This is a genomic window from Mucilaginibacter sp. GW821-FHT07G05, from assembly GCF_059418565.1.
The window spans coordinates 344526-457894 of the sequence record NZ_JBWKQC010000003.1; the positions used below are offsets into that span (position 1 = coordinate 344526).

Consider the following 113369-nt stretch of genomic DNA (forward strand, 5'->3'; position numbering starts at 1 on the left):
CCAACTTCGGGTTCAAAATTAACGCGCTGCCGTTTGAACTGATGGCGAAATCATTGCCGCAGATCATCCTCGCGAAGCATAAGAATTACGCGCTGCAAATAGAGGCGCTCATTTTTGGACAGGCCGGTTTTTTAGAGGGCGATTTTAAAGATGAATACCCACTAAAACTAAAGGCAGAATACAGCTTTCTGCAAAAGAAACACAAACTAAAACCTATAGAAAACCACCTTTGGAAGTTTATGCGCCTTCGCCCTCAAAATTTTCCTACCATCAGGCTGGCGCAGTTCGCGGCGTTCATCATCCGCTCGAACCATTTATTGAGCAAGGTTTTAGAAATAAAGGAGGTGGGTAGCCTGCGCAAGCTGTTTGCCGATGTAACGGTAAACGAGTACTGGGAAACCCATTACCGGTTCGATGCCGAATCTGCACCTTCATCAAAACAATTGGGGCAGGCATCGGTTAACTTATTGTTACTGAATACGGTGGTGTTATTTTTGTTCAGTTATGGCAGGCACCATCAGCAGGGCTACTATATTAGCCGCGCCATAAAGTTGTTGGAAAGTTTACCTGCCGAAAAGAACAATATTACAGGGGATTTTGCTACCTTAGGGGTGAAAATAAACAACGCCTTTGAATCGCAGGGTTTGCTGGAACTAAAAAATAGTTACTGCAATTATAAGAAATGCCTCGATTGCGGCGTTGGTAATAAAATACTAAAGTTGGCCTGATATGCTACAGCGGATAATTACATTTTTTGAACGGTACTCTTTTGGGGTATGCACTTACCTTGGTGAGCGTTTTAATGTATCAATAGCTAAGATCAGGCTGTTCTTTATCTACTCATCTTTTTTGGCGGTTGGTTTCCCGCTTATCTTTTATTTCTTTGCCGGTATTGTGCTTGATATCCGCAACTACGTTAAACGCAAACGTACCCGTTTAACCGATTTCTAAAAAACAATCTGTTCAGTTTTATCGCGACAATTTTTGCAAGGGTTTTATACCGTTAGGGTGAACTTTGTGCCTATGCCAACGGTGCTTTCTATGGTCATGCTGCCGCCCATTCGGTCAACAAATTCTTTTACCAGCATCAGGCCCAATCCATTTCCTTTTTCGTTACGGGTACCCTCGGTAGTATTGCTGTTGGTTCCGTTGAGCAAACCGGCTGCTTTTTCGGGCAGCATACCTACGCCTGTATCGGCTACTTCAATAGTGGTTAGGTGGGCATCGGTTTTAGCGGTAATGGTAACGGTGCCGTTCTCGGTAAACTTATTGGCGTTGCTGATGAGGTTGCGCAAAATAAACTCAATCACCCGCTTATCAGTACGCACAGTAAACTCCTGCGGAATATCGTTCACTATCAGGTTATGCTTGCTATGGCTGTTCAGGGTAAGCGAATCGGCTATGTTACAGATCAGGTCGTGCAGTAGAATGTTTTCGAAGTTCAGAATATCGAACTTAAGCTGCATCTCGCCCCAGTTCACTACATTCTCAATCATATCAATGGTACTGTCCAGTTGTACCTCAACCAGCCCCATCATTTCGGCGGCCTCGTATTCATCGAGCATGTCGGACCGCCTGAATTCAATCACCGATTTAATAGAGGCCAGCGGATTGCGCACATCATGCGCCAGTATAGATATAATGCGTTTTTGCGTTTGGGTAAGATAATTAAGGTGTTTATTCTTGATGCGTAGTTCCGCTATCTTGATCACGTTATCGGCCAATACCTTTAAACCGTTGCGTTGTTTTTCGGTAAGCATGCGGGGCATTTTATCAATAACGCATAGCGTGCCCAGCCTGTTCCCGGCCTTGGTAACCAGCGGAACACCGGCATAATACCTTATTGCCGGGTTATCAATTACCAACGGGTTATCGTTAAAGCGGATATCCTCTTTAGCATCGGGCACTTCAAATAAATGATCCTGCAAAATAGCGTGACTGCAAAAAGAAATATCGCGGTTGGTTTCATCAACATCGAGCCCTACACGTGCTTTAAACCATTGCCTGTTGGCATCAACCAAACTAATGAGCGATATGGGCATATCGCACAGGTCAGATGCCAGCTGTACTATGTCGTCAAACTCCTTTTCGTGCGGGGTGTCTAACAGTTCAATATTATAAAGTTCTTGCAGGCGTTTCTGCTCGTTACTCGGAAAACCGGCGGTTCTCATTTTTTATAGTTATTGGTTAAATAGGGGGATCACTCCCAAATGTACTAAAGAATATTAACAAAAATGTTACAATTGAAATTAGGAGAGGTTGGTTAACTGATATTACAATTTATACGATGGGTAATACTTAAATGTTATATTGGTTAATTTTATTATTGTATGGTTAATAGTAAACAACCTAAAAGGTATTCCACGTAATGTTGAATAAAATGCGGATGTGCCGGTAAGCCTATTTTTATTTATTTGCTGTTTGCAGCCAATTGATAGATTTTAATGTAAATTATTTAGGTATAACGTTCTGTTTTTGTCGTTAAAATATAATTTGAAAAACTTAAAACAATTTGCTGTTTCAGGTATTATACATTGTTAACAAAAATTATTCAAGGGTAGATTTTTATGGGGTTAATTTTACTTGCTGATGGATAACGAACGGGACTTTGATCTGCTAAATAACGATAGCATTTTCCGTACGTTAATTGAGGAATCGCCTACGGCTGTGGGCCTGTATGTAGGGCGCGAAATGCGTATACAGCTGGCCAACGATGCCATGCTGCAAATATGGGGCAAGGGCAACATTATTGGCCAAACTTTACGCGAGGCACTGCCCGAGCTGGAAGGCCAACCCTTTCATCAGCTGCTTGATGATGTTTATACTACCGGCATTCCCTACCAATCCGGCGAAGACGCGGTTGATTTTTTAATTGACGGCCAACTGCAACGCTTTTACTTCAGCTTTACCTACAAAGGCCTTAAAAATAAAGAGGGCAGGGTATGGGCCATTTTAAATACCGCTACCGATGTTACCGAACTGGCAATTACCCGCAGAAAACTTGCCGAAAGTGAGCAAAGTACCCGTGTAGCGTTAAGGGCCGGAGAACTGGGCACCTGGGATCTCGACCCTATCAATAATATAGTTACCTGGGATGAAAAATGCAAAGAGCTGTACGGTTTCCCCAAGGGCGATCATATTAGTTATGAAGGCGTTTTAAAACACATGCACCCTGCCGATGTAGAGCGGGTAAACAAAGCGGTGCTAAACGCGCTCGATATTGCTTCGGGTGGTGATTACAAGGTGGAGTTTCGTACTATAGGTGCTGCCGATGGGAAGATCCGCTGGTTGCGTTGCGAGGGTAAAGCCTATTTTAACAGTGATGGCATTGCCTATCGTTTTGCAGGTACAGCCCGCGATATCAGCACCGAAGTAAACGAACAAAAACAGCAGCGCCGCCTAACCGCGCTGGTTGAAAATACCGACGACATTATTTGCACCGCCGATTTAGATGGCAATATCAATTATATAAACAAAGCAGGTTTGCAGCTATTAGGCATAGCCGATGAGGAAAACTACGCCCCCTTGCATGCCAGTAAAATCTACTTTCCGGAGGATGTGCCTGTTTTGGAGCAGGAGATCATACCCGCGCTGATGAGTAAGGGTAAATGGTCGGGCAGGATGCGGTACCGTAACCTTGTTACCGGCGAAGCCATTCCGGTGTTTATTAACTCATTCCGGATAGATGGGCCTATTTCGGGCACGCCTATAGCACTGGCATCGGTAAACCGCGATCTTAGGCCCGAGCTTGCCGCCAATAACGAACGTAATAAACTGCTCGCGCTGATTGATAGCAGCAGCGGCTTTGTAAGCCTTTCCGAACTGGATGGTACCGTTACTTATGTTAACGCCACCGGCAGAGCCATGTTGGGTATTGATGCCAACACTACTAATTTGGGACATAACAGCCAGTTTATTATGCCTTATGAAATAAAGAGGCTGAAGGATGAAATAAACAAACAACTGCTGGAAGAAGGCCGGTGGACAGGTCGTGTTGATTATCGTCACTTCAAAACCGGCGAAGCTATACCTGTTGAGGGTAGCAGCATGCTGGTGTACGATAGTCTGACCGGAAAGGCGCAGGGCAGGGCATCTATTGCGCGCGATTTGCGGCAGGAGATTGCTGATAAGAAAGCTTTGCAGGATAGTCAGCACCTGCTGCACAATATTACCACCGCATCGCCAACGGCGCTGTGGATGTCGGACAGGGAGGGCAGGATAATTTATACCAACCAAACCTGGCTCGACTGGACAGGCCAAACCAACGACGAAGTAATGGGCGATGGCTGGCTACAGCCTTTAGTAGCAGAAGACAGGGCGATAGCCGCGAAAAAATTCATCGGCGATCTGGCGGCACGCAGGCATTATGAGGTTTCATTCAGGTTGATCCGTAAGGATGGTGAGATCCGCTGGTGTGTGGCTACCGGCAACCCGCAATACCATAGTGACGGTACTTTTGCCGGTTATATAGGCTCATGTACCGATGTTACCGAATATACCCTCATTGAGCAGCAATTGCAGGAGCGCAATATAGAGCTGAATGTACAGGTTGGCCAGTTTGAGTTTGTGAACAATTTTATGCCCGTACAGTTATGGACGGCTACCGTAAACGGAGACCTCGATTATGTAAACCAGCGCGCTATCGACTATTTTGGTAACAACGAGGGCGAGCTTGCCGATATATGGCAAAACTTTGTACACCCCGATGATATGCTGCCAACCACAAAGGCCTGGCTGCACTCTATACAAAGCGGTAGTCCGTTTCAGGTAGAATTCAGGCTGAAGGGAAGCGACGGCATTTATCGCTGGCATTTGGCCCGGGCGCTGCCTTTTACGCGCGATGGTAAAATTGTAAAATGGTTTGGCACCAATACCGATATTGACGAGCAAAAGCAGATGCAGCGCCAAAAAGACGACTTTTTGGGTATCGCCAGTCACGAATTGAAAACCCCGGTTACCAGTATAAAAGCCTACGCCCAGGTGCTTGGCGCCATGCTCGAAAAAGAGGGCGAACAGCGCAAAGCCGAAATGGTAAGCCGTATGGATGCCCAGGTAAACCGCCTCACCAATTTAATTGGTGATTTACTGGATGTTACTAAAATAAATTCGGGCCGTTTGCAGTTTAATAAGGTATGGTTTGATATTAATAAAGTGGTGCGCGAAACCATGGTTGATTTGCAGCACACCACACACCGCCACAAACTTGTTGAAGATTTTACCGAAACCGGGAAAATTTACACCGATAAAGACCGCATAGGCCAGGTGATCACCAACCTTATTACCAACGCAATTAAGTATTCGCCGCAGGCCGATAGGATAATTGTAAGCACCCGGCGCGAAAAACAGGAAATTGTTGTTTGCGTACAGGATTTTGGCATCGGAATAGCAGATAATAAACAGGATAAGGTGTTTGAGCAATTTTATCGCGTTAGCGGCAGCAAACAACATACTTTCCCCGGTCTTGGGCTGGGCTTATACATCTCATCAGAAATTATAAAACGAGAGGGCGGGCGTATATGGGTAAACAGCATTGAAGGCAAAGGCTCTACCTTTTGTTTTTCGCTGCCCGTAACCACACTCAACTAAATTTTGTATATAGCTTTTATAGCTTATAGGAATATAATAAATTTGATCAATTAACATTAACATGACAGGCCAAAAGAGGATAATGATTGCAGATGACGACCCCGGAATTGTTGACGCGGTTGAAATGCTATTGGAGTTTGAGGGATATGCGGTAACATCTACCGGTGATGGCTCATCAGTATTAAATTTAAGCGGAGAACTGCCCGACTTGCTGTTGCTCGATATTTGGATGAGCGGCGAAGACGGGCGCGATATATGCCGTAAGCTGAAAGAGGATGAATCAAAGAGACACATGCCCGTGCTGATGATATCGGCCAGCAAGGATGTGCGCGAATCGGCACTGGATGCCGGCGCCAATGATTTTTTGGCTAAACCTTTCGAAATGAACGATCTGCTGCAAAAGATAGAAACGCTTACCCAAAAATCGGCGTAGCTAAAATAAAAAACATAAAGCCCGCGGCCCTGTTACTATCTATATAACCAATAGATACTAAAATGGGCACATTACAGCATATACAACACCAGATAGTTGGTCTTAACGAATTGATTAAGGCCAATAACGATCGTATTGCAGGTTTAGAAAAAGCGACCGAAAATACCGATGATACCGGGCTTAAAACCCTGTTTGCCGAATATATTGACCAAAGCAAGGCCAATGTAAACGAGCTGAAAGATTACATTCACGTTTTAGGCGGCGAACCTGCCGACGGTACTACCCTTGCCGGTAAATTATCGAACACCTGGACGGATGTTAAATCTGTTTTCGGTACGCCCGGCAGGCATTCGGTATTAGCAGGTGTAGAATCGGGCGAGGATGTGATCAAGGCAGGCTACCGCAAAGCGCTTGATGATAAAGAACTGATATGGGAAGACGACAAGGTGGTAGCCCTGCTCACCGGTCAGTTAGATGCGTTAAAAACCGCGCATGATTCGGTTAAGGCATTGAGAGATGCTACCGTTAATTCATAATTTCAATCACCCTTTAAAATATTAAGATCATGGATCCGGTTGATGAATCATTTATAGAAGAGTTTAAGCCTGTGCACGTACCTCATAAATATGAGGCCGCCGAAAGCTGGCAGGATAAAGTTATATTTTCGCTGGCCGAACTAAACAACGGAACCATTGCCGAAGTAAGCGAAAAACTGCACGAGTTAGAACCTGACACGGAGATGGCCGTTATCACCCAAAATACTCAAAAGATATTGATAGGTTTGTATGACAAAGGCTTGTTAAAAGCGGTAGAAGAAGAAGGGCACCTGCGTTATAACCTCAGCAAAAACCTGGAACCCCATACCGGCAAAACCGATGTTTAATTTTTAGATAGATAAGGAGATACGATAATGGCAAACTTTCAGGAAATAATAGCTTCAGAAAAACCGGTGCTGATTGATTTTTCGGCAGAGTGGTGCGGTCCATGTAAAATGATGCCGCCAATACTGGAACAATTGAAGAAAGCAATGGGCGATGCCGTAACTATTTTAAAGATAGATGTGGATAAGAACCCGCAGGTAGCCAATGCCTATCATATACAAAGTGTGCCCACGCTCATCTTATTTCAAAACAGCCAAACCAAATGGAGGCAATCAGGCGTGGTACAGGCCGGGCAGCTCCAGCAAATTATACAGCAGTACGTGTAAAGCGGTGACTAAGTAATATCGAATTTTACTCATCCGGTCTTCGCTTAGCCCAACCCACCTTCTCTGCCACGCACAGAAGGTTTTTTTTAATGCTTTTTTTTCACCCTCTTTGCGTAGCAGAGAGAGTCGACCAGCGCAGCGTAGTCGGGGTGAGTTAATTTAAAAATGCAGACTATTACTTAGCAGGAATACTATTCCATCCTTCATTAAAACCATCGGTAAAGCCGCGTTTAATAGCGGGCCAGTTGTTGATTATAATAACTACTGCAAAAGCCAGTACGGTAATCTTTAAGCGTTTTTTTGATTGAGCGTTCATCGCGTTTATTTATGCACTAATATATGTGCCGATAATTACATTGCCAAACTAAACTTTGGCATTCAATAACCAGCGCCACGCCCAGCGTGTGGTACGGTTAAAGCCGCCCCAGCTCTCCACAAATTCGGTTATGTTTTGCAGGCAGGTATCGGCAAATTTCTTTTTGTAATTGTTGAATGCTAATTGGTAAACCGCATCGGCGTTCTCTATTCCTATTCGCTCAAAAATCTCTTTCTTCACGTACAGCGTCCGCAAAAAGTAAATATTGAACAATATCACGAAACTATAGGCAGATCGTTTGATGTATCCGGCCTTGGCTGTATAGCGCTCCAGCAACCATTTGGTAAAATGAATGTGCCTGCCTTCCTCAATATTATGCAGGTCGAACACTTTTTTCAGTACAGGATAAATCCGTGGTTCGCGGCGGCTGTAATTGCCATAGGTATCGGTAACCAACTCAATGGCTACGCTGCCCATAAACAGGTAATCGGCAGCAAAGTATTTGGTGCTGAACTGCCCAATAAATTTATGGAAGCGGGTAGGCGGCAAAGGATCGCCTTGCAGGCGCGCTACGGCCTGGGCAAACATTTCCTGGTGGCGGTACTCTTCAATAAGTTCGCGCAGCAAAAAACGGTACTCCACATCGGTAGGTTTAAGCGTAAGCATATAGCGCGACATAAACACGCAAAACAAACCTTCGCCCCAGCCATATGAGTACATTACCTGCACGGCTTCGTGCCTGCCAAGGTCAAGCTTTTGTTGGGTGCTTAAGGTGTTGTATAGGTCAAGTCCTTCGAGCGAATGGAGTATTTCGGGCAGGTAAATATCCTGTTCTGCCGGGTTAAGCTGCCAGGGTACATAAGTTTCGGGCAGTAAAGGGCGTTCTTTACTTATTTTTATAAGCCGTTCAACCTCAAATGCTTGCATGCTGATTTTTTAAAGTACTGTTAAATCAAAATTACTAAACATTTAATTAAACGTTGGCTCAAAGTATACTTGATAAAAAAACTTATTTTTGCATTTGCAAAAAACCTTAGGGGGATACCCCATTTAATATGGCCGATATACAACATCTGTTTCAGCAAGCAGTTCAACTGCTACAGCAACTCATATCAATACCATCATTCAGCAGGGAAGAAGACCGCACTGCCGACCTGATAGAACAATTTTTACAACAACATGGTGTGGAAACCCACCGCAAGCTTAATAATATATGGGCCTGGAACAAACACTTTGATCCTGCTAAGCCTACCATTCTGCTCAACTCGCACCATGATACGGTAAAGCCCAACTCGGGTTACAGCCGCGATCCTTACGACGCTAAAATTGAAGATGGCAAACTTTACGGACTTGGCAGTAATGATGCCGGGGGCTGTTTAGTATCGCTGATAGCGGTGTTCCTGTACTTTTTCGAGAAGGAAGGTCTTAAATATAACTTCTGCCTGGCTACTACGGCCGAAGAGGAAATTTCGGGCGTTAATGGCCTGGAGTTGATTATTCCCGACTTGGGCAAATTGGATTTCGGCATAGTAGGCGAACCAACCCTGATGCAACTGGCCATAGCCGAACGCGGTTTGATGGTGCTTGATTGTACCAGTTATGGTAAAGCAGGCCATGCCGCCCGCGAAGAAGGCGATAACGCTATTTACCGTGCCCTTACAGATATCGAGTGGTTCCGCACGTTCAGGTTCCCGAAGGAATCAGAAGTTTTCGGGCCGATAAAAATGTCGGTTACCATTATCAACGCGGGGTCGCAGCATAACGTGGTGCCGGCAAGCTGTGTATTTACGGTAGATGTACGTGTGACCGACGCGTACCGCAACGAAGAAGTACTGGAAATTATTCGCGAGCATGTAAAATGCGAAGTAAAACCACGTTCTATCCGTTTAAAGCCATCATCAATAGATAAAAATCACCCCATAGTACAGGCCGGTATAGCTTTAGGCCGTATCACCTACGGTTCGCCAACCACGTCAGATCAGTCATTGTTGGATATCCCGTCGATCAAGGTCGGTCCCGGCGATTCGGCCCGCTCACATACCGCCGACGAGTTTGTTTATGTAGATGAAATACGGGAAGGTATAGAACTGTACGTTAAAATGCTGGAACAGATCAATTAGAAGCGAGCTAATTAATAAGATTATAGTCATCGCGAAAGCAGCGAAGCAATCTTTAAGCTATACAGAGCTAATTTGTACACGTAGAGATTGCTTCGTTCCTCGCAATGACGCGTTTTTAAAAGTGCTTATAAACGGGTCATCCTGAGCTTGTCGAAGGATCGTGCGCAGAGGCCTTCACCCACGCACCCTTCGACAAGCTCAGGGTGACAATCCATACCTTTACCTGATTTCACACGGCCTCTCGCTTTTAAGTGACTCGTTTTTAACGTTATGGTTACGAACTATGATCAATCGCACTTTCCACTTCAGCTTGCTCATCTACTATCACCGGCCTTAGTTTATAAAACCAAATAGACAACAAACCAATAATTACTGTAGGCACAATAGTGAGCAGGAAGTTGGTTAGGGTATCGGGCGCAGATACGATAATATAATAAAAAGCAAAAATAAACAGTGTGAGCGAGGTTGTTCTTAGCGCTATCCGTATTTTCATATCCCGGTTCGATAATCCAAGCTTCAGCACGTGGCGTGTGGTGAAAAACAGCGTTACCACAAAAATGAGGGTGAGCACAATAGTATCGACGTACTTTACATTAAAGTTAAAAATCCAATCGCCGGTTGCAGTTACCGTCAAGTATTTAATATAGGCTAAGCCTATAGCAAGCGTAAGCGGCACAGGTATTAGCAGGGTGGTAAGCCCTACTTTTATGGTATAAGAAAGTACTTGTTTCATATTAATTGGCATCCATATCGATGCATGCTAATATACAAGTTTCAATCACGTAGTAATTTGCCAATCGTTTTAAAACTGACTAACTTGCTTTATGCTTCAAATTGATCTATCCACTTTTCCCGAATTGCAAACCGAACGGCTAATCCTTCGTCAATTAAGAATGACTGATAGTGATGCAATTTTTGCCTTACGATCTGATGATGAAGTGAACAAGTACATCGGCCGCAAAAAAGCCGCGTCGGTAGACGACGCCATCGCCCATATTCAAAAAATTTCGGAGGTTACGCAAAGTAATGAAACTGTTTTTTGGGCGATAACTTTTAAAGGCGAAGATAAACTGATAGGTACTGTACTTTACTGGAACATTAATAAAGCAAACCACATTGCCGAAATTGGATACGAATTATTACCCGAATACCAGGGCATAGGCATTATGCAGGAAGCACTCGCGGCGGTGATAGCTTACGCCTTTAATCAATTGAAAATTAAAACCATTGAAGCTTACACTATTCCTGCAAATGCACGTTCGCTTAGCTTGTTGAATAAGTTCGGATTCGAAAAGATCCCTAACCCACAGGGTGATAGTCCTGAAGTAATATATGCGCTTTCTGCTGATAAATAATCTCGCGCAATTGCTTGCCATCTGCATTGTAATATAATTTTATATTTGCACCATGAGTAAGCTTTGGCAAAAAACAACCAATGTAAATGAACTGGTAGAAAGTTTCACCGTAGGTCGCGACCGTGAGTTCGACAGCCAGATGGCCGCTTTTGATGTACTGGGATCGCTGGCGCATACCCAAATGCTGCAAAGCATTGGTTTGCTTAGTGCCGATGATTTGGCATTGGTTCAGCGTGAGTTGAAAGGAATATATAAAACCATTGAGGATGGCAGCTTCGTTATTGAAGATAATGTAGAAGATGTACACTCGCAGGTTGAGCTGCTGCTTACCCGCAGCATTGGCGATGCCGGTAAAAAGATACACAGCGGTCGTTCACGTAACGACCAGGTTTTAGTCGACCTGAAACTGTTTTTCAGGCACGAACTGCAACAGGTAGTTAACGAAACCGAAATACTGTTTCGCCAGTTAATAGAACTAAGTGAGAAACATAAAGATGTGCTGTTACCCGGCTACACGCATTTGCAAGTAGCCATGCCGTCATCATTCGGTTTGTGGTTTGGCGCTTATGCTGAAAGCCTGGCCGATGACCTGGAACTGGTATTGGCCGCTTATAAGATCACCAACAAAAATCCATTGGGTTCGGCGGCCGGTTATGGCTCGTCGTTCCCGCTTAACCGCACTTTAACTACGGAGTTACTTGGCTTCGAGAGCCTGAATTATAACGTTGTTTACGCGCAAATGGGGCGTGGTAAAACCGAACGGATTATTGCGCAGGCATTATCGTCGATAGCGGCAACCCTGGCTAAGATGGCTATGGATCAAGCGCTTTACTTAAGCCAAAACTTCGCTTTTGTAAGCTATCCCGATACACTCACCACCGGCAGCAGTATTATGCCGCATAAAAAGAACCCCGATGTTTGGGAAATTATGCGTGGTAAATGCAACCGTCTGCAGGCGCTGCCAAACGATGTAGCCATGATGACCACCAACCTGCCATCAGGCTACCACCGCGAGCTGCAATTGCTAAAAGAACTATTATTCCCTGCATTTACCGAGTTGAAGAGCTGCCTGCACATGGCAACCTTTATGCTGCAAAATATCACCGTTAAAGAAGATATCCTGAACGATGCCAAATACGCTTACCTGTTTAGTGTAGAAGAGGTGAACAGGCAGGTATTGAACGGCGTGCCTTTCCGCGATGCGTACAAGCAAGTAGGACTGGCCATTGAAGAAGGAAACTTTAACCCCGATAAAACCGTGAACCATACCCACGAGGGCAGCATAGGTAATTTGGGCAACGAACACATCGCCGCCGCTTTTGACCAGCTACTGGGCAATTTCAATTTTACTAAAACTGAAGAAGCTGTAAGTAAGCTGGTAAAATAAGTTGTTTAGTGTTTAATGGTTTATTAGCTTTATAAGCTGTTAAACACTAAACCTATGAAACGCATTCTCTCCGTATCCCTGCTGCTTTTTTGCTGCTGTTTCTTATCGTGCAAGCACGACGACGGCATTTATATTAAAGGCGACGTAAAAGGCATTGGCGACAGGTATGTGTACCTGTACCGTAACTTCTCAGATCATAAGCCTATTGATTCGGTACGGGCAACTGATGGTAAGTTTGAGTTCAGTTTGCACCCGGATACCGCTTTTAGTTCCTTTCTGGTATATATTACTTATGCCGATGAAAAGAATAAACAACAAAATCTTGCGGTTATTAATCCTTATGAAACCAAAGGAGAGGAGGTTCATCTTTATGCCGACTTTTTGTTAGAAAAAGGAGAAATTACGTTAACCGGCGATCTTGCCAAAAAACGGGGCGGCGTTACTTTAACAAACGGTGCCCAAAACGACTTCGCTTTTAAAAATATAACTCTACCCTATATCCGCATCAGCGGCGATACCAACAGGCGTGCTACACAATTTAACCGTATTAAAAAACTTGTGGCAGATAAGCCCGATGCCTATTGGGTGATGTATGCGATGGGTAACCTTAAGTATAGTTTTAACAAAAGCCAGGTTTCGGCAATATACAACGGGTTTGATGATGGACTTAAACAATCTTATGAAGGCCGTAAGCTTAAGCTGTTTTTGGATGAACGCCCTGCAACGGAAGATCAATTTTCCGATAGCGTATTTGCTGATAAGGATGGCAGGCAGGTGAACGTAGTTGATAGCACCAAGAAGCTCAACATGGTAGTATTTTGGGCCAGCTGGTGCGGCCCGTGCAGGCTTGAAATACCGGCATTAAAAAAAATAGCAAGCGAATTTAATGATACGGGCCTACGTTTGGTAAGTGTATCCATTGATAAAGATAAGGCTGCATGGTTAAAGGCTATGGAGCAGGAGAATATGAGCTGGCAGCAGCTTATTGTGCCGAAGGCTGATTTTAGTACCGCTGAAGCAAGGTACAATTTAGGTTCTATTCCGCAGATCTATTTGGTTTCAAATAAAAACCACATTGTTAAAAAAGTGATGGGTTTTAGCGAGGATAACGAAGCGGTGATGAAAACTTTTATAAGAGATTACCTTGCAAAAAACTGATATTTGCCGGTATGAACTGGATCTTGTTATTTATTGCCGGCCTGTGCGAAGTAGGTTTTACCACCTGCCTTGGCAAAGCTAAAGAGGCCGCAGGTAACGCGTATTATGGGTGGATAGGCGGCTTCCTTGTTTTTTTAACGGTGAGTATGGTGTTGCTGTACAAAGCTACCCAAACACTGCCATTAGGTACGGCTTATGCAGTGTGGACGGGCATCGGCGCTGTGGGTACGGTGATCATCGGCATTATCTTTTTTAAAGAACCTGCCACGTTTTGGCGCTTATTTTTCATAGTAACGCTTATCAGCTCAATTATAGGGCTTAAGTTTGTATCCACCTCACACTAATTTTACTCATGAACGGACAAAACAGAAGCGATATATATCCCGGTTTAGAGGTTGATATCATCCTGAAAAAAGATCAGCGCAGCGGTAAATTTACCCGCGGGATTGTTAAAGATTTGCTTACCAGTTCGGCTTTTCACTCACGTGGTATTAAGGTACGTTTAGAGGACGGACAGGTAGGCCGCGTAGCCGAAATTATAGAGGAAGATTAACGAAGCCTCTAATAGCTATCTGATTTAAAATCTGCATATTTGATCATACATCTGTTATCAAAATAATGCCTGCCGTAAAACCCCAGTTACCCAAAAGCTTTTTCTTTCGTCTCGACGCGCACTTTAGGGTATACGTTTCACTGGCGGTGGCTATCGGCGCTTTCTTTTGTTTCAGGCATTTAACGGTTCCGGCGGTGGCATTGGTCACCTGGATAGCGTTTGCCTTTACCGTTATAGTGCTCGATTGGATCATCATTATTTGGGCGCATCCGCACGAGATCCGCAGGATTGCCAGTCTGGAAGATTCCAGCCGGACGGCCATCTTTCTTTTCGTAATAGGGGCATCGCTCATTAGCCTGCTGGCTATATACCTGCTGCTCAAATCATCAAAGGGCCATGCCGATGATGAGATCACTACCAACATCTTCCTGTCGATGACAGCCGTATTGGTTTCGTGGTGGCTGGTGCATACTTTGTTCAGTATGCGGTATGCGCATTTATACTACCAGGAGATTACCGATGATGGTAAAAAAACGGTAGTTGGCGGTCTTGATTTCCCGGGGAAAGAAGACCCTGACTATCTCGACTTTGTATACTTTGGCTTTGTAGTAGGGATGACTTTCCAGGTATCGGATGTGGAAATCACTTCACGCCCCATCCGACGTTTAACGCTGATGCACGGCTTGGTTTCCTTCGCTTTTAACACCGCTATTGTGGCTTTGAGTATCAATGTGATATCGGGTCTGGTATCGGGTTAATTAATTAATACAAATGGCTTTACGAATTATACAGATTGAAAATCTCCATAATATTTCTGCTAAACCAAAAGCAGGCGACAGGAAATGGCTGAAAAAACAGCGTAATCGTTACATCCGCAGAACTTCTGTATTGGAAGAGCCTTTTACAAAATACAAAGGGTGGGAGTATTAAGTGCCGGGTTAAGGTCATCACCACTGTATCATCTTTTATACAGCACCGCAATTTAACATAGCCGTAATTTAAAATCGATAAATTTGCGGCATGAAATACTGCCTCTATTTGCTGCTGATCATTTTTTCATTACCTGCTTTTAGTCAGGAAGATACCATTCAAAAGATTACCCCCGGAAGAAAAAATAGCCCCGAGCAACAAAAAAAGCCCTACGTTATACTGATTTCTGCCGATGGTTTCCGGTACGATTACGCGGTTAAACACCACGCCGACCACCTGCTGGCCTTTGCCGATAGCGGTGTACGCGCTGAATCGATGATCCCTTCGTATCCTTCGGTTACCTTTCCAAACCATTACGCCATGGTTACGGGCTTGTATCCATCACACAGTGGCTTAGTGAACAATACCTTTTACGACCGCGACCGCAAAGATTTTTACAACATGAGCAATAAAGCCAAAGTTGGCGATGGCACATGGTATGGTGGCACCCCGCTTTGGATATTAGCCGAACAGCAGCAAATGCTGGCTGCAAGTTTTTACTGGGTAGCATCAGAGGCGGCAATAAAAGATATGCGCCAAACTTACTACTATACCTATAACGAGCAGATCCCTATTCATGACCGTATTGAAACGGTAGTAAAATGGCTTAATTTGCCCGCCGAACAACGTCCGCATTTGATTACTTTCTATTTCCCGCAGGTAGATCACGACGGCCATGTGTACGGCCCCGATGCGCCTGAAACTGCCGAAAAGGTACACTTTGTTGATTCGGCTGTATATGAGTTGAACAAGGCTGTTAAAACTACCGGCCTCGATGTTAACTTTATCTTTGTGGCCGACCACGGAATGACCAGGGTTGATAACCAAAACCCGCTACCTGTTCCGGACGCTATTGATACCTCAAAATTTGTAGTATCAGGCGATGGTATTTTGGTAGAACTATATGCCCGGAACAAAGCCGATGTTAAGCATACTTATACCGAACTAAAAAAGGAAGCGAAAGATTATGATGTCTATCTGGCTACTAACGTACCTAAGCGACTCAATTACCGTGCATCCGATGACTGGCATAACCGTATTGGCGATATATTGCTGATCCCGCGCTATCCAAAGGTTTTCAATCTGAACAACAAAAAGAAGCTGAACCCCGGCTGGCACGGCTATGATCCGTATGTGATAAAGGATATGCATGCTACCTTTTTTGCCTGGGGGCCGCAATTTAAAAAGCACCTCACCATCGCGCCCTTTAAAAACGTAAGCGTATTCAATCTCATCAGTAAAATTTTAGATTTGAAGAACACCGAGAAAATAGATGGCGACAACAAACTGGCCGATAAGGTGTTGCTTAAAAAATAATATTGATGAAACTACTGCTTAAAATATTCCTCATTACTTGTTTTCCTGCCATGCTAATGGCGCAGGATACTACTGTAGTTAAGGCACAGGCCAGCAAAGTTGCGCAGGCTTTGGTTACAGGCAATTATAAGGTTGTGGTTGATAATATGCATGCCAAAGGGATACAGCTGGCGGGTACAAAAGAGAAAATGCTGCAAGTATTAACCGCATCGATAACTGATCTCAAAACCAAGGGATTAATCAAAATTGAAGCGGCATCAATCGGCTCGCCGGGTAAGTTTTATAATGCAGGTAAGGAGATCCATTGCCTGATACCCGAAACCACAACACTTAGAATGACCACCGGTCGCATAGTAATGCACAATTACCTGCTGGCTATCAGTGGCGATGGGGGTAAAAAGTGGACTTTCCTCGATATCAACTCCAGTACCTACAACAAAGTACCCCAACTCTTCCCCGACTTTAACAAAGACCTTATTATTCCCGAACCTAAACAGCCCGATTACTTTAAAGATTAATTACTTGTTGTAATAATCCCAAACCAAACGGCTTATTTTGGCAATTACCCCTTCGCGTTTGGCTTCATCGGCATGGGTATCGGTAATCAATACAGCTATGGCTATTCGTTGGCCGTTGAGTAAGGTAATAATGCCTGCATCATTAGTGGCCGGAGAGAGGCCCTTATCATTAGTACCTGATGAACCTGTTTTATGTGCAACTATAGCATCCGCAGGTAATAACCCTCTTAAGCGTTTAGGTCCGGTAGTGGTTTCCCGCAGTATTTTGTATAAAAAGGCGTTGCTCGTTTTTGATAATACACTGCCTTTGTCTATCAATTTTAATAAACCTGTAACAGCCGTAGCGTAACACCAATTGCTATACTGAACGTTCCACGCGGTTGCCATTTGCGCTTCTGAAGCTTTTATGGCTATGTTTTTAATACCGAGGCTATGTATGTAGCGTTCTACCACGGCAGGGCCGCCAATGCGGGCCAGCAAAATATCGCAGGCATTATTATCACTTTGCGATACCATGTAACTCAACAAGGTGCTTAGCGGTACCTTCACATTACCGTTTGGATACTTGTCGCGCAGCGGACTCCAGGTATCTTTAAGCAGTTCGGCTTTGGTGATGTATAGTTGTTGGTTTAGTTGTAGCTTGCCTTTATCTACTTCATGTAAAACGGCCATGGCTATTGGTAGTTTCATTACGCTGTGCATTACCACGGGGCTATAACCATTCAGCGTTAGCGTATCGTTTGTTTTGAGGTTTATTACCGATACGCCTACTTTGCCGTCAATGGTGGCGGCAACCTGTTGTATCTGTTGCCTGAGTGTTTTTTGCTGGGCTTTTAAGGCAAATACAGGTAATACCAGGCAAATTATGGCGAAGCCAATTGTTTTTAATAAGTTATTCATAGATAAAAGATGCACACAAAATTAATACTTTGCCTGTTGTTTATGCGGGCTTTTTAATTAACTTTTGCCTGTAATTATATACCGATATGGAATTTGGAAAGGTGGCTCCACAAGAGATTGTAACAATTGATTTCAAGTTAGAAGATGATCCGCAATTTACAATTGATACGCTTGCGGCAGCAAAGGGTAAGCAAGCGCTTGCTGTGCATGTGGGTTGTGCCAAATGGGGACGTAAGGAGTGGGTAGGGATGATCTATCCGCCTAAAACAAAGGATGCCAATTTTTTGGATGAATACGTTAAGCATTTCGATTGTATTGAACTCAACGCTACCTTTTACCAGGTATATGGCCCGGCAACCATCAGCAAATGGAAAGAGAAAGCCGAAACCAATCCCGGTTTTAAATTTTGCCCTAAATTTTCGCAAAGCATCAGCCATATTCGTCGCCTCAAAAATGCCGAAGATATTACCACTACTTTTTACGAAGGTATAGCCGCCTTTGGCGATAAGCTTGGTCCGCTGTTTTTGCAATTGAGCGATAATTTTACACCCAAGAGTTATCCTGAACTAAAAGCCTACCTGGAACATTTACCTACCGATGTGCCCGTATTTGTAGAGCTAAGGCATAAAGACTGGTTTGGCGTTGCCGAAAATCGCGATAAAGTATTCGGTTTGTTTAAGGAGCTGAACATTGGCGCGGTACTTACCGATGCCACCGGCCGCCGCGATTGCGTGCACATGATGTTGCCTACACCGCACGCCTTTATCAGGTTTGTAGGTAACGGCCCCGAAGGAGGCGATTCAGACAAGCAACGGATAGATGAATGGGTGGCGCGGATAAAGCAATGGGCAGATATAGGCCTGCAAAGCCTATGGTTTTTTATGCACCAGCACGATGAACGCCACTCGCCCGAGTTAAGCGATTATGTATCGGAAGAACTGAACAAAGTACTCGGCCTTAATTTGATGCGGCCGCAGTTTTTAAATAAAGCAAAGGGCCTCTTTGATTAACTAATAGCGTACTACAGGATCTTAAACACTTAGATCGCCGGTATTCATTTTATTATCTTGCGCGAAGCTCTTCAATAGCTTGATCACCTTGCTGCCATCGGGGCCATTTAAGAAACCTATTTGCGCCGGGTTAATGTAACCGCTAAACGCAGATAGTATATCGGCATTGGCTGACATGAAACCCATTGTCCAGCTGGGGAAGTTGCGGTTTGATATAGTGCCTACGGTAAGTAATATGATGTTCTTGTGTCGGGAGTCTTGCTCAATGCGGTTAAAAGTTGCGGATACCACATGTTGCTCGCCTTCCAGTACCTGTATAAAAGTACCTTCAGCGTAAAGAAGCATACCTGTAATGTTGTCGCGGGCGTTAAGGTCCCTGCTTTCGGTAAGCAGGTCTGTTAATTCATACTCACTTAACAATTTGGTAGCCGTACTTACATAAATCAAGTAGTTCATTTCTTAGGGAATATTTCAGGACATAAAAAACGGCAAACTTTCAAATAAAGGTAGAAAAATATTCCCGTTTGGAGTAATATCCTTAATTATATATTAAAAATTAATTAAGCCGTAAAGCTGTTATTTTCAACAAAGGTTTTTAGTATAGTTAGCGGCAGCGGCGGCGCTTCATCGCGCTCTAAATTTATTTGCTGCGGGTTGATATAACCTTGCAGGGTTTTAAGTTCTTCGGCTTTTGGCGCCATAAAACCCATCGACCAATCCGGAAAGCTGCGCGCATCGGTATCACCGGTCACCACTTCTATAATGTTCTTGTGCCTTGTGTCGTTTTTTATTTTCTTTACAAAGAGCTCAGTAACCGCCTGTTCGTCGCCTTCAAGCAGCTGAATAAAAATACCATCGGAGTAAAGGAGTATGCCCGTAATATTGTAGGTGAGGTTGTAAGTTCGGCTTGTGGCCAAAACTTCTTTTAGGTCATCATCATTAAGCAGGCGTGTGGCCGTGCTCATATAGATCAGGTAATACATAGTTTAATTAACGTGGTAATAACCATATAAACGAAAAAAAGTGCATTTAGATTTTACAAAGGCACATTTTTTGAAAAATATTTTCACTTAAACCTCAATAGTAAGGCTATCGTAAGCAAGTTCAATGTTGGGTGGCAGCTCCTGCGATATATCATGATGCTTGCCCAACCGGTGGCTTATGTGTGTAAGATATGTTTTTTCGGCGCCAATTTCCTGCGCGAAGGAAATGGCCTCATCAAGCGTAAAGTGCGAAATGTGGGTTTGCTTTTGCAGCGCGTTAATCACCAGTACCTTAGTGCCCTTTATTTTTTCACGCTCCTGCGCCGATATGGTTTTGGCATCGGTGATATAGGTGAAATCGCCTATCCTGAAACCGAGTACGGGTAGTTTATAATGCAACACCTCGATGGGTATAAAATGAATACCGCCAATATCAAAAGGGGTATCCTTATTAATAGTGTGCATGTTCACCTGCGGTATACCCGGGTAAGGCGAATCACTAAAAATGTAGGAAAACTCCCTTTTCAATGCCTCATGCACACGCTCAACAGCATATACATCAATGGCGGCTTGTTGCTTGTAGTTAAAGGCGCGTACATCATCCAGCCCGGCTACGTGGTCTTTATGTTCGTGGGTAAAAACAATGGCATCCAAATGTTTTACGCAGGCGCGCAGCATCTGGTACCTGAAATCGGGCCCCGAATCAATCACCACCACTTTACCGGCCGCCTCAACCAAAATAGACGAACGCAGGCGTTTATCATGCGGATCGGCAGAGGTGCATACCTCGCAATCGCAGGCTATTACAGGTACGCCCTGTGAAGTTCCGGTTCCTAAAAAAGTAATGGTCACAGTTGCAGGTTAGTTTGTTGTAATTGCTGCAAAAACGCAATTTGTTTTTCGTCCAGCAGTTTGTGATCAATTTCCAGTTGATGAGTTAGCTCTACCAATGCCTGTATGCGGCTTTCGAGGTTCGAAAACCTGTTTACCACTATCATTTTGCTGTGTTGCAGCAAACAGGCGCCGGTTTTAAAGTTGCCTTTTTCATAACGTACCTTGTAGCCGCCGCTTTTAAGCAGCAGTTCCAATTTCTCCAGCGAATGGTTGGTTAAGGGTAGCATTAATCCAAAAATACTAAAACGGGGGCTTATTATAAGGCTCAAATACAATTAAAAAGTAAAAATAGACGTTGTAGCCTGTGGCAATATATTTAGTTTTGCCTGCCGATAGTTTCAATAAATACTTATACTATTATGCGTATCAATATCATGGGCGCGTCCGGTTCGGGGGTTACTACGCTGGGCGAAGCGCTCGCTAAAGAAATTGAATATCCTTATTTTGATAGCGACAAATACTTTTGGGAGCCTACCACCAATCCGTTCACTGTGAGGCGCGAAATTAATTTGCGCAACGCCATGCTCAGCGACGCATTGGCCGGACAAGAGCAATGGATATTAGGCGGCCCGGTAATGGGCTGGGGTTTACAGCCATACCCTGAAGTTGATTTGGTGGTATTTTTGTTTGTGCCGCCCGCTATACGGATGGCCCGTGTAAAAAAACGCGAGTTTGAACGCTATGGTGATGCCATTTACAACGGAGCGCGGCATAAGCAGTATGTCGACTTTTTGGCATTTGCTGCCAGTTATGATGATCCTAAAACTACAACAACCTCGCGCACATTACACAGGCAGCACGAATGGTTGCAAAGCCTGAAATGCCCGGTGCTTGAAATTGTAGGCGATACCAGCGTTGCCGATCGTTTGAAACAGGTACATGCCAGGATTGACAGGTTAAGAGCGGCCTCGGCATAAGTATTAGCGCCCGGCCGATGATTCGTTCCCTTGCCCGCGTATAAATGTTTCCTTTTTAACTTTATCCCTTGTTTGAATATTGAGGATGCTCATTGCGGGCGTGCCTTTAAGGTAGGCTATATCTTTAGTGTTTGTTTTTTGGCAGGTGGCTATAAAACTCGCGTCTATTTTTATCTGACTGATATCTGTTAGTATTTTACCGTTGAGCATAAACAGGTAGGGGCCTTTCTTGCCGGTATAGTAAAGAGCCACCTGCGGCAACGATAAAAAATTAAAGTCGGCAGGATTTTTTGATTTGATGTACACTGCGCCCGCAGGTCCTTCGTTTTTCATTACTGAAATCTCCGCGATCTTATCCATGTCAAACACAAATGTTTCAAGCGAGTTACCAAACTTTACCGAATCAAGATAATAAGCTGGTTTAGCAGCGTTATCGCTATGGCTTTGTGCCTGTGTGCTCGAAACAAAAGCAAATGCAATAAAAATAAGGGCGAAGAGGTTTTTCATGGTTATTGGTTTATACTATAAAAATACAAATAGTTGCCTGTTAAAAGCAACTATTTGTAAATGTTTTAGTTAAGCGTCTTTTTCCTGCTCTGCGAGTTCCTGAAGGCGTTCTTTGCGTTCTTCACGAAATTCTTTTATTGTATCGTCGTAATCTTCTTTGAGGTCTTTCAGGTCTTCGTTCATTTCTTTGCGGGCATCGCGTCTTTCTTCGGCATCATCATAATCGCCGTTTTTGTATTCGTCAATAATACTTTTACGATCCTGCTCGTAAGTCATTTTTTCGGCGACCATTTGAAGGTCAAACTCCATGTCGGCTTGCAGGCGGTCGCACTTGGCCTGGTTCTTAGCTATCAATGCCGGATCAGGGTTATCCAAAATCTGAATCATCAGTTCAGACATGGCCTTGAAGAATTTTGCACCCGATGCAGGTACCGGTGTAATAGCATTTTTGCCATTTACCGGGGCCGAAAAAACCTTGTTGGCTTTTTTGAGTACAATTTTCAGGCTGTCGCGGGTTGTCTTAGGCAGGTACTGTAATTGCGAAAGATCTTTAAAATTAAGGTTTGCCGCCGCGTTGTTTTGCTGCGCGAATGAAAAGCTGACAGTACTTAATAAAAGGAGGGCGAGAGAAAATAATTTCTTCATGATAAAGATGTTTTTTAGGTGATTTTTTTGGTGCCGTAATTTATGCAATTACACACAAACAACAACGTGTTGTTTTAGGTAGGATTGGTTTATACATGAAAGGTTTAATTAATATTAACAAAAAAGGACTGATCACTTAGAGCGACCAGTCCTTTTTTATTGATACTGTTAATGATCGATTACCTCAAATCAACTACTTCAACACCCGGGTGCGATTTTGGGTCGAAGCTGAAGTAGCCATCGGCAACTGATACGTTGGGGGTTATCGTTTTAAAAGTATAGTTGTATTTGCTGCCATTACGGTCGAACACCAAAATGCTATACAGCTGTTTTTTAACCTTATCAACCATCATCCTTATTTTAAAGAAAGGTGATTTAGCATCCTCCGGACTAAGATCAACCACCTGGTATACCTTGCCGTTCAGCTTTTGCGTACCTGTGAATACATACTTATATCCGTTCTCATAAAGGGTGAAAATTTGCGCGGGGTTAAAACCATCCTTGCCTTGCCCGGCATCAGCTACCTGTACCTCTTTGTCGGGGATATTGTAGGTCCACTGGGTTTTACCATCGCTGATAATTTCTTGGTCTATCACCGATTTTGCCGGCCCCTGCGGGCGGTACAAACTCAAATGAAACTTATTATCTTTTGTTTTGCTAATGATGCTGCCCGTTTGGGTTTCGTTAATGCCCGCCTGCTGATTGTTGATGTTCAGCGAGAAATCGGTTTTAACCGATGTGTACGAGCGGTACTTTTTGCTCAGGTCGCTTAATATCGTTTTGGCATCGGCATCCTTTTGTGCATACGCCTGCGTAGCAGCACCCGATAGCAGCAAAATATATATGAGTACTTTTTTCATGTTTTTCATTTTGTGTAATAAACCTCTAAACAACGTATTTGTTGCAGGGTTTTATTTTAGAGTGGTATTGTGGGGATTGGTTTAATGGAGTAGGTAACTGTAATGTTGTATCGACTCACCCCGACATTGCTTCGCTCGTCGCCCCTCTCTACGCAAGCGTAAAGAGGGGCTTTGTTTTTTATTTTTTTCCTACCCTCTTTGCGGCAAAGCCGGAGAGAGGGAGGTCCAGCGAAGCGTAGACCGGGTGAGTAGTATGCGGTTTATTTAACCGCACAACCTTGTCCTTACAATTCCCCCTTTTGCGACAACGATTCCAAATGGCGCTCCAGACTATATTCATCAGGATAAAGTACATCGCGGGCTTTGCTACCTTCAAATGGGCCAACAATGCCTGCGGCTTCCAGCTGATCGATGATACGGCCTGCACGGTTATAGCCCAGTTTAAGCTTACGTTGTATCAGCGAGGTTGAACCTTGCTGGTGTAGCACAATAAGGCGCGCGGCATCTTCAAACATCGGGTCGCGGTCATCCGGGTCAAAATCTTTTGGACTGCTGCCTTCCGCGCCATCGCCCTCATATTCGGGCAGCATAAATGCTGACGGGTAGCCGCGTTGTTCACCTATAAAGTCGGATATTTTTTCTACCTCCGGAGTATCCACAAAGGCGCATTGCAGACGGATAAGATCGCTGCCAGTTGACAGCAGCATATCACCACGACCGATCAACTGATCGGCACCACCGGCATCCAATATCGTACGCGAATCTATCTTAGACAATACCCTGAAAGCAAGCCTTGCCGGGAAGTTGGCCTTAATAGTACCTGTAATAATATTAACCGACGGCCTTTGCGTAGCGATAACCAGGTGAATACCCACCGCGCGCGCCAGCTGCGCCAAACGGGCAATAGGCATTTCTACCTCTTTACCGGCGGTCATCATCAGGTCGGCAAACTCATCCACAATCAGTACGATGAATGGTAAAAAGCGGTGTTTCTCCGGGTTAGGTATTTTACGGTTGATGAATTTGGCATTGTACTCTTTCAGGTTACGTACCTGCGCGTCTTTCAGCAAGTCGTACCGCTGGTCCATCTCAATACAAAGCGAATTGAGGGTGTTGATCACCTTTTTGGTATCGGTAATAATGGCATCGGCCTCGCCCGGAAGCTTGGCCAAAAAGTGACGCTCAATTTTACGGAACAGCGTTAGCTCCACCTTTTTAGGGTCAACCAGTACAAATTTTAGTTCGGCAGGGTGGCGTTTGTACAACAGCGATACCAGGATGGCGTTGATACCAACCGATTTACCCTGGCCGGTAGCACCTGCAACCAGTAAGTGGGGCATTTTGGCCAAATCGGCAATAAATACTTCGTTCGATATGGTTTTACCCAGCGCGATGGGCAGGTCCATCGGCGTGTTCTGGAACTTTTCGGTAGCCAGTACACTGCGCATCGATACCATTTCGGGATGCTGATTAGGCACCTCTATACCAATTGTACCCTTACCCGGCATCGGGGCGATGATACGTATGCCCAGGGCGGCAAGGCTCAGCGCTATATCGTCCTCCAGGTTTTTGATCTTAGAGATCCGCACACCCGGTGCAGGTATAATTTCGTAAAGGGTAACTGTTGGGCCAATGGTCGCTTTTATCTTATCAATCTCAATGTTGTAATGATTAAGCGTTTCAACAATCTTATTCTTGTTGGCCTCCAGTTCCTCGGTATTTACACTGATCTTGTTTGAACCGTAATTTTCCAGTAATTCAAGCGGCGGATATTTGTATGATGCCAGATCAAGCGTAGGATCGTAGGTGCCAAACTGGGCTACTAAATCATTCGCTTTTTCATTGTCGGTCTTCTCTATATTGAGTATAGCCGTTGGGCGAGTGGTTTCAACGGTTAAAGGTATCTCGTCTTCAGTTTCAGGTTCGTGCACGGCAGATACATCGGGCGTTAGCACCAATGGCTCATGAAAAACAGGATTTTGTACCAGCGGCTGCTGTTTAAGCGGCTCGGGGCGTACCATTTCTTCTTCGAGGTTTGCAGGGTTGTTAGCCAGCCTGTCGCGTACGGTATTAGCGCCGCCGCGGGGCCACTCTACAGGTAAAGATGGCTCTTCGTCAAGCAGGTCAACCGGTTCAGGCACCACATTCGGCACGGTATCGGCAAGGGTAACCTTTTTACGTTCGGGTATTTTAAAGTCGATATTATAAGCGATGATGAGCACCGTTAAGCCCGCGAAAACTAATACACCGGCAACACCGGTATGGCCTATTTGCGCATCTAAAAGGCGGTTGCTCCAAAAGCCGAACTCGCCCTCTAAAAAGTGCGGCGTATCGCTGATAAAGGCATGAAAAAAGCCCATCGTTACGGATAAAAATACAATACCGAACAAGGCGTAAGCAATGGTTTTACTTAACGAAAGCAGGCGTACTTTAAACAACAGGCGATAGCCTATCACAAAAAATACAAACACAAATATGAACGATGCTATGCCAAACCACTGGTAAATAAACTGGTTTGCCAGCAGCGCGCCAAATTTACCCAGCCAGTTATCAACAATAGGGTCGATGTTTTTGAGGGCGAGTTCCTGCGTGGTTTTAAGCAGGTTGCCCCAACCGCCGTTAGCCTTTGATACATAACTTTGATCTTCCTGCCAGGTGAACAGGTACGAGGTGAAAGCGGTTAAAAAGAAGATGGATATAATTAAAAAAAACAGCCCCAGCACCTTGGCAATGCGGCCATCCTTTAAATCAAACACCGGCATTTTTATTCCCTTATCCTTCAGTAAACGTGCTTTTTCTCCTTTGGCAGCAGATTGGCGCGGTTGATTTTCATCCTTTAAAGTATTTGACCTGAACTGGTTCCCTTTTGGCGGCATCTGTAAAATCACTAATAATGTGCAAATATAAAGTTAATAGTTAACAACTAATTTGGTGCATTTTTTTAATTTTTAGTAATATTGAGTTTATGAGTACCGACCAACTGGAACAGTTTATTGCTGATGCCGACCTGCACGGTTTAACCAACCTGCTTGCCGCAAATCCCGCGCTGGCGAAGGCTTCAACCAGCCTTAATATTTCGCCGTTAATGCTGTCGTGTTACTACAAAAAACCGGCTGTTACCGGCTTGCTGCTTAATTATTTAGAGGAGATCAACCTGTTTGAAGCCGCTGCCGTTGGTAAGCATGATGTGGTAATCCAACTGCTTACTGATTACCCCGATGCGATAGATAGTTACTCCGATGATGGCTTTACCCCGTTGGGGTTGGCCAGCTATTTCGGGCAGTATGAAGTAGCCAAATATTTGGTTGCCAAAGGTGCCGATGTTAACTTGCCATCTGATAATGGTTACCGCGTTTTCCCGCTGCACTCGGCCGCGGCAGGTAACTTTACCAATATCGCGGTGATGCTGATTGAGAACGGTGCCGCGGTGAATATTAAACAGCAGGCAGGGGTAACCCCATTGCATTCGGCCGCGCAAAATGGCAATATCGAACTGTTGATAATGCTGCTTGAACACGGTGCCGAAGTAAATACCCGCATGGAGGGCGGCAAACTCCCCGCCGACCTCGCCAATGAAAAAGGCTTTAATGATATAGCCGCAATACTGGAACTTTGATCAATACACCTTTTGGCATTTATTACAGTAATAGCACCATCGCTTGGTTTTGCCTAATTCCTTTTTATGAAAGGGGATATGGTTGCGCGGACATTCTTCCTGTTCATAAGCCTGCCAGTGCTTGCTTAGGGTATTGGCTTTCTTCTGCTCTAAAAACTCAAAGCTGTATTTAATAGTTTCGTTGATCAGTTCTTTCAGCTTTTTATCACTAATGCCCGAAGCCTTGCTTTCCGGGTGGATCTTGCACCTGAAAAGTACTTCGTTTTTGATGATGTTACCGACACCCGAAAAAATCCGCTGATCCATCAGTATATCACAAATCAGCCTGTCGGGTTTTGAGCGGATCTTTTTAATGGCCTTTGCTGTGCTCCATTTATCGGTCATGATATCGGCCTGCCAATCGTACACTTCGTCCAGCGGTTTTTCTATCAGTTCAATTTTAGCTATATAAAAATAAAGTATGCCATTGGTAAATTCCAGTTGAAGCACGGCGTTATTTTTACCACGCTCATCAATTTTATAAGAGCCAAAGAGCATAAAATGTACCCTTACCGTAAGTTGATGAAAACACAATAACAGGTGCTTACCCCAGGTTTTAATATCGGTTAGGGTTTTACCTTCCAGCAGTTGCGGGTCCATGCTCTTGGTATAACCATCGGCGGCCATTACCCTGTGGTGCACAAAATGTTCCAGCTTTTCTTTGGCAATAATTATCGACGGACCTTCGGGCATAATATTGGTTTAGGCTAAATACGCAAAGATTAAGCCAGTTAAGGTTACGAATTAAGATTGCCGTTCTAAACCTTTGTAAGGCGAAGGTTAAATTTGATATTGAAAATTTGAAAGTCGATATTTTAAATTACCTTTCCTTCACATACCACTATGAAAAAAACTGATGTACTCATTATCGGCGCGGGTGCTGCCGGTTTAATGGCTGCTTATAAGCTGGTTAAGGCCGGTAAAACGGTAACGGTGCTCGAAGCGCGTAACCATACCGGCGGCCGTATCCATACCCTCAATAATCAATTGTTTTTTCAGCATGCTGAGCAAGGCGCCGAGTTTGTACATGGCAATTTGCCGGTTACGCTCAGCCTGTTGCAGGAAGCTGGCATTCCTTATCATTCGGCCAATGCCGCCATGTGGCGTTATCATAACGGGCAGTTTGAAGAAAATATGCAGTTTATTGATGAGTGGGATGAATTGCTGGCTCGCCTTGAAGAGTTACAGCACGATATACCTATCAATGAGTTTATGGAGCAGGCATTCCCGGGAGATAAATATGTCCGGCTACGGAGTAATATATGGGATTTTGTATCGGGCTATGATACGGCCGATCCGCGGGATGCCAGCACATTCGCCCTACGTAACGAATGGAAAAATGAAGATATGGAGGCGCAGCACCGTATTGCCGGGGGCTACTGCACCATGATAAAATATCTGGCCGATACCTGTAAAGCAGCCGGTAACGCTGTAGTACTGAACGCCGTAGTGAACAAGATCCAGCTGTTACCCAACGGCATTAAAGTATTCACTACAGATGAGGTTGCTTATGAGGCTGATAAGGTAATCGTAGCCGTTCCGCTGGGTGTTTTAAAAGCTGCCGGGGGCGAACAGGGCGCGATAGTTTTTGATCCCCCAATCCCCGAATACAGCAAAGCCATACAGCAGTTAGGATTTGGCGCCATAATAAAGGTGTTATTAGAATTTGACGAGGCTTTTTGGGAGAGCGAAGCGGTAACAGCAATGGCTGGTACAAGCCTGAAGAATATGGGCTACCTGTTTTCGAAGGAGGCTATTCCCACCTGGTGGACACAGATTCCGCAGCAGTCAACCTTGCTTACCGGTTGGCTTGGAGGGCCTGCGGCATTTGACAAAAAGGATGCATCCGCAGAAGATATACTGAAACTTGCCTTAACCTCATTAGCCAATATATTTAAGATAGATGCCGATACGCTGAAAGATAAACTGATTGCCTGGTATGTAGCCAACTGGACAGCCGACCCGCTAACCCGGGGATCATACTCCTACGATACGATATACAGCTCCGAAGCAAGGAAGATCATGAACTCACCCGTAGAAAACAAACTATTCTTCGCCGGAGAATATTTGTATGATGGTGCCGCCATAGGTACTGTAGAAGCCGCCTTGAGCAGTGGGAGTGGAGTGGTAGATTGTGTGTTGTAAGTCGTTGGTTATGAGATAGTAGATTTGAAAAAAATATAAAGCTGGCTCTGGCTATTCTCGCACGATTTTTTCTACATGAATTCAAATCCTCAGCGAAAACCTCTGCTATCTCCGCGGTTAAATTATAAACCCGTGCAATTAGAAAGTCTACACCTCACCCCGCCAAACCCTGTTCTCTACCCTTATCCTAACAGTAAGCATAGCCGCGTTGAGCAAAGTGAATATCACAGCAGTATAATACAGGTGAAATACCAGCGGAATGATGGCAATTTCGCAGATCACCTCCATATAGTTGGGGTGTTTGAAGTATTTGAAAGGTCCTTTGGTAACGGGCTGGAAATTGGGGATGCGGAAGATCCGCGTGTTCCAGTATTTGCCGAGCGATGAGATCACCCAGAATTTAAACAACAACAGCCCAATAAAAATAACCAGGAAAAGCGAGTTGATTGGTGTGCCGCCACGCCACAGGTATTCGGCAATGAGCGATACGATGAATAGGGTATGCATAGTCACCATAAAAGGGTAATGCTCCCGGCCGTATTCAATAGCGCCTTGTTGCAGCAAAAAGTGTTGGTTGCGTTTGGCTATCCATAATTCGGACAAGCGTTGTACAATAAACAGACTGATGAATATGGCGAAATACATTAGGCTTAGTTGTTTTCCATTTTTAATAATACCATTTCGCTGGAGAACCCCGGCCCCATAGCCAGCATTAATCCGTAGCCATCATTAAAGCCTGCGTTTATAAACTTTTCCAGCACATACAACACCGTACAGCTCGACATGTTGCCATAGTCGGCCATTACCCCGCGGGTAAAGGTGAGTGCCTGTGGTTCAAGTTCAAGAGCGGTGGTATAGGCATCCAGTACTTTTTTCCCTCCGGGATGAAAGATGAAGTTTTTAATATCGCTTAGTTGTAACTGATGTTTACTTAAAAAAGCGGCAATATCGGCCTTAATGTTATTGTTGATAAATGTAGGGATATCTTTAGAGAACAGCACCTTAAAACCGGTATCCTGAAAATCCCAGCCCATTACTTCCAGCGAATCATAATACAACTTACTGCCCGATGCGAGGTATTGCACCCCGGTATCGTCAACGTGGTTATCGCCTTTGATAATGCAGGCGGCTATTCCATCGCTAAACAAGCTCGATCCTATAAAATTGCTCTTGCTGTAATCATTACGGATCAGCGTAAGCGAACATAATTCGGCCGAAACCAACAGCACCACGGCGTTCGGGTTAGCCTGCGCGGCCGTGTTGGCCTTTGCCATGCCCGATACCCCTCCGCCGCAACCCAGCCCCCAAATGGGTGTGCGGTTAATGTGCGGATTAAGCCGAATTTTATTGATAATGAGCGCGTCCATACTGGGGGTGGCCAGTCCGCTGGTAGATACGAAGATGATATCGGTAAGCTCACTTCCGGTAACGCCTGCTTTGGCAAGGCATTCTTCCACAGCCTGTACCGAGTAGGCGAGCGTGGTTTCAATATAGTCGGCGTTACGCTCCTCAAACGTATGCTCCTCTTTGTAGTAACTTAAAGGCTTGCAAAAATTACGGGTGATAATTTCGGTATTATCAAAAGCGTATATCAGCCTGTCAACCTGCGGAAAATTGGCCGCGAACATGGCCCGGGCCTGTTCCTTTACTTCCTGCTGATCGGCGCGATAGGGTAGATCTATTTTTGATACTGCTGCTATAAATGGCATAAATAAGTTTTACAGCAGCATTATTGAAGCCGCCGGGGGTAATAGTATAATTTACATCTGCTGCAAATTGTTTCGGCCGCGCTAAAGTATAAATTGCCGGTAAGCGTGCCTGTACTATACATACGTATGTAAACGCCGCGCAGTTGCCTAAGTAAATTTATATTAAATTATTATCAGCCTTTTCATAAACCAGTTTTTAAAATTGTATTTTTATACTACGCTGCTTAGCGCGCCATTATAAACCGTGAGATCATTAACCTGTTCAATATTATGCCTGTTGGCAGCAATGGTTGTGTTAACCACATCATGCAATGTGGGTGCTCAAAAAAGCGATGCCGATAATAATAAAGCAATTGATGGTAACCGGTACATCCCTTTTAATTCGGGAAGTAAAACCATACATGTATTTGTAGCTCTGTGCGATAATAAATACCAGGGCATAGTACCCGTACCTGCTAAAATAGGTAATGGGCAAGATGCTGAAACTAATTTATATTGGGGCGGATTATGGGGTGTACGTACCTTTTTCAACAAAAGCCGCGAGTGGGAATTATTAAAAAGCTACAATATTGATACGCTTATTTTACAGCGCCTAATTTATAAACACAAAACCGCCAATTTTTATTTAGTGGCCGATGCCTATAACGGCAAATACATAAAACGTTGCACTGCCGATTTTTTAAACAGCTGCGCGGGTAAAAGTAAAGATACGCTCACACTGAATAATACCATCGGCATAAACGGTAATGCCAAATTACTGGCTTACATTGGGCACGATGGATTGATGGACTTTAAGCTGAACGATGAGTACATGAATGTTGACCGGCAACAACGCGACGCTATTATTTTAGCCTGCATCAGTCAGCAATATTTTGCGCCCTATATGCGATCGAGCAATACCCGGCCCTTGGTGTGGACCACCGGACTCATGTGTCCCGAGGCTTATACCCTGCACGATGCACTATCGGCTTATGTTAAAGACGATAACGCAGCCATAGTGCGCAAAAAGGCAGCTATGGCTTATGCTAAATATCAGCATTGCGGCGATAAAGCTGCTTTGGATTTGCTGGTATCGGGGGTAAATTAATCCAAATGTTCCTTCAAACGTTGCACCAGTTTCGAAGCGCCCGAATCTGAATACGTTCCAAAGGCGTTTACCACTACGCCTTTAATGCCATAGTTTGGTGATGATACCGCATAAACCACCATCTCATCACCCGGATCAGTTTCACCTTCAAAACGATGGGTTTCATCAATCTCAAAGTCTTCCGGCGAAAGGCTTACCTGCTGCTCGGGGCAGTTCAGAAAGTCATTTTGGGCATCTACATTAAAATTGGCAGTATATCCGCGTTCAACAAGGTCATTAACGGCTTCGCTTACGGTATCATAGTTTTTCATAACACTAAGTTAGCAATTATGCATGGCATGTAGTGTTACGTAAACCTGGTTTCGCTAAATCTGAAAGTAATTTTTTCTCAATATCGGCTTGTTTAAATGTGTAAACTACAATACCCTTTTATACTTCCGGTATTCTTTGTCGGTTATCCAAATGTCCCTGCTTTTAAGGCATCGGGCACAAAAAAAACGGCGTATCGGTAAAAAGAACAAAAAGTTCCTTCCAATCCAATTTCGTTTTTTTGGATAATGATATGGGGTGCCGCACTTATAGCACCGCAAATCTGGCTTCTCATCGCTCATATAATTGGTTAGTACAATTGATTACGCTACAAATTAACAATTTGTTAATACAATATTTAGGTTTTGGCAATAATATTAACACCTATATAATAAAATTGTTACTAAATGCACACGCTATTGCCACAGCAATATTGCGCTTGTCATGTATTACAAAATATTATGCTTAGGTTAAAAATCTTCGTTTACAGCTTCACAGCCTATATTTTGTTGCGGTAAATGGTGTTCACGCGCCAGTTCTGCAAGCTTATCGGTTAATTGGTCGTCAATATTAAGGTCGGGGTCAAGCCTTAAGGTATAAGTATATATGGTGCTGTTATCGGCTTTATTATAATATCTGAAGTAGCTTAAATTGGTGTCCATATATAACAGAACACCTGCAATATAAAAAAAGTTTTATTAAAAATATCAGCCCTTTATGCCCCGCACGTTAATTACAATTACGCTGCTGTGGGGTATACCCAGGGTTGTACCGGGCGTAACGTTGAGGTAGAGTTTTAAATAGCCGTCAACAATGCCGCTCATTACACGTACGGTGGCTTTATAATTTTCGGGATAAATAAAAAGTTTAGGTTTACGGAAGTGCAGCACGCCCTTATCATCCACGTAAACGGTGAACGCGTAGCCAAAATTAGCATAAGCCTTATTGATGGTAATGTTGTATTCGGGCAGCAAATAATCGGCAACGGCATCCAGGCTATTGGCCGAATCTATCTTCATGTAATTACGTTCAACCTTCACCAGCGGACTTTTGCTTTTTACCGTAGCGGGCTGAAGCGCGGCAAACGAACTATCGGGCACCTTAACGGCAAGTTGGGCTCTGCTGCGGATGTAATCGGTATCTTGTTTTGACGATTGCCCCATGCGGGCGATCTTACTGGCAGGCTGTTTTTTCAGGTATTCTTCGGAATAGAGTAATACGTAAATGTTTGAGCGCAGATTGTATATCGTTTTGCCGTCTACATTCATTACCTGCAATACCATGCTATCCCTGTTGGCCGTTTTCAGTTTGTACCAGGCATTGGCCATGTTGAAGATAGAATCGTGATCAAAGTATACCTTAAAATTGAAGTACTTATCGCGCTGCGGACTATACATGCTCACCGAATCTTCCGTCAGGAAATGCAATTTGTAAGAGGGCACCAGTTGAAAGCCCTGGCTATCAAATTTTAAACCATTGGCATAAGCACGCCGTACCTCGGTATATTTTACACCTACTATGGGTGCGAAAGATGGTTTGCCATCGTCGGCAAGGGTACCGGGTTTACCTTTTTGGTTACATGAAATATAAACGGCAGGAATTATTAGCAGCAGCAGTAACTTAGCAATTTTCATACATCCCAAAATAAAGAAAAAACCTGTGCATGAGCACTTAAAAATTGCAAAAAGCTTTTAGGCTGATGAATGCTGTTATTTTTTGATGGTGATATAGAAAGTAGCGCCTTCGCCAACTGCCGATTTTACATGGATACTGCCCTTCAAAGCCTTCACCAGATCTTTAACTGTGGAGAGGCCTATGCCGTTGCCCTTTTTATTGTAGCGGTCGGTTATTTTAAGGGTGAAATTATTGGCAAATATTTTTTCGTGGTATTGCTCGGCTATGCCCATACCGTTGTCTTGCACCTCGAAACGGTAATAGTCATCATCCTGATCAAAGCGGATCTGTAACACCCCCTGTTCTTTATCATTGTAACGGATGGCATTACTTATCAGGTTCAAAAAGATCTGCTCAAAAGCAACTGTTGATATATTGAGCATGTGATCGCCTTCGGGCAGCTTCACCTCAAAACTATGCGGAATTACCACCATACAAAGCACCCGCTGCAACAAATCTTCCAGGCTTGCGCGTTGCTTTTTGGCCAGCAAAGTAGCAGGCGTTTGCGAGTAGGTGAGCATTTCATCAAGCATGGTAATAAGCCGATTGGTTGATGTGATATTAAGATCAACCAGTTTGCCGCAGCCTTCGTCCTGCAGTTTGTGCAGACGGATTTTAAGCGCCTGCGAAGTAAGCAGGATACTGCTCAGCGGATTTTTAATATCATGCGCCGCCATCGAAGCGAATTTTTTGATGAACACATTGCTATCCACTAATTCCTGATTGGTTGCTTCAAGGGCAGCCATTTTGCGCCGGAGTTCCAGCTTATCCATCACCTGCTTAGCCAGTATCCTTAAAGCGTTGGCCTGCTCGGCTGTCAGTTTTTTTTGCTGATGATCAATGATACAAAGCGTACCTAACGCAAAACCATCCTCATTAACTAAAGGCACTCCCGCGTAAAAAACAATATTGGTATCGCCGGTTACCAGCGGATTGTTGGCAAAGCGCACATCGCTTCGGGCATCGCTGATCTCCATTATATCGGCAGGCTTAGCGATAGCATGCGCGCAAAAAGACTGGTCTTTCGGGGTTTCAGAAACATCGACTCCAGGGTGCGATTTAAACCATTGCCTGTCGGCATCAACTAAACTGATAAGCGCTACAGGTGTATGGCAAATTGCCGAAGCGAGGGTTGTAATTTCGTCGAAGTCAATTTCTGCGGCGGTATCTAAAATACCATAAGAATTGAGCGCAGCTAATCTTTCATCTTCATTAGCAATTACTGGGAATAGCGGCATAAGAGGGGTACGGTCAATAGTTTTAATTAAAGCTAACCTACGTAAATTTGGTAACTTGTAGTTTGGGTTTATCTATATTTTACACATACCTTAACATTTAAACACTGAGGTTGTTTAAATCAATTAAATAAAATATCCAATTGTTGCAATTCCGCTGAAATTAAGCATCTTTAAGGGATAGAAAAACCCTAAACTGTTTATGTTAACCACATTAAAGCATTACGCCTTACTTATAATACTATTGGCCATCTTGGCATCAGGCTGTTCACCGCTGGTGGTACCATCTGCATACCAGGTACCAAATGTAAAAGAACAGGGTGATGTTAATCTTACAGTAGCTACCGGTATATCGGCATTAAATGTACAGGCAGCGGTGGTGCCTGTAAAGCATTTACTGCTTACATCAGCCTACAGCAATAACATACACCATACTTTAAAGGGGAATATTTATAATCATACTACTTTTGGTATAGGCTATTTAACCAGCCCGGCTAAAGTGCAGTTTGGTACGCTGTTCATATACGGCTTTGGCAAAAGCCGCGATAATAGTATCGACGAAAACGAGGGCAACAAAATATATCACCATACCGGCGTAAAGTATAAAGATTACCAGCTACAGCCTTACATGAATGTTAAAGCAGGCGAACATATTGATTTTTATACCGGCTTACGTTCGTCGTTTATTAATACCTACGCGTATGACAGTAACGAAACCAGCCGCAAAAACCCGGGTAACATGTTTACCGCCGAGCCTTTTTTGGGCATGCGCTTAGGGTTTGAAAATTTAAAGATTGATTATCAGTTCGGTATTTATAAACATAAAAGAACCTATGTAAGCAGTGTTTCGGGCGACGCGTTACTTAATATGCACATAGGCCTCACCTATACTGTAAACTGGAAAAAGGGTTTTAAACTGTAGCATGCCTATTTACCGGCATCTACATCTTTTATAAATTTAATTATCCCGTTCATATATACCTGCTGATCATCCCACATAGCTAAATGGCTGCCGTTAGGGCAATATAAGTAGTTGGCATGGGACATTTGCTTGCTCATCCATTCCATATAACCGGGATCCATGGTATCATATTTTGCGCCTACGGTTAGGGTGCGCACCTTAATGTCTTTCAGCCTGGAGGTTATATCCCAGTTAACGAGCCTGCCGCCTGTTTTAAATTCGCTTGGCCCCTGCATCATCACATATATTTCGTTGTTGATGTGTTTAAAGGTTCGCGCCACAGGCTCGGGCAATTCGGGCAGGCGGCAAAGATGCTGACTGTAAAAGTGTTCGGCCACCAAGGCCTGGTAGGTGCTGTCCTGGTATAGTCCTTTTGCTTCGTAACCTTCCAAACTATCCACCAGCGATGGGCGCATTTGCTTGCGCAACAGTTTATTATAGTCGGCATAAGCCGGTATGCTGGCCATCATGTTGCCAACTATAAGGCCTTTCAGGTTGTTGGGATATTTAAGCGCGTACTCCATACCCAGTATACTGCCCCAGGAGTGACCTAAAATGTAGAAGTTGCTGTTATCCAGTTTCAGTGCTTTGCGCACCTGCTCTACCTCGTCAACAAAGCGGGGCAGTGTCCACAAGCTGCTGTCGCGGGGCTGATCGCTGTAGTATGATCCCAGCTGATCGTATTCTATCATCTCAAAACCCTCCTTAGGGAAGAAGCTTTCAAAGCACTCCATATATTCGTGCGTAGTAGCCGGACCACCGTGCAACAGCAAAATTTTAATACGAGGATTGTTGCCAATGCGCTTAGTCCACACCTTGAATTTACCCACAGGCGTTTCAATAGTCACCATTTTAATACCACCGGCCTGTACGCCGCTGTCAACAGGGGCAAAGTAAGTGGCCACGGTTGTCCCCTGGTTATTGCAGGATAATAAACCCGCAAGAAGTACGGCAAATGCGAGGTAAAGGAGCGTTTTCATAAAACTAAGATATTAATATTCTGATAATTAAACGCTCACACCTTTTGGTTGTTTTAATTATGTTGTGATTGGCTTTTTTAATTTTTATAATTGCAACATAGTTGCATATAAAAATGAATTTAGACTACGAAGTAATTATTATAGGCGGAAGTTATGCCGGTCTTTCTGCCGCTATGACGTTAGGGCGTTCGCTCAGAAAAACGCTCATCATCAATAGCGGTAAGCCCTGCAACCGGCAAACCCCGCGTTCGCATAATTTTATTACACAAGATGGCGATGCACCGGCCATGATTGCCGCAAAGGCCATGACCCAGGTAATGAAATACCCTGATATCACCTACCAAACCGGCCTGGCAACCGGTATTGAAACCATACCCGAAGGCTTCCGTTTAACTACTAAAGAGGGCGGAGATTTTACCACACGCAAGGTGATATTCGCTACAGGCATTGCCGATACCATGCCTGCCATACCCGGCTTTGCCGAATGCTGGGGGATTTCGGTTTTGCATTGCCCGTACTGCCACGGCTATGAGGTGCGTAATAATAATTTAGGGCTATTGGTAGATGCCGGCACCGCTACCGATTTTTACAAACTGATCCGTCACTGGAGCCCCATCATCACCCTGTTTACCAACGGTGCCAAACTTACCGAAGAGCAATACTCCCTTTTTGCCAAACGCAAAGTAACCGTAAGGCACGAGCATATAAAGCAAATTGAGCACGACAGCGGCTACATGAGCGATATCCACCTTTCGGATGGTAGTACGTTAACCCTCGATGCCCTGTTTGCCCGCGTACCCTTTAAACAGCACTGCGAATTGCCGCAAGCTTTAGGCTGCGCACTCACCGAAATGGGCTACCTACAAGTTGACGAAATGGGGCACACCAACATACGGGGTATATACGCGGCCGGCGATAATACTACCCCAATGCGATCGGTTGCCACGGCTACCGCGGCAGGCAATAAAACAGGCGCTATGTTGAATAAGGATTTGATAGATGAGGATTTCCTGTAGGTTTTTAATATGGGTTTAAGCTTGGTTTAGATTTTACCGCAGAGTGCGCGGAGTTTTTCATAGAGTTACGCGGAGGATTTTATAGCGTGAGGTAAGGGAGGAATTGGAGCAAGGGAGAAGGGCTTTGGGTTATCGCCAAACAAAAGCACAAACCTAACATACCCATAAAATGCGGCATCGTAAGTAACGGATAGCACAAGCCCTGCCTAAGCACAATCTTTCAAAGCTCCTTGCGCAGCCGCGACTTTTCTTTTTTGGTACTTTTTTCTTTTGAGAGAAAAGAAAAAAGTACATCCACTAACGTTCAATAAAGCAGACCCATTCCTAACGAAGAACTACAATCATATAACAACTCCTTCACTCTACTTAGGGTTACAACAAGGCATTAAAAAAATCAAGCAATCACTTCAAAATCCCTTACCTCTTTCTCTTCCCCATTAATGATAATAGAAAGCTGGTGCCCGCCGGTATAAAATACTCGGGTAGTGATAAGGCGGAAGGATTGTTTTCGGACAATATTCACTTTCGCATAGGGTTCATAACTCTTTTCACTGATCTTGAATACCTTTCTATTAAGTTGCCCGTTTGCTTTTTTGTAATAGATACCATATTCCAGGCGTACGGTATGCGGTTCGGGATTGTCGTTAACCACTGTAAAACTAAACTCCAGGCTATCGCCGATCTTTACTTTGGGCGTTAGCACCTCAAAAGCCGACAAGTGGATACTTTCACTCTTTAAACCGTAATGACTCAATATCTCTGTATGGCCCTGCTTTAACAGCGTGCGGCAGCCATGCTTAATAATGGCATCGGTTTCCTTGCTGAAACCTTTCCAGCGTGTGGCAAGGTCAATTACAATGGCAGGATGATCTTTAGCTATATCATTGATATTGTTAGCTACACTTCGGCGCACCCATTCGGAAGGATCATTCTTCAGGTTTTCAAGCAATGGCAGTATCGGCGCCGGATCTTTCTTTAAGGCCGGAATAGCCATAGCCCAGGGTAAACGTGGACGGCTCCCCTCACTGGCGAAACGGCGTACCTTATAATTCGGGTGAAGCGACCAGGCCTGCATCTGGTCTATCATCTGTTGCCCATATTTTAACAGAAAAGGTCGAACGGCGAATTCGCAACTTACAAACTGGGTAATGCTTTCAAGAGCATTTATTGATGTGTCAAAATCGTCAAGTCCGTAAGTTTCTATATAATCGGGGATGAACATATAGGCCAGCCCATCTTCGCCGATGCCGGTTTTTTGGAGTTGCTTAACAATATTAAGGATAGTTTTTACCGCCTCAGGATAACCCGCCGGTAAAAACCCGTGAAGCACGCGGGTAGTGTGCTTCATGCGTTCCTTTAGTTCTTTGCTTTCAAAATCAGGTGTGTAGATCTGCCGTTTAAATTCGGCCTTATCAAACGATGGCAGCACCGCACCGACGGCGACAGAAAGTGTATTATAAAAGTGTTCGGAGTAAAGATCTTTTAGCAGGCCCATGCGGTAAAAGTAAATTTTATATCAACTGCCGCGTGTATGGAGTTTTCCACAGTGTTGTGCTATCTATAATGACAAAGCCACCCTTTTCAGAGTGGCTTTGGTGTTTTATGCTTTCGGGCCGCCTGCGTCGAGGTTGAGCTCGTTTTGGAATATCTTGTTGTATTTGCGGCGATCAAACTTGTATAGTTTGGCTGCGCGGTATGATACGCCTTTTTGCTTTTCGGGCAACTCTTTTAAAAAGCCATAACTCAGCATCTTCTTACGGAAGTTACGTTTATCGAGCTGCTTATCCAGTATCACTTCGTAGAGCGATTGCAGCTGGGTAAGCGTAAATTTCTCGGGCAGCAAATCAAATGCTATAGGCTGATAGTTAAGCCTGCGGCGGATGCGGCGGAAGGCTGTCTGGAAAATTTCGGTATGGTCAAACGCCAGTGTAGGCAGTTCTTTTACCGGGTGCCAAAAGGCTTTGCGGGCATATTCGGTAATAGGAGTAAGCTCTTTTTGGCCGGTTAAACGTATCAGCGCGAAGTAGGCCACAGTAACTACGCGGCCCAGCGGGTGACGGTTTACGCCGCCAAAGGTGTGCAGCTGTTGTATAGGCATGTTGCGCAGGCCGGTAAGCTCATATAATATACGTTTCGCGCCATCATCAATGCTTTCATCGTGCCCAACTATGTTGCCGGGCAGCGCAAACCAGTCTTTAAAAGGTTCTGCGCTTCTCTCAATCAGTAGTATTTTCAGTTCCCCGGCTTCAAAGCCAAATATCACACAGTCAATCGAAAACGCCGAGTCGAACTTAGGTAAATCTTGTTCCAAATCGTTGGTATTTAGTAAAAAGTTAAATATATGCCATATATCGTAACAAAAAAATTAAAAATAAATTTAATGGTGTAATTTAGACACAGTATCTTCGTGGCATAATTTGAATAGCTTACATCAGATGCAAAAAATCTCAAAACTTGCTGTTCTTACCTCCGGCGGCGACGCGCCGGGAATGAATCCCTGTATTAGGGCAGTGGTAAGAACCGCCCTTTATCATGGCTTGCAGGTTACCGGGGTAAGGCAAGGTTATCAGGGTCTTATCGATAATAACATGTATGACATGAATAACCGTTCGGTAAGTAATATACTTAACCTGGGTGGTACTATTCTGAAAACAGCACGTTGTTTAGCTTTCCGTACCGATGAAGGTATGGAGCTCGCCTATAAAAACCTTAAAGCGCAGGGTATCGATGCTTTAGTAGTAATAGGCGGCGATGGTACTTTTACCGGCGCGCTGCGTTTTTCGCGCAAGTTTCCGGATATCGCTGTAATTGGCGTACCGGGTACTATTGATAACGACCTGTACGGCTCTACCTATACTTTAGGCTTTGATACCGCTACCAATACCGTTATTGAGGCTATCGATAAAATACGTGATACTGCCGACGCGCACGACCGTTTATTCTTTATCGAAGTAATGGGCCGCGACTCGGGCGCCATAGCCCTGCGTGCAGGTATATCATGCGGAGCAGAAGCTATTTTACTGCCCGAAAAAGAAACCGCTATCGAAGAGCTTATCGTGAGCCTGAAAGCCGGTCATTACAATAAAAAATCATCAAGTATAGTTATAGTAGCTGAAGGCGATAAGCATGGCGGTGTGTATGACATTGCCAAGGCAGTAGAGAAGGAAGTGAAGAACTACGATATTAAGGTAACCATACTGGGGCACCTGCAACGCGGTGGCAGCCCAAGCAGTTTCGACCGTATACTGGGCAGCAGGCTGGGTTACGCGGCGGTAAACGCGCTGATAGCCGGAGAATCGCAAAAAATGGTAGGTTTGCAGGCAAATCACATCGTACTTACAGATTTGGAAGAAGCGCTTAATCAACACGAATTTAAACTGGAAGACGATTTGATGGCGATGATGGAAATACTATCGATATAATTAATGATAGCAGTTGTATATAGCGGCTCACATTATGCGCACTGGCGTTTGGCAGATAAGGGGAGAACTGTGGCGTCTTTCAGAACCACGGGTATCAATCCTTACTTTAATGATGAAAAGCACATTATACAACTCTTCAACAAAAACATAAACCTCATTCACCACGCCGAAGAAATTAAGAAAATATATTTTTACGGCGCAGGTGTATCAACAGACGAGCTTAAGGCAACAGTGCGCAACGCGTTCTTCGCTTTCTTTAAGTTTGCCAAAGTGACAGTTGGGCATGACATTGATGCCGTTGCTTTGGGCTGTTGTAAAGAGAAACCCGGCATTGTATGTATATGCGGCAGCGGCAGCAACGCTGCCTGGTATGATGGCCGGAAAATTGCTCCTAACAATTTTGGATTGGGGTACATTATGGCCGACGAAGGTTCAGGTAATTGGTTAGGAAAGCAGCTGCTAAAAGGATTTATGAGTAAAACCCTGCCGGATAGCATCAGCAAAAAATTTGCTAAGAAATACACGTTCGACCGCAATGCCATACTGGATAAGGTATACAGGCAAAAGCAACCGGCGTTATTTTTGAGCTCGTTCAACGATTTTTTTATTGAAAACCGCGACGATGCCCATATAAAGCAATTGATTAATACAGGATTTGATAAACTGATCAGCACTTACGTATTGCCCTTACACAAACAGCACCCCGGTGTAGGGCTACATTTTTCGGGCTCGGTAGCCATGCACTTTCAGGATAACTTACAGGAAGTGGCGGGTAATGCCGGTTTAGAGATTGAGAGTATTGTAAGAACCCCCATAAATAATTTACTAACGTACTATACAAACAAAAATTAAAAATTATGAAAATAGGAATTAACGGCTTTGGCCGTATCGGCCGCCTTGCTTTCAGGGTAGCAATTGATCGCCCGGACATCGAGGTAGTTGGCATTAATGACCTTATTGAGCCAGATTATATGGCTTACATGTTGAAATATGATTCAACTCATGGTAAATTTAACGGTACTGTTACTGTTGAAGGTGGTAACCTTGTAGTAAACGGTAAAACTATCCGTGTAACTGCTGAAAAAGATCCTGCAAACCTTAAATGGAGTGATGTAGGCGCTGAAGTGATCATCGAATCAACCGGTTTATTCTTAACTCAGGATACTGCTCAAAAACACATTGATGCAGGTGCTAAAAAAGTTGTTCTTTCTGCTCCGGCTAAAGATGATACCCCTACTTTCGTAATGGGTGTTAACCACAAACAATTAAAAGCTGATCAAAACATCGTTTCAAACGCTTCATGTACTACTAACTGTTTAGCGCCAATAGCTAAAGTATTGAATGATAAATTCGGTATTGAAGAAGGTTTGATGAGCACTATCCACGCGGTAACTGCTACTCAAAAAACAGTTGATGGTCCGTCTGCAAAAGACTGGAGAGGTGGCCGTGGTGCTTACCAAAACATCATCCCTTCATCAACAGGTGCTGCTAAAGCGGTAGGTTTGGTTCTTCCGGAACTGAAAGGTAAATTAACAGGTATGTCATTCCGTGTTCCGGTTGCCGACGTATCAGTAGTTGATTTAACTGTAAAATTGAAAACTGCTGCATCTTACGAGCAAGTTAAAGCTGCTATGAAAGAAGCTTCAGAAGGTGATTTAAAAGGTATCCTTGGTTATACCGAAGATGAAGTAGTATCTGAAGACTTTAAAGGTGATTCACGTACATCTATCTTTGATGCCAAAGCAGGTATATCATTGAATGACCACTTCGTTAAAGTAGTATCTTGGTACGATAACGAGTGGGGTTACTCAAACAAACTGATTGACCTTGTTCAGGAATTAGGTAAATTATAATACCCAATTCTCTGCATAAACACACAAAGCCGACTTTTAGTCGGCTTTGTGTGTTTATGAGGTTTTTTTACCGATGTTGTAGCTTCAGGTGGTTTGAATATAAAAGAGTAGGGGCATTGTGCGATTCTCTCCCTTGGGAGGGTGTAGGGAGGGGTTTCATAGTTGTTTATTCTATGAGATGCCGCATAAACACCTCCCTGCCACCACAGTTCCCAACACACCTCTCCTCAAGGAGGGAATGAAAATCGTACAAGTTTAATCCTTAAACAAGTTCAGGGCCCCATTTATAGCATATTTAAATCACATCACTGCGAACGTAGTGAAGCAATCCCCGAGTTTACAGAGCGGCTCTGTATAGCTTAGAGATTGCTTCGTGCCTCGCAATGACGCGTTTTTAGTGCCGAATCCAAGCTTTACTAATAGGTTGGTGTTCCTATAAGTGATTTGAAAAAGAGTAGGGGCAATGTGCGATTCCCTCCCTCGGGAGGGTGTAGGGAGGGGTTTCGCAATTGTTTATCCTATGAAATGCTGTATAAACACCTCCCTGCCAACGCAGTTCCCAACACACCCCTCCTCCAGGAGGGAATGAAAATCCTAATGGTGCGCTTTTTACGTAGCCCCTGCTATTTGCAATTCATCAAATGCGCAGTATACTCACCTAAAAACGTATTACGCTGATCAAGATATTCTTCCCGTGTTTTAAAGCTGCGCTTATTTTTCGGCTGATTGGTGAAGTAAACGTATACGATGGTGTTATCTCCGGGGAAGAAAACGAAAGTACCCAGGTTGCTGCCCTCATCAATGCTTTCGCGGTTGATGCCATATATTTTATAGCCGTTGTAGCTCAACTCTATCAGATCGGTAGTTTCCATACCTGTAGAGTTTTTATTGATGAACTTCAGGCTATTAAGCAGGTTGGTTTTGTTAGCGGCATAACTTTCGGGCGATGATTGCTCAACTTTTATGTTCGCAAATTCAACCTTATACTTGTTGTTGTATTGTATGCGGTAAGCATCGGTAATAACAAAAGGCACTTCGCCGGTTTCGGTAATTATGGTACGGGTTTTGGCGTTAGGATCGGGCAAGTGTACTGCTTCGGTCGCTTTTAAGTGGTTCGCATTTTTGAACGACAGGTAGCAGCTTTTTATCTCATCCTTAACAGTAAAACTAAACAGTGTCCCGGTAATCAACAGGAGGGCAATAAGCAATATGGGTTTCTTCATGACAGATTTTCTATAAATTATGGAATGGGGAAATTTATAGGAAGACGATATATGGTTGAGAATAGTTGCAGGCCTGAGTGATATTTTTATTGTCGATTTTATTAGCAACCTACTATTGTAAACAATCCCATTACTTTTAAAAGAGAACCCGCAGGTGCTGGTTTGGATAGGTAAAGAGTGTGTACCTCCGAATTATAATGATTGGCTGTATTGATAATAAAATCGGGCAAGCCATCAGCATCTATATCACCAATAAAAATGATGCGTGTAAGGGCATCATCAAAGCTCCATTCGTAGGTTAATAGCTGGTCATAAATTTTACCATCAATGGTAGCTTTTACACGTAAAGAGTAATCAGATACTGCGAGATGCATGCTGCCCGGTATTTCAGGCTTGGTTTTACCTGTGGCGTATAGTGTAAAGGTGTTGCCCTTAAAATTAAATTGTTCTTTTTTGCCCGGCATAAACGATTGTTTCTTGATAGATACTGTAGTTACAGTAGTATCTGATAAGTTATCAAGGCCGGAAAAAAGTAATATAGCGCTGTCTTTAATGGCAGGGGTAACAAGCCATCCTGTTTTTTGACCATTTTCATCTAAGACGGCATCTTCCGCTCTCGTAAACTTAACTCCTGTCCACGATACATAGTATTCGTCACCCTTTTTAAACAAGCCCTTCCATTGCAAGTTAGCCGACTTGGGATTCACCTCATCATGATGAAAAACACCGCCGGGTAGCAGTACGGTAACGGGATATTTAGCATTATAGTCAGGTAAATTATGGGTCGTGGGGGTATCTAAAGGTGATGTCGTGTCTTTTTTGGCCGCTACATTTGATGTAGTTATTCTTGATGTATCTATTGCAACGATTGTTGTTTTTGCCACTTTTTGTTTACATGCTGATAAACAAATAATGGTAAATAGCAAGGCGAATAGGCGCATGTTGATTTAGGTTGTTCGTGTTATTTAAATCAAATATAGTAAACTTATAAATGAAATAATGGGGCAAGGTAGCAAGTAACTGATATAATAAAAAAAGCCTTTCATGCTGATACAGAAAGGCTTTGTGTTTGAAGTGTGATTCCATCAGGATTCGAACCTGAGACCTACTGCTTAGAAGGCAGTTGCTCTATCCAGCTGAGCTATGGAACCATTGCGAATATTTTTCGCGGTGCAAATATGCGAAAATTGAACGGGAATGACAATACCGATTTTGCCTAAATTTTACACCCTCTTTTTGATCCGGTTTTACACGCCATTTTATACCCGAAAACAGCAAAAGTGCTAAAACGGGTAAGCGTTGTTTTGTCTGTTAGCAAACAGGGCAAATGCACAGGTTGTAAACTGCCGGATGCCATGTTGTCAATTGTTGAAAAGAATTGTTCAATTAACAGTTAACCGCCTGATTTATAACCTCAAGGGCGAAATATCATCATTTATGCCATATTCGTATTGGTTTTAAGAGGCCAGCCGATACAATATATGGCACAAAGTATAGGGGCTATGTTTAAAAATCGCCACTTTTTTGAAAAAAAATCGATTTTTAGCAACTAAAGTGTTCTTATTACAATAAGTAAATCATACTTTTATCCGAATTATTATAATTAGAATAACACTATGATCATTATTGCCGACGGTGGCTCAACTAAAACAAACTGGTGCCTGGTTAATGAAGAGGGCAAAAAAGTATATTTTAATACAGAGGGTTACAACCCCTACTTTGTAAGTAAAGAATACATCATACAATCTTTACGTGATAACCTGCCTACTGACCTTCAGTTAGACAAGATCACCGAGGTTAATTATTATGGTGCAGGCTGTTCTACAGATGAGAAGCGTACGCAGATCAGGGTTGCAATGGAAGCTGTGTTTACATCATCAAAAGTGAACATCGGTCATGATTTGCTGGCTGCTGCACGCGCGTTGCTTGGCCACACTGAAGGCTTTGCCGCTATTTTGGGCACGGGTATGAATACCTGTACTTATGATGGTAAAAACATTCTGCAAAATATTGATTCGGGCGCTTATATCCTGGGCGACGAAGGCAGCGGTTGCCATATCGGTAAAAAATTACTGATTGATTACCTGCGTGGTTACATGCCCGAGGCTGTACGTAACAACTTTTGGGAAACCTTTAAACTTACACCTGATGATGTTAACGAGCAGGTGTACACTAAACCTTTAGCTAACCGTTTTTGCGCGAGCTTCAGCAAGTTTGTTTATGATAACAACGTGCATTTGGAGTACTCACGTAACCTGGTTCGTACCTCGTTCGAAGATTTCTTCCGCAATGTGGTAGTACGTTACCCTGATTATCAGAAATACACTTTCAACTGTATCGGTTCGGTAGGTTATAACTTCCGTAACGTGTTAGAAGAAGTGGTTACTGAAAACGGTATGACCGTTGGTAAGATCATCCGCTCACCTATAGATGACCTGGTGAAATTCCACCTTGACCTTGCGCCAAGCCAATTATAAGAGAAAAAGAAATTTATATATCAAGCCCCGTTGAGTAATCAACGGGGCTTTTTTGTGGGATTTTCTACTGTCATGGTAGGCATGGCCTGTCACCCTGAGCCTGTCGAAGGGTGCGTGGGTAATGGCCTCTGCGCACGATCCTTCGACAGGCTCGGGATGACAGCCTCGGGTGTGATTTTCTTGTCATCTCGACCGTAGGGAGAGATCTTCTTCTGTATACAAGTCGCAGACATGCATAATGAAGAAGATTTCTCCTCGTTCCTCGTTCGAAATGACAACATGCTTATAATGTTTGCTGACATTAACACGCCCTCAACCAAAACCCTTCCCACGGAAATATCATCGTAGTTTCCAGTTCTTCCTCAACCGGTTTCTTTTTGCGGCGTTTTTTGCGTGGCTTTTTGGTGGGTTTCTTTTCGGCTTTTTGGGTGGTGCTGCCCGCGGTTTTATGCCTGCGGAAGTTCCATGGTTCGGTAGGGTTGGCATCTTGCCATAAGCCCAGGTGTGCTTCGCGCGCCTGTTGCTCCAAGGCCGCCAGTTCGGGGTTGTTTTTGGAGTAGGCTTTGTACTGCCAGGCATAACCGTTCTTTACCAGTTCGTGGTTGATGTTGGTGCCATCAGTCAACAGCACCGTGGCCACGGTGCGGCCATAGCGATCTTGCGTGCCGCCTTGTATGCGCACTTCTTTGCCAAAGCATAGTTGAGCGGTAAACTGGCGGGCGGCTTGTCCGTACGCCTGGGCTTTTTCGGGGCAGTCAATTTCGGCAAGGCGAACGGTAATGTTCTTAAAATCGCTGCTGAGCAGTTCAATGGTATCGCCGTCTTTTATCTTTACTACTTTGTAAACGTCTTCGGGCATTTGGTTACATCCGGCAACAGCAATTAAAAAGAAGATCAGTAGCAGCCTCAGCTTATTCATGGCAATATAAATTTGCGGCTAAGGTAAGCATCTGTAAAAACAAAGTATTGCATACAGCCTTGTGCTTTATCAACAACTTAAAACTATATTAGCAACAACAGCAGCAAATGCAAATATGAGCAACAAAGCAGACCATAAACTCACTATATACCAGTTACTCCCGCGTTTATTCGGCAATGTAAACACCACCAATAAATATTACGGCTCTATAGAAGAGAACGGCTCGGGCAAGTTCAACAATATTAATACGCAGGCATTACAAGCCATAAAAGCCATCGGTTTTACCCATGTTTGGTACACCGGCATCATTGAACACGCCACCATGACGGACTATTCATCTCAAGGCATTACGCCCGATGATCCGGATGTGGTGAAAGGGCGCGCGGGTTCGCCGTATGCTATAAAAGATTATTACGATGTAGACCCTGATTTGGCGGTAGATGTGCCTAACCGTATGACCGAGTTTGAAGCCCTAATACAGCGCACCCATGCCGAAGGATTAAAGGTAATTATCGACTTCGTGCCCAACCATGTTGCCCGTACCTATAGTTCGGATGTAAAACCGGCCGGAGTGCGCGATTTTGGCGAGGATGATGATAATACCAAAGCCTTTTCTCCGCAAAACGATTTCTATTATATCCCCGGTCAGCCATTAACTATTCCGGGCGGATACAACCCCGGCGGCGATGGCTTTGCGCATCCGCTAAAGGATGGCAAGTTCGACGAAAACCCGGCCAAGGCCACGGGCGATAATGTGTTTAACGCCTACCCATCTATCAATAACTGGTTCGAAACCATTAAGCTGAATTACGGGGTTGATTACCAGGGCGGCTACATTACCCACTTTAACCCCGTGCCGCCGCTATGGAATAAGATGGTGGATATATTGTCCTACTGGACGGAAAAAGGTATCGACGGTTTCCGCTGCGATATGGTGGAATACGTGCCTTTTGAATTTTGGGGATGGCTGATACCAAAGCTGAAAGAGAAATACCCGCACCTCATCTTCATCGGCGAAGCCTACAACCCTAACGAATACTATAACTACCTTTTTAACGGCAAGTTCGATTATTTGTACGATAAGGTAGGCCTGTACGATGCTATAAAGCAATTAGTACGCAACGAACACCATGCCTCTACCTGGAATATCAATGGGGTATGGAACCACCAAACCAAAGGTTTCGACGAGCGTATGCTCCGCTTTATGGAAAACCACGATGAGCAGCGTATCGCTTCGCCGGGTTTCGCGGGCAATGCCTGGTACGGAATTCCGGGGATGATCATCACGGCTACGCTTTCAACCGGGCCCGTAATGATCTATTTTGGGCAAGAGGTAGGTGAACCCGCCAATGGCTCCGAAGGCTTTAGCGGTAACGATGGCCGCACCACCATATTTGATTACTGGGGTGTGCCCGATCATCAAAAGTGGGTGAACAATCACGCTTACGATGGCGGTCAACTATCTGGCAGCCAGCAGCAACTTCGTACTTTTTATGTACGGTTACTCAACGCCGTGCGCCATAACGAAGCCCTGCGCGATGGCGAATTTTATGAGTTGATGATAGATAACGAACGTCAGCATGGTTTCGATCAGCGTTTGTATATCTATCTAAGGTATACCGAAAACGCACGGGTACTGGTGATAGTTAACTTCAGCAGGCACGAGCGGGATATTACCGTTAAACTGTCCGAAGAATTATTGAACAGGCTGAAATTATCGGGCGCGTATGCGTTTAACGACCTGCTTACCGATGCTAAATTCGCTACGGATAATATTGCCGACGGCGTTTGGATAAAACTAACCGCCACAGGTGGTTATTTGCTGGAGTTTTGAAACACCCGAAAGCTTACCGACGTAGAAGCCATTGCCGTGGGTTGATCGTACCTGCGGCATGGACTATTGTGTTGAGGTAACAAGCGTAAATTGCAGCTTAACCTTCATTTAATCATTTTTTAATAAGTCCTCCAAAAAACGCAAAATGGCACAGATTATGGACTATTGTACGTGCTAAAACATTATATTGCATCATAGTTATTCTAATTAAACGCATTTTAATTACCACTAATTAAGTTAAATGGAAGATAACATACTTAACCCTAAGATAGTAGCTAACGAAATTGTAAAGGAAGAAGAAGATTTCAGGCATTTAAATAACCCTGCCGACGGAATTAAGCCCATTACCAAAAAATATTTGGGTGTACCAACCCATGTTGATAAGATAGGCAACAAGTTTTACTTTACCGATGGCGATGCCAAAGTGGAAATTGTGGTGGTAAACATCGAGATAATTCGTGTAAGGCTTGCCCCACATGGTGTATTTTTACCCGATTTTTCGTACGCCGTTCCCGAATTAAAACATAAGCATGTCCCGGTTGAACTGATAGAAAATGATACCGAGTTTATTGTTTCTACAGGCAAAGTAAACTGTCATATCCGCAAGGCCGATTTCTTTATTTCTTTTTCAGATAGCAATAACGTAGTTACCAGCAGCGATGCCAAGGCTATGCACTGGGAAGAGAATACAAAGTTTGGCGGTTACTACGTTTTCAGCACCAAGGAGTGCCATGCCGATGAGAACTTTTTTGGCCTGGGCGATAAACCTACCGAACTTAACCTGCGCGGCAAACGCCTTACCAACTGGAACACCGACGCGTATTCTTTCGGCTGGAACCAGGACCCGCTTTACCGCAGTATCCCGTTCTATATCAGCGTAAACGAGGGTATAGCACACGGTATTTTCTTTGATAATACCTTCAAGGCCTATTTCGATTTCGGATCGGAAGATAAAACCAAAACCAGTTTTTGGGCTGATGGCGGCGAACTGCAATATTACTATATACACGGGCCGCACATGATGGATGTGGTAAAAAGCTACCACATACTTACCGGCACGCACCCTATGCCGCCAATATGGGCGCTGGGTTACCACCAATGCCGCTGGAGCTATTATCCCGAAGCAAAATTAAGGGCAGTGGCCAAAGGTTTCAGGGCGAACAAGATCCCTTGCGACGCGCTGTACCTCGATATTGATTATATGGATGGTTACCGCTGTTTCACCTGGAACCGCAAGTATTTCCCCGAGCCTAAAAAGATGATACAGGAGTTGGCCGCCGATGGTTTTAAAACCGTGGTGATCATTGATCCGGGTATCCGTGTGGATGATAATTACCCTGTATTTAAAGAGGGTAAACAAAATAACTATTTCTGCCGCCGTAGCGATGACTACTTTATGGAGGGTCACGTATGGCCGGGCCGTTGCCAGTTTCCTGATTTTACTAACCCCGAGGTTCGCGAATGGTGGGGCGGTTTGTTTGACGAACTGGTAGAAATGGGCGTTGCCGGTGTTTGGAACGATATGAACGAACCTGCCGTATTTGGTTCGGGCACTTTCCCCGATGATGTACGCCACCAGTACGATGGTTACCGCGGTTCGCACCGTAAGGCGCACAACGTTTACGGTATGCAAATGGTGAGGGCTACGTACGAGGGCCTGCGCAACATCCGTAAAAATAAACGTCCGTTCACTATCACCAGGGCCGGCTATTCTGGCTTGCAACGCTATGCTTCGGTATGGACGGGTGATAACGTGGCCTCATGGGAACACCTGAAACTGGGTAACATACAATGCCAGCGTTTGTCAATGTCGGGTATTCCTTTTTGCGGTACTGATATTGGCGGTTTTAGCGGCGAGCCCGATGGCGAACTGTTTACCCGCTGGATCCAGGCCGGAGCTTTCTCTCCGTTTATGCGTGCACACTCGGCGGGTGATACCAAAGAGCGCGAACCATGGAGTTTTGGCGAACCGTATACTACCATCAACCGCAAGTTTATTGAACTGCGTTACCGCCTGTTACCTTACCTGTACTCAACCTTTTGGGAGCATCACCGTTACGGTTTCCCTATTTTGAGGCCGGTAGTAATGCAGGAACAGCATGTATTAAAGAACCATTTCCGCCAGGATGAATTTACCTACGGCGATAAAATATTGATTTGCCCTGTGCTGGAACCAGGACAAAAAAGCCGTATGGTATACCTGCCGCATGGCAACTGGTACAACTTCTGGACACAGGAAGTTGTAACAGGGGGCGAAGAAGTAAACGTACCTACGCCGCTGGAAACTATCCCGGTATTTATTAAGGCAGGTTCGGTAATACCCGAATACCCTGTAATGCAATACACCGGCGAATTTGCCATTGAAGAGGTAAAGCTGAATGTTTACTACAGCGATTACGAAGCCAACTCATTCTTCTTTGAAGATCATGGCGAATCGTTCGCTTACGAGCAGGACATTTACTCTGAAAAGAAATTTGTGGTAAACGGCGACGAACGCAGCCTGCACATACAGCAAAGTATGGAGGGTTTATATACCCCGCGTTATGATAACTATCATTTCAACGTGATCGGTCTGCCGTTCACCCCGTCGAAAATTACGGTTGACAGTAAAGAAGTAACCGATTTTAGTGTGAGTGATGAAAAAGTGCTCGAATTTAAATTCAGCAAAACATTCAAAACCATACAGATACACAAGTAATTATATGGGAGGCAGCTTTTGAAAAGCTGCCTTTCTTTTTTAATTAAGTTTACCTTATTCACCTCAAACAAAAAAGTGATTGTATATGTTCAATTATGATATATTTGAGCATAATCACAACCTCATGATGTCATGAGCTATATCGCCTTAAAGGGCTATCCACTATGGCAAAGCAAACCAAAAAAACCGCACCCGAAGTAACCGAAATTCAACCTGAAAAAGTTAAAAAGGCAACAAAATCAAAAGCTAAATCAAAACCCGAAGTCCCGGTAACGGAAACTACTGAAGCCCCCCCGGCAAAAGCCGCCAAAGGCAAAAAGGTAGCCGAAACCAAGGTCGAGGTAGCCAAGCCCGCAAAAGCCGCTAAAAGCAAAAAAGCCGTTGCCGAAACTGCTGTTGAGGTAGTTAAACAAGCAAAGGCAGTTAAAGCTAAAAAAGTGCCTGTAACTACAGAGGCTATTGTTGAGCCTGTAAAAAGCAAAAAGGCTAAAAAGGAGACAGCACCGGCACCGGTGGTAACAGAAACAGCGCCTGTAAACTTGCAGGCTGTTGAGCCATACAGCCGCTTTACTGATTTTGATGTTTCGCTGTTCCGTTCGGGTAAGCATTATAAACTGTACGAAAACTTTGGTTCGCACGTGGTAGAATACCATGGGGTAGTAGGTACTTACTTTGCCGTATGGGCGCCAAACGCGCAGTACATTTCGGTTATAGGTAACTTTAACGGCTGGAACCGTGGTTCGCACAAGCTGTTTGTACGCTGGGATGGCTCCGGTATTTGGGAAGGTTTTATCCCGAATGTTGGCGTAGGCGAAACTTATAAATACTTTATCAAATCATCATCGGGCGAGGAACTGGAGAAGAGCGATCCTTTCGCGCTTCGCTGGGAACTTCCCCCGCATACGGCATCCATAGTTGCCGATACTTATTACGAGTGGAAAGACCAAAAATGGATGGCCGACCGCTACCAGCACAACGCGCTGGATAAACCTTATTCGGTTTATGAAATGCACGTAGGCTCGTGGGCGCGTAGCCCTGAAAGTCCGGATGAGTTTTTGAGTTATACCCAACTGGCCGATAAGCTGGTGCCGTACCTGGTTGAAATGGGTTTTACCCATGTAGAGTTTATGCCGGTTGCCGAACACCCTTATTACCCAAGCTGGGGTTACCAGGTGAGCGGTTACTTCGCCGCATCATCGCGCTATGGTACGCCACAGCAGTTAATGGAGCTGATAGAGCGCCTGCACAATGCCAGTATAGGTGTTATTATGGATTGGGTGCCTTCGCACTTCCCGGGCGATGTACACGCGCTGTACCGTTTTGATGGTACACATTTGTACGAGCATGCCGATACCCGCAAAGGCTATCATCCCGATTGGAAATCATACATATTTAACTACGGCCGTAACGAGGTGAGGGCATTCCTGATCAGTAACGCGCTATTTTGGTTAGATCGTTATCATATCGATGGCTTACGTGTTGATGCTGTGGCCTCAATGCTATATCTCGATTACTCTCGCAAGCATGGCGAATGGGAGGCCAACATTTACGGTGGTAATGAAAACCTCGAAGCGGTATCTTTCCTGAAAGAATTTAATACGGCCGTATACGGCCACTTCCCCGATACGCAAACTATTGCCGAGGAATCAACTGCGTTTACAGGCGTAAGCAGGCCGGTATTTGCAGGTGGTTTAGGTTTTGGTATGAAATGGATGATGGGTTGGATGCACGATACGCTGAAGTATTTCCAGAATGATCCGGTTTACCGTAAATATCACCACGGACAAATTACCTTCAGTACCATATACGCCTTTACCGAAAACTTTATGCTGCCTTTCTCGCATGATGAGGTGGTATACGGCAAGCAATCCATATTAAATAAAATGCCGGGCGATGAGTGGCAAAAATTTGCCAACCTGCGCTTGTTATACAGTTATATGTTTACCCACCCCGGTACTAAATTATTGTTTATGGGTGCCGAGTTTGGGCAGGGCAGCGAGTGGAATTATCAATACTCGTTAGACTGGCATGTGCTCGAATACCCTAACCATCAGGGTATAAAAGAAACCGTTAAAGCGCTGAACAAGCTGTACAGAAGCGAGCCCGCCCTTTATGAAAAGGCTTTCGACTGGACCGGTTTTGAATGGGTTGACGGTGGCAATGCCAACGATTCTATCCTCGTATTCAGCCGCAAAGGCAACGACCCGGCCAACGACCTGGTGATCGCCCTGAACATGACGCCCGTACCGCGCGAAAACTACCGCATAGGTGTACCTGCCGCCGGAGCCTGGAAAGAGATCTTCAACTCGGATGCCACCCAGTTTTGGGGGAGCGGCAAAGGAAACGGCGCGGTGATCAACACCGAAAAAGTGACATGGCATGTTAAAGAAGATTCGATCAATATCGTTATACCGCCTTTGGGTGCTGTAGTATTTAAACGCGTAAGCTAATTATTATGAGCAGCAAGTTCTTTTATCTGTACATTATTGCCGGTGTTGTGGCCTTACTGCTCATGATATATGATGTGGTGGGTACATATCCTGCGGTGAGTGCTGTAACGGTGCTTGCAGGCGTGGTGCCAGCCCTTATATTCTTTTACCTGGCCTATAAAGTATGGCATGAAAAGAATGATTCGGAGTTGATGTAAGTTTTTTTTATACATAGGAGAACGCAAAGGTTTTCACGGAGCTACGCAGAGGATAAAGACTCTTTGCGTAGCTTTTTTTGTATACGCAGAGGTTGAAATATTATTGAATTGTATCGGGATCTTCTCTCTGTTTAACTCTGCGGAAAATCCTGTATCTCTGCTGTATAAACAAAAAAGCCTCCCTGGTTTGCACCGGGAGGCTTTAAAAATAGTTTATCTGTAAGCTTATTTAGCTTCTTCTTCAGATTTAGCAGCAGCAGCTTTTTTAGCTTTGCTTTCTGCACCTTCCATTTGCTCTTTTAATTGAGCAAGAACGCTAAGATCGCCTAAAGTTGATTTTTCAACTGAATCTTTCACTTTCTTAACCGCGTTGCTTGCAGATTTTGCTTCTTTCTTGCGGTTTTCGAATTCTTGTACACGAGCATCAGCACGGGCTTCTTCCCATATACGTGAGTGTGAAATAACGATACGTTTGTTGTCTTTACCAAACTCGATGATCTTGAAGTCGGCAGTTTCTTCAGCTTTCAGGCTGGTACCGTCTTCTTTAACCAGGTGTTTAGTTGGCGCGAAGCCTTCAACACCGTAAGGTAATGCAACTATAGCACCTTTGTCGGTTACTTTTAATACGGTACCTTCATGTACTGAATCAACAGTAAAGATGGTTTCGAAAGTATCCCAAGGGTTTTCTTCCAGTTGTTTGTGACCTAAGCTCAGTTTGCGGTTCTCAACATCAAGTTCCAGAACTACCACGTCTAATTTCTCACCTACTTTAGTGAATTCGTTAGGGTGGTTGATCTTTTTAGACCATGAAAGGTCAGAGATGTGGATCAAACCATCGATACCGTCTTCCAGTTCAACAAACACACCAAAGTTGGTCATGTTTTTAACTGTAGCAACGTGTTGTGTACCAACAGCGTAACGCTCAGCAGCTTGTTGCCATGGATCAGGAGTCAGTTGTTTGATACCTAAGCTCATTTTGCGTTCTTCGCGATCAAGTGTTAACACCTGAGCTTCGATTTCGTCGCCAACTTTCAGGAATTCTTGTGGGTTACGCAGGTTTTGTGACCATGACATTTCTGATACGTGGATCAAACCTTCAACACCTGAAGTGATTTCAAGGAATGCGCCGTAATCAGCAACGGTAACAATTTTACCTTTAACCTTTGAACCTATCTGGATAGCTTCATCAAGGTTTTGCCAAGGGTGTGGAGTAAGTTGTTTTAAACCAAGGGCGATACGTTTTTTCTCGTCATCAAAGTCAAGTACAACCACGTTGATCTTCTGATCAAGTGCCAATACTTCACGCGGATGCTCGATACGACCCCAAGAGATATCGGTAATGTGCAATAAACCGTCAACGCCACCCAAATCGATGAATACACCGAAGTCGGTAATGTTTTTAACGGTACCTTCCAATACCTGACCTTTTTCAAGGCGTGCAACAATTTCAGTTTTTTGGTTTTCAAGATCGTCTTCGATAAGCACTTTGTGCGATACCACAACGTTCTTGAATTCGTGGTTGATTTTAACAACTTTGAATTCCATTGTTTTACCAACGTACACATCGTAATCACGGATAGGTTTGATATCGATTTGTGAACCTGGTAAGAAGGCTTCAACGCCCATTATATCAACGATCAAACCACCTTTAGTTCTGCTCTTAACAAAACCGGTAATGATCTCGTCGTTATCTAAAGCTGAATTAATGCGCTCCCATGATTGTTGAGTTTTAGCGCGTTTACGTGAAAGTACTAACTGACCGTTAGCATCTTCTTGTGATTCAACAAAAACTTCAACTTTGTCACCTACTTTAAGATCAGGTGTATCACGGAATTCAGAAACTGATACTAAACCGTCAGATTTAAAACCTACGTTTAATACCACATCTTTGTTGTTAACACTTACAACAGTACCGGTGATGATTTCGCCTTTAGTGATAGAGCTGAAAGTGCCATCATAAAGTTTTTCGAATTTTTCACGGTCGCTATCGCTGTAGTTACCAAATTTTTTCTCGTCAGCATCCCAGTCAAAATCGGCACTTGGAGTAGCCAATTGAAGTTTGATGTCGTCGATTGAGAATGAATCAGCTTCTGATTCAATTGTTTCTTTTTCTGCTGAAGCCTGAACCGTACCCAGTTCAGCCTCTTTAGCTTTTAATTCTTTTTCTGCTTCTTGTTTTTTTGCCATTAAATAAATTTTCTCCTTTTTCCCAACAATAATTGGGACTGCAAAGGTACGGATATATTTTTGGTACAAAAAAATTTATTTAATGTTAAATGCTGATTTTTAAGCCTTTTTTATATTTTATAGAAAATGAATTGCTGTAGTTCGCTGCCTAAGAATGGCTCAGCTGTTTTTCTATATCGTTAAATATAGAGAGGTAGCTTTCCAGCAACTCTTCGCGGTAGGCTATAATTACATTGTCCATAGCGGCTTCCTGCGCCGGGGTAAAGGGATTTTTCCAGATGCGCATACATATCCGCTTTAACGCGTAAGCTATTTTTTGCGTATCGGCGTAGGTGTGCAAATAGCCTTCGTTTTTAAACACATCAAAAAAGTTAAAGAAGATGGTACTGTTAGCCATCCCGCCGAAATGCAGAAACTCGGCAATCACTTTTTCATCGCATGAGCCTAAGTGATTGTAAAATTCATCTACCTGTATTTGCCCCGTGGTGAGCAACAGGTTATCCAATATCAGCTCCAGTGCCACATGGCCTAAAAAGAAAGGTTTTACCGTCGAACCTTCAATGGCGGGCAACAGCTTCAGCTTTAAATTGTGCGAATGATGCGTAAAAAATTGGGAGGAATGGAAGTAACGATCTACCTCAAGGTGTTTGTTCCAGCCTTTTATAATATCGTTAACTTGGCTGTTGGTATGGTGTAGCTTTTCGGGGTGCAGTATGATGTTTTTGTCGGCGTTCTTTAGCAGATCGGGCAGTACGGTGCCCAATACAAAGTAACAACTGGTGGTGCTGCGGTCAAAGTAATAGTGCGACAAAAAGTTCATAGATACCCGGCCTGTTAATGATAGTATATAACGTAATGTACTAAAGTAATATGATATATAAGGTTCATTTCACTAAAAAAAAGGATTTTACCTTATTATTTTATCTTTGCAAGCTTTGAAATATTACACAATGAACTTTGTAGAAGAATTACGCTGGCGCGGCATGCTGCACGATATAATGCCCGGAACTGAAGAACTGCTGAATAAAGGCATGGCATCAGGATATATTGGTTTTGACCCTACTGCCGATTCGCTGCACGTAGGCCACCTTACCCAGATCATGACGCTGATCCACTTTCAGCGCGCGGGCCACAAGCCTTATGCTTTGGTTGGCGGCGCTACCGGTATGGTTGGCGATCCGTCGGGTAAATCACAGGAGCGTAACCTGCTGTCGGAAGATGTGCTGCAACATAACCTTGAATCGGTTCAAAAACAACTGGAGCAATTCCTTGATTTTAGCGCAGGTGCCAACAGCGCCCAAATGGTAAACAACTACGATTGGTTTAAGAACTTTACTTTTTTAGATTTTATTCGCGATGTAGGTAAGCACATTACCGTTAATTACATGATGGCTAAAGATTCGGTAAAGAAACGTTTGGAGGGCGACACTGGTATGTCGTTCACGGAGTTTACTTACCAGTTGGTGCAGGGCTATGATTTTTACTACTTATGGAAAAACCATAACTGCGTACTGCAAATGGGCGGCAGCGATCAGTGGGGTAATATTGTTACCGGTACCGAGTTTATCCGCCGTAAGGATGCAGGTGAGGCATACGCTTTAACCACCCAGCTGATTAAAAAGGCCGATGGTACCAAATTCGGTAAAACCGAAAGCGGCGCGGTATGGCTTGATCCTGCGCGTACATCGCCATACCAATTTTACCAGTTTTGGCTGAACACTACCGATGTGGATGCCAAAAGCTACATCCGTATTTTTACTTTGTTTGAAAAGGATGTTATTGAGGCTTTGGAAACAGAGCAGGATGCAGCCCCGCATTTACGTGTTTTGCAGAAAGCCTTAGCTAAGGATATTACCATACGTGTGCATGGCGAGGCTGAATATGAAAAAGCCATTAAATCGTCAGAGTTTTTGTTTGGTAATGTTAATATTGAGTTTTTAAATGAACTGAATGATGCCGAGGTAAAAGGTTTGTTTGAAGGCGTACCAAATTATACCATCAGTGCCGACGAATTGCGTGAAGGTATTAATGCGACCGAGTTGCTGGCTGCAAAAACAGCGGTTTTCGCCTCAAAAGGCGAAGCTAAAAAGATGATACAAGGCGGCGGTGTAGCCATCAATAAAAACAAAATTGCTACCCCTGATGACGTATTTAATACTGAAAACTTAATTGGTGGCAAATACCTTGTAGCACAAAAAGGAAAGCGGAATTACTTCCTGATAATTGCGAAATAAAATTTGTAAATACGACAAATGGTAATTATATTTGTATATATGTCGTATAAAACTAAACATAATGATATAAAAAATGAACTACAGGAACCTGCGGTAGCTTACATGGCGCAGCCTGTAGTTTCTTTTTACAGTTTATTGGGCAATACCAAATCAATAACGGTATCCAATGATTTTGACATCATTAAACTGGCAAGGCAGGGCTTCCCTAAGCGTGTGCTGTTATCATTAGCTAAAAAGATCTCCCTTAACATCCAGGAGTTATCAAACATCCTTCATATATCTGAGCGTACCTTACAACGCTATGATGATGATGCCATTATAAAAACAGAATACGCCGAAAAGGCCGTTGAGCTTGCCCGCCTGTATACCCGCGGCGAGGAAGTGTTCGGCTCTATGGATAAGTTTAAATCATGGATAAAAACACCATCGCGCGTGTTCCGTGGCGAGGCGCCGGTTACTATACTGGATACTTCTGCCGGCTTTGATATGGTTTTTAAAGAGCTTGGCCGTATTGAGTACGGTATTTTTGCCTGATAATATGATACTTTACCGTATCAGTAACTGTAAATATATTGAGGACCTTAGCGGTACCGGCGCGCGTTTATATGGCGGGCGTTGGAATAGCGAAGGCCGTGCCATGCTTTATCTGGCCTCAACCCGTGCCTTGTGTGTATTAGAGGTGTTGGTACACCTGCCGCCTTTAATGCTCCCCAATAACTTTTGCCTGGCAACTATTGAAGCACCCGACAACAGCGTAACTGAAGTAACCGTTGATGACCTGCCACTTAACTGGCAAGATGTATCATCGCCCATGGCCTTACGGCAAATAGGAGACGCTTTTTTGAAGAAAGAGGAATACCTGTTAATGAAAGTACCATCGGTAATTGTACCCGCCGAATACAACTATCTAATTAATCCAGCCCATCCGGATATCAATAAAGTAAAAGTAGTAAACCGCCAGCCCTTTACTTTCGACGAAAGGCTTAGTTAGGTGTTTGCTTCGCGTCATTTATTCTGGTCATTAGTCATTAGGTCATTTTGCGTTGCGTCATTAGTCATTTTTTCCTTATTGTTGGATATGCATCTAATGCATGAAAATCAAAAATGACCTTATGCCCCAATGACTAAATGACGCGGAGCCACTGCCGCGAAGCAAAAATGACTATTACAAGTCACTAAGTAATTGCTGCTTTTTCTGGTTGTAGTCTTCTTGTGATATCAGGTTGTTGTCGAACAACATTTTTAGTTTTTTGAGTTTCTCGGTAAGTTGGTCGGCCGCTGACGGTGCCGGGGCTGGTTCAGGAGCAGGTGCTGCTGCTACCGGTTCAGGCGCGCGAACGGGCTCCGGATGCTGTACTTGTACCGGTTCAGGCTCGGGTTCGTATACCGGTATGGCTATCGGCTCGGGTTGCGATAAGTATGGTTTGGCAGGCGGGGCCTGTACTACCACATTATTCGGCCTTTCAAACTGGAACGAACCTGATTCGGCGCGTTTTTCTTCCAGCTCACGCTGACGGCGTGCCTCACGTTCAGATTCTTTACGTTCCTGCGCGTATTGGTATAGTTTACGGGCCTGTACTTTAGGCAGGTAATCTACACCCATTTCGGCACCGTTTACAGTTTTTACGCTGAACACCGCGCCAATGATCTCTTCTTTGGTAGTTACGTCAACTACATCCTTCCATACAAAATCAACAAACTTGATAGACAGGCCAAGGTTGGCTGGTGTAAAGAATAAAATACGTTTATTGGTAATGGCAATACAATCGGGCAGCAGGTTTACCAGCGGCTTTTTTTGTACGGCTATATATAATATCTCTTCGCCGGTGGTTAACAGGTCAACCAGGCGTGAGTAAACTTTTTCTACTGTAGCAGGATCCTGCTGTTCATTTAAAAACTTATCGATCATATCAATGCGATTATGCTATACGCAAAAGTAACAATAATCTGTTAGTTGCAAGTTAAGATTTAAGCTATCAATAAATTACAGCCGCGTATGTCGGCATTATCAAAACGGCCCAGTATCTCGAAAGAGCCATCGGCATAAATACGCCCCAGATCTTGCGTGGCTATGAACGAGCACGAATTGATATTAGCCAGGTCGATCACATTAATGCCGCCTGTTTTATCGGTAGTCAGCATAGCGAAGGGGTCGTTGGTATCGCGGGTAAGTACACGTATCCATGGCGGGCAATTGAATATACCTTCGCCTTTCGAATAGGCCTGCGAAAGTAGCTCCGTCATCCCGTATTCGGAGTGAATGGCATTTACGCCAAAGCCTTTGCGTAATACCTCGTGCAATTCCTCGCGGATCATCTCTTTTCGGCGGCCTTTCATGCCCCCGGTTTCCATCACTATCAGCTCCGGAAAATCAATATCGAACAGTTCAATAAAATTGAGCAGCGCAAAAGTAACCCCTATCAATAAGGTGGGTTTCTTTTGCTCCTGCTGTATTTTCAACTGGTGGAAAAGATCGGTATGGTTATACAGGTAAAAGCCGCTATCGGGATTATCAGAGGTTTTTATCAGGTCGTCAACCATGTAAATAAGCGACGAACCATCACGCTCCAGGTACGACGGCAGCAGGGCCAGTACGGTATAGTTTTCTATATCGCCATAAAACAGTTTGAATGCCTTGCGGAAACTTTCGGTATACCAGCTTGCATCGGTAACGTGGTGGCGGCTGGTGATCATGCCTGTAGTGCCCGAACTGGTGAAGGTAACCTCAATATCATCGTGCGAGGTTACTACCGCCTGCGATTTAAAGAACTCGATAGGCAAGAAAGGGATATCGTTTATATTTTTTATTGAAGCAGGGTTTATGTTGAGCCCCTGTATAAATTCTTTATACACTAAACAGTGAGCGGCCTGGTATTTAAATACTTGCAGTGCCGTTTTGGTGAAACTGGCAGCATTGCTTACAGAAAACACCTGTTGTTTGTCCGGTTTCTTCATTGGGGCAAAGATAGGAAGATGTACAGATATGCCAATTTCTGCGTTACTATGCGGGTAATATGATAACAAAAAGACATTTTTGCCACCGTTTTATCATTGCATCATTTTAAGAAACAACACGTGTATTTAATGGTTGTAATGATAACGACAATTTAATAAACAATAATTAAAATAAAAGACCCCATGAAAGCATTGAAATTTTGGAAATTACCTCTTTTACTGAGCGTATTTTTCATACTTACCTCGGCTACTGATGCAGGTAAAGAAAAAGAAACAGAGCGTATCAACAAATCATCAGATGTGCTGGTAGCCTTCAGCAAAATGAAAGAAAGCATACCACACGACCTATTGGCCGAATATGAAGGCGTAGTAGTGATACCTAAGCTGATTAACGCAGGCTTTGGTATTGGCGGCAAACGCGGTAAAGGCGTAGGGCTGGTAAAGCTGGCTAACGGCAAATGGAGCAACCCGGTTTTTATTACTTTAACAGGTGGCAGCATCGGTTTTCAAATTGGTGTACAATCGGTAGACCTGGTTTTGGTATTCAAAAACAAAGGCGTGCTTACCAAGGTTAAAAACGGCGACTTCACCATCGGCGGTGATGTATCTGCTACGGCCGGTCCGGTAGGGCGCAACTCAAGTGCCAGCACCGACCATGAACTGGAAGCTGAAATTTACTCTTACTCACGCAGTAAAGGCCTCTTCGCGGGTATCAGTATCAATGGTTCAAACCTGTCGATAGATAAATCATCTAACGCTAATTTTTATGGCGAAGGTGTTACCTCGCAAACTATATTCGATACAGGTACAAGTGCCGATGAAGCCGTTAATAAGCTGAAAGCTACATTGTCTTCTTTGTAAGATAAAACTGATTTATTTAAGCAGCCCGGGCAATTTTGTACCGGGTTGTTTTGTTTAATTCGCTTTTAATCCATCATGAAATTGTTTGATAAAAATTGGTAATATTTCAATAATTATTGGAAAAATACAGGCGAAGCCTTATCCAGTATAGCGGCTATAAATGAAGATGATATAATTAAAATACTTGAAAATTGGTGTGTTATTAGCGACGGTGATGACTGAGAACTTGAACTTGAATATGAATAAGCGATAAAAACTAATCACAAATCATTATTCAACAAATCACTAAAATTTCTAACTTTGCCCAAATCCAACCCAACGATGCTTAATCTCACATTGCTCGACGGACAAAAATTCCAGGTAACTATTCAACGTTTATGTCGTCAGTTAATTGAAAACCATAACGACTTTTCCGGCTCTGTACTGATAGGTATACAGCCGCGAGGTATTTATTTAGCCAAACGTGTTGCCGAAGAACTCCGCAAGATATTACCCGACAAAACCATACTACAGGGCGACCTCGATATCACCTTTTACCGCGACGATTTCCGCAGACGCGAATCGCAGCTGGTGCCTAATCAAACCAAGATAGATTTTATTATTGAAGGTAAAAAAGTGATCATGATGGACGATGTGTTGTGGACAGGTCGTACCATACGCGCCGCCATGGATGCCATGCTGGCCTTTGGCCGCCCCGAAAAGGTAGAACTGCTTACCCTGGTTGACAGGCGTTACTCGCGCCACATCCCCGTAGCGGCAGATTATGTAGGCATCGAGGTAGATTCCATCGCATCGCAAAAAGTAGTGGTGAGCTGGAAAGAAACCGACGGAGAAGATAAGATAGTATTACTATCTGAAGTGAAATAAATTTGATATTTCGGATTTCGGAATTGCGATTTCGGATTTGGAAAGAAATCAACGAATAGATAAAAAGAAGTAAATAAATTAAAAGGGAAACCGGCATCAGTAAATTCGAAATTGAACATCCGAAATCCGAAATCAAATTATGGCAGGACTAAGCACAAGGCATCTATTAGGAATTAAAGATTTAAACGCGGCAGATATTCAATTGATTTTTGAAACGGCCGATACCTTTAAATCTGTATTGAACCGACCGATCAAGAAAGTGCCTTCGCTGCGTGATGTAACCATTGCCAATATCTTTTTCGAGAATTCAACCCGCACCCGTTTATCGTTCGAACTGGCCGAAAAGCGCCTTTCGGCAGATGTGGTAAACTTTGCCGCCTCTTCATCATCGGTAAGCAAGGGCGAAACCCTGATAGATACCGTAAACAACATACTGGCCATGAAAGTGGATATGGTGGTAATGCGCCACCCTTACGCGGGTGCCGGTATCTTCCTGTCGAAACATGTAAAGGCACAGATAGTAAACGCGGGCGATGGCGCGCATGAGCACCCTACCCAGGCTTTGCTTGATGCCTTCTCTATCCGCGAAAAATATGGCGATGTAGCCGGAAAGAAAATAGTGATAGTGGGCGATATATTGCATTCACGCGTGGCCCTTTCAAACATTCTTTGCCTGAAACAATTGGGTGCCGAAGTAATGGTATGCGGTCCAACCACGCTGATCCCTAAATATATTGGCTCGTTAGGTGTAAAGGTAGAGCACAACCTGATAAAAGCCCTTAACTGGTGCGATGTGGCCAATATGCTGCGCATCCAGCTGGAGCGTCAGGATATTAAATACTTCCCTTCGCTGCGCGAATACACGATGCTTTACGGCTTAAATAAGCAGATATTGGATAGCCTTGATAAAGAGATCACGGTAATGCACCCGGGCCCTATCAATCGTGGCGTGGAGATCACGAGCGATGTAGCAGACAGTAAACAATCAATTATATTAGATCAGGTGGAGAATGGCGTTGCCATCCGCATGGCGGTACTCTACCTGCTTGCCGGTCAAACCCCATGATAATACGAGATAAAAAAAAGCTGCTGTGGTTTCTGCGTTTTGGTAAAGTCAAAGCATGCGTTTTTTATTTCATATTCATCATTACCATCTACGCTTTAGTTAACACCATTTTTGCAGTAATATCAAGCTTTTTTACCGGGGCCGACCTTTTACAGGAGATCCAGACGAACGAGCTGTTGAACTACTTTGTACTTGTTTATGCGGGTTACATGTCGTGGCATTTTTATGATGACGCTGTAGAGCGGCTTAACAACGACCAAAAGCTAAAGCAAAGAAACCTCACCGAAGAAGACATCAAGAGAATAGCGTTCACAAAAAACTGGGCCGAAACAAGAAAGAAAGGCGCGGTTGCCTATTGCTTATACGATGGCGGCCTTATAGCGGGTATGTTGTTACTCATCCCGGTATCTTTTATAATGTTTTCGGTTGTTGCGCCCTCAAACAGGTTATTTGATGAGTTTAAAGATTTAACCTTGTTTATAGGCCAAAACATAATAATATGTTATGTGGCCGGTTGTATATTATACAGCTTAAGGTGGACTTATAACGAGCGCAAATTTACCCGGTTAACTACCTTTATACCATAACCCTTTAATTATACAGGCATGCTGCACACCATCAATAACCGTATATATTCCCTGTTGTTAATGATCCTTTTCGCTATACCTGTATCGGCCCAAAGCTTACAGCAACGCAAAAATGATTCGGTATTTGTAAAGGTTAAAGAGTTTTTTAATACGCAGGATGCAGAGGGGATTTATAGTTTGACAGGTGAAAGCTTCAGGAAAGAGCTAAGTGCGGATGCTTTTAAAACCATTGCCACTACGCAGCTTTTCCCGATAGGTAAAATCAATTCATCAACATTAATAAGCTTTGTAAATAACCAGTTAAGCACTTACAAGCTTGAATTCGGCACGGTTACTCTGCAGTTACTCATGACTTTGGATGACAAGGATAAACTGGCTATGTTTCTCTTTCAACCTTACAAAGAAACTTCGCCGGAAAAACTGACAGAGGCCGCTACTTCAAACCCCTTAAAAACACCTGCCGATAAAGCCATCGACTCGATAGCCCGTAAATACATAAAAAAAGGCAATACCGTTGGCCTAAGCATCGGCATACTTAAAAACGGACAAATAAACACTTATGGCTACGGTGAAACTACCATCGGCAACAAGAAATTACCCGATGCCAATACGCTGTTTGAAATTGGTTCCATTTCTAAAACCTTTACCGCTGTATTGCTTGCTTACTATGTTAACGAGGGCAAAGTGAAACTAAGCGACCCGGTAACGAAATACCTGCCCGATAGCGTGGCTGCCAATCCTGAACTGCAACAAATTACATTGCTTAGCCTGAGCAACCATACATCAGGACTGGCACGTATGCCGGATAACTGGGAGAAACAGGCTTTCGAACCACTTAATCCTTATAAAAACTACAACAAGCAATTGCTTTTCGCTTACCTGAAAAATTGTAAGCTTGAAACCAAACCCGGTGAAAAATATGCCTATACTAACCTTGGTGTTGGCTTGTTAGGTATAGCCCTCGAAAAAATAAGCGGCAAAAGTTACGAGGTAATGGTAAAAGAACTGATAGCAAAGCCACTTGGCTTAAAAAGCACGGTACAGCATATTACACCCGAACTTGCCCCGCGTTTTGTAACCGTATACAATGCCGAAGGTAAAGCCACCCCGGCCTGGGATTTTGATGCCCTTGCCTCGTGCGGTGCCCTACGTTCAACCGTAAACGATTTGCTGGCCTACGCCAAAGCCAATATGCAAAGCGCAACCGGAACAAGCAAACCAGCCAAAGCCATGGAGCTTACCCACCATATTACTTTTGAAAAAGATGCTAAAATGGGCCTGGGCTGGCATATCATTTTTGTAGATGGCGTTAATTACATTTTTCATAACGGGGGCACCTACGGCAGCAGCAGCTTCATGGCTTTCAATACCGAAAAGAACCTCGCCGTAGTAGTACTATCAAACGCCGCCGAAAGTACCGATGGTTTGGGTACCGAGCTGCTGAAGAAACTACAGTAGGGTTGTGAGTTGAAAGTTGTGAGTGATAGGTTGTGGGTTGTAAGCAGGGTTACTTAGTTTAATGTGCTGCTTGTTTACTTCCCTTGGTTTTCTGATTAAAATCTCTTTGACATCAGCAATATAATTTGTAGTATGCAGCGGTTTAGCCATACCAACAAACCATATTGATAATGAAACATAAAGGATACTTTGCCGGAGCTGCGTTACTGATAGGCTGCCTGATTTGCATGGGTTTTGCTACTATAAACAACAAACCTAAAAAAGAACATTGGGTGCAGCTTTTCAACGGTAAGGATATTAAGGACTGGAACGTTAAGATCAATCACCACGATTATAACGATAACTTTGGCAATACCTTCCGGGTGGAGGATGGCATTATAAAAGTGCGTTACGATAAATATGGCGCGTTTGATAACCAGTATGGTCACTTGTATTACAAAAAGCCTTTTTCGCATTTTAAACTGCGTGTAGAGTACCGCATTACCGGCGATTGGAAAACCGACGCGCCCGGCTACACCATTGGTAACAGTGGTATCATGTACCACTCGCAAGATCCTAAAACGATGCTAAAAGATCAGGATTGGCCAATATCGGTTGAATTTCAATTGCTTTGTGGTTTAGATGACGGCAAGCCCCGCCCAACAGGTAACATGTGCTCGCCGGGTACCGATATTGTATACAAAGGCATTATCGACGATAGGCACTGTATCGAATCATCCTCAAAAACTTATAAGAAAGAAGAATGGGTAAATGCCGAACTGATTGTACTTGGCGATTCACTTGTTACCCACATCATCAACGGCGATACCGTACTGCAATACTCAAAACCCCAAATAGGCGGCGGAGTGGTAAATAACTACGACAAGAATATAAAGATTGACGGCAAACGTCTCACCCAAGGATTTGTCGCCCTGCAAAGCGAAGGCCAGCCGGTTGATTTCCGTAAGGTAGAGATATTGGATCTGTCGGAAAAGAAAAAGTAAACAGAAGCCGAGGCCTTTATTTTAGATCAACTTGTCTTGTGCAAGCTTCTTTACCAGGTTGTTTGCGCTGACGATAATTGCATCTTTCAGACCCATTTCGCCGACTACAAACATGGAGCTTTTCCAAAAGGGCTTATTGTTTTTGGTGTTAATCAGTGTGATCTCTAATTTGCCGCTGGTGAGGGCGTTGCTCACGTAAGTTATCTGGCTTTGCTTAATTACCATCAACGCGTCGGGGGCATACCCGGTAATTTTGTCATTGATATCCTCTTCGGTTTCTTTAGTCGGGGTGGCACGTATTGAGCCATCGGCTTGTACCTTACGTTCAACCAGCTTTTTGCTTACAGCTGTCAGCATACCTTGCGTAAACTCCGATGCTTTTCCGTCGTTATTAAAGAGAATGTATATTTTTTGAAGTTTTGCCGTGTGTGCACTCTGTTTGTCTGATTCTACCCTGGTGGTAGCACAGGCTTGCAGCAGCAATAGTAAAGCAGTAAAGGCAATAAGGGATAAGTTCTTTTTCATGATAAGATTTCGGTGTATTTTATAATGCTTAAAAGTAAAAATAAAATATCCCTTAAAGTAAATATCAGGGAAAAATAATGTTGGGATAAGTATGTAATAACCTTCACCTCAAACTCAACTGCTTATTTTGTTACCTTTGCGCTATGGTAAAATATAATAAGTTAAGCAACCCTGTTACACTCTACTGAGTTTCGTTTCAAACTACTTTTCATAGGTAAGTATTATATGCCCGATAACAATGTTGTTTAACTTTTAATTGATAAGGGATGAAGCCTTATTTACGTCTTTTTGATTTTTCGCAAAAAATAAATTATAAAAATGAGGTGCTGGCCGGTTTAACAGTTGCCATGACCATGATGCCCGAATCATTATCGTTCGCTATACTGGCAGGCTTGCCGCCGCTGGTTGGCTTGTACGCGGCATTTATAATGGGGCTGGTTACAGCTGTTTTCGGCGGCCGGCCAGGATTGATTTCGGGAGGTGCCGGGGCTACGGTGGTAGTGTTGATAGCGCTCATGAAATCGCACGGAATTGAATATGTTTTTGCTGCCGTAATAGTGGCCGGTATTATACAAATACTGGTTGGCGTGTTTAAACTGGGCAAATTCATCAGGCTGGTGCCACAACCGGTAATGTATGGCTTTGTAAACGGCCTGGCTGTAATTATTTTTATGGCGCAGCTGGAGCAGTTTAAAACGGTAGTTGGCGGGCAGCAGGTATGGCTAAGCGGACCGGCGTTGTATATTATGGCTGCTTTGGTAGCGCTTACTATAGGTATTGTGTTTATAGTGCCGCGTATCACCAGGGCAATTCCGCCCTCGCTGGTAGCTATTGTGGTGGTGTTTTTGCTGGTGCTGATATTTGGCATACCTACCAAAACCGTGCGCGATATTGCCGCTGTTAGCGGCGGATTGCCGCCATTTCATATCCCGGCGGTGCCACTGAGCGCTGATACCTTAAAGATCATATTTCCGTATGCGCTGATAATGGCCGGTGTTGGGTTAACTGAAGGCTTGCTTACCCTCAACCTGGTTGATGAAATTACGGCTACACGCGGTAACAGCAACCGCGAAAGCATAGCGCAGGGAAGCGCCAACATACTTAACGGTTTCTTTTTTGGTATGGGCGGTTGCCCCATGATAGCGCAAACGCTGGTTAACTTATCGGCAGGTGCAAGGGCGCGGTTGTCGGGCATTATCGCGTCGTTAACCATATTGCTTATTATATTAATTGGTGCGCCGGTAATTGAACGGGTACCCATGGCAGCGCTCACCGGTGTAATGATCATGGTAGCGATAGGTACTTTTGAGTGGATCAGCTTCCGCATTATTAATAAAATGCCCCGGCAGGATGTATTTGTAGGGATACTCGTAGCCGTAATTACCGTTTGGCTGCATAATTTGGCATTAGCGGTTTTAATTGGCGTAATTATATCGGCATTGGTATTTGCCTGGGAAAGCGCCAAACGCATCAGGGCTAAAAAGTATATTGATGCTAATGGTGTAAAGCATTATGAAATATACGGGCCGCTGTTCTTTGGTTCGGTAACGGCATTTAACGAAAAATTTGATGTAAACGGCGATCCTGCCGCAGTAGTTATTGATTTTAAGGATAGCCGCGTGGCAGATATGTCGGGCATTGAGGCGCTTAATAAACTTACCGAACGTTACCATAAAGCGGGCAAAACATTACACCTGAAACACCTGAGCGATGATTGCCGCCTGTTGCTTGAAAATGCGGCAGACGTTATCGACGTAAACATACTTGAAGACCCCGCTTACAGGGTGATGGATTAGGCGGATAATACACCTGTGTGATAGAAAATTATTTCGGCCCCTTATTAGCTATAACCCTTTTAAAATCCTATTTTTAGCGCCCGAAATTGATACAGCAATATCAATTATTGATGCTAAATAAAAACACATAAATGAAAGTTTTAAAATTTGGCGGAACATCAGTAGGCAGTCCCGAAAGGATGAAAAAACTGCTTGATATTATTGATGCTTCGCAAAGGCAAATTGTAGTGCTGTCTGCAGTATCGGGCACTACCAATAGTTTGGTTGAAATTGGTCAGGCGTACCTTGCCGGCGATAAGCCTAAGGCCGTTTCGCTCATCAATACCCTGAAGGATAAGTACGAAGTATTTATTAAGGAACTTTTTGCCAAGCCTGAGTTTTTGGCCGAAGGTAAAGAGGTGATCGATTACCATTTCAACTTGCTGAGCAACCTCGCTAATGATCTTTTTACTTCTATTGAAGATAAGATCATAGTGGCGCAAGGCGAATTGCTGTCAACCACGTTATACCATGTATATCTGAAAGAGATTGGCGTACCATCTGTACTGCTGCCCGCTTTAGATTTTATGAAGATAGATGAAGACAACGAGCCAATCGTTGACCACATCACTACGCATTTAACCCCCCTGTTGGATAAATACCCAACTAATAACCTGTTTATTACGCAGGGCTATATTTGCCGTAACAGCTTTGGCGAAATTGATAACCTGCGCCGCGGCGGCAGTGATTATACAGCCTCGTTAATAGGCGCGGGCATCCGCAGCGAAGAGGTGCAGATATGGACCGATATTGATGGCATGCACAACAATGATCCTCGGATTGTAAAGGGTACACAGCCCATTGCCCAGTTATCATTTGATGAAGCTGCCGAGCTGGCTTACTTTGGGGCGAAAATACTGCACCCGCAAAGCGTGTTCCCGGCGCAAAAATATAAGATCCCGGTACGCCTGCTCAATACTATGGATCCGCAGGCACAGGGTACACTTATTACTAACGACAGCGAGAAGAATAAAATAAAATCGATAGCGGCTAAAGATGGCATTACGGCCATCAAGATCCAATCGAGCCGCATGCTGCTGGCCTATGGCTTTTTGCGCAGGGTGTTCGAGGTGTTTGAGCGTTATAAAACATCTATCGATATGATCACCACATCAGAAGTGGCCGTATCGTTAACCATTGATGACGTAACCAACCTGGGCGAGATCACCAAAGAACTAAACTCTTTCGGTTCGGTTGAGCTGGACGTTAACCACACCATTATTTGCGTAGTAGGCGATTTTGGCGCCGAAAAGCATGGTTACGCTGCCCGCGTGCTCGAATCATTAAAACATATTCCTATCCGTATGATATCTTACGGCGGCAGCGATCATAACCTGTCGTTACTGGTACGTACCGATGATAAAGTAGAAGCGTTAAGAAGCCTGCACAGCAGGTTGTTTTAAGCGTACGTATTATGTCATTGCGAGGAGGAACGACAAAGCAATCCCGTCGTATGCAGCACGGAATTGCATAGCTACGAGATTGCTTCGTTCCTCGCAATGACAATTTTGAAAAAACAAACCGCACCTCCGGGTGTGGCACAGGCGGGGAAACCCGGCAAACAAAAAATTACATCATGTTCAATAACGATACTATAACCCGTTTTCAGCAGTTAGAAACACCTTTTTACTATTACGATCTGAACTTGCTGCGCCAAACTCTTAGAGCTTGTCGCGAGGCATCGGATAAATACGGTTTTCATGTGCATTACGCCATGAAGGCCAATTTTAACCCGAAGGTGCTGGAGGCGGTACAGTCGTTCGGTTTTGGTGCCGATTGCGTAAGCGGTAACGAAGTGAAGGCTGCTATTGAGTACGGTTTTGATAAAGGCAAGGTAGTTTTCGCAGGCGTAGGCAAATCCGACAGGGAGATCAACGCCGCTTTGGATGCCGATATCTTCTGCTTCAATGTAGAATCGGTACAGGAGCTGGAGGTGATCAACGAATTAGCGGCAGCCAAAGGTAAAACAGCCCGGGTGGCAATCCGCATTAACCCCAATGTTGACGCGCATACCCACCACTACATCACCACCGGTTTAGATGAAAACAAATTCGGCGTAAACACCTGGCAACTGAACGATGTAGCCGATGCTTTGCGTAAACACAAGAATATCCAGTTTATTGGTATCCACTTCCACGTGGGTTCGCAAATTACCGATATGGATGTTTTCAAAAGCCTTTGCGTAAAGATCAACGAGATTCACCAATGGTTTGATGAACATGGTTTCACCGTAAAAGTACTTAACGCAGGCGGCGGACTTGGTGTTGATTACTACAACCCCGACAATAACAATGTTGCCGACTTCGACAGCTACTTTAAGGTATTTAAAGATTTCCTGAACATAAAACCCGGCCAGGAAGTACATTTTGAACTTGGCCGAGTGCTGGTAGCCCAAAGCGCTTCGCTGATATCAAAGGTGTTATACGTAAAGAACGGCCTGAAAAAGAATTTCCTGGTATTAGATGCCGGCATGACCGAACTGATTCGTCCGATGCTATACCAGGCCTACCATCAGATAGAGAATTTGAGTAAGTCTTTGAGTCCGGAAGTCGGGAAGTCCGAAAGTCCGGAAGCAGCCCCCACAACTCACAACTCGCAACATACAACCCAAAGTACTAAATACGACGTAGTAGGCCCTATATGTGAAAGTACCGATTGTTTCCGTAAGGATGTTGACTTGCCCGAATCATTTAGGGGCGATCTGATAGCTGTGCGTACTGCCGGGGCTTACGGCGAAGTAATGGCATCGGGCTATAATTTACGCGATAGGGTAGCGAGTGTATACTCAGAATAGTATTTACAGTTTAGATTCCTTTTAAATTATATTTGCATTTTACCGATAAATTATACCTACCTTGCGGCCTTTAATAAAAAATACAATGCAAAAAGAAGGAACAGTAAAATTTTTTAATGAAACAAAAGGTTTTGGTTTTATTACACCAAGCAATGGTGGCCAGGACGTATTTGTTCATGCATCAGGCTTAATTGACGAGATCCGCGAGAACGACAAAGTAGAGTTCGAAGTGGAAAACGGCAGAAAAGGCCTTAACGCGGTAAATGTAAAAGTTATATAATTATAATATATCATTAAATCGTACAAGCATCAGCCTTATTAGGCTGATGCTTTTTTTTGTGCCATTTACACGGCAATTTCGTCTATCGCTTTTTGCAGCGCGTTCTCTTTTAAAGCAGGTATGTTAGTACCTTCCACACGTACGGCGGTAACATCCGTCATGCCGATAAAGCCTAAAAACTTGGTTAGGTAAGGCACTACAAAATCATAGCTCTGCATAGGGCCTTCGCTGTAAACGCCGCCGCTTGATACAGCCAGGTAAACCTTCTTGTTCTTCACCAAACCTTCAACGCCTTTATCTGAATAGCTAAACGTTACACCCGCCCGCGAAATATGGTCTATCCACGCTTTAAGGGTAGAGTGTATACCGAAGTTGTACAGCGGCGCGCCAATAACAATGGTATCGGCATCCTGTATTTCCTGAATGGCCGTATCCGAATGTTTTACCGCTTCGGCGCTTTCAGGGCTGCGCTGTTCGGCCGAGGTATAAAATGAGGTAATGTGCGATTCCTCCAGGTGCGGAAAAAGCTCCGTAGTAAGGTCGTGAACCTTTACCTCGCTCTCCGGCGATTCTTCCTTTAGTTTATCAATAATGGCGTTACCCAATTTGATACTGTATGATTCGGCACCCCTTGGACTCGAAATAATGTGCAAGATCTTTTTCATTTGTTTGTGTTTAATTATTTGTTATTTGACACAAACCTATTTAACTTTACTATCAAAAAGATACTACTATCCTTTAGGATACCGGTATCCTAAAGGATAGTAACAAGCTTATGACCTATTTAAAGTATAACCATAATAGTGAAACCTGCATGCAAAGTATCGTAGCGGTGCGCGATGCCTTGTATGTATTGAGCGGTAAATGGAAGCTCCCGCTGATAGTGGCGCTTTCATCGGGCCCGCTGCGTTTTAAGGATATTCAGCGTGCGCTGGAAGATATCACGCCCAAAATACTCTCCAAAGAATTGAAGGAGCTGGAGATCAACGGCTTTATTGAGCGTAAAGTATTCGCCACCACGCCGGTAACCGTATCATACGAGTTAACGCCCTATAGTGCCACGCTTGATAATGTAGTGGGCGCATTGCGCGAGTGGGGTATGCAGCACCGCGACCGTTATCGCACCAAGCCCAAAGAAACCACAGTAACAGAACCTATCTCCGAAACTGCCGAATAAATGAAATATCTGTATCTGGCTATCGCCATTATTGCCGAGGTAATAGCCACCAGCGCCTTAAAGGCATCGGCACAGTTCACCAAACTTTGGCCAACGGTAATTGTAATTGTGGGCTATTTAATAGCGTTTTACTGCCTTAACCTCACGCTTAAAGCATTGCCGGTTGGTATAGCTTATGCTATATGGTCGGGTGTGGGTATCGTATTGGTATCGGTTATTGCCTGGGTGCTGTATAATCAAAAGCTGGATATGCCCGCCATTTTAGGTATCGCGCTGATACTGGCCGGTGTACTCGTTATCAACCTGTGGTCTAAATCGTCGGCACATTAATTATCGGGATATGGTTTCGGTATTTATTAACTTCCTGCAACTTTTCGGGGATATCCCTGAGACCGACCGGCAACTAATTGAGGCAGCGATGCGCAGCAGAAACCTAAAAGAAGGAGATGTGCTTTTAGATGAAGGGCGTGTTTGCAAAGAGCTGTTCTTTATTTGCAACGGCATATTACGCATTGTAAAGCTGAATGATAAAGGCAACCAGGTAACTTATTTCTTTTTAAAAGAGAACCAGTTTTGCTGCATCCTCAATAGCTTTAATAATAAAGTACCTGCTGAAGAAGGTATACAAGCTGCCTGTGACAGTGAGGTGCTATCCATATCGCGCGCCGCGCTCGATGGGCTTTACGAAAAGCTGCCTTATCTCAAAAAACTCATCACCGGTATTATAACACAGGGTTTGCTGGACAAGATAGCCCTGCGAAATTCATATCTCGGCGAAGACTCCACCAGCCGCTACCTCAAATTCATGACACGTCAGCCCGAAGTAGCCCTTCGTGTTTCCCTTACCGATGTGGCCTCGTATCTTGGTATTACTCCGCAGTCGTTAAGCCGTATCCGTAAAAGTATCAGGTGATCGCTTTTTACCAAATGGTAAGTGGCAGGCGCCGGCTGGTGCTGAGATTTGTGCTGTTAAATATTCAATACAATGAAAGCACAAACAGCACAACAAACATCAGGCAACTCATTAACCGGTAAAAAAGTAGTTATACTTGGCGGCAGCGCGGGTATTGGCCTGGCTACAGCACAAGCCGCCGCAGCGGCAGGCGCGCAATTAGTAATAGTTTCGAGAAACATCGATAAGGTAAATAGCGCGCTTAAAAGCCTGCCCGCCACGGCCACAGGGCTTACAGCCGACCTATCAGACGAAGAACAGATCAAGGCCTTGTTCGCTAAAATAGGCGGCTTCGATCATTTGGTGTACACTGCGGGCGAAAACCTTAAACTAAGTAATGTAGCCGATACCAATATGGACAATGCCCGCCGCTTTTTTTACACCCGCTACTGGGGTGCTTTCACCGCCGTTAAGCATGCCGCCTCGTATATTAACACAGGTGGTTCGATGACATTAACCGGCGGAATTGCAGGCAGCAGACCGGGCAAAGGCTGGGCTGTGGCATCAAGTATTTGCAGCGCGATGGAAGGCCTCACCCGTGCACTGGCCGTTGAACTGGCCCCGGTACGTGTAAACCTGGTAGCGCCAGGCATAGTAAAAACCGACCTATGGAACGAAATGAGCCCCGCCGACCGCGAAGCCATGTTCAGTAATTTTGGTGATACCCTACTGGTAAAACGCGTAGGCGAAGCCGAAGACATTGCCAAAACCTACCTATATCTCATGGAACAGCAATACAGCACCGGCCAATGCATTGTTGTTGATGGGGGAGGAGTGTTGGTTTAGGGAGAGGAGAAAGCTGAAAGGTAAAAGGAGAAAGGTAAAGCTCAAAGCCAAAAAAACTCCCTCTTTGCGTAGCAGAGAGGGATGTCGAGCGCAGCGATGACAGGGTGAGTCAGCTGCTGTTGAAAGGAGAAAGCGCAAAGCAAAAGCTGAAAGCCAAAAAAAACTCCCTCTTTGCGCAGCAGAGAGGGATGTCGAGCGCAGCGATGACAGGGTGAGTTAAAATCTCCTCCCACCAATGCCTATCCTGATTCCTGACTCTTAACTCTTATTTCTATTCACAACATGTAACACTGGCACCATAGTTGCATCTAAACAGAATAAAACATTAAAATTCAAAACTATGGGCCTGTTAAGATCTATTGCAATTGGTGCAGCTGTGGCTTACGGAGTAAGCTATATTACTAAAAAAAGAGCCGACGGTACATCATTAGCTGATGAACTGGTTGATAAAGCTCCCGAATGGTTTGGTAAAGCAAAAAAATACGGCGAAGAAGCACTCGAAACCGTAAAAGAACGCGTTAAATCGTAAGCATCAAATACGTAACACGTATGAAATAATAATTCACGTCCTTGCGAGGAACGAAGCAATCTCTACTTAAGCAGAACCGCTCTGTATAGTTTAAAGATTGCTTCGTACCTCGCAATGACGTGATTTTTTGCTTTTCCTCCTGTCTCCTGATTCTTTATTCTTGTTTCTCTAAACCTACTGCACCGTTATACTCTTCGTTTGCGTAGTATGCGCGCTAAAATAGCCTAAAGCGTTATTGTTGATATTTGATGGCGGATTACCCGGCGTTACGCCGCCACCCGGTCCGTTTTGGGTTTGCTGGCTCAGGGTATACCAGTATTTAAAAACATCTTTATCTATACACTGCATCTCCACTTCTACTTCATCGTTGGTGTCCAGCTCTTCATTGTCATCATCGCTGCCGTAAAATAGCTGTTCTTTAACGTTGTTGCCGTTGGTAAGGCGGTCGTTATCGGCATATACGCGCCTGGTGAGTGTGTTGTTCACCTTCATAATAAAGCGGTACTGGTTAGTAATAGCTTCCGGATCCTGGTAATGAACCGCTACTATTTTACGCAGGCTGCTGCCAAATTTCAGGTTTACAATGCTCAACGAATCGGCTGTTACCGGTTCAGGCATGGTTGAGCTGGCAATGTATGTATTGTTGTCAGTTACTACAGTCATAGTATAAATTCTGCCCGGTACGCCTTTATACGGGCCAAAGGTGTAACTGCCCGGCGAGGTTTCCTGAAAATGCAGTACAAGGCCATTATTAGTGGTTACGGTTACATTAGCACCCTGTACAGGTGGGTATATATTACTATCGGTATATGGTACTGATTGACTGATCCTGATAGTTTGTACGCCAAATTGATCGGTAATATTACCCTCAATAACCAGCTGGTTGGGCGGGGTTTTAATATCAACATCAATTACCTTTTCGCACGATGCTAATAAGAGGCTGCCGATGGCAAGGAGTAGTAGAGTATATATTTTATTAAGCATGATGTTAAAATTTAAAGTTCCAGGTTACTGATGGTATTACGCCGAAAAGGGATATCTGCACGGCCTCGGTACGGGTAGCATCATCCTTTTTATCCCTGAAGTTGATGGCGTAAGGGTTTTGGCGGTTAAGCGCGTTATATAACCCAAACGACCAGCTCGATTTAAATTTCTTGGTTTCTTTCCCCTTCAGCGTAGCGCTGATATCAAGCCTGCCGGTATAAGGCATACGGCTGGCATTACGATCAGTGTAATAATAAGTAGTAAGGCCGCCTATGTTATATTTTCCGGCGGGGTATGTCACCGCGTTACCTGTACTGTATACATAATTGGCGGCAAAGGTCCAGCGTTTGTTCAGGTTGTAAATACCTACCAGCGCCAGGTCGTGCGTGCGATCCTGTCTTGCCGGGAAATAATTACCGTTGTTCAACTGATCAAATTTACGTTCGGTGCGCGACAGCGTGTAGCTCAACCAGCCGGTAAGCCTGCCCTTAGTTTTTTTAGCGTACAGCTCAAAGCCATAAGCACGACCGCTACCATAGATCAGTTCAGACTCTACATTGGCGTTGGCAATCAGCTGCGCGCCATTTTTGTATTCAATTTGGTTTTGCAGCCATTTATAATATACCTCGCCCGAAAACTCGTAAGCATTGTTAGCTGCGTTTTTAAAATAGCCGAAAGCTATCTGGTCGGCAAGCTCGGGTTTAATATTGTTGCTGCTCATCACATATTGATCGGTAGGTGAGCTTGAATTGGCATTGGTAAGAATGTGTATATTCTGTGTATTGCGGTTGTACGATGCCTTAATAGAGTTTTCATCATCAAGGCTGTAGCTTGCAGAAAAGCGTGGCTCAATATTGAAATAGCTTTTGGCAAATTCGCCGCTTTTGTAGGTCGCTTCTGATGCTACTTCGCCATCGGCATTGTAGGTATTGAAAGTGCCCGGGCCTAATAAAGAGAAACCGCTAAACCTTAACCCATACAAAAAGCTTAGCTTATCGGTCACCTTCCACTCGTCGGACAGGTAGGTGGCCAGCTCAACGCCATAACGGTTTTCAATCGACAGATCGTTAAAGCTCGAACTGCCCGAAGTGGTAATATCCGATGGAGCAATGCGGTGGTGCGTTGCCTGTAAACCAAAGCGTAAGGTATGCTTATCGCTAAAATATTGCAGGTCTTCCTTAAAGTTGAAATCACGAATAAGCGAAGTTACATCGGCATTATTATCCTCATCAAGCAACTTAATGCTGTAGCTGTATTTATTGTAAATGAGTGATGTGTTGCTGAACAACCGGCTGTTAAACACATGGTTGAGGCGAATGGTAGCGGTAGTATTGCCCCAATCATTATCAAAAAGGTTTTTTATGCCGATGTTATCCTGCCCGAAATAGCCGGATACAAACAGCGTGTTCTTGTCATCAAACTTGTAATTTACTTTAGCGTTGATGTCGTAAAAGTTGAGGGTATTGCCACGCGTGGCCGAATCCGGCGAAGCTTTCAGCAGGAAATCTATATAAGTACGTCTCGCGCTGATCATGAACGACCCCTTGTTTTTAACAATTGGCCCTTCCACCTTTAATCGCGAAGCAATTAAGCCTATACCACCTTCGGCACCAAACTCTTTATTGTTACCATCCTGCATCTTAACATCCAGTACTGATGACAGCCTGCCGCCGTATTGCGCGGGCATACCGCCTTTGTACAGGCCAACATCTTTTACCGCGTCGGCATTAAAGGTAGAGAAGAAGCCCAGCAAGTGTGATGAGTTGTAAACCGTGGCCTCATCCAACAGTATCAGGTTCTGATCGGCCGCGCCACCGCGTACAAAGAAACCGGTATTACCCTCACCGCCCGATTTTACACCCGGCAGCAACTGGATGGTCTTCAGCACATCCTTCTCGCCAAATATCACAGGTATATTGTCGAGGTCTTTCATGTTGATCTTATCCAAACCCATTTGTGGGCTGCGCACGTTCTCGTTCTTACGGTCGGTAGCTGTAATGGTAACCTCCTTTAACTCACTGCCCGATTGCAGCTCGACATTCAGCTTTATGCTTTTATCAAGGGTAACTTTTTGAGTGGTGGTAGTGTAACCGGTGTAGGTTACGGTAAACTCATATTCGCCCTCGTTACCGGTTAACGAGTAAAAGCCGTACGCGTTGGTTGCCGCGGCAGTTTGCCCGCTGGTGCCCTGTAATTTAACAGTAGCGCCTATGAGCGTTTCGCCGGTGGCCGCGTCGCGTACGGTACCGCTTATGGTATAACGTTTTTGAGCAAAGGTAGGTGTGGTACAAAAAAGGGTGATCAGTAATAGCAGGGGAGTAAGGTAGATGTTTCGTTTCTGCATGTAAATCAATAGATGTGAATGATGTATGTAATAAAATTATCGCAGGTTAAGACGAAAACTACTCTTTTTTGTTACAAGCCTTTCAAAAATTGTAATAAAAAGCATTGGGCTATTAGCTTTCATCCCCCGGTTCCCAAAGCTCAATTTTATTGTCTTCAGGATCATACACCCATGCAAATTTGCCTATCTCGTCGTTATGACGGCTTTCGTCAATACGCACACCGGCAGCTTGCAGCTGTTCCAGCAACGTATCCAGATCGCTAACGCGCAGATTGAGCATAAATTGCTGATCGGGCCTGCCAAAATAATTGGTTGTGGCCTTAAATGGCGCAAACACGGTTGGCCCACCTTGTTGCAGCCATGGTTCGCCGCTCATCATCGAGTTAATACCAAAATGTTGTTCATACCATGCGCTAAGCGCCGATGGATCTGCCGCCCTGAAAAAGAAGCCGCCAAAACCTGTTACTAAACTTGCCATAATGTGTGTTTTTAGTTTGCCGTAAATATAAAAGCTTTTGTAATTGCCTATGAGGGCAAACGCGTAATAAAGAAGGGCATACGCGACAAATTGTTCACTATTGTTGACAGGCTGTCGTTATTTACTATTTTTACAACATCTTACTGTCTTAATAAATATCATCCATTCCCGATGATCGGATTTGCCTCCACGGCTATCCGCACAGGCAATTATTGCCTTCAAATTTCTATCAAAATTTATAAAAAAGACACACATCAAATGAATCAGCATATTAAGGTCGCGGTTATTGGCGGCACCGGTAAAGCCGGAAAATACATTATAAAAGAGTTAATCAGTAAGGGGTATAGCATCAAAATGCTCCTTAAACGGCCGCATTTGCGTGCGCAATTTGAGCACCCGCAAATACAATTTACAGAGGGTAACATGGCCGATGCCGAAACAGCCCGCGCGTTAATTAAGGATTGCACCGCGGTGATCAGCGCCATAGGCCAGCGGCAGGATGAACCACTGATAAGCACCCTTGCTACCACCAATATAATAGCGGCAATGAAGGAGTACGGTATAAAGCGTTACATCCTGATCACCGGCATCACTATGGATGTACCAGGCGACACCAAAAACACACATACCCAAGCCATGACGGATTTTATGAAAAAATCATATCCCGAAATAGTAGCCGATAAGCAGCACGTGCTGGATCTTTTAAACGATAGCGATACCGATTGGACGATTGTGCGCCTGCCGGTCATCAAACAAATGGATGAACGGGGTAAGTTGCTGGTCGATCTGCACGATTGCCCCGGCGAAAGTATCAGCACAGCCGACCTCGCCGCATTTTTGGTACAGCAGATTGCAGATGCCGGATATACAGGTAAAGCGCCGTTTGTAGCTTCTGAGCTTCGAGGCTAAAGCTGAAAGGAAAAAGGTTAAAGCTGAAAGATAAGCTGAAATCAAAAGCTGAGAACTCCCTCTTTGCGTAGCAGAGAGGGATGTCCAGCGAAGCGATGACAAGATGAGCCCCCCGGTTTAACTTATTATAAAATAACTTAAACACCACGGCATACTATTTGTTATCAGTACAGTAAAACATCTATATAAAAGTAAAAAAACATGAAAGATCAATCAAAATTAGTTGCTGCACTTTTAATAGGTGCTGCTGCAGGAGCCGCTGCGGCTTTGTTATTAGCGCCTGATAGCGGTAAAGCTACAAGAGACGAAATCGCTGATTATTTCAACGATTTGTTAGATACAACTAAAGAAAAAGCACGTACTGCTGCTGCCGATGCAAAAGAGTACGGATCACATATAGTAGATAAAGCGAAAGCTAAATTTGGTAGCGTGGTTGACGAAGCCGGCGAATACCGCGATAAAGCTGTTGACGCTGTAAAATCAAAAGCATCAGAGCTTAGCGATAAAGCTAAAACTTACGGACAAGAAAAAGTAGAAGGCGCTAAAGATGAAGTGAAAGCTACTGCCGATAACTGGAACAATTCGGTACAAAACGCTTAATTAAGCATTTACTGAAAATAAGAAAAGGCCCGCTTCACAGCAGGCCTTTTCTTGTTATATACTATTTGTCAGCCTTACAATGTAAAGCTGTTATCGCTTTCGGTAGCGTCCATAAATATGCCGCCATCCAGTTTTACGGTTTTAACCGTTTTGCCTGTTTTTATGTTGATAGTGGCCTGTTTTTGGTTCGTTTTCCAAACAACCGGGGTTTGGTGTACACTTTCGGTTGTGCCATCGGCATAAGTTAATTTCACATCAAACGGAACAACAAAGCCGCCTATGTTTTGTACCGATACGGCATAGCCATCCGCGCTTTTGGTTACTTTATCAATAGCCAAATCAATGTAGTAATTGGTGAAGTACCAGTTGTTAAAGAACCAATTCAAATCCTGGCCCGATACATTGCTCATCGAGTTAAAGTAATCCCACGGAATAGGGTGCTTGCCATGCCAGCGATCCATATAACCATGCAGCGCTTTCTTAAACAGCTCGTCGCCAAGCATATCTTTCAGCGCGAAGTGGCTTAATGCCGGTTTGCCGTAAGCGTTGTTACCATAACCGGCTTTCAATTCGCTCGATGGGGTGATGATCGGCAGATCCTGCGCGGTAGCAGGGTTATGGATCCAGCCATCTACACGGAATTGTTTAAACAGGGCTTCAGCTTTTTCTTTACCCACTTCTGATGTGCCTATCAGCAATTCAAAAGTAGTGGCCCAACCTTCATCCATAAAAGCATAGCGGCTTTCGTTAATGCCCATATAAAAAGGAAAGTAAGTATGCGCTACCTCGTGATCTTGTACAAACTGAGTAAAGTGAGGGTCGTCGGTATGGCTGTCGTTACACATCATCGGGTACTCCATATCGGCAAAGCCCTGGAACGAGGTCATTTTAGGGAACGGATACGGTACGCCCGGCCAGTTGTGTGACAACCAACCCAGCGTATTGCGGCCAAACTGTACCGCCTGGTGAAAATCTGCCGAAGCATCGGCAAAGGCAGCCTGCATACTTGCACGGCGTTTGGTTTTAGGGTCGACGATAACGCTGGCCGCGTCCCATACATAATGGTCGCTTATACCCACGGCCATATCGCTGATGTCGTTAGCGGTCCATGTCCAGGTATTGGTAGCGTTTTGGGTGGTAATATTCTTTTTCGCCAGATCCTGCGCGGTAGCTACGTGGATGGTAGAATCGCTGGTGTATGATTTTTGCAGGCGTTTAGCGTATTCTGGCTGCAGCACCTGTTTGGTATTTTGCAAGGTACCGGTAGCCCAAACTATATAGTTTTTAGGTACGGTTACATTAAGGGTATAGTTGTTAAAGTCGTTATAAAACTCCTGCGCATCTGTAAAATCGAGGCGATCCCAACCATTATAATCATCATAAACTGATACCCTTGGATAAAAATATGCCAGGAAGTAAGTGGTAGAATCAATCATCCCTTCGCGGCCGCTTTCCAATGAGATCTGGTAGTGCCAGTCAATATCCAGCTTAACCGAATCTTTAGGCAACAACGGCTTTTTAAGCACGATACCCATGTTGGTGGTAGCGGCTTCGTTGTTGTAAGTTAAACTTTCGCCGTTGGCCAAAAGTTTATCTATTTGCGCGCCGGGTGTTAAATAATCTTTATTGGCACCATAAAACCTTGCCGCGCCCGGTTTATGTATGTTCAATATCATTTTCATGTTCAGCCTTTTCAGGGTATCGGGGCTGTTATTGAAATAGGTAATGGTTTCGGTACCCTTAATATCGCGGCTTGGCGGCAGGGCAGTAATGCTGATGTTGTAATTACCGGTATTTTGCCAGTATTTGGCGCCGGGTTTACCATCGGGCGAGCGGGTGCCCTTTTTAAATGCCTTTTGAATATCGCGGGGCATATACAGGCTTTGCGCCCGGGTTTGCGTAAAAGCAGCCGCGAGCAGCGCTGCTACAATTAGTTTTTTATACATGAGGTCGTAGAAAAATAAGGCCGAAGATAGTTATAAAATACAAATAGCCTATAGGGGGTAAACGCCTTTAGTTCAGCTTTATAACAATTGTGTTACAAAAGGTGCGACTATGTTAAATTTATTTACGTTTGTACTAAGTTATTTTAATAGGGGTATTAGATAACTGAAAACCTAAACCGGGCTTGTGCCTGGTTTTTTTGTTTTAGTCCACATTGATATACTCCTTGGTGATCAGTAAAAACAACTGGTCGTTATCTATCGACTCATCAAAGCACTCTATCAGCAACTGTTCTACTTCTTTATCGTCCAACTGTACCGATAGCGCTTTCAGCATCCGGCAGGATATGATATTAATGTGCTCCAGCATCTGCACGTAAAGCAAAACATCGGTATCAAGTAAAACCGACACCGGCTGGGCATCATCCAAACAAAATTTATCTTTTACAATAGCTTTAATGGGGTTGCAATTGGCATCTGAAGGGGTTTCTTCTATCAGTTCGTATATTACTGCCATGCGTTTTATCTGGCTGTTAATATCATCGCCAAACTCCTGTAAGGCCAGTTTTAACGAGTTGAATGAAGCCAGTTCAATAAGGCTGCCTATAGTTTTGCTGATATATTGCTTGCCAAAGTAAAGCCTGTTAAGGTGATGCAGAAATACTTGTTTTACAAATTGCGGATCTGACGTTTTGGGTGACATACCTGTTTTTTGTGTAAATGTTAATGAGGTGATAATAAAAAGTTTAACAACACGTGGTTGTGAGCCTTGTTTCAAAAATACCATTATAAAAGCGGATAATTTTGAATTTTAATTATAAACTAATTCGCGCCGCCGCTTAAGTTAAAAACTTATACATAAGGTGTATTTTTTTAATGGTTATATGACGGTCGTCTGGCGTAATTTACCCGGTAAATAACAACGCATCGCCACACAAAACCCTATATTTGCTATACTATGAAATATAAATTAGGCGATTTTGTGCGCTTTGTAGACGAGAAAATGGAGGGTTACGTAACCCGCATTATTGATGAGCAAATGATAGGCGTAACCGGCGACGATGATTTTGAGATACCTGTACTGGCCAGCAAGGTAACCACGGTACATGGCTACGAGGGAGGTAAAAAAGCCGAAATAAAAACAGGTACCGAAGAAGCTGCCATACCGGCAAGCGAATTTATAAGCAAGGGCATATATATTGGTGTGGTTAATGATGCTAAGGCGGGTTCGGTAGTACATTTTCATTTGCTGAACGAAACCTCTTTCCAGTTGCTGGCATCATTTACTACCGATACCGGCGGCAAGTACAAGGGCGAGTACGCGGGCATTTTAGCGCCAAATACTTCGGTGCAGATCTATTCGGCCCAACTGGCCGATCTGCAGGTATGGCCAAAGTTTAGCCTGAACGTGGTTTATCATACCAAGCAAAACGTAAAGCCCGAAGAGCCGTTGGTGTTCACCGAAAAATTTAAGGCTAAAGATTTTGCCGGGGCGAAAAAGAAACTGCCCGTTAATGGTTTACAAGGTTGGGTGATTCGTGTAGATGAACCCGAGCTGGTAATTGATGCCGATAAACTCAAGGAAAGCTTCTTTAAAACAGCCGAAGAAAAAACAGCCATACCTGTTAAACCGGTAACTGAGGTTGACCTGCATATTGAAAAACTGCGCGATGATCATCAGTTTATCAACAGTAACGAGATATTGAAGATACAGCTTACCCATTTTAACAAAACGCTTGATGCCGCCATTGTGCACCAACTGCCCGAAATTACCTTTATACACGGCGCAGGCAACGGCATATTACGCCACGAACTGCATAAGCTGTTGAGCAAGCACCCCAAAGTGCAAACTTTTATGGATGCCCGTAAAGAGAAGTTTGGCTATGGCGCTACAAAGGCCATATTAAAATAACACACCATGAATGCCCGGCAGCTACTGCAATACCGCCTGTATAACCAGCAATTATCAAAGTCGCGTTTTAAAAACGCGGGCGAACTGGTAAGCTACATGGGTGCTATACAGGCGCAGGATTATGCCGGGGCGAAATGGGCATTGGGCTTGCGTTTAAATAACGCTACCGATAACAAACTCGAAAAACAGATAAATGCCGGGGAAGTATTGCGCACCCACGTGTTGCGGCCTACCTGGCATTTTGTAAACCCGGCAGCCATTCGCTGGATGATAGAACTTACCGCGCCGCGCCTTAATCAGCAAAGCGCGGGGCGCAACCGGCAGCTAAAGCTGGATGCCAAAACCTTCGCAAAAAGTAATGATATACTGGCGAAGGCCTTGCACGGCGACAAACAACTCACCCGTACTGAAATTGCAGCAATATTGGAGCAGGGCGGCATTGCCACTGATACCCAGCGCTTGATCCATCTGCTGTTTACCGCCGAACTCGATTGTGTAATTACCAGCGGCGCAAGGCAGGGCAAACAGTTTACGTATGCATCCTTTGATGAGCGGGCACCAAAGGCAAAATCGCTGCCCAGGGATGAATCCATCGTGCGGTTGGCGCTCACTTACTTCAACAGCCGAGGACCGGCAACCCTGCACGATTTTGTATGGTGGAGCGGCCTCACCGTAACCGATGCCAAAACCGGGCTGGAAGAAATTAAGGATAAGCTGACCAATATCACCCTTGACAACCAAACGTATTACCTGCCGCAACACCTGCCCGATACCAAACTACCCGCGGCCATATCGTGCCTGTTGCCCCCGTTTGATGAATACACCATCGCCTACAAAGACCGCAGCGCCGTCATCAATACAAAACATGCCGAACAAGGCGGCTACCTAATTTTCGACCCGGCCATTATGCTTGGTGGTAGCATTGCCGGCAACTGGAAACGCAGCATCGGCACAAAAAACATTACAGTTAATTTAAACCCTTTCGACGCACTGAAACCCGCGCAGCAAGCCGCTGTTGAAAAGAGCGTAAAACGCTATGCCAAGTTTATGGGAATGGGTGTTGAAGTGAGGTAATAGGAGAAATAAGGTAATAAAGGTGCTTGTTATACTTAGGTTAAGCTTCTCCGTCAGCAAAGAGCTTCGGGCGAAAACGGGCAGAACGTTGTTGGCCAGGAGCGCAAAGGCGGGCATAGCGAACTTGTTGCATGTGGGTCGGAAACGAGCGGAGGGGCAAAAGTTCCAGCCCAAGTTCTGACCGTTTTGCAGGGTATGGCCTTGTGCGGCAAAGAAGCCTTTTGCTGGACAAAGGGTTTTGTTACTTTTGCCCTCAAAAGTAATGGGCCCCTGCGGCCAAGAGCAGACTAACGTAAATCACAGCACAAGCCTTAAAAGTAAAAAAGAACGCGACGAGATTGCTTCGTACCTCGCAATGACAACCTATCTTAGCCACCTCCGTAACATTTTCATTATTTGTAAATAATTATCACTAAATCCGTTGCCATTATTTATTTTCATGGCAGTATGCGAAAGGCCTTATCCGCAGTTAGTACTGCATTGTTTGTTTTTATTTTATTGTGGCTGCAACCGGGTTTTGTGCAGGCAGCCAATCCTGTAGTTCATGTTTCGGCTAAGCCTGCCTGGTTAAGCACTGTTAAACCTTATGATAAAAAACCGCCTGCCCGTACGGTGCAAAACGGGTATTTCTATGCCTTAATTGAACGGCAGGTAAATGTAGAACAGCATGCCGATTATAACCACATCATCCGCGAAATCGTATCCGGGGCGGGTATCCAAAACGGATCGCAAATTTCGGTAAGCTTTGAGCCGTCTTTCGAGCGGGTCGATTTCCACGAGATCATTGTGTGGCGCAACAATAAACCCATTAACAAACTTAACGCTTCGGCCTTTAAAGTATTGGCCGATGAGCAGGAACTATCCAGCTTTATTTACCAGGGCAGCTACTCGGCCTTGTATATCCTAACCGATATCCGCAAGGGTGATAGGATAGAATATTCGTACACGGTAACAGGCAGCAACCCCATATTTGCCAATAAATTTATGGGTAACTTTTATTTTCAAAGTTACCAGCCTATAGCCCACCAGTACACCGCCTTAATTGCGGCTGATAAAAGGGCTTTGAATATCAAATCGTTCAACGCGGTGCCTAAAGCGGTAGTGACACAAGCTGCCGGGCTGAAAAAATATGAGTGGGAAGCTTTTATGGTTGCCGCCGGTACTTATGAAGATAAGCAGCCCGCCTGGTACAATTCCTTCCCCTACGTACAGGTAAGCGAATATAGTAACTGGAACGAGGTAGCCAAATGGGCATTATCCATCAACCCGGTTACCACCAAATTTACCGGTGAGTTGGCCGATGAAGTAGCCCAGCTAAAAAAGCAATCGGGCAATAGTAAAGAGAAATATTTCAGGAACGCGGTAAAAGCCGTGCAGGATGAAGTACGCTATATGGGTATCGAAATTGGCGAATACTCGCACCGGGCTAATAACCCCGCAAAAGTGTTTGCACAGCGTTACGGCGATTGTAAGGATAAAGCCTTGCTGCTTACTTCGCTGCTGCGTGCAAACGGTATTGATGCCTGGATGGTGCTGGTAAACACCAGTATGCGTGGCCGGGTAGATCAGTATTTGCCTACAGCCAATGCCTTTAACCATGCCGTGGTTACCGCCGTGGTAGATGGCAAGCAGGTTTGGGTTGATGCCACTATAGCTTATCAGCGTGGTTCGGGTACTGATATTTATTTTCCGCCGTATGGCAAAGGCTTGATATTGAAGGATGGAACAAATGCGTTAACCACCATCCCGGTAAAGACAGGCGGCAAAATGGAACTGACCGAAACATACAACGTTATGGATGCCGTAACGCCTGCTACCTTAACGGTGTACACGGCTTATACAGGTTCAGAGGCAGATTACATGCGCGATAAGCTGGCCTCATCAAGCATGGCCGAAACAGAAAAGACTTATATTGATTATTACGCCAAGATCTACCCCAAAATTGAATCGACAGATTCTGTTACGGTGACTGATGATGAGCAGGAAAATAAGATCGTAACTATTGAAAGTTATAAGATCCCTGATTTCTTTAAAAAGGATTCGGTTGAGGGTGGTTACGTACGCGGCTTTTATGCCAATTACATCAGCGACCAGTTATCAGAGATCAACAGCAGGTTGAAAACGCCGGTGTCGGTAAATTACCCCTATAATATTGATTATTCCATAAAAGTGAACCTGCCCGGCGGCTGGAGCATAGATGCAAGCCATACCGATATTGAGCGCGATGCTTACAGGCTAAATACTTCTACCTCTGCAGATGGCGATATGCTCACCTTGAATTATAAGTTCTCTTATTTGCAGGATCATATCCCGGTGAATAAACTCGACGAATACCGCAAGGATGTTAAAAAGATAAGCGACGACGAGTTGGCCTATACATTTACCTACAATCCAGGTAACGAAACAAAGCCGTTGAATTTGAAGCCCATGCACGTGAATGTGTACATGGTGCTTTGTATTACTTTATTAGGTATTGTTATCGCGGTAGGCGGCGTATTGATCTACCGCAGGGAAACGCCGGGTATCGTGTTTTCATTCGGCTCAGGATTTGAACCCTTAGGCGGATGGCTGATATTGATACTGGTTGTATTTTTCTTTATAACAATAGCCGGTTTCTTTTCCTTATTCTCCGAAGGTTATTTTGATTTAGATAAGTGGAATAAATACGGCACAGCTGCCTTAAGTAATCAAAATAAAACATTGATAACCATCAAGGCGATAGGGCACATTATTTTAACCGGATACTCCATTTTTTGCCTCATCTTATTTTTAAACCGCAGGGATATTTTACCAAAATACATTATAGGATTCTTTATATCCGTAGTGGTGGTAAACGCTGTCACCTATATAGTTTCTTCAGGTACATTGCCGGATAAAAATTTATATAACGATCTTATATTTTCGATAGTGATGGGTGCTATATGTATACCTTATTTCATCAAATCTAATAGGGTTAAATACACTTTTATTGTACCGCAACCGGCCAATAACTACAGCTACGAAATGCGTAGCGCCGAGGCATTTCCTGCTAATAAAGAGCAACAGTAAACATACCTGTAAACAAATATCGCGATGCTTTTGGGCATCGCGATTTAGGTTGAAAATAAATTATAATATCGCATCATAATTTACCTTAAGTTCTTTTGGGTAGTGTAAGGTCTTTTAGTTCGTCAAAACTAATGGATATACGCAGGCTTACCACATAAAGTTTTTAAAACGAATAATAAATTTGCTTATTTATTCGGCTATTGGTTGCAGGCGTGCAAGGTACTGGCCGTATTCGTCGTCCACCAGAATATCGGTGCTCCAGCCGGCCTTTTTTGCCACATCGGTTAGCGTGTGTTCGTCCACATATAACCAGTTGAACCAATCTGTTTTTTTGCCTTTATATTCATATTGATATTTGATCTCGCCATAATACCTGTGCTGCGGCGGGTTGCCCTCGTACAGGTAAGCAATGTCCGACGAATCGAACAGTAATTGCCCTCCCGGCGCCAGCAGTGTTTTAACGTATTGCAGAAAATTAGCCAGGTTTTCCAGCGAACCGGTAAGCCCTATGCCGTTCATCAGTAAAAGCAGGGTATCATATTTAGGTCCGGTATAGGTAAATATATCGGCCTCAATTGCCTGCTGCAAGCCACGCTTGCGCATCACCTCAACAGCCAGCGGCGAAATATCCAGCGCGGTAATATCCATTCCCCGGTTTTGCAGTTCGAGGCTGTGGCTGCCTGCTCCGGCACCTATGTCGAGCGTTTTGCCCCGGCATTCGTTCAGGGCATGCCATTCCAGGTCGGGCATATCATCTTCCTTACGGAAATAGGTTGATACCGGCATCTCCTCTTTCGGGCCATATTGGTTATGGATCCAAAGTTTATGCTTGCCCAATTTATGGTAGCGGTCGTAAATGGCTTGACCTAAAATATCCTTCATGTGGTTACAAAGGTATCAAATCAATATATTTGGGCAATTGCCCAATTATGACCATCGCCCACTTTTTACTCATTATCATAATTACTGCCGGTATGATAGGCAGCGTAAAAAGCAAGAAGCTCACACTCACGGCGGCTATTACAGGTGGTTTAGTAAGCATCCTCATTTATATATGTGCTGATTTTACGGGCATAGCCATTATAACTACCTTCTTTTTGGCGGGTACTTTAGCCACATTATGGCAACGCGAACTCAAACAAAGCATCAACGCCGCCGAAGCCAACGGAGGCAGGCGCACGGCAGGGCAGGTACTGGCCAACGCGGGAGTGGCCGGGTTAACAGGTATCGTCACGCTGATCTATCCGGATTACCGGGAAGTATTTCAATTAATGCTGGCGGCATCCTTCGCCTCGGCAATGGCCGATACTTTGGCATCTGAACTGGGGATGCTTTACGGCAGGCGGTTCTTCAATATCCTCGCCCTGAAAACTGATACCCGAGGCGAAAACGGCGTGATCAGTATAGAGGGTTTGCTGATCGGTGTGGCGGGCAGCAGTCTTATCGCGCTGATATACGCCATTGGTTTTGGCTGGAGTTGGGTTATTTTGAAGATCATCATAGCCGGAACCATTGGTAACCTTACCGATTCTGTACTCGGCGCAAGTCTCGAACGCAGAAACCTGATCGGCAATAACGCGGTTAACTTTTTAAATACGCTTATTGCAGGTTGTGTGGTGTTGCTGTTTTAAACCGTGCTTTGGTTTATCAACACATCTTTAAAACTACAAACTAATGACCCGGCCTGCTTATAAATATGTGCCGGATATTTTTTAGTTTTGTCGACTGAAAATGGGGTGAAATACTCGCCCTAATCCTAATTTTAATTAGCCCACATAGTGAAAAAACTCACTGAAAGTAATGCAGCGCGGTACGCGTTAACGTTGATCATTATCACATTCATCATTCGCATACTGATAGCCGCTTATACAGGCTTGGGTATCGGCGAGTCGTACTACTTTCGTGGTGCCATTACACTTGAACTAAGCTATTTCGATCAGCCGCCATTGTTTTTTTGGTTGAGCTGGTTAAGTACAAAAATATTCGGCTTAACTACACTGGGGCTGCGTTTCCCGGCGGTATTGTTGTTTGCAGGTACCAGTTGGATGCTTTTCTTACTCACCCGCCAGTTATTTAACGCCAAGGCCGGTTTTTGGGCGGTAGTAGTGATGAATTTGAGCGCGGTATTCACCGTGGCCATAGCCTGCTGGTTTCAGCCTGATGCGCCGCTGATGTTCTTTTGGCTGGCCGCCGCGTACTGCATACTACAGGTAATGCAGGTTGGCGAAAACAGGGGTACTATCACTTTTAATAAACGTAAAACCTACCTGTGGTGGGTAAATATAGGCTTGCTGATGGGGCTGGCTACGCTTAGCAAATACCACGTATTGTTTTTATTTGCAGGTGTGTTCTTGTTCATAGTAGCCAATAAATCGCAAAGGCATTGGTTGAGGCACCCGGGGCCGTATTTGGCGGTTTTGATCACGCTGATCATGGCGTTTCCTATCATTTGGTGGAATTATCAGAACAACTGGGCTTCCTTTGTTTTCCAGGGATCGCGCGCAGGTACGGGGCAAAAGTTTCAACTGCATATCGATTGGTTTTTGCGAAGCCTTGGCGGGCAGGCACTTTGGTTGTTGCCATGGATATGGGTACCTACCTTCAGGCAGTTATTCGTATCGTTCAAGCAAAGGGTTACTTCATTATCATACAGCTACGTGTTTTGGATAGCCGTTTTACCTATCGTTTTCTTCACCGTGGTTACCCTTTGGGCCGATCTTCAATATCACTTTCACTGGCAGGCACCCGGCTACATGATGCTTTTCGCACCGCTGGGCTACGCTATCGATAAAAAGCTAAGTAATACCGAAACCGCACGGGGCACACGCAGGTGGATGAATTTTTCAATATGGTTTACCGTTATCACGATTACCGTACTGAGCCTGCACATGGTAACCGGTTTTTGGACATGGTACGGCCCGAAATGGGCGGTAGGCCTCGCAGGCGATACCGACGACCCTACCGTACAGGGTATCGACTATAACGACGTTAACACCCGCTTTGAAAAAGAAGGCTGGTTCAATAATAAAAATCTGTTTGTAGGTACGCCGCGCTGGTGGCTTACCGGTAAGGTAGATTGGGCGCTGAAAGGTAAAAAGGAGATCATTTGCTTTAACCACGACCCGCGTAACATGGCTTACCTTGTTGACCCTAACAAACTCATTGGGCATGATGCCATTATTGTTTCGCAGGGCGAGTACGAGAGCGTTACCCAGGATGCCAAACCGTTTTTTGACAGTATTACCGAGCTGCCGGAGATCAAAATAATCCGCAGCGGTGTAACTGAACTGCACATGCAGGTTTATTACTGTAAAAACTTCCACGTAACCAAAGAAACCCGCGAAGATTTGCCGCTGTACAAGCAGCTCACCGGCAGGCCGCCATTCGGTCCGGGTGAAAAGCCGCAGGATTAATCCATTCTATAAAATATTAAAAAGAGGTTGTAATTGTAAAATTATATCCTCAAGTTTGCAATCATCAGATGATATGATGATATAATTAAATGACAATATTAAAACGTAGTTCACTGGCCGATGAAGTAGCCGCCGCTATACAGCACCAGGTTAAAGCCGGGAAATATCAGATCGGTGAGAAGCTGCCTATTGAGCCAGAGCTGATGAAAAACTTTGGCGTTGGGCGCTCCACCATCCGCGAAGCGATAAAACTGCTTACCAACTCGGGCTTGTTGAGGGTGCAGCAGGGGCTGGGTACCTTTGTTGAGGATACCTCGGGCATCCGAGAGCCTCTGGCACAGCGTTTTAAACGGGCCAGCGCGCAAAATTTGGACGAAGTGAGGCAACTGCTGGAAATGAAAATAGCCGAAAAAGCAGCTGTTAACCGTACTGATAACGACATAGCCCAAATAAAAGCCATGTTTATTCGCCGTACCGATGCTGCCCGTGCAGGCCTGATGGCCGATTGCGTGGAGGCCGATGTAAGTTTCCACACCGCTATAGCTGAGGCATCCGGGAATGATATCCTGGCCGATCTGTACAAATCAGTTGCTACACACCTCAAAAGCTGGTTTATGGAGAGCTACCCCGATACGCAGATATTTGTGAGCACCACCCATCTGCACGAACAACTCATGAACAGCATTATTGAAGGCGATGCCAAAAAAGCCTGGAACTGTGCCGCCCGCATCATTGGCCACGTTTCGCAATAAATTACTTATCCATCTATCCGTAAGGATAAAATATATATCTAAAATGAAACCATCCGCAGAAATTACTACCGACTCTACCGCTCCGGGCAGTATCATCAGTACCGAAACCAAACAGGCGGTACAGCAAACGGTGTATCCTATTTTGTTCGCCATCAGCTTTTCGCACTTACTGAATGATATGATGCAATCGGTCATCCCATCGGTATACCCCATGATCAAAACCAACTTCCACCTGTCGTTCACGCAGATCGGACTCATCACACTTACTTTTCAACTGGCCGCATCTTTACTGCAGCCCTTTGTAGGCAACTATACTGATAAAAAGCCAAGCCCGTATTCGCTAGCTATTGGTATGGGTTTTACGCTGATAGGTTTGTTGAGCCTTTCAATAGCATCAAGTTTTATATTTATACTGGTTTCGGTAGCTTTGATCGGTACCGGCTCATCGGTGTTTCACCCCGAATCGTCAAAGGTGGCCTATATGGCATCGGGCGGTAAACGTGGTTTGGCACAATCAATTTTCCAGCTGGGCGGTAATGCGGGCAGCGCTATCGGGCCTTTGCTGGCCGCGCTTATTATCATTCCGTTCGGGCAGGGCAATATCAGATGGTTCGCGCTGGCGGCTGTACTGGCTATTTTTGTATTGTTAAAAGTGGCCGGTTGGTATAAAGGCCACCTTGCATTAAGGGCACGTAAAAAGGTTGCTGTTGAAGAGAGCCGCCCGGCATTATCAAAAGGCCGCATCATTACGTCGGTAGTGATCTTGCTGCTGCTCATCTTCTCCAAATATTTTTACATGGCCAGCATGACGAGTTATTTCACCTTCTACCTCATTGGTAAGTTCCATTTGTCGGTACAGCAATCACAAATGTATTTGTTCGTTTTTTTGGCGGCAGTAGCTGCGGGTACCTTAATTGGCGGTCCGCTGGGCGATAAGTTTGGCCGTAAATACATCATTTGGATCTCGATATTAGGTGTGGCGCCATTCACGTTGCTATTGCCTTATGCCAGTTTATTTTGGACGGGTGTACTATCTGTATTTATCGGCGTTATTATCGCCTCGGCATTTTCGGCCATATTGGTTTACGCTACCGAGCTTCTGCCGGGCAAGGTGGGCATGGTATCGGGCTTGTTCTTCGGTTTCGCCTTCGGGATGGGCGGGTTAGGCTCGGCATTATTGGGCCGCCTGGCCGACCATACCAGTATTACGCACGTATTTAACCTGTGCGCTTACCTACCGCTGATTGGTATTATTACAGGTTTATTACCTGATATTGAAGGGAAAAAGAAGACAGCCGTTAAGTAAATAGCTGAACATCTATTTGTCGGCATAAAGTAAAATACAAGGCACCTTTTGCGGGTGCCTTTTTTTATTGAAAAATGTTGCGCACCTTTGTACTGTAATATTTATAATTACAGTAAAGATGAACGGACGCTTTCATATATCAGTACACATACTTACCCTGCTGGATGCAGCGAAGGGCGAGTTGGTATCGTCTGATTATTTGGCGGGCAGCATCAATACAAACCCGGCACTGGTACGTAAGGAGCTAAGCAACCTGCGCAAGCACGGATTGATCATTAGCAAGGAAGGCAAGGCAGGCGGTTATATGCTGGCAAAATCGCCGGAGCAGATCCGGTTTGCCGATGTGTACGAGGCCGTTAAACAAACGGCAATTTTGGGGCAGGCCAGGAATGAGCCCAACCCGAAATGCCCGGTAGGCAGGCAAATCAACCAGCATTTAAAAGATATGGACAAGGAGATTGAAGACGCGGTGATAAAAAAACTGTATGACTTTAACCTGGCCGATTTTAGTGAGAAATTTTATTAATATTTTTTTAACATAAACTGTAATAATTTTAATTACAATAAACCAAACAAAATGAAAGTAGCAATTATTGGCGCATCGGGCTTTGTAGGAGCCAGCGTATTAACAGAAGCATTAAACCGCGGTCACCTGGTAACCGCTATAGTACGTAACCCCGAAAAAATTACTGTACAAAACGATAACCTTACCGTAACAGGTGCCGATATTTTTGAAACAGAGAAACTGACAGCCATACTTGCAGGTAATGATGTAGTGATCAGCTCATATAACCCGGGCTGGGGCAATCCCGAAATTTATGACGACTTTATAAAAGGATCAACCTCGATACAAGAGGCTACTAAAGCCGCCGGTGTAAAAAGACTGATAGTAATTGGCGGCGCGGGTAGTTTATATATTGACGGCAATCAGTTGGTTGATAGTCCGCAGTTCCCGGCAGAATGGAAAGCCGGTGCTACAGCAGCACGCGATTTCCTGACCGAACTACGCAAAGAAGAAGAACTGGACTGGACCTTCCTGAGCCCGGCCATCAACCTGCACCCCGGCGAACGTACCGGCCAATTCAGGTTAGGCACCGAAAGCCCTGTATTTAATGAGCATGGTAAAAACGACATCAGCGTAGCTGACCTCGCAGTGGCTTTATTGGATGAGGTAGAGAACAAGCAATTTGTAAAACAACGTTTTACGTTGGGTTATTAAAGAGCAGCCAGGAAACAGTGCCGGGCCTTGTGCGATTCCTTCCCTCGGGAAGGAGGAGGAAGGGGTTTCATCGGCTTAAATGTTTCTTATATAATGCATAACCCCTCCCTGCCCTCCCGAGGGAGGGAAATAAATTATGCTTCTCAAAAACAGGGTTTAGAAAGTTTTTAAAAACTTTCTAAACCCTGTTGCTTTTATACACTATTACACGTGTAACCTTTGAATAGAGGATACTGTAACTTAACAGTGTTTAAACAAGTAAAGCAATTAAAAGAAATAACTTTGCCGTATGAAAAACTATAAACTGATATTATCTGCCGCTGCTGTGCTGGCGCTTTCTGCCTGTAGCGTTGGTTCAAAAACATCACAAGGCCAAACCGATTCTGCCGGTGCAGCACAAACCGCTGATAGCACCGAAAGTAAAGCCCTTTTTGCAAAAATGACCATCAGCGATGCTGTTAAAGGCAGCGATTCGGTACAACTTAAGTTTACTGTTTATAACCCTGCCGATACCGCGCAGCAATTTTGCAAATGGCATACCCCGTTTGAGCCTTTAATGAGCAAATACCTCGATGTTAAAGATGAAAGCGGACAGGAAGCCAATTACAAAGGCGCTATGGCCAAACGCATAATGCCGCCTCCTGCTGATAGCTACATCAAGGTAAAACCTAAAGACAGCTTATCGGTAACGGTTAACCTGCTGAAAGGTTATGATATTACCAAGCCGGGCAAGTATACCGCCACTTACGTAGGCCAAAACATGAGTGGCTTAGTGGTTAAAGATGGTGTTACGTTTGTTTACGAAAAGTAAGCTGACTCACCCTGTCATCGCTACGCTCGACATCCCTCTTTGCGTAGCAGAGAGGGATTTTTGTTTTTTAAGTCTTTTCACCCTCTTTGCGCTCGCGCAGAGAGGGTCGACCAGCGAAGCGAAGTCGGGGTGAGTTAATTAAACTACGATTTTAAAGAGCTTTTCGCTTTCTCCTTTCAGCTTTCACCTTTCAGCTTCCTACTACCCCGTAATTGTTATCTTATACTTAGCCAGCAAGCCACTCAAGCCATGTATACTGAATTTCGCTTTGGCTATGGAGTTGTTTTCAGGGTCTATCACAAAATTATAGGCCGAACTGAAGTCGGCGCCTTTAAGTATGGTGTTATCAAATATTACACGGTTGAGGTCGCAATTGTCAAATACGGCGGAGGTGAGGTCGGCTTCGCTAAAGTCAGATTCATTTAAAATGCAATCGTTAAACTTAGTGCCTTTCAACCGCTTTTTGTAGAAGATGCTGTTCGTCATATTGCAACCCGTAAAGTTAACCTCGAACGAGAAATGGTTAGATTTATCAAAATGGGCTCCCGCGAGTTTGCATTCCTGAAAGCTCACATTTTGCAGGCCCGTATCGGTTAATTGTACGAGGGATAGGTTACAGGTTTTAAAAACACAATCGATAAAAGTAATGTGCGACAGGTTAGCGTACGACAGATCGCAGTTCAAGAACTCGCAGCGTTCAAATACCCGTTTATGGCCCTCAATATCTGCCGGTTTGCTATTTTTAAATACTACGTCCTCGTCAATTTGTAACTCATAATTATGCCGTGTAAAAATTGCCGCTAAAGTAATAACAATAGCCAATTTTGCAGATGTTAAAGCAGCTTTATAAATAAAATAAAATGTTTGCCGCTTAGGTACATGCTGTTAAACAGGGCTTTCCACAAATCTTCTCATTCTTTCTTCATATCCAATCAATCCGCCGCGAGCATGCAGGGGGCAAGCTATTTTAATATATTTTTAGGCACTGATTAATATTTAAACATATATCAATTTAACCAAAATAATAATTATTTACCCTGAACAATGAATTTTAAAAAGATTGTAGCCTTAGCGTTCGCTATAGCGCCCTCGCTACTGTTTGCGCAGGAGTGGCAGCCTAAAAAAGCTGTGCTTATGAGCAAGTTTGCCAAGGATGTAAACCCTAAAAGCGTATTGCCCGAGTACCCTCGTCCGCAGCTTACCCGTACCAAATGGCTCAACCTTAATGGTGTATGGCAGTTTCAGGCAAGCAGCGGCGCAGCCGAAGCCCAGCCAAAAGGCAACCTGTCGAAAACAATATTGGTACCGTTCCCGGTTGAGTCGGCGCTTTCGGGCGTAATGGAGCAGCACGAACGTGTTTGGTATCGCCGTAAATTCACCGTTCCGGCAGATTGGAAAGGCCAGAAAGTATTATTACACTTCGGCGCGGTTGATTACGAATCAGAAGTATTTGTAAACGGTAAAAGCCTGGGTGTGCACACCGGTGGTTATGATCCGTTCACTTATGATGTTACCTCGGCCATTGCCAAATCGGGCGAGCAGGAAATTACCGTTCGCGTTTACGATCCTACTGATAAAGGCGGTTTCCCGCGCGGTAAACAAACGCTGAATCCGCAGGGTATCATGTATACCTCAACTACAGGTATATGGCAAACCGTATGGTTGGAGCCTGTGCCGGTAACCAGTATCGATAATATTAAAATTGTGCCTGATATTGATAAAGGTGTGGTAAACCTTACTGTAAATACTGCCGGTGTTGCCGATGGTTACACGGTAGATATTAAGGTGAAAGATGGCGGCAAGGTAATTAAAACCACAACAGGTGGTGCTAATACCGTGATTAGCGTGCCGGTAGAAAATGCCAAACTATGGTCGCCGGATGCGCCTTTTCTTTACGATTTGGATATCAGCCTGACCAAACAAGGTAAAACTGTTGACGCGGTTGGCAGCTACTTTGGTATGCGTAAAATATCAGTAGGGCAGGAGGGTGAGTATAAAAAACTATACCTGAACAATAAATTTTTGTTCCAGATTGGTCCGTTAGATCAGGGTTTCTGGCCTGATGGTTTATATACAGCGCCTACTGACGCGGCATTGAAATACGATCTGGAAATGATCAAGAAGTTTGGTTACAACATGGTGCGCAAGCACATTAAGGTGGAGCCTTACCGCTGGTATTACTGGGCCGATAAGCTGGGCTTACTGGTATGGCAGGATATGCCGTCGCCAAACTCGTACACCGAGCATGTCCCGCCGGTTGATACTGCCGCTTTCCGTTCGGAACTGGTACGCATGATCAAAACCCACTGGAACTCACCGTCAATTATTACCTGGGTGGTATTTAACGAAGGCCAGGCGCAGCATAATACCAAAAACCTGGTAGATATGGTTAAAACCTTAGATCCATCGCGTTTGGTTAACCAGGCCAGTGGCGGTGGTCATTTTGACGCAGGCGATTACCTTGATATCCACAGCTACCCGCCTCCGGCAGTACCGGCAAGCGATAAACAAATTTTGGCTTGCGGCGAGTATGGCGGTATCGGTTACATCATCCCTAACCATACCTGGGCTACGGGGCCAACGTATATCATGATAGATAACGAAAAGAAATACACCGACCTGTACGATACTTACGCTAACGACCTGGTAATGTACAAAACCAACAAAGGCCTGAGCGCGGCAGTATACACCGAAATTACTGACGTTGAAATTGAGTTGAACGGTTTATTAACGTACGATCGTGAAGTGATCAAAGGCCCTGTAGAAAAGATAGCGGCATCAAATCATAAAGCTATCCACGATGATCTTTACCTTACAGAGATATTGCCATCGTCGCAGGTTAACCCGCGCACCTGGAAATATACTTTTGATAAACCTGCCGATAGCTGGTTTGCCACTAAGTTCGCGGATGCGGCATGGAAATCGGGCCAGGCAGGTTTTGGTACCAGCTTTACGCCGGGTGCCAACGTTAAAACTGTTTGGGACGGTAAAGATATTTGGATCCGTCAGGAATTTACTCTTGGCGACCTGAAAGACATCAAGCGTGAAGACCTTGTACTATACATCCACCACGATGAAAAATGCGAGGTGTATATTAACGGTGTAAAAGCTGCTTTTAAAGAAGATATTACATCAGGCTACGTTATCTCCACCATGAGCAAGGAAGCCCAGGCTGCATTGGTATCAAACGGTAAAAACGTAATTGCTATTCACTGTAACCAAACAGGCGGCGGCCAGTATATTGACGCCGGTATATCGGTAATTTCAAAAGACAAAGCCGTTCCTTTTAAAACGAACTAAGTTCTAATTCTAATAATAATTCAACCCGAAGCGGTGGGGCATTCATTTGCTCCCCGCTTCTTTTGTTATAGGGGGATTCGGGGCAGTTAAATTAATAGGTTGTACAATATCGACTCACCCCGACATCGCTTCGCTCGTCACCCCTCTCTCCGCGAGCGGAAAGAGGAGTTTTTATTTTTCATCAAGCCCTCTTTACGGCAAAGCCGGAGAGAGGGCGGTCCAGCGAAGCGTAGACCGGGTGAGTTAACTATGAGATTGGCTTGTAGATTTAATTCACAAACATTTGTTCAAGCTTCAGTTTTTTTTGTACTTCCAGCTTATAATTACGGCCAATGGGCAGCTCGTGTCCGTTAATTTCGAGGCTGTAGGAGTAGAAGGAATTGATCTTCGCCAGGGCTACAATAAATGAACGGTGAATACGCACGAATTGTCTTTCGGGCAGCATTTCCTCTAAAAAGCTGATCTTTTGCTTGCTGATGTATACTTCCTGCTGGGTAACCACTTTCACATAATCGCGCAGGCTCTCTATCCATAAAATACTGTTGATATTCAGCTTGATGGTTTTACGGTCTACCTTTATGTATAGAAAGGTGTCTTTATCGCCCACAGGTACTTCGTTGGCAATCCGCACGGTAGCCTTATTATCATAACGCTGGTATACCTTATCCATCGCCCTTAAAAAACGTTCGAACGAGATAGGCTTAAGCAGGTAGTCAACCGCGTTCAGTTCAAAACCTTCTAAAGCGTATTCGCTGTATGCCGTGGTGAAAATAATATGGGGAGGATTTTTAAGGCTTCGTACAAAATCAATACCGCTAAGGCCCGGCATTTTAATATCCAGAAATATAAGGTCGATAGGTTTTTGTTGCAGCAATTGAAAAGCCTGTATGGCATTGCTGCATTTACCCGCTATTTCTATATCATCAAAATTTTGCAGATAAGTACTGATTACTTCAATGGCATGCGGTTCATCATCAGCTATAAGTACGCGTATCTTCATGTTGTTTCAACTGTGTTAAGGGTGTTAGTAAGGCTTTCAGCGGTACTTCCATCACTACTAAAAAAGCCTCATCATCGTTGAGTATTTTCAGTTGGTGCGGGCCGGGATACAGGTAATCCAATCGTTTGGTTACATTTTGCAGCCCGATGTTGCCAAAGTGCTTATCAGCATCAGGCTGTACTACATCTGCCTTACTATTAGACGCCTTTAATTTTAAAACGTTACCGCTCACCTCAATATTAATGTTGATCCATGCCTGGCCAATGTTTTCGCTGGTGCCGTGTTTAAAAGCATTCTCTATAATGGGTAATAACAAAAGGGGCGCTATCAGTTTATTTTGCAGATCTCCGCTGATATTAAAGGTAAGGTCGAGGCGGTCTTCGTAGCGCAGTTTCTCCAGGTCGGTATAGTTCTTCAGCATCAGTATTTCCTTACTCAGCGGTACATATTCGTCACTGCATTCGTACAGCATATAACGCAGCATTTCCGATAGGCCCAACACCACACCCGGCGACTTATCCGAATTTTGCAAAGTAAGCGAGTATAAATTATTCAGTGTATTGAACAGAAAATGCGGATGCAGCTGCCCTTTCAAAGCACTGAGTTCGGCTTTTACGGCTGCCTGCTTGCGCTCGTACCACATTTTAAACAGCTTAATACCAAAGGCAACCCAAACAATAAAGTTAATGCCCTTAAAAGCACTGATATAGCCGTTAATGTCCGTTAATTGTATTTTAAGCGGACGGCTATCGGGCCAAAAATCTCCCTTGGGGGCATATTTTATGATATAAGGATAGGTAATTAATATGTCGATAAACCGGGATGCCACGGCAAGTAGTAAATTCAAAGCCAAGGTTAGCAGGATAAACCAGGCATACTTGTTTTTAAGCAAGTATTTAGGCGCCAGCCAATAAGCCGTCGCGTAAAAGAAGATGAGGTGTAGTGGTATGTAAAAAACGTTATTGCGGGCGGCTATCCAAAAGCTGCTTTTAGGCGCATAAATAAGATCGGTAAATATTATAGCCAATACCCAGAATGCCACATGTTGTATCACCCGTGTACGCGGCCATCGTGCCGAAATATTTACCATCGCTTTCATATAGCTAATTTACAATAAACCAATATTTTAAATGCCATAAGTAGATGAACGGCATCTATTTGCATACCAACTGCATAATAGCACCCACTTAAGCGGTTTTGCGCATGACTAAAGGTGTTCATCATAAGGTAACGGCATTTTAATACCACTGTAGCGTTTTGCGTAGGCATGCGTAATATATGTACCGGGCACCAAATACTTTTGGTGTATAATTTAAAACATATCACAATGAAAAAGATCATCTTAACCTTAGCAATTATTGCCGTAACCATAGTAAATGGCATAGCACAAACAAGTTTAAAAGCCGAACAGCCGCAACAAGGCTTTTGGGTAGTTGAGGGTAGCACCTACAATAAAAAACGCAATACCGTTAAATTTTATAATGAAGAAAAGCAACTTATTTACGAAGAAACAGTGAACAAAAAACTGAAAGTAAGCGATAAAAAAGTGCAAACCAAGCTTAATCAATTGCTTGCCGTATTGGTAAACCAAAAGGAATACACTGCCGATAAAAGCCTGCTGGCTATTTGCTTTAACGTGCAAACAAACCAGGAAGAATTATAAAAACATTTAAATAATCACCTTTAACCATTAAGCGGCAGCCTGTGAAGTTTGCCGCTTTTTATTGGGTACAGGTCATAGAAAAGCCGCTCCTTGTAAGGAGCGGCTTCGGTTTGTTTATTAGGTAGATGGATGTATTTTAAAATTTATAAGCAATGCTGCCTATATATGCCCTTGGGCGTTGTGCCTCAAGGGTTGACCAGCCTTTGTAATATTCTTTATTGGTAAGGTTATCTACTTTAAAAGTAAACGTAAAAGCCTTAGCCGCGTAAGATGCGGAAGCGTTTAACACGGTGTAAGCAGGTAAAGCGAATACGCCGGTGGTTAGCCTGTTCAGTATCTGGTTTTCGCTGGCGTAATTTCCGCCGAAGCCTAATCCTAAACCTTTTACTACGCCCTCATCAAAGCGGTAGCTGATCCAGGCATTTATCATATTTTTAGGACCGGCTTCTTCCGGGCGTCTGCCTAAAAAGTCTTCCTGGCTTGTTTTGGTTGTTTTGCTGATGTTGCGGCTATAACCTGCAATAATATTCAGCCCTTTTACCGGGTTAGCGGTTATATCGGCCTCAAAACCCTTGCTGTTGTTTTCGCCATCCTGTACGTAAGTTTGGTTAACGTTTGCACCAATTGAACGTACTACATCAGTAACCTTAATATCGTAGTAGCTAAAGCTGGCTGCAATTTTATTATCCCAAATGTTCAATTTTGTACCAAACTCAAGCTGATTTGCTTGCTGTGGGTTAAAGGTTACCCTGCGGCCCGAGCCGTCAGTTGCTGGTGCAACATTGGTAAAACCGTTCATGTAGTTGGCAAATAACGAAAGCTGATCTTTTATTGGCTGATAAACCAAACCGAATTTTGGTGAGATGTGGGTTTGCGAATATTTACTGTCACCTGCATCTAAACCACCGTTAACAAAGTGGTCAATACGCGCGCTCACCATAGCCGATAAGCTTGGCGTAAAGTTAAACACATCAGACACGTATGCGCTGTAAGTTTTTTGCTCCAGGTTGCTATAACTAACCGGCTGACCGGCCAACAAGCTATCCACCTGCGGTACTGATAGTATACCGGTGTCGTCACCGCCAATGGTAACCATACCTACACCGGCGTAACCTGTACCGTTATCAATATTTACACGGCTAAAGTAGTCAACACCAGCTACTATCCTGTTGCGCATACCAGCTATGCTGAAATCGCCGATAAAGTTTTGTTGTAGATCGGTAGTAGTAATAGTTGCGTTTTGCTTGTTAATATAGCGGCCAAATACCGATGGGATATTCGGATAGCCCGGGAAATACTGCGAAGTTTCATACAGGTATGAATAATAGCCATCAGATTTCGCGGTACTGCGAGATACCACTGTTTGCGATCTCCACTCGGGCGATAGCTGGTAGTTCATTTGCGCCTGTATGTTGGTAGTAGGGTTTTTAATGGTAAGGTTATTACTGGTGTATGATTTTTTATAATCGTAACCTAAATCTTTCAGGTTATTTACCCTTAAGGCTATATCACGATCAAAAAATAACATGGTAGGGTTGGTACTCTCTGCACTTAACACCTCGGCGTTAAATAAGAATGATAGTTTATCATCAATCTTGTAAGATAAGGTAGGGGCGAAAAAACGTGTTTTCTTAAAGCCCTGATCCTGAAAGCTGTTTTCGTCGTGATAAGCGGCGTTGATTCTCAGCAATACATTGCCTTCTTTATCAAGCGGGGTATTAACATCGGCAGTAATACGGTTTAAACCAAAGCTGCCCGCGGTATAAGTTACCTCGGTAGCGAAGGTTTTAAAAGGTTTTTTGGTAATGATGTTGATTAAACCACCATACGATATTATTGAACTGCCGAATAAGGTACCCGATGGGCCTTTTAATACTTCAATACGTTCGGTATTAGCAAGATCAAGTCCGCCTGTGGTTAAACCGGCAAGGCCGTTAACCAATGTTGGCTGTACCGCGAATCCTCTTAGTGAGAAATAACCTGCGCCATCACCACCACGACCGGTTGATGTCCATAACTTATCAATACCTGGTACATTTTTCAATGCATCGTTAAAGTTGGTAATTACCTGCTCTTTTATCAGTTCAGATGATACGGTATTGTATACCTGCGGATTTTCGAGGTTGCTTAAGGGCATACGGGCAACATAATCGCTTGATTTTTGAGCGAACTTGTTCACCTTGCTGCCTTTAATATTTACCTCAACCAATTGGCTAAGGCTTTCGGAAAGGGTTACCTCAATAATGCTGGACTGGCCCGCACCTACCGAAACACTTTTTTCCTGGCTTACCAGGCCTACCGCGCTGATGAGTATTGTATAATCGCCTGCTTTAAGGTTTGAGATAGTGTGCTCACCATTTTCGTTGGTGGTGCCACCTCTTTTTGTGCCTTTTATGTAAACGGATACAGCTTCGGCCGCCTGACCGTCGGATGTTTTTACAATGGTTTTGATACTGCCTGTTTGCTGGGCAAATAGAAATGCCGGTATCAGCATCAGCATAATTGTGTAAGTAAGGATTTTCTTCATGCTGTAACTTATTTAGACTAAATAAAAATAATGCCACAAAACAACTGAAAATTATCCAAGTATCAAAAGAGAATTTGTTTTTATTTAAGATGAACTTGCTATGGATTTGCGATAACTATCATATTATCAGCAAATTTTACGTGATTAAACTGAGTGTAAATATTACACCAAACCCCAAAGCACAAGCTGTACCGCTTACACTTTGGGGTTATTATATATAGGGGTGGTTGATTTTTAATCTTCACGATACAGCACCATACCTGCATGGTACAGTATACCGTTGCGGAAATCGCCATCGGCGGTGAAGCCTGTATCGTCAACATATTCGATATGGTCGCCGGTGATGGTGTAGCTGCCGCGATAGGCGCTTTTGCGTTCGCCGCGACCCTCATCGTAGCGGCCGTTAGGTAGCAGGTGATGGCGGATATAGCCATCGCGTGTAACCCACATACCGGCGTATTTATTGTTCTCCATTAATTAAAAACCGGTTGAGGTGCTTAGTTCTTTCCATGTTTCCAGGTCGCTTTTTACGGCATCCATTTTCACGTAGGCCATATCGTAGGCATCCTGCCCCAAAAACAAATGTAGCGGCGGGTTGCTTTCGTTTGCTGTCGCGATGATGGCCGCAACACCTTTTTCCGGGTCGCCGGGTTGGTTACCGTTTATCTCGTTTTGGTGAGCTGCCTGCGAATCGCGTACGTTTTGGTAAGCATCGTTAGGGTTTTTAGGCACGATAAGCGAACCGCTGTCTAAAAAGTTGGTACGAAAATAACCCGGCGATACCACGGTAACGTTCACCCCGAATGGTTTGGCTTCGGCAGCTAATGATTCGGTAAAGCCATGTACCGCGAATTTGGTAGCGCAGTAAATTCCCCATCCCGGAAAATTGCCGTTAAACCCACCAATTGACGCGATGTTAAAAATATGCCCCGAACCTTGCCCGCGCAAATGCGGCATAGCCTCGCGGATCACGTTGAGCGAACCGAATACGTTCACATCGAAATTGGCGCGTGCTTCGGCATCGCTAACCTCTTCCAGGCCGCCTACCATGCCGTAACCGGCATTGTTCACCACTACATCAATACGGCCAAAAGTGTTAATGGTGGCATCAATAGCTTCTTTTACGCTGGCTTCGCTGGTAATATCAACGGCAAGCGGTAAAAAATTAGCGGCATTGCTGCCAACTGCGTCGGTAAGGTCGGTTAACTTACGCGATGTAGCTACTACATTGTAGCCTTGTTTTAATAATTGGTTTACCATAACCAGGCCCAGTCCTTTTGAGGCGCCGGTTATAAACCATGTTTTGTTATTGCTCATGTTTTAGTTTTTAAGTTTTTGGGTAGATTAAACTGTTTGATAATCTGTTGATTTGGTAAGCCCTTCCCATTTGCGGAACTCGTTCACCATGTTTTCTACCTTGGTGATGGCTCGGTTGTAGGCATCGCTGCCCAGCAACAGGTATAATGGCGGGTTTGGTTCATCAACTACGGCTATCATCGCCTTGGCAGCCTTTTCCGGATCGCCAATTTGGGTGCCGTTCATTTTAAGATAACGGGCATGTGTTTCGTGCACATCTTTATAAGCGTCAATCGAATTTGCCGCAATGCTTAATGAATCGGGGGTTAAGAAACTGGTGCGGAACGCGCCCGGCGCTACCAGGGTTACTTTTATACCGAAAGCTTTTACATCTGCCGCCAGTACTTCGGTTAAACCGGCCACCGCGAATTTTGTAGCGCCGTAAACCGCCCAGCCAGTCGCCGGGGCAATACCTGCTATCGACGAAATGTTAATGATATGGCCCGATAACTGCGCACGCATATACGGTAACACGTGGCGTACTACATTGAGCGTACCGAATACGTTAATATCAAAGCTGTCGCGGGTTTCTTTATCGGTTAACTCTTCAATGCTGCCACCAATGCCGTAGCCCGCGTTGTTAATTACCACATCAATACTTTTAAAGGTATCAACAGTGGTTTTAATTGCAGCGCTAACGCTGGTTTCGTTGGCCAGGTCAACCTGCAAGGGTAAAAAATTGAGGTTTTCGCCAACCGCGCTGTGCAGTTCGGCAGTGTTTCTGGATGTACCTGCAACGTATTGGCCGGCTTCCAGCAGTTGTTTAACAAGGCTGAGGCCTAAACCTTTTGATGCCCCGGTAATGAACCATACTTTTTTGCTATCCATAATTTTGTATTTTTTGATAGCACAAAGGTATAGCGGCAGGCAAGGGGAGCGTTTGCGCTAATCAAACCAATGGTTACGAAATTCAAACAATACGGAAAGAAGTAGGGGTGATATTGGTTTGTTTTTTAAAAAAGTTATTGAAATGGCTGGCTTCTTCAAAACCCAGGCAATAGCCAATTTCGGCGATGTTCCAGTCGGTATGCCTTAATAGTGATTTTGCTTCGCTCAACAAGCGCTCGCTGATGTGCTCGGTAGTGGTTTTACCGGTGGTTTGTTTAATGGCCCTGTTAAGGTGGTTCACGTGTACCGACAGGTTGTGCGCGAAGTCCTTAGCCGACCGCAACCTGAACCGTTGCGCGGGTGTTTCTATCGGGAACTGGCGCTCCAGTAATTCGGTAAATACCGATGTAATGCGCGAACCTGCATCCGGGTGCTGGTACAGGGTATCGGTTGGCTGCGCTTTTAAAGCGTAGTGGGTAAGCTCGGTAGCGTAATTACGCAACAGATCATATTTATAGGCATAGTCTGATTGGATCTCATCAAGCATCTTGTTGAATATGTTGCTGATAAGTTCGTCCTGTGCCTCATTCAGCAGGTAAGCTGGTTTGCCGCCAATGGCAAACATGGGCAGTTCGCTAAGGCTGCCGCGAATTTTTTCGGTAAAGAAAGCCTCTGTAAATATGCAGAAGTACCCCGTTACATTTTCTGATAACGACTCCCATTTATAAGGCACATTGGGGTTAAAGAACATCAGTGTTGAACCCGATGTTTCAATGCTTTTATCGGCATAGTGGTAACGACTGTTGCCGCGCAGCAGGGTTACCTTGTAATAATCGCGCCTGCTGTAGGTAATTTTAACCGCGCCATCACCCATACAATCTTCCAAACGGAAAACATTAAAATGGCCGATGCCCTGCTGAAGGTTATCGGGCATCCAGTTGAATTTTTGCTTGTAAAAGTCTTGAAGGGTTTCAGTGGTCATAAAAAGCAAATTACATAATTCAAACCGGTTAATGCAATAGCCTATTGTAAGCTGAAGGTCAGTTTAACCTGTCGGCAAGCGTAATTGTACGACTGTATTTTTTACGGTACTCCTGCGGTGTAAGGCCGGTAATACGTTTAAATATCATTCGGAAGGTTTTTACATCGTTATACCCGGCATCGTACATCAGCCCGTTTATATCCTGGTCATTGCGTTCCAGGGCTTTTTTGGCTGCTTCTATCTTTACCCGTTGCAGGTACTCTATAGGCGTATTGTTGGTAGCGCTTTTAAACCGCCTGATGAAGTTGCGGGTGCTCATGTTGCTTTGTTCGGCAATTTGATCTATAGACAGTTGCTGTTGAAAGTTCTTTTCAATAATATCCTGTGCCTTCAATATCACCTTATCCTCGTGCCTGCGCTGGCTCTGAAAAATAGCGAAATGCGCCTGGTTCACCTTGTCAATATCTATCGAGAACATTTTACTGGCCCAAACGGTAACTTCCTTGCCGCAAAACTTTTCGATGAGGTACAGCACCAGATTGAGCGATAAAAACGCCCCGCCGCTGGTGTAAATACCATCCTGATCGGTGATCACCATATCGGGCTGTATATTCAGCTGCGGGTAGCGCTGGCGCATATCCTGCATGGCAGCCCAATGCGAGGTGCAGGGTTTATCGCCAAGCAGCCCGGCTTCTGCCAAAAAGTAACTGCCAAAACAAAGACTGGCAATTTCTGTCCCTTTGGCGCTCATTTCTTTCAGCCACGCTATCAGGTCAGCATTTTGGGTAAGCGCGGCATCGGCATCGCCCTGAAAGGCAGGTACGATAATAAGATCGGTACTCACCACATCTTTTAAGGCCACCTTTTTCAAATCGCCGGCAGGCAGGTACAAATGCGTATTGTTCACATCGCGGCAAACCAGCTCCAGCTCAAAGGCTTCGGGTCTGCCTTGCATTCGCAAAAAACCGTTAACGCCGCCAAAAATATCGGTAACACCCGAAATGGATGAAGAAATAGCGCCTTCGTATACAAGCAGAGAAATTTTCATAGGTTATGGTATAAAACTTGTTTTAGGTATAACGGTAAGGGAGATGTCCTGAATACCCCCTCAGTATGACAGCTATACACATGATTTGGTGTTATAAATTTGCAGAAATTTGAATAAATATAAAAACATTAGCCATGAAAGAAGAAGCATCCAAAATCAATTCGGCTATAACACAGCCAATTGGCCACAATAAAATTGTAAACGAAAGCGACTGGGTTACCCAACGTAAGCAACTGCTTGCCAAAGAAAAAGAACTGCTGCACCTGAAAGACGAGGTAAATAAACTACGCCGCGCATTGCCCTGGGTAAAGGTAGATAAGCAGTATACTTTTGATGGCCCCGATGGTAAAGTGAGCCTTGCCGACTTGTTTGATTGCCGCAGCCAGCTTATTGTGCAGCATTTTATGTTTGGCCCCGGATGGGAGGAAGGTTGCATTGGCTGCTCGTACCTTGCAGATCACGTAGACTGCGCCCGCCGTCATTTTGAACATGCGGATGTATCTTTCGTAACCGTATCGCGTGCTCCTTATGCTGAGTTCGCGCCATTTAAAAAGCGCATGGGCTGGACATTCAACTGGGTATCATCAAATGAAAGCGATTTCAATTTTGATTACCATGTATCATTCACCCCCGAAGAAAAAGAAAAGGGTGAGGTGTATTACAACTACGAAATGGGCAAGTACTTTTTAGAAGAGTTGCATGGCGTAAGTGTATTTTATAAAGATGAGAACGGCGATATCTTTCATACTTATTCTACCTATGCACGTGGTGGTGAGCCGCTGTTGGGTACCCTTGCCTTTTTAGACCTGGTGCCTAAAGGCCGAAACGAAACCGATGAGAACGGCAAACCTATAGACTGGCTGCGCCATCATGATAAATATGAGGACACCGCGACTAACCAATGCTGTTGCGGATAATTTTTGAAACCTAAAAGACACAGACCAATGGAAACCAAAAAATTTGAGATCAAAGACGACATCCTCACTATTTGTGAGGAGGCCAAAACCTTCCCGGCAGGTATACAGGATGCTTATGTAGCCTTGTCGGCCAAAACGGGTGGCTTTACAGGGCGCGGCTGTTATGGCGTAACCGAAAATGTTGACGGCCGTTATATTTATCATGCCTGCGTAAGCGAAAGCTATCCCGGTGAAGGCGAACAAATAGGAGCGGGTTACTATACCATCCCGAAGGGAATTTATATAGCCAATAAGTTAGGTAACTGGATGGAGAACATCCCGCGTATAGCAACCGTATTTGACGAACTTATGCGCCACCCCGATGTTACTATGGATGGCGGTATCGCCTTAGAATATTATGAAGGTAATGATGTTTGGCTGATGATTACAGCTAAATAATGGTGGCAGCAGCGCGTTAACAAACATTTGCGGGTAATAAAAATTCGCACATGTTTGTTAGCTGTTTTAATGTTGAATGCCTGCTGTTATGTAGTTTTAGTGCTTCGGCTTTTCGGGTGGCGTGTCGCTTATTTCGCCAAATTCATTTACATAAGCCATCATGTTTTCTAAACCACCGCCCGGTGAATTTTGCTGACGCTCTTCTCTGCGTTCCGCTTTTTCTTTTTTCTTTTTTAAACGATTATTTTCAAGTTGCTTCTTCATGAAGGATGCCTGAGATTTTGCCATAATTATTAGTAGGGTTTAAATAAATAAATTATTAAAAAATGCAAAAAAGCACCTCCCACAAGGAAGGTGCTTTACGACTAAATTTATAGTGATTTTTTAGATTACTTTTACATTTACCGCTGCAAGGCCTTTTCTGCCTTCTTCTACATCGAATGATACAGTATCGTTTTCACGAATTTCATCGATCAGACCAGTTGAGTGAACAAAAACATCGTTTCTGCTATCACTTTGTGTAATAAATCCGAAACCTTTAGTGGTATCGAAAAACTTTACAGTTCCTTCTTTTTGCATTATTTAATATTTGAATAAGTTGCAATGTAGTCATTAATATCGGCGAATTTTCTTTTTGGTGAAATTATTTAATGCTGTTTTAAATTTTAGGCATTGGTTAAATGGAATAAGGTAGAGCCTGAAGGCGTGAGGCCATGTGCGATTCCTTCCTTGGGGAAGGAGGAGGAAGGGGTTTCTATGCGATTAATATCAAACAGATAGATAAGGGAACAATGCGTAACACAGTCATCCGGCTGGAATCAGGCTGCAAAAATAAATCGTATAGCCAACTCACCCCGACGACGTTGCGCTGGTTGATCCTCTCTGCGCGCTGCGCAAAGAGGGTAAGGAAGAAAAAATAAATAAATACAAAACCCTCTTTTTGCTTGCAAAGAGAGGGTGAT

At 44.3% G+C, this 113369-nt stretch carries 115 protein-coding genes and 1 tRNA gene (1 of these 116 only partly in view); 66 read left to right on the forward strand and 50 right to left on the reverse strand.

Annotated elements, in window-relative coordinates; all coding sequences use genetic code 11:
* Both AC07NA_RS09685 and AC07NA_RS09690 read left to right on the forward strand, forming a co-directional pair.
* A protein-coding gene (locus tag AC07NA_RS09685) for a DUF2851 family protein (RefSeq protein WP_494897389.1) crosses the window boundary here: on the forward strand, nt 1-728 show its 3' portion. It extends 559 nt beyond the left edge of the window; the window shows 728 of its 1287 coding nt (coding positions 560-1287); its start codon lies beyond the left edge, outside the window; the stop codon is at nt 726-728.
* A gap of 1 nt (nt 729) precedes the next feature.
* Nucleotides 730-951: a PspC domain-containing protein gene (locus tag AC07NA_RS09690; protein WP_345214153.1), complete on the forward strand. Its 222-nt coding sequence runs from the start codon at nt 730-732 to the stop codon at nt 949-951.
* Nucleotides 952-995: 44 nt separating this feature from the next.
* On the opposite strand, the gene AC07NA_RS09695 is transcribed toward AC07NA_RS09690, so the two are convergent.
* Nucleotides 996-2171 (reverse strand): GAF domain-containing sensor histidine kinase, encoded by a 1176-nt coding sequence (locus AC07NA_RS09695; RefSeq protein WP_494897390.1) that lies wholly within the window; start codon nt 2169-2171, stop codon nt 996-998.
* 418 nt (nt 2172-2589) lie between these two features.
* Between AC07NA_RS09695 and AC07NA_RS09700 the strand changes: the two genes are divergently transcribed.
* The 5 genes from AC07NA_RS09700 (at nt 2590) to trxA (ending at nt 7226) form a co-directional block, all read left to right on the forward strand.
* Nucleotides 2590-5586, forward strand: a complete 2997-nt coding sequence (locus AC07NA_RS09700; RefSeq protein ID WP_494897391.1) for a PAS domain S-box protein — start codon at nt 2590-2592, stop codon at nt 5584-5586.
* 61 nt (nt 5587-5647) lie between these two features.
* Nucleotides 5648-6019 (forward strand): response regulator, encoded by a 372-nt coding sequence (locus AC07NA_RS09705; RefSeq protein ID WP_494897392.1) that lies wholly within the window; start codon nt 5648-5650, stop codon nt 6017-6019.
* Between the two features lie 62 nt (nt 6020-6081).
* Nucleotides 6082-6555, forward strand: coding sequence for a ferritin-like domain-containing protein (locus AC07NA_RS09710; protein WP_494897393.1), 474 nt, complete (start codon nt 6082-6084; stop codon nt 6553-6555).
* Nucleotides 6556-6584: 29 nt separating this feature from the next.
* Complete coding sequence (locus AC07NA_RS09715; protein WP_345214158.1) at nt 6585-6902, forward strand: hypothetical protein; 318 nt, start codon at nt 6585-6587, stop codon at nt 6900-6902.
* Nucleotides 6903-6929: 27 nt separating this feature from the next.
* Nucleotides 6930-7226: a thioredoxin gene (gene trxA / locus AC07NA_RS09720; RefSeq protein WP_345214159.1), complete on the forward strand. Its 297-nt coding sequence runs from the start codon at nt 6930-6932 to the stop codon at nt 7224-7226.
* A 175-nt stretch (nt 7227-7401) separates the two neighbouring features.
* On the opposite strand, the gene AC07NA_RS09725 is transcribed toward trxA, so the two are convergent.
* Both AC07NA_RS09725 and AC07NA_RS09730 read right to left on the reverse strand, forming a co-directional pair.
* A complete protein-coding gene (locus AC07NA_RS09725; protein ID WP_494897394.1) occupies nt 7402-7542 on the reverse strand; it encodes a hypothetical protein in 141 nt (46 codons plus the stop codon).
* A 48-nt stretch (nt 7543-7590) separates the two neighbouring features.
* Nucleotides 7591-8469: a diiron oxygenase gene (locus AC07NA_RS09730; protein ID WP_494897395.1), complete on the reverse strand. Its 879-nt coding sequence runs from the start codon at nt 8467-8469 to the stop codon at nt 7591-7593.
* A gap of 128 nt (nt 8470-8597) precedes the next feature.
* Between AC07NA_RS09730 and AC07NA_RS09735 the strand changes: the two genes are divergently transcribed.
* A complete protein-coding gene (locus AC07NA_RS09735; RefSeq protein ID WP_494897396.1) occupies nt 8598-9662 on the forward strand; it encodes a M20 family metallo-hydrolase in 1065 nt (354 codons plus the stop codon).
* A 274-nt stretch (nt 9663-9936) separates the two neighbouring features.
* Here the strand turns inward: AC07NA_RS09735 and AC07NA_RS09740 are convergent, their stop codons facing one another.
* Nucleotides 9937-10395, reverse strand: a complete 459-nt coding sequence (locus AC07NA_RS09740) for a hypothetical protein (RefSeq protein WP_494897397.1) — start codon at nt 10393-10395, stop codon at nt 9937-9939.
* A 91-nt stretch (nt 10396-10486) separates the two neighbouring features.
* Between AC07NA_RS09740 and AC07NA_RS09745 the strand changes: the two genes are divergently transcribed.
* From AC07NA_RS09745 to AC07NA_RS09785, 9 genes are all read left to right on the forward strand, one after another.
* A complete protein-coding gene (locus AC07NA_RS09745; RefSeq protein ID WP_494897398.1) occupies nt 10487-11017 on the forward strand; it encodes a GNAT family N-acetyltransferase in 531 nt (176 codons plus the stop codon).
* Between the two features lie 52 nt (nt 11018-11069).
* Nucleotides 11070-12404 (forward strand): argininosuccinate lyase, encoded by a 1335-nt coding sequence (gene argH, locus AC07NA_RS09750; protein WP_494897399.1) that lies wholly within the window; start codon nt 11070-11072, stop codon nt 12402-12404.
* 54 nt (nt 12405-12458) lie between these two features.
* On the forward strand, nt 12459-13562 hold the full coding sequence (locus tag AC07NA_RS09755; protein ID WP_494897400.1) for a redoxin domain-containing protein: 1104 nt from the start codon (nt 12459-12461) through the stop codon (nt 13560-13562).
* Nucleotides 13563-13573: 11 nt separating this feature from the next.
* A complete protein-coding gene (locus AC07NA_RS09760) occupies nt 13574-13906 on the forward strand; it encodes a DMT family transporter (RefSeq protein WP_494897401.1) in 333 nt (110 codons plus the stop codon).
* Between the two features lie 8 nt (nt 13907-13914).
* Nucleotides 13915-14115, forward strand: coding sequence for a YwbE family protein (locus AC07NA_RS09765; protein WP_494897402.1), 201 nt, complete (start codon nt 13915-13917; stop codon nt 14113-14115).
* Between the two features lie 65 nt (nt 14116-14180).
* A complete protein-coding gene (locus tag AC07NA_RS09770; RefSeq protein ID WP_494897403.1) occupies nt 14181-14873 on the forward strand; it encodes a DUF1345 domain-containing protein in 693 nt (230 codons plus the stop codon).
* 13 nt (nt 14874-14886) lie between these two features.
* Nucleotides 14887-15045: a hypothetical protein gene (locus AC07NA_RS09775; RefSeq protein ID WP_494897404.1), complete on the forward strand. Its 159-nt coding sequence runs from the start codon at nt 14887-14889 to the stop codon at nt 15043-15045.
* A gap of 90 nt (nt 15046-15135) precedes the next feature.
* Nucleotides 15136-16401 (forward strand): alkaline phosphatase family protein, encoded by a 1266-nt coding sequence (locus AC07NA_RS09780; RefSeq protein ID WP_494897405.1) that lies wholly within the window; start codon nt 15136-15138, stop codon nt 16399-16401.
* Nucleotides 16402-16406: 5 nt separating this feature from the next.
* Nucleotides 16407-16919, forward strand: a complete 513-nt coding sequence (locus tag AC07NA_RS09785) for a hypothetical protein (protein WP_494897406.1) — start codon at nt 16407-16409, stop codon at nt 16917-16919.
* Here the strand turns inward: AC07NA_RS09785 and bla are convergent, their stop codons facing one another.
* On the reverse strand, nt 16920-17819 hold the full coding sequence (gene bla, locus AC07NA_RS09790) for a class A beta-lactamase, subclass A2 (RefSeq protein WP_494897407.1): 900 nt from the start codon (nt 17817-17819) through the stop codon (nt 16920-16922).
* Nucleotides 17820-17905: 86 nt separating this feature from the next.
* Here bla and AC07NA_RS09795 point away from each other — a divergent pair, with 86 nt between their 5' ends.
* Nucleotides 17906-18829 (forward strand): DUF72 domain-containing protein, encoded by a 924-nt coding sequence (locus tag AC07NA_RS09795; RefSeq protein WP_494897408.1) that lies wholly within the window; start codon nt 17906-17908, stop codon nt 18827-18829.
* 21 nt (nt 18830-18850) lie between these two features.
* Here AC07NA_RS09795 and AC07NA_RS09800 read toward each other — a convergent pair whose 3' ends face one another.
* The 4 genes from AC07NA_RS09800 to AC07NA_RS09815 all read right to left on the reverse strand — a co-directional run bounded on the left by AC07NA_RS09800 (nt 18851) and on the right by AC07NA_RS09815 (nt 20933).
* The gene (locus AC07NA_RS09800) at nt 18851-19285 is read right to left on the reverse strand and encodes a BLUF domain-containing protein (RefSeq protein ID WP_494897409.1); all 435 of its coding nucleotides are present in this window, start codon (nt 19283-19285) and stop codon (nt 18851-18853) included.
* Between the two features lie 104 nt (nt 19286-19389).
* The gene (locus tag AC07NA_RS09805) at nt 19390-19812 is read right to left on the reverse strand and encodes a BLUF domain-containing protein (protein WP_494897410.1); all 423 of its coding nucleotides are present in this window, start codon (nt 19810-19812) and stop codon (nt 19390-19392) included.
* Nucleotides 19813-19899: 87 nt separating this feature from the next.
* Nucleotides 19900-20664 (reverse strand): MBL fold metallo-hydrolase, encoded by a 765-nt coding sequence (locus AC07NA_RS09810; RefSeq protein ID WP_494897411.1) that lies wholly within the window; start codon nt 20662-20664, stop codon nt 19900-19902.
* Nucleotides 20661-20933, reverse strand: coding sequence for a hypothetical protein (locus tag AC07NA_RS09815; RefSeq protein ID WP_345214178.1), 273 nt, complete (start codon nt 20931-20933; stop codon nt 20661-20663). The genes AC07NA_RS09810 and AC07NA_RS09815 overlap by 4 nt, the downstream gene beginning before the upstream one ends.
* Nucleotides 20934-21065: 132 nt before the next feature.
* Here AC07NA_RS09815 and AC07NA_RS09820 point away from each other — a divergent pair, with 132 nt between their 5' ends.
* Nucleotides 21066-21623, forward strand: a complete 558-nt coding sequence (locus tag AC07NA_RS09820) for a P-loop NTPase family protein (protein WP_494897412.1) — start codon at nt 21066-21068, stop codon at nt 21621-21623.
* 3 nt (nt 21624-21626) lie between these two features.
* On the opposite strand, the gene AC07NA_RS09825 is transcribed toward AC07NA_RS09820, so the two are convergent.
* From AC07NA_RS09825 to AC07NA_RS09840, 4 genes are all read right to left on the reverse strand, one after another.
* The gene (locus AC07NA_RS09825) at nt 21627-22130 is read right to left on the reverse strand and encodes a hypothetical protein (RefSeq protein ID WP_494897413.1); all 504 of its coding nucleotides are present in this window, start codon (nt 22128-22130) and stop codon (nt 21627-21629) included.
* Nucleotides 22131-22199: 69 nt separating this feature from the next.
* On the reverse strand, nt 22200-22775 hold the full coding sequence (locus AC07NA_RS09830; protein ID WP_494897414.1) for a hypothetical protein: 576 nt from the start codon (nt 22773-22775) through the stop codon (nt 22200-22202).
* A gap of 179 nt (nt 22776-22954) precedes the next feature.
* On the reverse strand, nt 22955-23635 hold the full coding sequence (lolA1, locus tag AC07NA_RS09835; protein WP_494897415.1) for an outer membrane lipoprotein periplasmic chaperone LolA1: 681 nt from the start codon (nt 23633-23635) through the stop codon (nt 22955-22957).
* Nucleotides 23636-23919: 284 nt separating this feature from the next.
* Entirely contained in the window at nt 23920-26511 is a 2592-nt protein-coding gene (locus tag AC07NA_RS09840; RefSeq protein WP_494897416.1) for an FtsK/SpoIIIE family DNA translocase, read from the reverse strand.
* Nucleotides 26512-26600: 89 nt separating this feature from the next.
* Here AC07NA_RS09840 and AC07NA_RS09845 point away from each other — a divergent pair, with 89 nt between their 5' ends.
* The gene (locus AC07NA_RS09845) at nt 26601-27251 is read left to right on the forward strand and encodes an ankyrin repeat domain-containing protein (RefSeq protein ID WP_494897417.1); all 651 of its coding nucleotides are present in this window, start codon (nt 26601-26603) and stop codon (nt 27249-27251) included.
* Here AC07NA_RS09845 and AC07NA_RS09850 read toward each other — a convergent pair whose 3' ends face one another.
* Nucleotides 27252-27983 (reverse strand): DNA-formamidopyrimidine glycosylase family protein, encoded by a 732-nt coding sequence (locus tag AC07NA_RS09850; protein ID WP_494897418.1) that lies wholly within the window; start codon nt 27981-27983, stop codon nt 27252-27254.
* 150 nt (nt 27984-28133) lie between these two features.
* Between AC07NA_RS09850 and AC07NA_RS09855 the strand changes: the two genes are divergently transcribed.
* Nucleotides 28134-29435, forward strand: coding sequence for a flavin monoamine oxidase family protein (locus AC07NA_RS09855; protein ID WP_494897419.1), 1302 nt, complete (start codon nt 28134-28136; stop codon nt 29433-29435).
* A 147-nt stretch (nt 29436-29582) separates the two neighbouring features.
* Here the strand turns inward: AC07NA_RS09855 and AC07NA_RS09860 are convergent, their stop codons facing one another.
* Nucleotides 29583-30080 (reverse strand): isoprenylcysteine carboxyl methyltransferase family protein, encoded by a 498-nt coding sequence (locus AC07NA_RS09860; RefSeq protein WP_494897420.1) that lies wholly within the window; start codon nt 30078-30080, stop codon nt 29583-29585.
* Between the two features lie 5 nt (nt 30081-30085).
* A complete protein-coding gene (locus AC07NA_RS09865) occupies nt 30086-31144 on the reverse strand; it encodes a type III polyketide synthase (RefSeq protein WP_494897421.1) in 1059 nt (352 codons plus the stop codon).
* A gap of 244 nt (nt 31145-31388) precedes the next feature.
* On the opposite strand from AC07NA_RS09865, the gene AC07NA_RS09870 reads away from it, so the two are divergent.
* The gene (locus tag AC07NA_RS09870; RefSeq protein WP_494897422.1) at nt 31389-32231 is read left to right on the forward strand and encodes a hypothetical protein; all 843 of its coding nucleotides are present in this window, start codon (nt 31389-31391) and stop codon (nt 32229-32231) included.
* On the opposite strand, the gene AC07NA_RS09875 is transcribed toward AC07NA_RS09870, so the two are convergent.
* From AC07NA_RS09875 to AC07NA_RS09890, 4 genes are all read right to left on the reverse strand, one after another.
* Nucleotides 32228-32542: a phosphoribosylpyrophosphate synthetase gene (locus tag AC07NA_RS09875; RefSeq protein WP_345210201.1), complete on the reverse strand. Its 315-nt coding sequence runs from the start codon at nt 32540-32542 to the stop codon at nt 32228-32230. The two genes, AC07NA_RS09870 and AC07NA_RS09875, sit on opposite strands and share 4 nt — an antisense overlap.
* Before the next feature lie 468 nt (nt 32543-33010).
* Nucleotides 33011-33202 (reverse strand): hypothetical protein, encoded by a 192-nt coding sequence (locus AC07NA_RS09880; protein ID WP_345210202.1) that lies wholly within the window; start codon nt 33200-33202, stop codon nt 33011-33013.
* Nucleotides 33203-33247: 45 nt separating this feature from the next.
* On the reverse strand, nt 33248-34174 hold the full coding sequence (locus AC07NA_RS09885) for a hypothetical protein (protein WP_494897423.1): 927 nt from the start codon (nt 34172-34174) through the stop codon (nt 33248-33250).
* Between the two features lie 75 nt (nt 34175-34249).
* On the reverse strand, nt 34250-35452 hold the full coding sequence (locus AC07NA_RS09890; protein WP_494897424.1) for a sensor histidine kinase: 1203 nt from the start codon (nt 35450-35452) through the stop codon (nt 34250-34252).
* 199 nt (nt 35453-35651) lie between these two features.
* On the opposite strand from AC07NA_RS09890, the gene AC07NA_RS09895 reads away from it, so the two are divergent.
* Nucleotides 35652-36371: a hypothetical protein gene (locus AC07NA_RS09895; protein WP_494897425.1), complete on the forward strand. Its 720-nt coding sequence runs from the start codon at nt 35652-35654 to the stop codon at nt 36369-36371.
* A 5-nt stretch (nt 36372-36376) separates the two neighbouring features.
* On the opposite strand, the gene AC07NA_RS09900 is transcribed toward AC07NA_RS09895, so the two are convergent.
* Complete coding sequence (locus AC07NA_RS09900) at nt 36377-37390, reverse strand: proline iminopeptidase-family hydrolase (RefSeq protein WP_494897426.1); 1014 nt, start codon at nt 37388-37390, stop codon at nt 36377-36379.
* A 113-nt stretch (nt 37391-37503) separates the two neighbouring features.
* Between AC07NA_RS09900 and AC07NA_RS09905 the strand changes: the two genes are divergently transcribed.
* Complete coding sequence (locus tag AC07NA_RS09905) at nt 37504-38406, forward strand: NAD(P)/FAD-dependent oxidoreductase (protein ID WP_494897427.1); 903 nt, start codon at nt 37504-37506, stop codon at nt 38404-38406.
* 394 nt (nt 38407-38800) lie between these two features.
* Here the strand turns inward: AC07NA_RS09905 and AC07NA_RS09910 are convergent, their stop codons facing one another.
* Nucleotides 38801-39901, reverse strand: coding sequence for a DNA alkylation repair protein (locus AC07NA_RS09910; protein ID WP_494897428.1), 1101 nt, complete (start codon nt 39899-39901; stop codon nt 38801-38803).
* A 105-nt stretch (nt 39902-40006) separates the two neighbouring features.
* Nucleotides 40007-40717, reverse strand: a complete 711-nt coding sequence (locus tag AC07NA_RS09915; RefSeq protein WP_345214201.1) for an NUDIX hydrolase — start codon at nt 40715-40717, stop codon at nt 40007-40009.
* Nucleotides 40718-40841: 124 nt separating this feature from the next.
* Here AC07NA_RS09915 and pfkA point away from each other — a divergent pair, with 124 nt between their 5' ends.
* Genes pfkA through gap form a run of 3 tightly spaced genes read left to right on the forward strand, consistent with a single transcriptional unit; the run spans nt 40842 to nt 43681 of the window.
* The gene (gene pfkA, locus AC07NA_RS09920) at nt 40842-41828 is read left to right on the forward strand and encodes a 6-phosphofructokinase (protein ID WP_345214202.1); all 987 of its coding nucleotides are present in this window, start codon (nt 40842-40844) and stop codon (nt 41826-41828) included.
* A 3-nt stretch (nt 41829-41831) separates the two neighbouring features.
* Nucleotides 41832-42680 carry a hypothetical protein gene (locus tag AC07NA_RS09925; RefSeq protein WP_494897429.1) on the forward strand — a complete coding sequence of 283 codons (849 nt, stop codon included), beginning with the start codon at nt 41832-41834 and terminating at the stop codon, nt 42678-42680.
* A gap of 5 nt (nt 42681-42685) precedes the next feature.
* Entirely contained in the window at nt 42686-43681 is a 996-nt protein-coding gene (gap, locus tag AC07NA_RS09930) for a type I glyceraldehyde-3-phosphate dehydrogenase (protein WP_494897430.1), read from the forward strand.
* A gap of 623 nt (nt 43682-44304) precedes the next feature.
* Here gap and AC07NA_RS09935 read toward each other — a convergent pair.
* The 3 genes from AC07NA_RS09935 to AC07NA_RS09945 all read right to left on the reverse strand — a co-directional run bounded on the left by AC07NA_RS09935 (nt 44305) and on the right by AC07NA_RS09945 (nt 46055).
* A complete protein-coding gene (locus tag AC07NA_RS09935; protein WP_494897431.1) occupies nt 44305-44904 on the reverse strand; it encodes a hypothetical protein in 600 nt (199 codons plus the stop codon).
* A gap of 101 nt (nt 44905-45005) precedes the next feature.
* Nucleotides 45006-45788 carry a hypothetical protein gene (locus tag AC07NA_RS09940; RefSeq protein WP_494897432.1) on the reverse strand — a complete coding sequence of 261 codons (783 nt, stop codon included), beginning with the start codon at nt 45786-45788 and terminating at the stop codon, nt 45006-45008.
* A 193-nt stretch (nt 45789-45981) separates the two neighbouring features.
* Nucleotides 45982-46055 (reverse strand) — tRNA-Arg (locus AC07NA_RS09945).
* A gap of 465 nt (nt 46056-46520) precedes the next feature.
* Between AC07NA_RS09945 and AC07NA_RS09950 the strand changes: the two genes are divergently transcribed.
* Nucleotides 46521-47381, forward strand: a complete 861-nt coding sequence (locus tag AC07NA_RS09950; protein ID WP_345214206.1) for an N-acetylglucosamine kinase — start codon at nt 46521-46523, stop codon at nt 47379-47381.
* 301 nt (nt 47382-47682) lie between these two features.
* On the opposite strand, the gene AC07NA_RS09955 is transcribed toward AC07NA_RS09950, so the two are convergent.
* Nucleotides 47683-48300 carry a thermonuclease family protein gene (locus AC07NA_RS09955; RefSeq protein WP_494897433.1) on the reverse strand — a complete coding sequence of 206 codons (618 nt, stop codon included), beginning with the start codon at nt 48298-48300 and terminating at the stop codon, nt 47683-47685.
* Between the two features lie 115 nt (nt 48301-48415).
* On the opposite strand from AC07NA_RS09955, the gene AC07NA_RS09960 reads away from it, so the two are divergent.
* From AC07NA_RS09960 to AC07NA_RS09975, 4 genes are all read left to right on the forward strand, one after another.
* Entirely contained in the window at nt 48416-50134 is a 1719-nt protein-coding gene (locus tag AC07NA_RS09960) for an alpha-amylase family glycosyl hydrolase (protein WP_494897434.1), read from the forward strand.
* Between the two features lie 241 nt (nt 50135-50375).
* On the forward strand, nt 50376-52832 hold the full coding sequence (locus AC07NA_RS09965; protein ID WP_345214209.1) for a glycoside hydrolase family 31 protein: 2457 nt from the start codon (nt 50376-50378) through the stop codon (nt 52830-52832).
* A 164-nt stretch (nt 52833-52996) separates the two neighbouring features.
* Entirely contained in the window at nt 52997-55282 is a 2286-nt protein-coding gene (gene glgB / locus AC07NA_RS09970) for a 1,4-alpha-glucan branching protein GlgB (protein WP_494897435.1), read from the forward strand.
* Between the two features lie 5 nt (nt 55283-55287).
* Nucleotides 55288-55479, forward strand: coding sequence for a hypothetical protein (locus AC07NA_RS09975; protein WP_494897436.1), 192 nt, complete (start codon nt 55288-55290; stop codon nt 55477-55479).
* Nucleotides 55480-55704: 225 nt separating this feature from the next.
* Here the strand turns inward: AC07NA_RS09975 and rpsA are convergent, their stop codons facing one another.
* A complete protein-coding gene (gene rpsA / locus AC07NA_RS09980) occupies nt 55705-57666 on the reverse strand; it encodes a 30S ribosomal protein S1 (protein WP_345214213.1) in 1962 nt (653 codons plus the stop codon).
* Nucleotides 57667-57814: 148 nt separating this feature from the next.
* Entirely contained in the window at nt 57815-58486 is a 672-nt protein-coding gene (locus tag AC07NA_RS09985; RefSeq protein ID WP_494897437.1) for an ACP phosphodiesterase, read from the reverse strand.
* Between the two features lie 130 nt (nt 58487-58616).
* On the opposite strand from AC07NA_RS09985, the gene tyrS reads away from it, so the two are divergent.
* The 3 genes from tyrS to AC07NA_RS10000 are packed head-to-tail and all read left to right on the forward strand — an operon-like array spanning nt 58617 to nt 60891.
* The gene (gene tyrS, locus AC07NA_RS09990; RefSeq protein WP_494897438.1) at nt 58617-59900 is read left to right on the forward strand and encodes a tyrosine--tRNA ligase; all 1284 of its coding nucleotides are present in this window, start codon (nt 58617-58619) and stop codon (nt 59898-59900) included.
* Nucleotides 59901-59939: 39 nt separating this feature from the next.
* Entirely contained in the window at nt 59940-60434 is a 495-nt protein-coding gene (locus tag AC07NA_RS09995) for an Xre family toxin-antitoxin system antitoxin (protein ID WP_494897439.1), read from the forward strand.
* Nucleotides 60435-60438: 4 nt separating this feature from the next.
* A complete protein-coding gene (locus AC07NA_RS10000) occupies nt 60439-60891 on the forward strand; it encodes an RES family NAD+ phosphorylase (protein WP_494897440.1) in 453 nt (150 codons plus the stop codon).
* Between the two features lie 174 nt (nt 60892-61065).
* Here the strand turns inward: AC07NA_RS10000 and AC07NA_RS10005 are convergent, their stop codons facing one another.
* Together AC07NA_RS10005 and AC07NA_RS10010 are read right to left on the reverse strand one after the other, a co-directional pair.
* On the reverse strand, nt 61066-61809 hold the full coding sequence (locus AC07NA_RS10005; protein WP_494897441.1) for a PH domain-containing protein: 744 nt from the start codon (nt 61807-61809) through the stop codon (nt 61066-61068).
* 59 nt (nt 61810-61868) lie between these two features.
* Nucleotides 61869-62855, reverse strand: a complete 987-nt coding sequence (locus tag AC07NA_RS10010) for a LuxE/PaaK family acyltransferase (RefSeq protein ID WP_494897442.1) — start codon at nt 62853-62855, stop codon at nt 61869-61871.
* Between the two features lie 183 nt (nt 62856-63038).
* Here AC07NA_RS10010 and AC07NA_RS10015 point away from each other — a divergent pair, with 183 nt between their 5' ends.
* The 6 genes from AC07NA_RS10015 to AC07NA_RS10040 all read left to right on the forward strand — a co-directional run bounded on the left by AC07NA_RS10015 (nt 63039) and on the right by AC07NA_RS10040 (nt 68677).
* Nucleotides 63039-63716: a lipid-binding SYLF domain-containing protein gene (locus AC07NA_RS10015; RefSeq protein ID WP_494897443.1), complete on the forward strand. Its 678-nt coding sequence runs from the start codon at nt 63039-63041 to the stop codon at nt 63714-63716.
* 321 nt (nt 63717-64037) lie between these two features.
* Complete coding sequence (gene pyrR, locus AC07NA_RS10020) at nt 64038-64583, forward strand: bifunctional pyr operon transcriptional regulator/uracil phosphoribosyltransferase PyrR (RefSeq protein ID WP_345214192.1); 546 nt, start codon at nt 64038-64040, stop codon at nt 64581-64583.
* A 139-nt stretch (nt 64584-64722) separates the two neighbouring features.
* Entirely contained in the window at nt 64723-65649 is a 927-nt protein-coding gene (locus AC07NA_RS10025; RefSeq protein WP_345214191.1) for an aspartate carbamoyltransferase catalytic subunit, read from the forward strand.
* Nucleotides 65646-66236, forward strand: coding sequence for a hypothetical protein (locus tag AC07NA_RS10030; protein WP_345214190.1), 591 nt, complete (start codon nt 65646-65648; stop codon nt 66234-66236). Before AC07NA_RS10025 ends, AC07NA_RS10030 begins: the two co-directional genes overlap by 4 nt.
* Nucleotides 66237-66254: 18 nt before the next feature.
* Nucleotides 66255-67694 (forward strand): serine hydrolase domain-containing protein, encoded by a 1440-nt coding sequence (locus AC07NA_RS10035; protein ID WP_494897444.1) that lies wholly within the window; start codon nt 66255-66257, stop codon nt 67692-67694.
* A 170-nt stretch (nt 67695-67864) separates the two neighbouring features.
* Entirely contained in the window at nt 67865-68677 is an 813-nt protein-coding gene (locus AC07NA_RS10040; RefSeq protein ID WP_494897445.1) for a 3-keto-disaccharide hydrolase, read from the forward strand.
* A 21-nt stretch (nt 68678-68698) separates the two neighbouring features.
* Here the strand turns inward: AC07NA_RS10040 and AC07NA_RS10045 are convergent, their stop codons facing one another.
* Nucleotides 68699-69202, reverse strand: a complete 504-nt coding sequence (locus AC07NA_RS10045) for a calponin homology domain-containing protein (protein ID WP_494897446.1) — start codon at nt 69200-69202, stop codon at nt 68699-68701.
* Between the two features lie 266 nt (nt 69203-69468).
* Between AC07NA_RS10045 and AC07NA_RS10050 the strand changes: the two genes are divergently transcribed.
* The 4 genes from AC07NA_RS10050 to AC07NA_RS10065 all read left to right on the forward strand — a co-directional run bounded on the left by AC07NA_RS10050 (nt 69469) and on the right by AC07NA_RS10065 (nt 74111).
* A complete protein-coding gene (locus AC07NA_RS10050) occupies nt 69469-70998 on the forward strand; it encodes a SulP family inorganic anion transporter (RefSeq protein ID WP_494897447.1) in 1530 nt (509 codons plus the stop codon).
* A gap of 131 nt (nt 70999-71129) precedes the next feature.
* Entirely contained in the window at nt 71130-72440 is a 1311-nt protein-coding gene (locus AC07NA_RS10055) for an aspartate kinase (RefSeq protein ID WP_494897448.1), read from the forward strand.
* A 173-nt stretch (nt 72441-72613) separates the two neighbouring features.
* Nucleotides 72614-73831: a diaminopimelate decarboxylase gene (lysA, locus tag AC07NA_RS10060; RefSeq protein ID WP_494897449.1), complete on the forward strand. Its 1218-nt coding sequence runs from the start codon at nt 72614-72616 to the stop codon at nt 73829-73831.
* Nucleotides 73832-73916: 85 nt separating this feature from the next.
* The gene (locus tag AC07NA_RS10065; RefSeq protein WP_345210213.1) at nt 73917-74111 is read left to right on the forward strand and encodes a cold-shock protein; all 195 of its coding nucleotides are present in this window, start codon (nt 73917-73919) and stop codon (nt 74109-74111) included.
* Nucleotides 74112-74176: 65 nt separating this feature from the next.
* Here AC07NA_RS10065 and AC07NA_RS10070 read toward each other — a convergent pair whose 3' ends face one another.
* Complete coding sequence (locus AC07NA_RS10070) at nt 74177-74776, reverse strand: FMN-dependent NADH-azoreductase (RefSeq protein WP_494897450.1); 600 nt, start codon at nt 74774-74776, stop codon at nt 74177-74179.
* 110 nt (nt 74777-74886) lie between these two features.
* Here AC07NA_RS10070 and AC07NA_RS10075 point away from each other — a divergent pair, with 110 nt between their 5' ends.
* The 5 genes from AC07NA_RS10075 (at nt 74887) to AC07NA_RS10095 (ending at nt 77555) form a co-directional block, all read left to right on the forward strand.
* Nucleotides 74887-75288, forward strand: a complete 402-nt coding sequence (locus AC07NA_RS10075; protein WP_494897451.1) for a winged helix-turn-helix transcriptional regulator — start codon at nt 74887-74889, stop codon at nt 75286-75288.
* On the forward strand, nt 75289-75618 hold the full coding sequence (locus tag AC07NA_RS10080) for a DMT family transporter (protein ID WP_345210216.1): 330 nt from the start codon (nt 75289-75291) through the stop codon (nt 75616-75618).
* Between the two features lie 10 nt (nt 75619-75628).
* Nucleotides 75629-76201, forward strand: a complete 573-nt coding sequence (locus tag AC07NA_RS10085; protein ID WP_494897452.1) for a Crp/Fnr family transcriptional regulator — start codon at nt 75629-75631, stop codon at nt 76199-76201.
* A 72-nt stretch (nt 76202-76273) separates the two neighbouring features.
* Nucleotides 76274-77026: an SDR family oxidoreductase gene (locus AC07NA_RS10090; RefSeq protein WP_494897453.1), complete on the forward strand. Its 753-nt coding sequence runs from the start codon at nt 76274-76276 to the stop codon at nt 77024-77026.
* Nucleotides 77027-77366: 340 nt separating this feature from the next.
* On the forward strand, nt 77367-77555 hold the full coding sequence (locus AC07NA_RS10095) for a YtxH domain-containing protein (protein WP_345210218.1): 189 nt from the start codon (nt 77367-77369) through the stop codon (nt 77553-77555).
* Between the two features lie 174 nt (nt 77556-77729).
* Here the strand turns inward: AC07NA_RS10095 and AC07NA_RS10100 are convergent, their stop codons facing one another.
* The 3 genes from AC07NA_RS10100 to AC07NA_RS10110 form a co-directional block, all read right to left on the reverse strand.
* Nucleotides 77730-78539 carry a DUF4249 domain-containing protein gene (locus AC07NA_RS10100; protein ID WP_494897454.1) on the reverse strand — a complete coding sequence of 270 codons (810 nt, stop codon included), beginning with the start codon at nt 78537-78539 and terminating at the stop codon, nt 77730-77732.
* 4 nt (nt 78540-78543) lie between these two features.
* On the reverse strand, nt 78544-80883 hold the full coding sequence (locus AC07NA_RS10105) for a TonB-dependent receptor (protein WP_494897455.1): 2340 nt from the start codon (nt 80881-80883) through the stop codon (nt 78544-78546).
* 112 nt (nt 80884-80995) lie between these two features.
* Complete coding sequence (locus AC07NA_RS10110) at nt 80996-81361, reverse strand: VOC family protein (RefSeq protein WP_345210221.1); 366 nt, start codon at nt 81359-81361, stop codon at nt 80996-80998.
* A gap of 258 nt (nt 81362-81619) precedes the next feature.
* Between AC07NA_RS10110 and AC07NA_RS10115 the strand changes: the two genes are divergently transcribed.
* Complete coding sequence (locus AC07NA_RS10115; protein ID WP_494897456.1) at nt 81620-82270, forward strand: NAD(P)-dependent oxidoreductase; 651 nt, start codon at nt 81620-81622, stop codon at nt 82268-82270.
* 201 nt (nt 82271-82471) lie between these two features.
* On the forward strand, nt 82472-82870 hold the full coding sequence (locus tag AC07NA_RS10120) for a YtxH domain-containing protein (RefSeq protein WP_345210223.1): 399 nt from the start codon (nt 82472-82474) through the stop codon (nt 82868-82870).
* Nucleotides 82871-82944: 74 nt separating this feature from the next.
* Here AC07NA_RS10120 and AC07NA_RS10125 read toward each other — a convergent pair whose 3' ends face one another.
* Complete coding sequence (locus AC07NA_RS10125) at nt 82945-84816, reverse strand: M1 family metallopeptidase (RefSeq protein ID WP_494897457.1); 1872 nt, start codon at nt 84814-84816, stop codon at nt 82945-82947.
* A gap of 202 nt (nt 84817-85018) precedes the next feature.
* Nucleotides 85019-85516 carry a DUF892 family protein gene (locus AC07NA_RS10130; protein ID WP_494897458.1) on the reverse strand — a complete coding sequence of 166 codons (498 nt, stop codon included), beginning with the start codon at nt 85514-85516 and terminating at the stop codon, nt 85019-85021.
* A 255-nt stretch (nt 85517-85771) separates the two neighbouring features.
* Between AC07NA_RS10130 and AC07NA_RS10135 the strand changes: the two genes are divergently transcribed.
* The 3 genes from AC07NA_RS10135 (at nt 85772) to AC07NA_RS10145 (ending at nt 90847) form a co-directional block, all read left to right on the forward strand.
* The gene (locus AC07NA_RS10135; RefSeq protein ID WP_494897459.1) at nt 85772-86725 is read left to right on the forward strand and encodes a Smr/MutS family protein; all 954 of its coding nucleotides are present in this window, start codon (nt 85772-85774) and stop codon (nt 86723-86725) included.
* 6 nt (nt 86726-86731) lie between these two features.
* Complete coding sequence (locus AC07NA_RS10140; RefSeq protein ID WP_494897460.1) at nt 86732-87799, forward strand: winged helix DNA-binding domain-containing protein; 1068 nt, start codon at nt 86732-86734, stop codon at nt 87797-87799.
* Nucleotides 87800-88246: 447 nt separating this feature from the next.
* Nucleotides 88247-90847, forward strand: coding sequence for a DUF3857 domain-containing protein (locus AC07NA_RS10145; RefSeq protein WP_494897461.1), 2601 nt, complete (start codon nt 88247-88249; stop codon nt 90845-90847).
* A gap of 189 nt (nt 90848-91036) precedes the next feature.
* Here AC07NA_RS10145 and AC07NA_RS10150 read toward each other — a convergent pair whose 3' ends face one another.
* The gene (locus AC07NA_RS10150) at nt 91037-91729 is read right to left on the reverse strand and encodes a class I SAM-dependent methyltransferase (protein WP_494897462.1); all 693 of its coding nucleotides are present in this window, start codon (nt 91727-91729) and stop codon (nt 91037-91039) included.
* A 47-nt stretch (nt 91730-91776) separates the two neighbouring features.
* Between AC07NA_RS10150 and AC07NA_RS10155 the strand changes: the two genes are divergently transcribed.
* From AC07NA_RS10155 to AC07NA_RS10185, 7 genes are all read left to right on the forward strand, one after another.
* Complete coding sequence (locus AC07NA_RS10155; protein WP_494897463.1) at nt 91777-92478, forward strand: DUF92 domain-containing protein; 702 nt, start codon at nt 91777-91779, stop codon at nt 92476-92478.
* Nucleotides 92479-92625: 147 nt separating this feature from the next.
* On the forward strand, nt 92626-94260 hold the full coding sequence (locus tag AC07NA_RS10160) for an ArnT family glycosyltransferase (RefSeq protein ID WP_494897464.1): 1635 nt from the start codon (nt 92626-92628) through the stop codon (nt 94258-94260).
* 89 nt (nt 94261-94349) lie between these two features.
* A complete protein-coding gene (locus tag AC07NA_RS10165) occupies nt 94350-95012 on the forward strand; it encodes a FadR/GntR family transcriptional regulator (RefSeq protein ID WP_494897465.1) in 663 nt (220 codons plus the stop codon).
* A 43-nt stretch (nt 95013-95055) separates the two neighbouring features.
* Nucleotides 95056-96318 (forward strand): MFS transporter, encoded by a 1263-nt coding sequence (locus AC07NA_RS10170; RefSeq protein WP_494897466.1) that lies wholly within the window; start codon nt 95056-95058, stop codon nt 96316-96318.
* 118 nt (nt 96319-96436) lie between these two features.
* The gene (locus tag AC07NA_RS10175; protein WP_494897467.1) at nt 96437-96844 is read left to right on the forward strand and encodes an Rrf2 family transcriptional regulator; all 408 of its coding nucleotides are present in this window, start codon (nt 96437-96439) and stop codon (nt 96842-96844) included.
* A 51-nt stretch (nt 96845-96895) separates the two neighbouring features.
* Nucleotides 96896-97537, forward strand: a complete 642-nt coding sequence (locus AC07NA_RS10180) for an NAD(P)-dependent oxidoreductase (protein ID WP_494897468.1) — start codon at nt 96896-96898, stop codon at nt 97535-97537.
* 289 nt (nt 97538-97826) lie between these two features.
* Entirely contained in the window at nt 97827-98348 is a 522-nt protein-coding gene (locus AC07NA_RS10185) for a protease (protein WP_494897469.1), read from the forward strand.
* 201 nt (nt 98349-98549) lie between these two features.
* Here the strand turns inward: AC07NA_RS10185 and AC07NA_RS10190 are convergent, their stop codons facing one another.
* Entirely contained in the window at nt 98550-99170 is a 621-nt protein-coding gene (locus AC07NA_RS10190; RefSeq protein ID WP_494897470.1) for a pentapeptide repeat-containing protein, read from the reverse strand.
* Nucleotides 99171-99392: 222 nt separating this feature from the next.
* Between AC07NA_RS10190 and AC07NA_RS10195 the strand changes: the two genes are divergently transcribed.
* Nucleotides 99393-101648: a sugar-binding domain-containing protein gene (locus AC07NA_RS10195; protein ID WP_494897471.1), complete on the forward strand. Its 2256-nt coding sequence runs from the start codon at nt 99393-99395 to the stop codon at nt 101646-101648.
* 268 nt (nt 101649-101916) lie between these two features.
* Here AC07NA_RS10195 and AC07NA_RS10200 read toward each other — a convergent pair whose 3' ends face one another.
* The gene (locus AC07NA_RS10200) at nt 101917-102648 is read right to left on the reverse strand and encodes a LytR/AlgR family response regulator transcription factor (protein WP_494897472.1); all 732 of its coding nucleotides are present in this window, start codon (nt 102646-102648) and stop codon (nt 101917-101919) included.
* Nucleotides 102623-103747, reverse strand: coding sequence for a sensor histidine kinase (locus AC07NA_RS10205; protein WP_494897473.1), 1125 nt, complete (start codon nt 103745-103747; stop codon nt 102623-102625). The genes AC07NA_RS10200 and AC07NA_RS10205 overlap by 26 nt, the downstream gene beginning before the upstream one ends.
* 228 nt (nt 103748-103975) lie before the next feature.
* On the opposite strand from AC07NA_RS10205, the gene AC07NA_RS10210 reads away from it, so the two are divergent.
* Complete coding sequence (locus tag AC07NA_RS10210) at nt 103976-104311, forward strand: hypothetical protein (protein WP_494897474.1); 336 nt, start codon at nt 103976-103978, stop codon at nt 104309-104311.
* Nucleotides 104312-104447: 136 nt separating this feature from the next.
* Here AC07NA_RS10210 and AC07NA_RS10215 read toward each other — a convergent pair whose 3' ends face one another.
* The 6 genes from AC07NA_RS10215 to AC07NA_RS10240 all read right to left on the reverse strand — a co-directional run bounded on the left by AC07NA_RS10215 (nt 104448) and on the right by AC07NA_RS10240 (nt 111052).
* Nucleotides 104448-106838 carry a TonB-dependent siderophore receptor gene (locus AC07NA_RS10215; RefSeq protein ID WP_494897475.1) on the reverse strand — a complete coding sequence of 797 codons (2391 nt, stop codon included), beginning with the start codon at nt 106836-106838 and terminating at the stop codon, nt 104448-104450.
* Nucleotides 106839-107072: 234 nt separating this feature from the next.
* Nucleotides 107073-107312: an Atu4866 domain-containing protein gene (locus AC07NA_RS10220; RefSeq protein WP_494897476.1), complete on the reverse strand. Its 240-nt coding sequence runs from the start codon at nt 107310-107312 to the stop codon at nt 107073-107075.
* A gap of 3 nt (nt 107313-107315) precedes the next feature.
* A complete protein-coding gene (locus AC07NA_RS10225; protein ID WP_494897477.1) occupies nt 107316-108155 on the reverse strand; it encodes an SDR family oxidoreductase in 840 nt (279 codons plus the stop codon).
* 27 nt (nt 108156-108182) lie between these two features.
* A complete protein-coding gene (locus AC07NA_RS10230; RefSeq protein ID WP_494897478.1) occupies nt 108183-109022 on the reverse strand; it encodes an SDR family NAD(P)-dependent oxidoreductase in 840 nt (279 codons plus the stop codon).
* Between the two features lie 82 nt (nt 109023-109104).
* The gene (locus AC07NA_RS10235) at nt 109105-110004 is read right to left on the reverse strand and encodes a helix-turn-helix domain-containing protein (RefSeq protein ID WP_494897479.1); all 900 of its coding nucleotides are present in this window, start codon (nt 110002-110004) and stop codon (nt 109105-109107) included.
* Nucleotides 110005-110062: 58 nt separating this feature from the next.
* Nucleotides 110063-111052 (reverse strand): GlxA family transcriptional regulator, encoded by a 990-nt coding sequence (locus tag AC07NA_RS10240; protein ID WP_494897480.1) that lies wholly within the window; start codon nt 111050-111052, stop codon nt 110063-110065.
* Nucleotides 111053-111186: 134 nt separating this feature from the next.
* On the opposite strand from AC07NA_RS10240, the gene AC07NA_RS10245 reads away from it, so the two are divergent.
* Together AC07NA_RS10245 and AC07NA_RS10250 are read left to right on the forward strand one after the other, a co-directional pair.
* Entirely contained in the window at nt 111187-111969 is a 783-nt protein-coding gene (locus AC07NA_RS10245) for a DUF899 domain-containing protein (RefSeq protein ID WP_494897481.1), read from the forward strand.
* A gap of 27 nt (nt 111970-111996) precedes the next feature.
* Entirely contained in the window at nt 111997-112407 is a 411-nt protein-coding gene (locus AC07NA_RS10250) for a hypothetical protein (protein ID WP_494897482.1), read from the forward strand.
* Between the two features lie 96 nt (nt 112408-112503).
* Here the strand turns inward: AC07NA_RS10250 and AC07NA_RS10255 are convergent, their stop codons facing one another.
* Together AC07NA_RS10255 and AC07NA_RS10260 are read right to left on the reverse strand one after the other, a co-directional pair.
* On the reverse strand, nt 112504-112695 hold the full coding sequence (locus AC07NA_RS10255; RefSeq protein ID WP_345210250.1) for a hypothetical protein: 192 nt from the start codon (nt 112693-112695) through the stop codon (nt 112504-112506).
* 96 nt (nt 112696-112791) lie between these two features.
* Nucleotides 112792-112986, reverse strand: a complete 195-nt coding sequence (locus tag AC07NA_RS10260; RefSeq protein WP_345210251.1) for a cold-shock protein — start codon at nt 112984-112986, stop codon at nt 112792-112794.
* Nucleotides 112987-113369: the final 383 nt, after the last annotated feature.

Bases quoted from the DNA above. Each gene is read 5' to 3' on its own strand.
- AC07NA_RS09690 (WP_345214153.1), top strand. From the start codon at position 730: ATGCTACAGCGGATAATTACATTTTTTGAACGGTACTCTTTTGGGGTA.
- AC07NA_RS09695 (WP_494897390.1), bottom strand. From the start codon at position 2,171: ATGAGAACCGCCGGTTTTCCGAGTAACGAGCAGAAACGCCTGCAAGAA.
- AC07NA_RS09700 (WP_494897391.1), top strand. From the start codon at position 2,590: ATGGATAACGAACGGGACTTTGATCTGCTAAATAACGATAGCATTTTC.
- AC07NA_RS09705 (WP_494897392.1), top strand. From the start codon at position 5,648: ATGACAGGCCAAAAGAGGATAATGATTGCAGATGACGACCCCGGAATT.
- AC07NA_RS09710 (WP_494897393.1), top strand. From the start codon at position 6,082: ATGGGCACATTACAGCATATACAACACCAGATAGTTGGTCTTAACGAA.
- AC07NA_RS09715 (WP_345214158.1), top strand. From the start codon at position 6,585: ATGGATCCGGTTGATGAATCATTTATAGAAGAGTTTAAGCCTGTGCAC.
- trxA (WP_345214159.1), top strand. From the start codon at position 6,930: ATGGCAAACTTTCAGGAAATAATAGCTTCAGAAAAACCGGTGCTGATT.
- AC07NA_RS09725 (WP_494897394.1), bottom strand. From the start codon at position 7,542: ATGAACGCTCAATCAAAAAAACGCTTAAAGATTACCGTACTGGCTTTT.
- AC07NA_RS09730 (WP_494897395.1), bottom strand. From the start codon at position 8,469: ATGCAAGCATTTGAGGTTGAACGGCTTATAAAAATAAGTAAAGAACGC.
- AC07NA_RS09735 (WP_494897396.1), top strand. From the start codon at position 8,598: ATGGCCGATATACAACATCTGTTTCAGCAAGCAGTTCAACTGCTACAG.
- AC07NA_RS09740 (WP_494897397.1), bottom strand. From the start codon at position 10,395: ATGAAACAAGTACTTTCTTATACCATAAAAGTAGGGCTTACCACCCTG.
- AC07NA_RS09745 (WP_494897398.1), top strand. From the start codon at position 10,487: ATGCTTCAAATTGATCTATCCACTTTTCCCGAATTGCAAACCGAACGG.
- argH (WP_494897399.1), top strand. From the start codon at position 11,070: ATGAGTAAGCTTTGGCAAAAAACAACCAATGTAAATGAACTGGTAGAA.
- AC07NA_RS09755 (WP_494897400.1), top strand. From the start codon at position 12,459: ATGAAACGCATTCTCTCCGTATCCCTGCTGCTTTTTTGCTGCTGTTTC.
- AC07NA_RS09760 (WP_494897401.1), top strand. From the start codon at position 13,574: ATGAACTGGATCTTGTTATTTATTGCCGGCCTGTGCGAAGTAGGTTTT.
- AC07NA_RS09765 (WP_494897402.1), top strand. From the start codon at position 13,915: ATGAACGGACAAAACAGAAGCGATATATATCCCGGTTTAGAGGTTGAT.
- AC07NA_RS09770 (WP_494897403.1), top strand. From the start codon at position 14,181: ATGCCTGCCGTAAAACCCCAGTTACCCAAAAGCTTTTTCTTTCGTCTC.
- AC07NA_RS09775 (WP_494897404.1), top strand. From the start codon at position 14,887: ATGGCTTTACGAATTATACAGATTGAAAATCTCCATAATATTTCTGCT.
- AC07NA_RS09780 (WP_494897405.1), top strand. From the start codon at position 15,136: ATGAAATACTGCCTCTATTTGCTGCTGATCATTTTTTCATTACCTGCT.
- AC07NA_RS09785 (WP_494897406.1), top strand. From the start codon at position 16,407: ATGAAACTACTGCTTAAAATATTCCTCATTACTTGTTTTCCTGCCATG.
- bla (WP_494897407.1), bottom strand. From the start codon at position 17,819: ATGAATAACTTATTAAAAACAATTGGCTTCGCCATAATTTGCCTGGTA.
- AC07NA_RS09795 (WP_494897408.1), top strand. From the start codon at position 17,906: ATGGAATTTGGAAAGGTGGCTCCACAAGAGATTGTAACAATTGATTTC.
- AC07NA_RS09800 (WP_494897409.1), bottom strand. From the start codon at position 19,285: ATGAACTACTTGATTTATGTAAGTACGGCTACCAAATTGTTAAGTGAG.
- AC07NA_RS09805 (WP_494897410.1), bottom strand. From the start codon at position 19,812: ATGTATTACCTGATCTATATGAGCACGGCCACACGCCTGCTTAATGAT.
- AC07NA_RS09815 (WP_345214178.1), bottom strand. From the start codon at position 20,933: ATGCTACCCTTAACCAACCATTCGCTGGAGAAATTGGAACTGCTGCTT.
- AC07NA_RS09820 (WP_494897412.1), top strand. From the start codon at position 21,066: ATGCGTATCAATATCATGGGCGCGTCCGGTTCGGGGGTTACTACGCTG.
- AC07NA_RS09825 (WP_494897413.1), bottom strand. From the start codon at position 22,130: ATGAAAAACCTCTTCGCCCTTATTTTTATTGCATTTGCTTTTGTTTCG.
- AC07NA_RS09830 (WP_494897414.1), bottom strand. From the start codon at position 22,775: ATGAAGAAATTATTTTCTCTCGCCCTCCTTTTATTAAGTACTGTCAGC.
- lolA1 (WP_494897415.1), bottom strand. From the start codon at position 23,635: ATGAAAAAAGTACTCATATATATTTTGCTGCTATCGGGTGCTGCTACG.
- AC07NA_RS09840 (WP_494897416.1), bottom strand. From the start codon at position 26,511: ATGCCGCCAAAAGGGAACCAGTTCAGGTCAAATACTTTAAAGGATGAA.
- AC07NA_RS09845 (WP_494897417.1), top strand. From the start codon at position 26,601: ATGAGTACCGACCAACTGGAACAGTTTATTGCTGATGCCGACCTGCAC.
- AC07NA_RS09850 (WP_494897418.1), bottom strand. From the start codon at position 27,983: ATGCCCGAAGGTCCGTCGATAATTATTGCCAAAGAAAAGCTGGAACAT.
- AC07NA_RS09855 (WP_494897419.1), top strand. From the start codon at position 28,134: ATGAAAAAAACTGATGTACTCATTATCGGCGCGGGTGCTGCCGGTTTA.
- AC07NA_RS09860 (WP_494897420.1), bottom strand. From the start codon at position 30,080: ATGTATTTCGCCATATTCATCAGTCTGTTTATTGTACAACGCTTGTCC.
- AC07NA_RS09865 (WP_494897421.1), bottom strand. From the start codon at position 31,144: ATGCCATTTATAGCAGCAGTATCAAAAATAGATCTACCCTATCGCGCC.
- AC07NA_RS09875 (WP_345210201.1), bottom strand. From the start codon at position 32,542: ATGAAAAACTATGATACCGTAAGCGAAGCCGTTAATGACCTTGTTGAA.
- AC07NA_RS09880 (WP_345210202.1), bottom strand. From the start codon at position 33,202: ATGGACACCAATTTAAGCTACTTCAGATATTATAATAAAGCCGATAAC.
- AC07NA_RS09885 (WP_494897423.1), bottom strand. From the start codon at position 34,174: ATGAAAATTGCTAAGTTACTGCTGCTGCTAATAATTCCTGCCGTTTAT.
- AC07NA_RS09890 (WP_494897424.1), bottom strand. From the start codon at position 35,452: ATGCCGCTATTCCCAGTAATTGCTAATGAAGATGAAAGATTAGCTGCG.
- AC07NA_RS09895 (WP_494897425.1), top strand. From the start codon at position 35,652: ATGTTAACCACATTAAAGCATTACGCCTTACTTATAATACTATTGGCC.
- AC07NA_RS09900 (WP_494897426.1), bottom strand. From the start codon at position 37,390: ATGAAAACGCTCCTTTACCTCGCATTTGCCGTACTTCTTGCGGGTTTA.
- AC07NA_RS09905 (WP_494897427.1), top strand. From the start codon at position 37,504: ATGAATTTAGACTACGAAGTAATTATTATAGGCGGAAGTTATGCCGGT.
- AC07NA_RS09910 (WP_494897428.1), bottom strand. From the start codon at position 39,901: ATGGGCCTGCTAAAAGATCTTTACTCCGAACACTTTTATAATACACTT.
- pfkA (WP_345214202.1), top strand. From the start codon at position 40,842: ATGCAAAAAATCTCAAAACTTGCTGTTCTTACCTCCGGCGGCGACGCG.
- AC07NA_RS09925 (WP_494897429.1), top strand. From the start codon at position 41,832: ATGATAGCAGTTGTATATAGCGGCTCACATTATGCGCACTGGCGTTTG.
- gap (WP_494897430.1), top strand. From the start codon at position 42,686: ATGAAAATAGGAATTAACGGCTTTGGCCGTATCGGCCGCCTTGCTTTC.
- AC07NA_RS09935 (WP_494897431.1), bottom strand. From the start codon at position 44,904: ATGAAGAAACCCATATTGCTTATTGCCCTCCTGTTGATTACCGGGACA.
- AC07NA_RS09950 (WP_345214206.1), top strand. From the start codon at position 46,521: ATGATCATTATTGCCGACGGTGGCTCAACTAAAACAAACTGGTGCCTG.
- AC07NA_RS09955 (WP_494897433.1), bottom strand. From the start codon at position 48,300: ATGAATAAGCTGAGGCTGCTACTGATCTTCTTTTTAATTGCTGTTGCC.
- AC07NA_RS09960 (WP_494897434.1), top strand. From the start codon at position 48,416: ATGAGCAACAAAGCAGACCATAAACTCACTATATACCAGTTACTCCCG.
- AC07NA_RS09965 (WP_345214209.1), top strand. From the start codon at position 50,376: ATGGAAGATAACATACTTAACCCTAAGATAGTAGCTAACGAAATTGTA.
- glgB (WP_494897435.1), top strand. From the start codon at position 52,997: ATGGCAAAGCAAACCAAAAAAACCGCACCCGAAGTAACCGAAATTCAA.
- AC07NA_RS09975 (WP_494897436.1), top strand. From the start codon at position 55,288: ATGAGCAGCAAGTTCTTTTATCTGTACATTATTGCCGGTGTTGTGGCC.
- rpsA (WP_345214213.1), bottom strand. From the start codon at position 57,666: ATGGCAAAAAAACAAGAAGCAGAAAAAGAATTAAAAGCTAAAGAGGCT.
- AC07NA_RS09985 (WP_494897437.1), bottom strand. From the start codon at position 58,486: ATGAACTTTTTGTCGCACTATTACTTTGACCGCAGCACCACCAGTTGT.
- tyrS (WP_494897438.1), top strand. From the start codon at position 58,617: ATGAACTTTGTAGAAGAATTACGCTGGCGCGGCATGCTGCACGATATA.
- AC07NA_RS09995 (WP_494897439.1), top strand. From the start codon at position 59,940: ATGTCGTATAAAACTAAACATAATGATATAAAAAATGAACTACAGGAA.
- AC07NA_RS10000 (WP_494897440.1), top strand. From the start codon at position 60,439: ATGATACTTTACCGTATCAGTAACTGTAAATATATTGAGGACCTTAGC.
- AC07NA_RS10005 (WP_494897441.1), bottom strand. From the start codon at position 61,809: ATGATCGATAAGTTTTTAAATGAACAGCAGGATCCTGCTACAGTAGAA.
- AC07NA_RS10010 (WP_494897442.1), bottom strand. From the start codon at position 62,855: ATGAAGAAACCGGACAAACAACAGGTGTTTTCTGTAAGCAATGCTGCC.
- AC07NA_RS10015 (WP_494897443.1), top strand. From the start codon at position 63,039: ATGAAAGCATTGAAATTTTGGAAATTACCTCTTTTACTGAGCGTATTT.
- pyrR (WP_345214192.1), top strand. From the start codon at position 64,038: ATGCTTAATCTCACATTGCTCGACGGACAAAAATTCCAGGTAACTATT.
- AC07NA_RS10025 (WP_345214191.1), top strand. From the start codon at position 64,723: ATGGCAGGACTAAGCACAAGGCATCTATTAGGAATTAAAGATTTAAAC.
- AC07NA_RS10030 (WP_345214190.1), top strand. From the start codon at position 65,646: ATGATAATACGAGATAAAAAAAAGCTGCTGTGGTTTCTGCGTTTTGGT.
- AC07NA_RS10035 (WP_494897444.1), top strand. From the start codon at position 66,255: ATGCTGCACACCATCAATAACCGTATATATTCCCTGTTGTTAATGATC.
- AC07NA_RS10040 (WP_494897445.1), top strand. From the start codon at position 67,865: ATGAAACATAAAGGATACTTTGCCGGAGCTGCGTTACTGATAGGCTGC.
- AC07NA_RS10045 (WP_494897446.1), bottom strand. From the start codon at position 69,202: ATGAAAAAGAACTTATCCCTTATTGCCTTTACTGCTTTACTATTGCTG.
- AC07NA_RS10050 (WP_494897447.1), top strand. From the start codon at position 69,469: ATGAAGCCTTATTTACGTCTTTTTGATTTTTCGCAAAAAATAAATTAT.
- AC07NA_RS10055 (WP_494897448.1), top strand. From the start codon at position 71,130: ATGAAAGTTTTAAAATTTGGCGGAACATCAGTAGGCAGTCCCGAAAGG.
- lysA (WP_494897449.1), top strand. From the start codon at position 72,614: ATGTTCAATAACGATACTATAACCCGTTTTCAGCAGTTAGAAACACCT.
- AC07NA_RS10065 (WP_345210213.1), top strand. From the start codon at position 73,917: ATGCAAAAAGAAGGAACAGTAAAATTTTTTAATGAAACAAAAGGTTTT.
- AC07NA_RS10070 (WP_494897450.1), bottom strand. From the start codon at position 74,776: ATGAAAAAGATCTTGCACATTATTTCGAGTCCAAGGGGTGCCGAATCA.
- AC07NA_RS10075 (WP_494897451.1), top strand. From the start codon at position 74,887: ATGACCTATTTAAAGTATAACCATAATAGTGAAACCTGCATGCAAAGT.
- AC07NA_RS10080 (WP_345210216.1), top strand. From the start codon at position 75,289: ATGAAATATCTGTATCTGGCTATCGCCATTATTGCCGAGGTAATAGCC.
- AC07NA_RS10085 (WP_494897452.1), top strand. From the start codon at position 75,629: ATGGTTTCGGTATTTATTAACTTCCTGCAACTTTTCGGGGATATCCCT.
- AC07NA_RS10090 (WP_494897453.1), top strand. From the start codon at position 76,274: ATGAAAGCACAAACAGCACAACAAACATCAGGCAACTCATTAACCGGT.
- AC07NA_RS10095 (WP_345210218.1), top strand. From the start codon at position 77,367: ATGGGCCTGTTAAGATCTATTGCAATTGGTGCAGCTGTGGCTTACGGA.
- AC07NA_RS10100 (WP_494897454.1), bottom strand. From the start codon at position 78,539: ATGCTTAATAAAATATATACTCTACTACTCCTTGCCATCGGCAGCCTC.
- AC07NA_RS10105 (WP_494897455.1), bottom strand. From the start codon at position 80,883: ATGCAGAAACGAAACATCTACCTTACTCCCCTGCTATTACTGATCACC.
- AC07NA_RS10110 (WP_345210221.1), bottom strand. From the start codon at position 81,361: ATGGCAAGTTTAGTAACAGGTTTTGGCGGCTTCTTTTTCAGGGCGGCA.
- AC07NA_RS10115 (WP_494897456.1), top strand. From the start codon at position 81,620: ATGAATCAGCATATTAAGGTCGCGGTTATTGGCGGCACCGGTAAAGCC.
- AC07NA_RS10120 (WP_345210223.1), top strand. From the start codon at position 82,472: ATGAAAGATCAATCAAAATTAGTTGCTGCACTTTTAATAGGTGCTGCT.
- AC07NA_RS10125 (WP_494897457.1), bottom strand. From the start codon at position 84,816: ATGTATAAAAAACTAATTGTAGCAGCGCTGCTCGCGGCTGCTTTTACG.
- AC07NA_RS10130 (WP_494897458.1), bottom strand. From the start codon at position 85,516: ATGTCACCCAAAACGTCAGATCCGCAATTTGTAAAACAAGTATTTCTG.
- AC07NA_RS10135 (WP_494897459.1), top strand. From the start codon at position 85,772: ATGAAATATAAATTAGGCGATTTTGTGCGCTTTGTAGACGAGAAAATG.
- AC07NA_RS10140 (WP_494897460.1), top strand. From the start codon at position 86,732: ATGAATGCCCGGCAGCTACTGCAATACCGCCTGTATAACCAGCAATTA.
- AC07NA_RS10145 (WP_494897461.1), top strand. From the start codon at position 88,247: ATGCGAAAGGCCTTATCCGCAGTTAGTACTGCATTGTTTGTTTTTATT.
- AC07NA_RS10150 (WP_494897462.1), bottom strand. From the start codon at position 91,729: ATGAAGGATATTTTAGGTCAAGCCATTTACGACCGCTACCATAAATTG.
- AC07NA_RS10155 (WP_494897463.1), top strand. From the start codon at position 91,777: ATGACCATCGCCCACTTTTTACTCATTATCATAATTACTGCCGGTATG.
- AC07NA_RS10165 (WP_494897465.1), top strand. From the start codon at position 94,350: ATGACAATATTAAAACGTAGTTCACTGGCCGATGAAGTAGCCGCCGCT.
- AC07NA_RS10170 (WP_494897466.1), top strand. From the start codon at position 95,056: ATGAAACCATCCGCAGAAATTACTACCGACTCTACCGCTCCGGGCAGT.
- AC07NA_RS10175 (WP_494897467.1), top strand. From the start codon at position 96,437: ATGAACGGACGCTTTCATATATCAGTACACATACTTACCCTGCTGGAT.
- AC07NA_RS10180 (WP_494897468.1), top strand. From the start codon at position 96,896: ATGAAAGTAGCAATTATTGGCGCATCGGGCTTTGTAGGAGCCAGCGTA.
- AC07NA_RS10185 (WP_494897469.1), top strand. From the start codon at position 97,827: ATGAAAAACTATAAACTGATATTATCTGCCGCTGCTGTGCTGGCGCTT.
- AC07NA_RS10195 (WP_494897471.1), top strand. From the start codon at position 99,393: ATGAATTTTAAAAAGATTGTAGCCTTAGCGTTCGCTATAGCGCCCTCG.
- AC07NA_RS10200 (WP_494897472.1), bottom strand. From the start codon at position 102,648: ATGAAGATACGCGTACTTATAGCTGATGATGAACCGCATGCCATTGAA.
- AC07NA_RS10205 (WP_494897473.1), bottom strand. From the start codon at position 103,747: ATGAAAGCGATGGTAAATATTTCGGCACGATGGCCGCGTACACGGGTG.
- AC07NA_RS10210 (WP_494897474.1), top strand. From the start codon at position 103,976: ATGAAAAAGATCATCTTAACCTTAGCAATTATTGCCGTAACCATAGTA.
- AC07NA_RS10215 (WP_494897475.1), bottom strand. From the start codon at position 106,838: ATGAAGAAAATCCTTACTTACACAATTATGCTGATGCTGATACCGGCA.
- AC07NA_RS10220 (WP_494897476.1), bottom strand. From the start codon at position 107,312: ATGGAGAACAATAAATACGCCGGTATGTGGGTTACACGCGATGGCTAT.
- AC07NA_RS10225 (WP_494897477.1), bottom strand. From the start codon at position 108,155: ATGAGCAATAACAAAACATGGTTTATAACCGGCGCCTCAAAAGGACTG.
- AC07NA_RS10230 (WP_494897478.1), bottom strand. From the start codon at position 109,022: ATGGATAGCAAAAAAGTATGGTTCATTACCGGGGCATCAAAAGGTTTA.
- AC07NA_RS10235 (WP_494897479.1), bottom strand. From the start codon at position 110,004: ATGACCACTGAAACCCTTCAAGACTTTTACAAGCAAAAATTCAACTGG.
- AC07NA_RS10240 (WP_494897480.1), bottom strand. From the start codon at position 111,052: ATGAAAATTTCTCTGCTTGTATACGAAGGCGCTATTTCTTCATCCATT.
- AC07NA_RS10245 (WP_494897481.1), top strand. From the start codon at position 111,187: ATGAAAGAAGAAGCATCCAAAATCAATTCGGCTATAACACAGCCAATT.
- AC07NA_RS10250 (WP_494897482.1), top strand. From the start codon at position 111,997: ATGGAAACCAAAAAATTTGAGATCAAAGACGACATCCTCACTATTTGT.
- AC07NA_RS10255 (WP_345210250.1), bottom strand. From the start codon at position 112,695: ATGGCAAAATCTCAGGCATCCTTCATGAAGAAGCAACTTGAAAATAAT.
- AC07NA_RS10260 (WP_345210251.1), bottom strand. From the start codon at position 112,986: ATGCAAAAAGAAGGAACTGTAAAGTTTTTCGATACCACTAAAGGTTTC.